Below are 115,343 nucleotides of genomic sequence, written 5' to 3'. Positions count from 1 at the left end.
CGGTTTCCCCGGTCAGCGCCGTCATGCCGGGGGCGAGCTCGACATCGAGTTCGTCGACGATGGCCAGGTTGCGGACGTGGATCTCGGTCAGCATGGGCGCGCGGCCGTCACGGCTGTTCGCTCCAGCGCAGTTTGCGCCGCAGCACGGCAAAGTAGTCGTGGCCGGGCGGGTGCAGCAGGCGCAGGGTAAAGGCATGCCGCTGTACGCGCACGTGATCGCCGGCCTCGAGCGGCTGGCTGACCTGCCCGTCGCAGGACACGGTGGCCTCCTGGACGCCGTCGTGCAGCACGATCTCGATCACCGCATCGTCATCGACCACAATCGGCCGGTAGCTCAGCGTGTGCGGGCAGATCGGGACCAGCACGATGGCATTCAGCTTTGGCCGTAGCACCGGACCGCCGCTGGAGAGGGCGTAGGCGGTCGAGCCGGTGGGTGTCGACACGATCAGGCCGTCGGAGCGGGTGGTGTTCAGGAAATGACCGTCGATCCAGGTGTCGAGCTCGATCATGCGCGCGATGTCGCGTTTGTGCACGATCACGTCGTTGAGCGCGGTGCTCTCGCCCAGGACGGTTTCGCCCCGGGTCATGCTGGCATGCAGCAGGGTGCGTTCCTCCTGGATGTATTCGCCGGAGAGGATGCGGTCCAGCTGGGTGGTCATCTCGTCCGGCGACACGTCGACCAGGAAGCCGAGCCGGCCCAGGTTGACGCCGAGTACGGACGCGCCGGCTTCCGCCAGGCTGCGCGCCGCGTTCAGCAGGGTGCCGTCACCGCCGACGACGATGGCGAGATCGCACTGTCCGGCCAGCGCTGCGCGTTCCACCACGCGATGACCGGGACAGGACACCAGTGGCGCGATGCCGGCATCCAGCAGGTAGGGGAGCTGCCGGCGGTCGAGGTAATCGGCCAGGGCCTGCAGGGTAAGCGCGACCTCGTGGTCGTTGGCCTTGCCGATCAGCCCGACGCGGGAAAATGTTGCTGTCATGGTGGCGCTGTGGTGAGTGACTGGCTGCGAAGCTATCACGAGTTGACGAGTGCGCCAACCACTCGTGTGCGGCGCCGGCCAGCGCCATGCCCGCGTCTGGCACTCTACCCTCGGGAGTGCCAGATGTTTTATCATCGCGGATAAGACATCGAAAGCTATCAATGGCATGAGCGATTCACCTGCAGGAATTTCCGAGCGTGCGCAGCAGATGCTGCGGGCATTGATCGATCACTATGTCCGTGACGGTCAGCCGGTCGGCTCGCGTACGCTGGCGCGCGATGCCGGTCTGAAGCTGTCGCCGGCGACCATACGCAACGTGATGGCGGACCTGGAGGAGCTGGGCTTCGTGACCTCCCCGCATACCTCGGCCGGTCGCATTCCCACGGTGCAGGGCTACCGTTTCTTCGTCGACACGCTGCTGTCGGTGCAGCCGCTGGATTCCGGCGCGCTGGAGCGCATGCGCGCCGAACTGAAGATGAATCAGTCACCCAAGGACCTCGTGGAGTCGGCCTCCAGCCTGCTCTCGGGCATCACCCGCCTGGCCGGGGTGGTGACGCTGCCCAAGCACGATCATCCGCTCTTCAAGCGCGTCGAATTTCTGCCGCTTTCCGACCGCCGGGTACTCGCCATCCTGGTGACCGGGGCGGACGAGGTGCAGAACCGCGTGCTCAAGACCGAGCGGGAGTGCAGTGCGGCGGAGCTGCAGCAGGCCTCGAACTATCTCAACGAGCTGTTTACCGGCAAGGATCTCTCCGAAGTGCGCGCTACCCTGCTGCGCGAGATGCAGGAAACGCGATCCAGCATGAACTCCATGATGCATACCGCAATGCAGATGGCCGACCAGGTGCTGGAGAAGAACCGCGACGAGGATCTCGTCATGGCCGGCCAGACCAATCTGATGGAATTTCGCGAATTGTGCGATATCGACAAGCTGCGCCGGTTATTCGACGCCTTCAACCGCAAGCGCGACATCCTGCACCTGCTCGACCAGTGCGTACACGGCGAGGGGATCCAGATCTTCATCGGCGACGAATCCGGTTACCAGATGCTCGACGAATGCAGCATGGTGACCGCGCCCTACAGCGTCAACGGCCGCGTACTCGGTGTGCTCGGTGTGATCGGTCCCACCCGCATGGCCTACGACCGGGTCATCCCCATCGTCGACGCCACGGCGCGCCTGCTGGGCGCTGCCTTGAATAGCAAGGAATAAGCCCCATATCGGCAACGGTTGGATGCCGGTGGCGCGTGGCCACCCGGTTACCTGACAGATTTTTAAGGAATAGGGAGTAACGCTATGGCAGATAAAGAAAACGGTCTGGAAGACGCGGCTGCCGGGACGGTTGAGGCGACTGTCGCGGAGGCAGCCGGCGCCGACGCGCCGCAAGCCGCAGACCTGACCGCGCTGCTGGAAGATGCGCGCAGCAAGGCGGATGCGCACTGGGACCAGTGCCTGCGGCTGCAGGCGGAGCTCGACAATCTGCGCAAGCGTTCCGAGCGCGATCTGGCCAACGCCCACAAGTTTGCGCTCGAACGCTTCGCCGCCGAGCTGCTGCCGGTGCGCGACAGCATGGAGATGGGTCTGGCCGCCTTTGACGCCGAAGGCGGCGAAAGCGGCAAGCAGCGCGAGGGCGTGGAGCTGACCCTGCAGATGCTGACCAGCGCCATGGCCAAGTTCCAGATCCAGGAAGTAAATCCGGAGAACCAGCCGTTCAATCCAGACTTTCATCAGGCCATGTCGATTCAGGAACGCGCCGATGTCGCCCCGAATACGGTGGTGACGGTGGTGCAGAAGGGCTACACGCTGAACGACCGTCTGCTCCGGCCGGCCATGGTGATCGTCGCAAAGGCGCCGGCCGCGGGCTGAGTACCGGCGAGGCTTGATTTACCGCCGCGAAGCCCCCACCTTTCAGGGTATTGGCACGCAGAGTGGTTAACTAAATAAAACATGTATTTACATGGAGATTAGAGAATATGGGCAAGATTATCGGAATTGACCTCGGCACGACCAACTCCTGTGTCGCCGTCATGGAGGGTGGCAAGGCCAAGGTGATCGAGAACAGCGAGGGGGACCGTACCACGCCCTCCATCGTCGCCTATGCCGACGAGAACGAGGTGCTTGTCGGTCAGGCCGCCAAGCGCCAGGCGGTCACCAACCCGCACAACACCCTCTACGCGGTCAAGCGCCTGATCGGCCGCCGTTTCCAGGAAGAGGTGGTGCAGCGCGACATGAAGCTCGTGCCCTACAAGATCGTCAAGGCCGATAACGGCGATGCCTGGGTCGAGGCCCGCGGCAAGCGCATGGCCCCGCCGGAGGTTTCCGCGCGCGTGCTGCAGAAGATGAAGTCGACCGCGGAAGACTACCTGGGCGAGCCGGTGACCGAGGCGGTGGTGACCGTGCCCGCGTACTTCAACGATTCCCAGCGCCAGGCGACCAAGGACGCCGGCCGCATCGCGGGACTGGACGTCAAGCGCATCATCAACGAGCCGACTGCCGCCGCACTGGCCTACGGCCTGGACAAGAAGCGCGGCGACTCCAAGATCGCGGTGTATGACCTGGGCGGCGGCACCTTCGATATCTCCATCATCGAAATCGCCGATGTCGACGGCGAGTGACCAGTCTTTGGAGGTGCTTTCCACCAATGGCGATACCTTCCTCGGCGGCGAGGACTTTGGACAAGCGTCTGATCGACTACCTGGCTGACCAGTTCAAGAAGGACCAGGCATGGCTCCATAGCGGTGACCCGCGCCGGGTCATGCAGCGGCTGAAGGAGGCGCCGAGAAGGCCAAGATCGAGCTGTCCTCCAGCCAGCAGACCGGACGTGAACCCGCTCATCACTGCCGATGCCAGCGGTCCGAAGCACCTGGCTGGCGAAGCTGACTCCGCGCCAGCTGGAGTCGCTGGTCGAGGACCTGATCGATCGCACCATCGAGCCGTGCAAGATCGCGTTGAAGGATGCCGGGCTGTCGGTGAAGGATATCGACGACATCATCCTGGTTTTGGAGGCCAGACCTGCATGCCCAAGGTACAGGATGCGGTAAAGAACTTCTTCGCAAGGAGCCGCAAGGACGTCAACCCTGGACGAGGCCGTGGCCGTGGGATGTGGCGATCCAGGGTGGCGTGCTGGGCGGCGAGGTCAAGGATGTGCTGCTGTCGATGCGGACCTCGCTGTCGCTGGGTATCGAGACGCTCGGCGGCGTCATGACTGTTGATCGAGAAGAACACCACGATTCCGACCAAGGCGAACCAGGTGTTCTCCACCGCCGACGACAACCAGACCGCAGTGACCGTGCATGTGCTGCAGGGCGAGCGTGAGATCGCTTCGGCCAACAAGTCGCTGGGCCGCTTCGATCTGTCCGACATCCCGCCGGCCCCGCGCGGCGTGCCGCAGATCGAGGTGGCGTTCGACATCGATGCGAACGGCATTCTCCACGTTTCTGCCAAGGACAAGGCCACCGGCAAGCAGCAATCCATCCAGATCAAGGCCTCGAGCGGCCTGTCGGACGACGAGATCGACCGGATGGTCAAGGACGCCGAGGCGCATGCGAGCGAGGACAAGAAGTTCCACGAGCTGGTGGATGTGCGCAACCGGGCCGACAGCCTGATCCACGCCACCACCAAGTCGCTCAAGGACCTGGGTGACAAGGTCACGGCGGGTGAGAAGCAGGATATCGAGTCCGCCATCGATGCGCTGCAGGAAGCCAAGGAAGCGACGACAAGGAAAGCATCGAGCAGAAGACCGGAGGCTCCGGGCTGAGAAGTCGGGCAAGCCGCTGAGCGCGTCTACCAGCAGCAGGCCGGCGGCGAAGGTGCTGCTGCCGCTGGCGGCGATACCGCGTCCGCCGGGGCGGCGCGCGGCGATGACGATGTCGTCGACGCCGAGTTCGAGGAGTCAAGGATGCCGACAACAAGTAACGGCATCCTGTAGTATCGGCACCCACCGTCCGGGCCGGCAGTGACGGCCTGGACCTGTGCCGTTGTCAGTCTCCCAGCGCAGACCGGACCGAAAACATGTCAAAACGCGATTACTGAGGTGCTGGGCGTCCCGCAATGCCAGCGAGGCCGAGCCCAAAAGGCCTACATCGCCGCGCCGCGCAGAAGTATCATCCTGATCGCAAATCCGGACAACAAGGAAGCCGAGGACAAGTTCAAGGAATGCAAGGGAGGCCTACGAGGTCTTGAGCGATTCGCGCAAGCGCGCCGCGTATGACCAGTTCGGGCATGCCGGCGTGGATCCCTCGATGGGCGCCGGTGGAGGGTTCGGCGGGGCCGGTGCTGCCGGCTTCAGCGACATCTTCGGCGACGTCTTTGGCGATATCTTCGGCGGCGGGCGCGGTGCGCGCGGCGGCCAGCGGGTCTACCGCGGCTCCGACCTGCGCTACAACCTGGAGCTGTCGCTGGAGGACGCGGTGGCGGGCACCGAGGTCAAGATCCGCGTGCCGACCCTGGTCGGCTGCAACGACTGTGGCGGCAGCGGCGCCAGGAAGGGCAGCGAGCCCAAGACCTGCACCACCTGCGGCGGCCACGGCCAGGTACGGATGCAGCAGGGCTTCTCTCCTGCAGCAGACCTGCCCACACCAAACTACGGCACGGGCACCATCATCACGGATCCTGGTAAGACCTGTCACGGCAAGGGCCGGGTGCAGGGAGCGCAAGACGCTGTCTGTGAAGGTGCCGGCCGGTGTCGACACCGGCGATCGCATCCGCCTGGCGGGCGAGGGCGAGGCCGGCGAAGCCGGTGGTCCGCCCGGCGACCTGTACGTGCAGATCCAGGTCAAGCTGCATCCCATCTTCAAGCGCGACGAAAGCAACTTCTACCGCGAGGTGCCAATCAGCTTGCCACCGCCGCGCTCGGCGGTGAACTGGGAAGTGCCCACCCTGGACGGCCGCGTTACGCTGAAGATCCCGGCCGAGACCCAGACCTTCCGGCAAGCTGTTCCGTGCATGCGTGGCAAGGGCGTAAAGCTGGCGCGCGGTGGGCCAGTCGGCGACCCGCTGTGCCGGGTCAGTGTGGAGACGCCGGTCAATCTGACGCGTCGCCAGAAAGAGCTGCTGCAGGAATTCGCCGGCGAGATGGACCAGGGCGGCGGCCAGCACAATCCCCAGACGCATTCCTGGCTCGATGGCGTGAAGAAGTTCTTCGACGGCCTGGGCGGGTAGCCAGTTAAAAAATCTTCTCGCGCAAAGACGATCAAGCCACTGAGTGCACTGAGCACACAGTGATCTCAATATCTCCGGTTGTGATATTCCTGCTGTAGGAACGCTCTGCGAGCGCGAACCATTTGCCGTAGACTTGGCCGGACTGACAGGTTTCGCCCCAATATCCCGGCCGGGCTGCGGTACTCGGCGCGGCCGACGGGATCGGGGTGGCAGTAACAGCCCCGTAAGGCGTAGCCGAGCAGCGCAACCGGTTCGGGATTGAGCGAGCCGCCGTGTCGAGCTGGATTTACGAGCCGGCAGGCGCGGCAAATCCTGCGAGTTCGGTGAGCGCCCGAAGCGGCGAGCAGCGCAGGGCACCCGGTGCGTCAGCGCAGATGACGTACCGGGCAAGCCTGCGGGGCCGCCTTGCTAATGATCCCTATTCTTTGGCGGCGCAAAGAAAAGGGGCTCGCCCGACAGGGCGAAACCCGTTATATACAGACGCAGGAAAACAATTGGGTTTTAAGCCCTCTCTGTGTACTCTTTGGCGAAACCGATTCAAGGAATACACATGACACGCATCGCTATCGCCGGCGCCGCCGGACGCATGGGCCGCAACCTGATCCAGGCCTGCCACGAGACCGCCGGGGTCGAGTTGACTGCGGCGCTCGAACATCCCGAACATCCGCTGCTCGGCAGCGACGCCGGCGAGCTGGCCGGTATCGGCAAAAACGGCGTGGCGCTGGGCGCGGACCTGGCATCCGTGCTGGCAGCCTTCGACGTGCTGATCGATTTCACCCGACCCGAACCCACGTTGGCGAACCTGGCCACCTGCCGCCGGGCCGGTAAGCGCATGGTGATCGGCACTACCGGCTTTACCGAGGCGCAGAAGGCGCAGATCGCCGCGGCAGCCGCGGACATCGCGATCGTGTTCGCGCCGAACATGAGTGTTGGCGTCAACTTGTGCCTGAAGCTGCTCGATCTCGCCGCGCGCGTGCTGGGCGATACGGTGGACATCGAGATCATCGAGGCCCACCACCGCCACAAGGTCGACGCGCCGTCCGGAACCGCGTTGCGCATGGGCGAGGTGGTAGCTGCGGCGCTGGGCCGCGAGCTGCAGGAGTGCGCGGTATACGGGCGCGAGGGGCACACCGGCGAGCGCGCGCGCAGGACCATCGGATTCGAGACCATCCGTGCCGGTGATATTGTCGGCGATCATACCGTGATGTTCGCCGGCGCCGGCGAGATCGTCGAGATCACCCACCGCGCCACCAGCCGCATGACCTTCGCCGGTGGTGCGGTGCGTGCCGCCGGCTGGTTGAGCGACCGGCCTCCCGGACTCTTCGACATGCAGGACGTGCTCGGACTGCGCTGAGTTTTTCGTCGCCCCCGCAGTGCCTTGTGTCCACCGCTGCGCGCGGTCGTGCCGCCGGTCCTGCCGTTCGCCGCGCTGCCGGCGACGGCATAGACAGCCGCGGATTCAACCCGTACAATTCCACGGCAGAATCCGGCGATGCGGAATAGAACACCAGAACGGGAGGGGTCTTCGTGAACCCTCCCGTTTTTACGAGCAGCGGAGGTATCCTTGAGGAAAGCGGCCCTTCTGGCGCTTGCAGACGGAAATATCTTCCGTGGCGTCGCTATTGGGGTCGATGGTCAGGCTGCCGGCGAAGTGGTTTTCAATACCGCCATGACCGGATATCAGGAAATCCTGACCGATCCGTCCTATGCACGTCAGATTGTCACGCTGACCTATCCCCACATCGGCAACGTCGGTACCAACAGCGAGGACGAGGAAGCCGGTGCCATACACTGTGCAGGCCTGGTGATCCGTGACCTGCCGCTGCTGGCCAGCAGCTGGCGCAGCGAATCCGCGCTCGAACACTACCTGACCAGCCGCGGAGTCGTGGGGATTGCCGATATCGATACCCGGCGCCTGACCCGTATCCTGCGCGAGCGCGGGGCCCAGAACGGTTGCATCGTCGCGGGCGACAACCCCGATGCCGAGGCGGCCATCAGCGCGGCACGCGCATTCCCCGGTCTCAAGGGTATGGACCTGGCGCGCGAGGTGACCACCGCGCAGCGCTACCTGTGGCGTCAGGGCACCTGGTCGCTGCATGGCGGCCTGCCGGCCGAGCGCGCCGATAGCGACCTGGGCCTGCACGTCATCGCCTACGATTTCGGCGTCAAGCGCAATATCCTGCGCATGCTGGCCGCGCGCGGTTGTCGTCTCACCGTGGTGCCGGCGACGACGCCGGCGCGCGAGGTGCTAGCCGGCAACCCGGACGGTATCTTCCTCTCGAACGGGCCGGGCGATCCCGAGCCCTGCGACTATGCGATCACGGCCATCCGCGAACTCCTCGACAGCGGCATACCGATCTTCGGTATCTGTCTCGGTCACCAGCTGCTCTCGCTGGCCAGTGGCGCCCGTACGCTCAAGATGAAATTCGGCCATCACGGCGCCAACCACCCGGTGCAGGACCTGGACAGCGGCCGCGTGATGATCACCAGCCAGAACCACGGCTTCGCGGTGGACGATACGACCCTGCCCGGGAACCTGGTGGCGACGCACCGCTCGCTGTTCGACGGTTCGCTCCAGGGCGTCGCGCGCACCGACTGCCCGGCGTTCAGCTTCCAGGGACACCCGGAGGCCAGTCCCGGTCCGCACGACGTGGCGCACCTGTTCGACCGCTTTATCGAGATGATGGAAGCGCGACAGTAGTTGCGTTTTGAAAATTGTCATCTCACGCAAAGACGCAAAGACGCCAACTAGAGAAATGATTTTTTGCAATACAAATCGATTGCTGTCTGGAAGTTCGAATTTCGCGCCAGGTCCAGTCGCCGGGCGGGATATCGGTTTGCTTCGCGACCTGGCGTCTTCGCACGAGACAGGTTTCCCCAGCTAGACGCACATGCCTAAAAGAACCGACATCAACAGCATCCTGATCATCGGCGCGGGTCCCATAGTGATCGGGCAGGCGTGCGAGTTCGATTATTCCGGTGCGCAGGCGTGCAAGGCCCTGCGCGAGGAGGGTTACCGTGTCGTACTGGTAAATTCCAATCCGGCTACCATCATGACCGACCCGGACATGGCCGATGCGGTGTACATCGAGCCGGTGCAGTGGCAGACAGTGGCGCGCATCATCGAGCGCGAGCGCCCTGATGCGCTACTGCCGACCATGGGAGGCCAGACCGCGCTGAACTGTGCGCTCGATCTGGTGCGCGAAGGTGTGCTGGCCCAGTTCGGGGTCGAGCTCATCGGCGCCAGTCGCGAGGCCATCGACATGGCCGAGGACCGCGGCCTGTTCCGCGACGCCATGACCGACATCGGCCTGGCGACGCCGCGGGCCTACGTCGTGCACAGCATGGAAGAGGCGCAGCAGGTGCATGCCGGGCTCGGCTTTCCGATCATCATCCGGCCCTCCTTCACCATGGGCGGCAGCGGCGGCGGTATCGCCTACAACAAGGAGGAGTTCGTCGCCATCTGCGAGCACGGGCTCGACCTCTCGCCGACCAACGAGGTGCTGCTGGAGGAGTCCATCCTCGGCTGGAAGGAATTCGAGATGGAGGTGGTGCGCGATCGCAACGACAACTGCATCATCATCTGCTCGATCGAGAATCTGGATCCCATGGGGGTGCATACCGGCGATTCCATCACCGTGGCACCGGCGCAGACGCTGACCGACAAGGAATACCAGCTGATGCGCGATGCCTCGCTGGCGGTGTTGCGCAAGATCGGCGTTGAGACCGGCGGTTCCAACGTACAGTTCGCCATCAACCCGGTGGACGGACGTATGGTGGTTATCGAGATGAACCCGCGCGTGTCGCGTTCCTCGGCGCTGGCTTCCAAGGCAACGGGCTTCCCGATTGCCAAGGTCGCGGCCAAGCTGGCGGTCGGTTACACGCTCGACGAGCTCAGCAACGAGATAACCGGCGGCGCCACTCCGGCCTCCTTCGAACCGACCATCGATTACGTGGTGACCAAGGTTCCGCGTTTCACCTTCGAGAAATTTCCCCAGGCCGAGCCGGTGCTCGGTACCCAGATGAAATCGGTGGGTGAGGTGATGGCCATCGGCCGCACTTTCCAGGAATCCTTGCAGAAAGCACTGCGCGGCCTCGAGACCGGCAAGGACGGACTCGACGAGGTGTTCGATCTGGCGCAGGAAGATGCCATCTCGGCGTTGCGGACTGAACTCGGCATCGCCCGGCCGGAACGGCTGTGGTACGTAGCTGACGGTTTTCGTGCCGGCATGACGCTAGAGCAACTGCACGACGTGACTGCGATCGATCCCTGGTTCCTGGCCCAGATCCTGGATCTGGTGGCGACGGAGAACCGCATCCGCGGTCGTGCACTCGACGATTTCGATGCCGACGGTCTGCGTGCGCTCAAGCGCAAGGGATTCTCGGATCGGCGGCTGGCGCGTTTGCTGGGCGTCGGCGAGGCTGCCGTACGCAGCCATCGGCACGGTCTTGACGTCCACCCGGTGTACAAACGTGTGGACACCTGCGCCGCTGAATTTTCCACCGCTACGGCCTACATGTACTCGACCTACGAGGAGGAATGCGAGGCGGCGCCGACCACGCGCGACAAGATCGTGGTCCTGGGCGGCGGACCGAACCGGATCGGGCAGGGTATCGAATTCGACTACTGCTGTGTGCATGCCGCACTGGCCTGCCGCGAGGATGGTTACGAGACCATCATGGTCAACTGTAATCCGGAGACGGTTTCCACCGACTACGATACCTCCGACCGCCTGTATTTCGAACCGGTGACCCTGGAGGACGTGCTGGAGATCATCCACCTGGAACAGCCGCAGGGCGTGATCGTGCAGTACGGCGGGCAAACCCCGCTCAAGCTGGCGCACGGGCTGGAGGCCAACGGGGTCCCGATCATCGGCACCTCGGCGGATGCCATCGACCACGCGGAGGACCGCGAGCGCTTCCAGCAGATGGTCATCAAGCTCGGGCTGCTGCAGCCGCCGAACCGCATCGCCTCGACCACCGAGCAGGCCATGGCGCTGGCCGACGAGGTCGGCTATCCGCTCGTGGTGCGGCCGTCCTACGTGCTGGGCGGGCGCGCCATGGAGATCGTGTACTCGGCCGAGGACCTGGCGCGCTACATGCGCGAGGCCGTGCAGGTATCAAACGATGCGCCGGTACTGTTGGACCATTTCCTCGATGACGCGGTGGAGGTGGACGTCGATGCCGTCTGCGACGGCACCCACGTGCTGATCGGCGGCATCATGGAACACATCGAACAGGCCGGCGTACATTCCGGCGATTCGGCCTGTTCGCTGCCGCCGTGCACCCTGAGTCAGTCTGTGCAGCAGCGCCTGTGCGAACAGGTCAGCCGCATGGCCATGGAGCTCAAGGTGCGCGGTCTGATGAATACCCAGTTCGCCATCAAGGGTGAGGACATCTACGTCATCGAGGTCAATCCGCGCGCCTCGCGCACCGTGCCGTTCGTATCCAGGCGACCGCGCTGCCGCTGGCCAAGATCGCGGCGCGGTGACCGGCCGGACGCTGGCGGAGCAGGGTGTCACCCGGATGGTGCGGCCCGACTATTACTCCGTAAAGGAAGCGGTATTCCCGTTCATCAAGTTCCAGGGCGTGGATCCGCTCCTCGGGCCGGAGATGAAATCCACCGGCGAGGTGATGGGCATCGGGCGCAGCTTCGGCGAGGCCTTCGCCAAGTCGCAGATGGGCGCGGGCAACACCGTGCCGGCCAGTGGCACCGCCTTCCTGAGCGTGCGCAGGGGCGACCGCCCCGCAGCGGTACAGCTGGCGCGGGATCTCATCACCCAGGGCTTCCGCCTGGTCGCCACACGCGGTACCGCCTCCGCGATTCGTGCCGAGGGTATCGAATGCGACGTGGTCAACAAGGTGCTGGAAGGCCGCCCTCACATCGTGGACATGATCAAGAACGGCCAGATCGACCTGATCGTCAACACCACCGAGGGCAAGCAGGCCATCGCCGATTCCTATACAATCCGCAGAAGCGCGCTGCAGCACAAGGTGTCCTACAGCACCACGATCGCCGGCGCGCGCGCCACCTGCATGGCGCTCGAGTATCTGAATACCGGTAACGTCAACAGCCTGCAGGACCTGCACCGGGAGATCAAGCGATGACCTCAAAGGTACCGATCACCGCGCGCGGCGCCGAAAAACTGCGTGAGGAACTGGTCCGGCTGAAGACCGTGGAGCGTCCGCGTATCATCGCGGCCATCGCCGAGGCGCGCGCGCACGGCGATCTCAAGGAAAACGCCGAGTATCATGCCGCCCGCGAGCAGCAGAGTTTCGCCGAGGGGCGTATCAAGGAGATCGAGAGCAAGCTCAGTCATGCCCATATCGTCGATGTCAGCTCCCTGGATGCCAACGGCAAGGTGGTGTTCGGCTGCACCGTCGAACTGTTCGACGAGGACAGCGAGGAGACCGTGGTCTACCAGATCGTCGGCGAGGACGAGGCGGACATCAAGACCGGCATGATCTCGATCAATTCGCCGATAGCGCGCGGACTGATCGCCAAGCACGAAGGTGACGTGGTGACCGTGGTCGTGCCCGGTGGCGAGCGCAATTTCGAGATCGTCGAAGTCCGTTACGTATAGACAGGTCCGCGCTGTGATAGGCAGTTGTCACTGCGAGGAGCAGCAGTCACCCGCCGCAATGCCGCGAATTCATAGGCTTGCTGCTCTGGTCGCTGCCGCCATGGCTCTGGGCCGCTCGTGTTCTCGCCGTTTCCGGTCTCGCGCGATACTCATCCCGTCCTGTATATCGCGCTTGCATCGACGATGCCCATGACCACGCAACAGGTTCCCTGTTTGTTACCCGACCGCGTACAGTTTCTTGCCGCGCTTGAGCGCATCCTGCTGACCGCCTGGGTCGGGACCCTCTGGGCGACCGGTTTCATGGTCGCGCCGGTGCTGTTCGCCGTCCTCGATGACCGGGCGCTGGCAGGCTCGCTCGCAGGCAGGCTGTTCGGACTGACCGCCTGGGGCGGGTTGGTCTGCGGGCTGGCGCTGCTGGCCAGCGCTCACCTGCGCAGCCGGCGGACCGGCTGGCGCACATGGGTGCTGGTGGCGATGCTGCTGCTGACGGCGGTGGGTCAGTTCGTGCTGACCCCGATGATCGCAGAACTGCGCACTGCAGGTCTTGCGGGCACGCCGCGCTTCGGCCAGTTGCACGGCATCGCCAGTGTCCTGTTCGTGCTTACCGCGCTGCTGGGCCTGGGACTGGTCGCCGCCGGCCCGGCTGTGTCCGCTCAGTCCGCTGCCTCGCGGTAGATGAGTGCAATGTGGCCGATGGCCTGTACCAGTTCGGCCCCGCATGCGGCGCACAGTTGCGCGATCATGGCCTGACGCGCCTCCCGGTCCGCCCCTGCGATCTTGACCTTCAGCAGTTCGTGGTGTTCCAGCGACAGGTCGAGTTCGCGCAACACGGCCGCGCTGAGGCCGGCTGTGCCGATGGTCACGACCGGTTTGAGGGCGTGGCCGCGGCCGCGCAGTTCGCGTTTGAGTTTTTCGGTCAGAGCCATGACTGGAATCCCGGATGTGCTAGGTTAGGGGCTGCGGTCAGTCCGGGTCGCGGCAGCAGTGCCGTACCCGGTGCGAAAATACATGACCGGCCAATGGTAACGAATCCGCAGCTGGCGCGGTAATCCGCGGCGGTTGCGATTGTGCCGGACCGGACGGCGGCAGACATGGGCAGAAGCAAGAGCAGCCACAACTGGCTCAAGTCACATTTCGACGACGAATTCGTCAAGCGCGCGCAACGCGAGGGCTATCGTTCCCGCGCGGTGTACAAGCTGGACGAGATCCAGCGGCGTGACCGTATCCTCAAGCCCGGCGCCTGCATCGTCGATCTCGGCGCGGCCCCGGGCGGGTGGTCGCAGTACGCGCAGCGGCTGCTGGCGGGCAGGGGACGCCTGCTCGCGCTGGACATCCTGCCCATGGAGCCGCTGCCCGGCGTCGAGTTCATCCAGGGTGATTTCAGGGAAGATGACGTGTTCGAGTTGCTGCTGTCAATGCTTGGCGGAACCCCGGTAGACCTTGTAATGTCGGACATGGCACCCAATATCAGCGGCATGGAGGCGGTCGATATCCCGCGCAGCATGTACCTGGTGGAGCTGGCCGTGGATTTCGCCGACCGGGTGCTCGCGCCCGGTGGCAATCTGCTGGTGAAGGCCTTTCAGGGCGAGGGCTTCGACAGCGTGCTGGATGCGGTGCGTGGGAAGTACGACAAGGTATTGATACGCAAGCCGAAAGCGTCGCGTTCGCGCAGTCGGGAAGTATACGTGCTGGCACAGGGCCACCGTGGCAGGGATGTGCCATAATGGCTAAAGCCTGTGAATTTGCGGGCCGAGACAAGCAGTCTGGGCGCGCGTTGGAGAAAAATTCGAGGATTCCGGTTTGAACGATCTCGCAAAGAACCTGCTGCTCTGGATAGTCATCGCCATCGTCCTGATGTCGGTGTTCAACAATTTCGGTCCGAAGACGGCGGCCCAGCAGCCGCTCAACTACTCTGATTTCATCGCCGAGGTGCAGCAGGGTCTGGTGCAGCGCGTCGAGATCGAGGGCCACTCCGTCAAGGGCGTGCGCAGCGACGGCAGCCAGTTCGTCACCCAGACCCCGCCGGACGATCCCAAGATGGTCGACGACCTGCTCAGCAACAAGGTCGACGTCAAGGTGGTCGAGCCCAACCAGCACGGCCTGCTGATGACCATCTTCATCAACTGGTTCCCCATGTTGTTGCTCATCGGTGTGTGGATCTTTTTCATGCGCCAGATGCAGGGCGGCGGTGCCGGCCGCGGTGCCATGTCCTTCGGCAAGAGCAAGGCGCGCATGCTCGGCGAGGATCAGGTCAAGATCACCTTCGCCGACGTCGCCGGTGTCGAGGAGGCCAAGGAGGAAGTGAGCGAGCTGGTCGAGTTCCTGCGCGAGCCCGGTAAGTTCCAGCGCCTCGGCGGCAAGATCCCGCGTGGTATTCTCATGGTCGGGTCGCCCGGTACCGGCAAGACCCTGTTGGCCAAGGCCATTGCCGGCGAGGCCAAGGTGCCGTTCTTCACGATCTCCGGTTCCGACTTCGTCGAGATGTTCGTCGGTGTCGGCGCCTCGCGCGTGCGCGACATGTTCGACCAAGCCAAGAAGCATGCGCCCTGCATCATCTTCATCGACGAAATCGACGCCGTCGGCCGTCACCGCGGTGCCGGCCTGGGCGGCGGACACGACGAGCGCGAGCAGACCCTGAATCAGCTGCTGGTCGAAATGGACGGATTCGAGGGCAACGAGGGCGTGATCGTGATCGCCGCGACCAACCGCCCGGACGTGCTGGATCCCGCGCTGCTGCGCCCGGGCCGCTTCGACCGCCAGGTGGTGGTGCCGCTGCCCGACGTGCGCGGCCGCGAGCAGATTCTCAAGGTACACATGCGCAAGGTGCCGATCGCCGACAGCGTCAAGGCGAGCATCATCGCGCGTGCCACCCCCGGTTTCTCCGGCGCCGATCTGGCGAACCTGGTCAACGAGGCCGCGCTGTTCGCCGCGCGCGGCAACAAGCGCCTGGTCGACATGGATGACCTGGAGAAGGCCAAGGACAAGATCCTGATGGGCGCCGAGCGGCGTTCCATGGTGATGAGCGAGGACGAGAAGCGCCTGACCGCCTACCACGAGGCGGGGCATGCCATCGTCGGGCGCAGCATGCCGGCGCATGACCCGGTCTACAAGGTAACCATTATCCCGCGCGGACGTGCCCTGGGCGTGACCATGTTCCTGCCCGAGGCGGACCGCTACAGTCACAGCAAGGAATTCCTGGAAGGGCAGATCTGCAGCCTGTTCGGCGGCCGCATCGCCGAGGAACTCGTGTTCGGACCGGAAAAGGTCACCACCGGTGCATCCAACGACATCATGCGCGCCACCGAGCTGGCGCGGAACATGGTCACCAAGTGGGGGCTCTCCGAGAAGCTTGGTCCGCTCACCTACAGCGACCAGCAGGAAGAGGTGTTCCTCGGTCACTCCGTCGCGCAGCACAAGCCGGTGTCCGACGAAACCGCGCACGACATCGACAGCGAGATCCGCGCGATCATCGACCGTGCCTATGCGCGGGCCGAGAAGATCCTCAAGGAGAATATCGACAAGCTGCACACCATGGCCGAGGCGCTGATGAAGTACGAGACCATCGACAGCGACCAGATCGACGACATCATGACCGGCAAACAGCCGCGGCAGCCGCGCGACTGGACCGATTCCGAGACGCGTACGCCGCCCTCCGGCGGCAGCACGGCCAGCACCGACGACACCGCGGACGGCAAAATCGGCGGACCTGCCGGTCAGCACTGAAGGCGGCGCCGGCAGGCGGCGGCGCGCGTTGCGAGCGGCGCAAGGCGCATCCTCACAGCCAGCTCATGAAACTCGATTGTGCGGGCAAGGCCCTGGATCTTTCCACGCCGCGGGTCATGGGTATCCTCAATGTCACCCCCGATTCCTTTTCGGACGGGGGTACTTACCTCGCACCCGGGCCGGCGGTGGCGCACGCCCTGCGCATGGTCGAGGAAGGCGCCGACATCATCGACGTGGGCGGCGAATCCACCCGCCCGGGGGCGGCGCCGGTACCGGAAGACGTCGAGCTGCAGCGCGTGATCCCCGTTATCGAGGCGCTGCGTGATGCCGTGTCCGTTCCCGTGTCGATCGATACCCGCAAGCCGGCCGTCATGCAGGCGGCAGTAGCCGCGGGGGCCGGACTGATCAATGACGTCGCCGCCCTGCGCGAGCCCGGTGCGCTGGCGACAGCGGCCGCGCTCGGGGTGCCGGTGTGCCTGATGCACATGCTGGGTACGCCGCAGACCATGCAGGCTGCGCCGCGCTACGGGGATGTGGTTGAAGAAGTGACGGATTTCCTCGTAACCCGGGCGGCGGACTGCCAGGCTGCGGGCATACCGCCCGGCCGTATCCTGCTCGATCCCGGCTTCGGTTTCGGCAAGACCACGGCGCATAACCTGCAGCTGCTGCGCCGCCTGGATGTCCTGATCGGCCACGGTTACCCCGTGCTGGTCGGTTTGTCGCGTAAATCCCTGATCGGTAATGTCCTGGACCTGCCGGTCGATAACCGCCTGTATCCGGGTCTGGCGCTGGCCGCGCTTGCCGTCTGGCAGGGCGCCGCTATCGTGCGGACCCACGACGTTGGCGCCACCCGCGCAGCCGTGCTGATGTGCGCGGCGGTGCGGGATGCCGGCGCAGTCCACGGTCTATAATCGCTGAATCCAGTGCCGGAGGTACGCACTATGTCGAGAAAATATTTCGGTACCGATGGGATCCGCGGGCGGGTCGGGGAGCATCCGGTCACGGCGGAGTTCATGCTCAAGCTCGGCTGGGCGACCGGCCGCGTGCTGGGCAGCAAGGGCGGCGCCAGTGTCATCATCGGCAAGGACACCCGCATCTCGGGTTATATGTTCGAATCCGCCCTGGAGGCGGGACTGTCCGCCGCCGGCGTCGACATCGGCCTGACCGGCCCGATGCCGACCCCTGCGATCGCCTACCTGACGCGCACCCTGCACGCCTGTGCCGGTATCGTCATCAGCGCCTCGCACAATCCCTATGCCGACAACGGCATCAAGTTCTTTTCCGCCGAGGGCACCAAGCTGCCGGACGAGATCGAACTCGCGATCGAGGCCGAGCTGGACCGGCCGCTGACCACGGTCGCGTCCGACCGGCTGGGCAAGGCGGTGCGCGTCAAGGATAGCGAGGGGCGCTATATCGAGTTCTGCAAAAGCACCATTCCGCTCAGCATGGGCATGCAGGGCCTGCGCGTCGTGGTGGACTGCGCACATGGCGCCACCTATCAGGTCGCGCCCAGCGTGTTCCGGGAACTGGGCGCGAGCGTGATCACGACCGGCGTGTCCCCGGACGGCCTGAACATCAACCGGGACTGCGGGTCGACGCGGCCGGAAATGTTGCAGAAGATGGTACTGGAACACGGCGCCGACCTCGGTGTCGCCTTCGACGGCGACGGCGATCGCGTGGTCATGGTCGATGAGCGCGGCGAACTGGTCGACGGCGACGAGTTGCTGTTCGTGATCGCGGTATCGCGTCAGCGCGAGGGCCGCCTGCACGGTGGCGTGGTCGGTACCCTGATGAGCAACCTCGGGTTGGAGCATGCCCTCAAGGCGCGCGAGATACCATTCGCGCGGGCACGGGTCGGCGACCGCTACGTGCTGGAACTCATGCAGCAGAACGACTGGATGATCGGCGGCGAATCGTCCGGCCACATCATCTGCCTCGACCGTACCAGCACGGGTGACGGGATCATTTCCGCGCTGCAGGTGCTGGCGGCGATGAAGCGCGCGGAGCGCACACTGCACGAACTCAAGTCCGACATGCGCAAGTACCCGATGCACATGATCAACGTGCCGGTAAAGGCGCGGATCGATCTGGCCAACACCCCTGCGGTGAGGGAGGCGGTCAGCTCCGCGGAGCAGCGCCTTGCCGGCCGCGGCCGCGTCCTGCTGCGGCCATCCGGCACCGAACCGGTGGTGCGTGTCATGGTGGAGGGCGAGGACGAGCGCCAGGTGCTGCAGGAAGCCGACCAGCTCGCCGCGGTCGTCGCCAAGGCGGTGTAGGCGCGGACCGCGTCCGCGCCATGGTTAAAACGACACTCCCTCAGCCCGGGACGGCGCCGGCCTTCAGCTGCGCCGCCAGCGCGTGGTAGCGCGCCGCCTGCTCCGGGTTGCCCAGTCCTTCGTACAGTACGGCCAGGTTGTGCGCCGCGAGGAAGCTGCCGCGGCCGTGCACCGCGCCTTCCAGGTCCGGGCGTTCGCCGATATCGAGGCTGCGCAGCCAGCACGATTCGGCTATGGGCAGCAGTTGTTCTACCGCCTGCGCGGGATTTTCCACGGCCCAGTCCAGCAGCAGGTCGCCGAGCGCGAAATAGAAATCCGGCGAATGCTGCCAGCGCGGCATTTCGCTTTCGGCGAACTGGAAGGCCTGCTCGAACTCGCGTGCCTGCTTCAGCGCGTAGAGTGTGCGCAGCACCAGGTCGTGTAGGAAGCTGTCGTCGGGGCGCATCCGCTCCAGCGCGCGGGCATAGCAGGCAGCGGCCTGCGGGTACTCCCCGTAGATCTCGTGATCCTTGCCCAGCTGGTAGTGCAGGTAGGCGTCATCAGGCGTATCCGCCAGGGCGCGCTGCAGCAACTGCCGGTTGCGCCCCCGCTTGCGCGCCAGTTCGCTCCCGCGGTAACCGGTGTGGGTGACCTGGACCGGAACGCGCCGGCGCGGCAGGCCGGATTGCGGCTGCTCATGGATCCGGCCCGCATAGCGCACGCCGGCGGGCAGTAGCCGCGGCAGCCAGGAGGTGGCCGCCTGGACCTCGCCCTGCAGGTCGAATTCGCTGGTGACGGGTACCAGGCCGATACAGGGCTCGGGTCCCAGTGTCGCCAGGTGCCCGGTATCGCCGACAAGCCATTCATCGGCATCGAGCACGAGATTCCAGTCGGCGCGCGACAGCGCGAGCGCCGCGTTGCGGGCCGCGGCGAAATCGTCGCACCAGGTGAAGTGATGGACTTCCGCGCCCGCTGCTTGGGCCAGTGCGACCGTGTCGTCGGTCGAGCCGGTATCGAGCACCAGCATGGCATCGACATGCGCTGCCGCGCTTTCCAGGCAGCGCGTGATTCCGGCCGCCTCATCGCGCGCGATCATCACCAGTGCCAATCTACAATGCTTGATTTTCGACTCCCTGAAAACCGCTGGCTGCGCTGGGGGCGGTCCTGCTGGTACGTGAGTTTCGTCGCGGTTGCCGGCCGGATGTCTGCAGAACGGTATCTGTACGGCACAGATCATGGACCAGTGCCACGTCCGGTTCAAGCCTGGCCGACGCCGCGCGCGACACGCCGCCAGCCAGGTGCCCAAATTGATTTTTCCGTGCCGGCTGGCTAAGCTACCCGGCTCTTCAGGTAAGGGAATTCGATATGCGTCAGCCACTGATAGCCGGGAACTGGAAAATGAATGGCTCGTCGGACAGCGTCGCCGCGCTGCTCGATGGCATCACGGCCGGTATCGGGGAGGTCCACACGGCGGAAATGGCTGTCTGCCCGCCATTCGTGTATATCCCCCAGGTTGCCGCTCTGCTGGCCGGTAGCGCCATCAGCTACGGTGCGCAGGACGTCAGCGACCGTGAGGCCGGCGCCTTCACCGGCGAGGTGGCCGCGAACATGCTCACCGATTTCGGCTGCAAGTACGCGATCGTCGGTCATTCCGAGCGCCGCAGCCTGTATGGCGAGAGCGATGGCTTCACCGCCGCCAAGTTCGCCGCCGCGCGTCGTGTCGGGCTGGTGCCCATCCTGTGCGTGGGCGAGACCCTCGAGGAGCGCGAGCAGGGGATCACCGAGCAGGTGGTCGAGCGTCAGCTTGATGCCGTGATCGACCTCGAAGGCATCGCCGCACTCGGTGACGCGGTGATCGCCTACGAACCGGTCTGGGCGATCGGCACCGGCAAGACGGCGACACCGACGCAGGCGCAGGAGGTCCATGCCTTCATACGCGGCAAGCTGGCCGGCCTCGACAGCGCGGTGGCCGATCGGGTGCGCATCCTCTACGGCGGCAGCATGAATGCGGGCAACGCCGCGGAACTGCTGGCGATGCCGGACATCGATGGTGGCCTGATTGGCGGCGCCGCGCTGAAGCACGCTGATTTCCTGGCCATCGGCAGGGCCGCCAACGCCTGAGCCGGTGACACACAGACATATACGGTAACGTCATGTTTTCCATACTCCTGGGTATACAGATACTGGTTTCGGTCGGTATCATCACGCTGGTCATGCTGCAGCACGGCAAGGGTGCCGACATGGGCGCAGGATTTGGCGCCGGCGCCTCCGGGACCGTGTTCGGGGCGCGTGGTTCGGGCTCTTTCTTTTCCAGGGCAACCGCCATCCTGGCGGCAGTCTTTTTCATCAACTGCCTGCTGATCGCATCCCCGCTGGTACGGCACAGTGGCCAGGCCGCCAGTGCCGGGATTGCCGACCAGATCGAGGAACAGGTGCAGCAGCAGCAGGATGCCGCCGAGCAGGCCGCAATCGCGGACAAGCTCGAGCAGGCGCAGCCCGAGGCGGAGGATTTGCCGCCGGCCGTACCCGGGCCCGCCGCAGCGGCGGCCGATGTCCCCGAGTCGCCGGTTGCCCAGACGCCGGCTGCGCAGCCGCAGGGGGAGGGGGATCCGGCCGCGAAGGACGATCTGCCGCAATAATCCCGCAGCGGCAGTCACGACAGCTTACCCACGCCGATGTGGTGGAATTGGTAGACACGCTATCTTGAGGGGGTAGTGGCGCAAGCCGTGCCGGTTCGAGTCCGGCCATCGGTACCAGATTGGTAATTATCTTAGTAATCGCCGCGATCGCGGCGATTTTCATTCCTGCCATGGTGCGGCATGCGGGCTGCCATAGCAGCGCCGGGGGCGGCCTTCATGCTGATTTTTTATGCCCCGATAATCGCCATAATTCTATGATTTTAAAGAATAAAATAGACCCGCCCCAACTTGACAGGTCTGCCATGCTGGCCTAGACTGCACAATCTTTTTCAGCCGCACCCGACCCGACAACAGCAACCGGGGCGGCTGGAGCTTCGGTGCGGTCGACTGACGAGGGGAGCGATGCTGGAAAACTACCTGCCGATCCTGATTTTTATCGCCATCGGTATCGCGGTAGGAGTGGGGCCGATCGTGCTGGGTTTCCTGCTGGCGCCGCATAAACCCGACAGCGCGAAAAACTCCCCCTTCGAATGCGGCTTCGAAGCCTTCGAGGACACACGCATGCGTTTCGACGTGCGTTATTACCTCGTTGCCATCCTCTTCATCCTGTTCGATCTCGAAATCGCGTTCCTGTTCCCCTGGGCCGTGGTGCTGGACAGTATCGGCGTGTTCGGTTTCGTCGCGATGCTGATCTTTCTCGCCATCCTGGTGATCGGCTTCATCTACGAATGGAAGAAGGGAGCGCTGGAATGGGAGTAGCCCTGTGCAACAGCCTGCGGTCTGCGCGCGCGTGCTGTGCAGTGCTGCACGGATATCGCGCGCGGCAGGAGCAGGGGCGACCGCGCAGCGTTCGAGAGGCCCGCCTGGGCCATGCCGGGAGCGACCAGCGCAGCAATCCGCCGCGGGCGTCCCGGACGAGCGCGAAGGAATCTCTGGCGTGCGCCGAGGGCTGTTCGATAATGCCCTCCCGGCTGCAGCACAAAGACGCTGGCACGGCCGGGGATGAGGTTTGTGCGGGCACCATCGGGACAACAGCTTATGGCGATTGAAGGTCTGCTGAAGGAAGGCTTCGTCACGACGACAGCCGACGCGTTGATCAACTGGGCCCGCACCGGTTCGATGTGGCCGATGACCTTCGGCCTGGCCTGTTGCGCCGTGGAGATGATGCAGGCAGGCGCATCGCGCTACGACCTGGACCGCTTCGGCATCGTGTTTCGCGGCAGTCCGCGCCAGTCCGACGTGATGATCGTGGCCGGTACCCTGTGCAACAAGATGGCGCCGGCACTGCGCAAGGTCTATGACCAGATGGCCGAGCCGCGCTGGGTGATCTCCATGGGTTCCTGTGCCAACGGCGGCGGTTATTACCACTATTCCTATTCTGTGGTGCGCGGCTGCGACCGCATCGTGCCCGTGGATATCTACGTGCCGGGTTGTCCGCCCACGGCCGAGGCATTGCTGTACGGTGTCCTGCAGCTGCAGAACAAGATCAAGCGCACCAACACCATCGCGCGCTAGCCGGAACAAGGATCAGGACAGTGTCAGACATCTCCCGCCGGCTTGCAGAACAGCTCAAGGACCGCTTCGGCGGGCAACTTGACGCCGTGGTCGATGCCGCCGGCGAGGTCACGCTGGAACTGGCCGGCGCGCAGCTCCGCGATGTGGCGCTGGCGTTGCGCGACGACCCGGCGTTCGGCTTCGAAATACTGATCGACCTGTGCGGCGTGGACTACCTCAATTACGGTCGCGACGAGTGGGCCACCGAGGAAACCTCCTCGACCGGCTTCAGCCGTGGGGTGGAGGGCACGACATCCGGCCGCCTGGGCATCGTCACCGACGACCTGGTGCGGGAGGGGCCGCGCGGCGCGCGCCGCTTCGCCGCGGTCTATCACCTACTGTCCATCCGCAACAACCGACGCCTGCGGCTGAAGGTGTACGCACCCGACGACGACTTGCCAGTGCTACCCTCCGTCGTCGATATCTGGAACAGCGCCAACTGGTACGAGCGCGAGGCCTTCGACTTGTACGGTATCCTGTTCGAGGGTCATCCCGATCTGCGCCGGCTGCTGACCGACTACGGTTTCATCGGCCATCCGTTCCGTAAGGATTTCCCGCTCACCGGCAATGTCGAGGTCATCTACGACGCCGAGAAGAAGCGCGTGGTCTACCAGCCGGTCAGCATCGAACCGCGCGTGCTGGTGCCCAAGGTCATACGGGCCGAGGGCGTCGCGGCCACCGATCTCATGCAGGCCGGGGCGGAGGAGTAGCGCATGCCGGAGATCCGCAACTACACCCTGAACTTCGGCCCGCAGCATCCCGCCGCGCATGGCGTGCTGCGCCTGGTGCTGGAGATGGACGGCGAGGTGATCGAACGCGCCGATCCGCATATCGGTCTGCTGCACCGCGGCACCGAGAAGCTGGCCGAGAACAAGCCCTTCAACCAGAGCATAGGCTACATGGACCGGCTCGACTACGTGTCCATGATGTGCAACGAGCACGGCTACGTGCTGGCGATGGAAAAACTGCTCGGTGTCGAGGTGCCGCTGCGCGCGCAGTACATCCGCGTCATGTTCGACGAGATCACCCGCATCCTGAACCATCTGCTGTGGCTGGGTGCGCACGGGCTGGACATCGGGGCCATGACGGTCTTTCTGTACGCCTTCCGCGAGCGCGAGGACCTGATGGACTGCTACGAGGCGGTCTCGGGCGCGCGCATGCACGCCACTTATTACCGCCCGGGCGGCGTCTACCGCGACCTGCCCGAGGTGATGCCGCAGTACCAGCCCTCGAAATGGCACAGCCAGCGCGAAGTGGACCGCAAGAACGCCGACCGCCAGGGTTCCCTGCTCGATTTCATCGCGGCCTTTACCGAACGTTTTCCCGGCTGCGTGGACGAGTACGAGACCCTGCTCACCGACAACCGCATCTGGAAACAGCGCACGGTCGGCATCGGCGTGGTCAGCCCCGAGCGCGCCCTGCAACTCGGTTTCACCGGCCCGATGCTGCGCGGCTCCGGCATCGCGTGGGATCTGCGCAAGAAACAGCCCTACGAGGTCTATGACCGCATGCAGTTCGACATCCCGGTCGGTACGACCGGTGACTGCTACGACCGGTACCTGGTGCGCATCGAGGAGATGCGCCAGTCCAACCGTATCATCAAGCAGTGCATCGACTGGCTGCGCCGCAATCCCGGCCCGGTGATGGTTGACGATCACAAGCTGGCGCCGCCGCCGCGCGCGGTGATGAAGGCCGACATGGAGGCCCTCATCCATCATTTCAAGCTGTTCACCGAGGGTTTCTGCGTGCCGGCAGGCGAGGTGTACGCTGCCGTCGAGCATCCCAAGGGCGAATTCGGCGTGTACCTGGTGTCCGACGGCGCCAACAAGCCCTACCGTCTGAAGGTCCGTGCGCCGGGCTTCGCCCATCTCTCGGCCATCGACGAGATGACCCGCGGCCACATGCTGGCCGACGTGGTGGCCGTGATCGGTACACAGGATATCGTGTTCGGGGAGATCGACCGCTGATGACGACCCAGGCCCGCAAGTCAGACCTGCTGAGTGCGACGACGCGCGCGACCATCGACGCGTGGCTGACGAAGTATCCCGCGGACCAGCGGCAGTCCGCCGTGCTGTGCGCGCTGCAGGCCGCGCAGGAACAGAACGGCGGCTGGGTCACGCGCGAGCTGATGGACGCTGTGGCGGACTATCTCGGGATGGCGCCGGTGCGTGTCTACGAAGTCGGCACCTTCTATTCCATGATCGAGCTGGAACCGGTGGGGCGCAACATGGTGGCGCTGTGCACCAACATCTCCTGCATGCTGTGCGGCGCGGAAACCCTGGTCGAGCACGTCGAAAAGAAGCTCGGTATCAGGCTGGGCGAAACCACGCCGGACGGGCGCATCACCCTCAAGCGGGAAGAGGAATGCCTGGCGGCCTGTGCCGCCGGCCCGATGATGACGGTGAACGGTCATTACCACGAGCGGCTCACGCCCGAGCGGGTGGACGCCATCCTGGACGGACTGGAGTGAGGTCATGAGCGTACAGGTCTGTTTCGATACCCTGCAGTTCGACCAGCCGTGGACGCTGGAGAACTACCTCAAGGTCGGCGGTTACCAGGCCTGGCAGCGGATCCTGACCGAAAAGATCCCGCCGGAAACGGTCATAGAGACGGTCAAGGCCTCGGGTCTGCGCGGCCGTGGCGGCGCGGGCTTCCCGACCGGCCTGAAATGGAGCTTCATGCCGCGCAACGCGCCGGTGCAGAAATACGTCGTGTGCAACTCGGACGAGTCCGAGCCCGGCACCTGCAAGGACCGTGACATCCTGCGCTTCAATCCGCATGCGCTGGTCGAGGGCATGGCCATCGCCGGCTACGCCATGGGCGCCACGGTCGGCTACAACTACATGCGCGGCGAGTTCCACCACGAACCCTTCGAGCGCTTCGAGCACGCGCTCGCCGAGGCCTACGCGGCAGGCTACCTGGGTCGTGATATCCAGGGCTCCGGCGTGGACTTCGACTGCTACAGCCACCTCGGTGCGGGCGCCTACATCTGCGGCGAGGAGACCGCGCTGCTGGAATCGCTGGAAGGCAAGAAGGGCCAGCCGCGTTTCAAGCCGCCGTTCCCGGCCAATTTCGGCCTGTACGGCAAGCCGACCACCATCAACAACACCGAGACGCTGGCCTCGGTGCCGGCCATCATGCGCAACGGCGGCGAGTGGTTCATGAACCTTGGCAAGCCGAACAACGGCGGGGTGAAGATCTTCTCCGTCTCCGGGCATGTCAACAAGCCCGGTAACTTCGAGGTCCCGATGGGCACCCCGTTCCGCGAACTGCTCGAGCTGGCCGGCGGTGTGCGCGACGGCCATAAACTGAAGGCCGTGATCCCGGGCGGTTCCTCCATGCCGGTGCTGCCCGCCGACGTGATCATGGGCTGCGACATGGACTACGACTCGCTGGCCAAGGCAGGCTCCGCGCTGGGTTCAGGTGCGGTGATCGTGATGGACGATTCCACCTGCATGGTGCAGGCCGCAATGCGTATTTCGCGCTTCTATTTCAAGGAATCCTGCGGCCAGTGCACGCCCTGCCGCGAGGGTACCGGGTGGATGCACCGCATCATCAAGCGTATCGAGGAGGGCCAGGGCCGCCCCGAGGACCTCGACCTGCTGCTGGCCGCCGCCGACCAGATCGCCGGCAAGACCATCTGCGCCTTCGGCGAGGCGGCCGCCTGGCCGGTGCAGGGTTTTCTGCGCCACTTCCGCAGTGAGTTCGAGTACCACATCACCCACAAGCGCTGCCTGGCGGGCGGCGCCAGCACGGCAGGGGAGGCGGCATGAGCGCGCAACCCGAAACCCCGGCGCAGGACCTGGTCAACATCGAGATCGACGGCCGGCCGTTCCAGGCCCGCAAGGGCGCGATGATCATCGAGGTGGCGGATGCCAACGGCATCGATATCCCGCGCTTCTGCTACCACAAGAAGCTGTCGGTCGCCGCCAACTGCCGCATGTGCATGGTCGAGGTCGAGAAGGTGCCCAAGCCGCTGCCGGCCTGCGCGACCCCCGTCACCGAGGGCATGAAGGTCTACACCCGTTCGGCCATCGCCACCGGCGCGCAGAAGGCGGTGATGGAATTCCTGCTCATCAACCATCCGCTGGACTGCCCGATCTGCGACCAGGGCGGCGAGTGCGAACTGCAGGACCTGGCGCTGGGTTACGGCCGCGACGTGTCGCGCTTTGCCGAGGGCAAGCGCGTGGTGCCCGACAAGTACATCGGTCCGCTGATCGCCACCGACATGACCCGTTGCATCCACTGCACCCGCTGCATCCGCATGCTGCGCGAGGTGGCCGGCCGGATGGAACTGGGTGCGACCGGGCGCGGCGAGAACATGCAGATCGGCACCTACATCGAGACCTCGCTGGAATCCGAGCTGTCCGGCAACGTGATCGACGTGTGCCCGGTCGGCGCGCTCACCTCACGGCCGTTCCGCTTCAAGGCGCGCGCCTGGGAACTGCAGCAACATGCCAGTATCGCGCCGCACGATGCGGTGGGTTCGAACCTGTTCGTGCATACCCGGCGCGGCCGGGTGCTGCGCGTGGTGCCGCGCGAGAACGAGGACATCAACGAGGTCTGGCTGTCCGATCGCGACCGCTTCAGCTACGAGGGCCTGTACAGCGCGGACCGGGTGACGGAACCGATGGTCCGCAACGGCGACGAGTGGCAGGCGACCGACTGGGACAGCGCCCTGCAGGCCGTCGCCGACGGCATGCGCAAGGTGCTCGACGCGGGCGGCGCCGGCCAGGTGGGTGTGTTGGCGGCGCCGACGGCGACGCTGGAGGAACTGGTACTGCTGCAGGCGCTCGCGCGTGGCCTCGGTATCGGCAACATCGATCACCGTCTGCGCCAGTCGATTTCACCGACCAGGCGCAGGCGCCGCTGTGCCCGACGCTGGGCCAGTCGCTGACCGGGCTGGAAAGCGTCACGGCCGCGCTGGTGATCGGTGCCAACATCCGCAAGGATCTGCCGCTGGCCGGCCACCGCCTGCGCAAGGCGGCACTCGCGGGCGCGCGGGTGATGTTCGTCAATCCCGTCGATTACGAAGTCTTCTTCCCGGTGCATGCCAAGGCCATCACCGCGCCCTCGCAACTGGCCGCCACGCTGGCCGGCATCGCGGCCTGCTACCCGGATTCCGGCAAGGATGCCGCCGGCGCCGTGCGCGACGCCATTGCCGCCGCCAGTCCGGACGCGACCCAGCGCGCCATGGCCACCGCCCTGCAGGAGGCGTCGCATGCCACCGTGCTGCTGGGCGCCGTTGCCAGCGCCCATCCGCAGTACTCGCTGCTCAAGGCGCTGGCCGGGGTGATCGCCGCGCACAGCGGTGCCGTGCTCGGCATCCTGCCGGAAGCGGCCAACAGCACCGGCGCGTGGCTGGCCGGCGTGCTGCCGCACCGTGGCCCGAACGGGGCACGCGTGGCTGTCCCGGGCCTGGATGCGCAGGCGATGCTGGCCGCACCGCGCCAGGCCTACCTGCTGTTCAACGTCGAGCCGGCGCACGATTGCCACGACCCCGCCCAGGCCATGGCGGCCATGCGCGCCGCCGGCTTCGTGGTCTCCGTCAGCCCCTGGGCCAGCCCGGCCCTGCGCGAGGTCGCCGATGTGCTGCTGCCGATCGGGCCGTTCACCGAGACCTCGGGTACCTTCGTCAATGCCGAGGGCCGCTGGCAGAGCTTTCGCGGCGTGGCCAGCCCCTTGGGCGAGAGCCGCCCCGGCTGGAAGGTGCTGCGCGTGCTGGGTAACCAGTTCGGGCTGGACGGCTTCGGACAAAACAGCAGCGAGGCCGTGCGCGATACGCTGCTCGGGCAGACCGGCACCCTCAACCTGGACAACACCCAGCCCGCCGGTCCGGTGGCTGCCGGCCAGGCGGGCGCGGCCGGTGCCGGGCTGGAGCGCATCGGTGACGTGGCGATTAATTCGGCCGACCCGCTGGTGCGGCGCGCCGCGTCGCTGCAGATGACGCCGGACGCCGGCGCCGCCGCGCTGGTACATCTCAACGCGCGCGCGGCGGAACGCCACGGCGTGCGCGATGGTGACACCGTGACCGTCACCCAGGGTACCGGCAGCAAGGTCATGGACGTATGCGTCGACGCGCGCGTGGCCGACGGCTGCGCCTGGATCCAGGCCGGCACCGTCGCCGCCGCGGCGCTGGGTGCCGCCTTCGGCCCGGTTACCATAGAGCGGGTGTGAAGCCATGACCGAGACCGCACTGCGCAAGTCTTACACGGGGCACTGGATCGCCACGCTGCTGGTGCTGGCCGTTGCAGGTGCCGGCGCTGTCATGCTCGGCGTGCACTTCTGGGATTTCATCAAGGGCAACGCGGTCCTCTACGCCTTGGTCAAGATCGTGCTGATCCTGGTGCCGCTGCTGCTGGGCGTGGCCTACCTGACCTTCGCCGAGCGCAAGATCATCGGCTACATGCAGGTGCGCATCGGCCCCAACCGCGTGGGCCCGCGCGGCTGGCTGCAGCCGATCGCCGATGCACTGAAGCTGCTGTTCAAGGAAATCGTGATCCCGACCAACGCCAGCCGCTTCCTGTTCGTGGTCGCGCCCATGCTGTCCATCGCACCGGCGCTGGCAGCCTGGGCGGTGCTGCCGTTCACCGACACGCTGGTGCTGGCCAACATCGACGCCAGCCTGCTTTACATCCTGGCGCTGACCTCCGTGGGTGTGTACGGCGTGATCATCGCCGGCTGGGCCTCGAACTCGAAATATGCCTTCCTCGGCGCCATGCGCTCGGCGGCGCAGATCGTTTCCTACGAGATCGCCATGGGCTTTGCTCTGGTCGGCGTGCTGATCGCGGGCGGGAGTCTCAACCTGGTAGAGATCGTCAATGCCCAGCAGGGCAGCGTGCTGCACTGGTTCTGGCTGCCGCTGCTGCCGCTGTTCCTGGTGTATTTCATTTCCGGTGTCGCCGAGACCAACCGCGCACCGTTCGACGTGGCCGAGGGCGAATCGGAGATCGTCGCCGGTTTCCACGTGGAGTATTCGGGCATGGCCTTCGCGGTGTTCTTCCTCGCCGAGTATGCCAACATGATCCTGATCGCGGCGCTGGCCTCGCTCATGTTCCTGGGCGGCTGGCTGTCACCGCTGCAGGGGCTGGTGCCGGACAGCGTGCTGACGCAAGGGGCCGCCGGCCTGCTGCTGGGCAACGGCCCGCACTGGCTGCTGGCAAAGACCTCGTTCATGCTGCTGCTGTTCCTGTGGTTCCGTGCCACCTTCCCGCGCTACCGTTATGACCAGATCATGCGTCTGGGCTGGAAGGTGTTCATCCCGATCACCATCGTCTGGCTGGTGGTGGAGGGCGCCGCGGTGGTGCTGCACATCGCCCCGTGGTTCGACTGAGAGACGCGCGGATATGGATGCATTCACCACCTTCCTCAAGAGCCTCACCCTCGGCGAGCTGCTGCGCGGCATGCGTGTGACCGGGCGCCGCCTGTTCACGCGCAAGATCACGGTGCAGTATCCGGACGAAAAGACCCCGCAGTCGAACCGCTTCCGCGGCCTGCACGCGCTGCGCCGCTACCCCAATGGCGAGGAACGCTGCATCGCCTGCAAGCTGTGCGAGGCGGTATGCCCGGCGCTGGCGATCACCATCGAGGCGGAGGAGCGCGCCGACGGCACACGCCGCACCACGCGCTACGATATCGACCTGTTCAAGTGCATCTACTGCGGCTTCTGCGAGGAATCCTGTCCCGTCGACTCCATCGTCGAGACGCGCGAATTCGAGTACAGCTTCGAGAACCGCGGCGAGAACATCATGACCAAGGAGATGCTGCTGGCCATCGGCGACAAGTACGAGGCCCAGATCGCCGCCGACCGCGCGCAGGACGCAAGGTATCGCTGATGGACATCGAACGCATCATCTTCTACCTCTTCGCCGCCATCCTGGTATTCGCCGCCGCGCGCGTGATCACCGTGCGCAACCCGGTGCATGCGGCCATGCATCTGGTGCTGGCGTTCTTCACCTGTGCCGGCCTGTGGCTGCTGCTGGAGGCGGAGTTTCTCGCCATCACCCTGGTGCTGGTGTACGTCGGCGCGGTGATGGTGCTGTTCCTGTTCGTGGTGATGATGCTCGACATCAACACCTCGCCGCTGCGCGAGGGCTTCGTGCGCTATCTGCCGCTCGGTGCAACGGTCGCGCTGCTGATCTTCGCCGAGATGGCGCTGGTGGTCGGTGCCAGGCACTTCGGTGCCGCGGCGGTCGCCATTCCCGCCCGCCACCCGGCCGGTTACAGCAACGTGCGCGAACTGGGCGGGGTGCTGTACACCGATTACGTCTACCCATTCGAGATCGCCGCGGTGATCCTGCTGGTCGCGATCATCGCCGCCATCGCGCTGACCATGCGCAAGCGCCCGGAGACCAGGTACCAGGATCCGTCACGGCAGGTGGTGGTGAAACGCGCCGACCGCGTGCGGCTGGTCACCATGCAGGCCGAGGAGAAGCAGTAGCATTGGAAATTTTTTGCCTCAGAGGGCAGAGCGGACACAGAGAATATCAACGCAGGTAGATCAGGAGGTTTCGTCAATCCGCGGCACGCGGATTGGCCGGGAACCGTAAGGAACCATTTTCCCCTGTGAGCACTGTGGCCTCTGTGGCGTATTAAATCGAAACTTGAATATTTGATGACCTGACGATGATTGCCTTATCCGATTACCTGATCCTGGCGGCGGTGCTGTTCGCGCTGAGCATCGCGGGCATCTTTCTCAATCGCAAGAACGTCATCATCCTGCTGATGGCGATCGAGCTCATGCTGCTGTCGGTGAACCTGAATTTCGTCGCCTTCTCGTACTTCCTGGGCGACACGGCGGGGCAGGTATTCGTGTTCTTCATCCTGACAGTGGCCGCCGCCGAGGCCGCCATCGGCCTGGCGATCCTGGTCGTGCTGTTCCGCAACCGCCGCACCATCAACGTCCAGGATCTGGATACGCTGCAGGGGTAATGGCATGAACGGCATCAGCAAAATGATCTACCTCGCCATCCCGCTGGCACCGCTGATCGGCGCCATCCTCGCGGGTCTGCTCGGACGCTACATCGGGCGCGCCGGGGCACATACCGTGACCATTCTCGGTGTGGCGACTTCCTGCGTGCTCTCGCTGGTGGTGCTCTGGCAGTTCGCGTTCGGCGGGGCCGAACCCTGGAACGGGACGGTCTACACCTGGCTGGTGACCGAGGGCATACGCTTCGAGGTCGGTTTCCTGATCGACAAACTCACGGCCCTGATGATGGCGGTGGTCACCTTCGTGTCATTGATGGTGCACATCTACACCATCGGTTACATGCACGAAGATCCGGGATACCAGCGCTTTTTCAGCTACATCGCGCTGTTTACCTTTTCCATGCTGATGCTGGTGATGTCGAACAACTTCCTGCAGCTGTTTTTCGGCTGGGAGGCGGTCGGCCTGGTGTCCTACCTCCTGATCGGTTTCTGGTATACCAGGCCGAGCGCCATCTACGCCAACCTGAAGGCCTTCCTGGTGAACCGGGTCGGTGACTTCGGTTTCCTGCTCGGGATTGCCGCGATCTACATGACCTTCAACAGCCTGGACTACGCCACCGTGTTCGCCGCGGCGCCGGCCGAGCAGGGCAGCCAAATCCAGATTCTGCCGGGCACGGACTGGTCGCTGCTGACCGTGATCTGCATCCTGCTGTTCATCGGTGCCATGGGCAAGTCCGCGCAGGTGCCGCTGCACGTTTGGCTGCCGGATTCCATGGAGGGCCCGACCCCCATATCGGCACTGATCCACGCGGCCACCATGGTGACCGCCGGCATCTTCATGGTGGCGCGCATGTCGCCGCTGTTCGAACTGTCCGAGACGGCGCTCGTGGTCGTTATGGTGATCGGCGCCATCACCGCCCTGTTCATGGGATTCCTGGGTATCGTGCAGAACGACATCAAGCGCGTGGTCGCCTATTCCACGCTGTCGCAGCTGGGTTACATGACCGTGGCACTGGGGGCGTCGGCCTATGCCGCCGGCATCTTCCACCTCATGACACATGCCTTTTTCAAGGCCCTGCTGTTCCTCGGCGCCGGCTCGGTGATCATCGCCATGCATCACGACCAGGATATCCGCAACATGGGCGGGCTGCGCCGCTACATGCCGGTCACCTGGATCACCTCGCTGGTCGGTTCGCTCGCCCTGATCGGCACGCCATTCTTCTCCGGCTTCTATTCCAAGGACACCATAATCGAGGCGGTGCATCACTCGCACCTGCCCGGCGCGGGGCTGGTGTACGCGGCCGTGCTGGCCGGGGTGTTCATCACCGCGCTGTACAGCTTCCGTATGTATTTCCTGGTGTTCCACGGCGAGCCGCGCATGGACCAGCACACCCGCGAGCACCTGCACGAAACCCCGCTGGTCGTGACCGGGCCGCTGGTCATGCTCGCGATTCCCTCGGTACTGGCCGGCTACCTGATCGACCCGGTCGTGTTCGGCAGCTGGTTCGAGGGCGTCATCCACGTCGACGCACACCACGCTGTGCTGGAAGAGATCGGGGCGCATTACCACGGCCCGGTCGCGTTCGTGCTGCACGCCTTCGGCGGGCCGGCCATCTACCTGGCGATCGCCGGCGTGGCCACGGCCTGGTACGTCTACATGAAGAATCCGCAGCTCGCCGACAACATCCGCCAGCGCTTCAACGGACTCTATCAAGTGCTGGTCAACAAGTATTATATGGATGACATGAACGAAGTGGTGTTCGCCGGCGGCGCGCGTGGCGTCGGGCAGCTGCTCTGGCGTATCGGCGACGTGGTGCTGATCGACGGCCTGCTCGTCAACGGCAGCGCACGCCTGGTGGGCTGGACTGCCGGTATCGTGCGCCGCATCCAGACCGGGCATCTGTACACCTATGCGTTCAGCATGATCATCGGCCTCCTGCTGATGCTGTTCTGGTTCGTGTTCCGCAGCACGGGAGGCGCGGCATGATCGACTACCCGATACTCAGCCTGCTGATCTGGCTGCCGATCGCCGGCGGCGCCGCCCTGCTGATCATGGATGCGCTCGGCAATCGCGCCTATCGCGAGGTGGCGCTGGTCGTGTCCATGCTGACCTTCATCCTGAGCATCCCGCTCTACCTAGGCTTCGATAACAGCACGGCATCGATGCAGTTCCAGGAACGCGTGCCCTGGATCGCAGCCTTCAATGCCAATTATCACCTCGGTGTGGACGGCTTCTCCATGCCGCTGATCATCCTGACCACCTTCACCACGGTGCTGGTGGTGCTGGCCGGGTGGCAGGTGATCCGTGACAAGACCGCGCAGTATATGGCCGCCTTCCTCGTCATGGAGGGACTGATGAACGGCGTATTCGCGGCGCTCGACGCGGTGCTGTTCTACGTGTTCTGGGAGGCGATGCTGATTCCGATGTTCCTGATCATCGGGGTCTGGGGCGGGCCGCGGCGCGTGTACGCGACCATCAAGTTCTTCCTCTACACCTTCCTCGGTTCGGTGTTCATGCTGGTCGCGCTGATCTACATGTACCTCAAGTCCGGCAGCTTCGGGATCCTGGATTTCCACCTGCTGCCGCTCTCCCTGAACGAACAGATCTTGATCTTCCTCGCCTTCCTGCTGGCCTTCGCCGTGAAGGTCCCGATGTGGCCGGTGCATACCTGGCTGCCGGATGCGCACGTCGAGGCCCCGACCGGCGGTTCGGTCATCCTGGCCGCCATCATGCTCAAGATCGGCGGCTACGGCTTCCTGCGCTTCAGCCTGCCGATCACGCCGGATGCCAGCCATGCGCTCGACTGGCTGATCATCCTGATGTCGCTGGTTGCCGTGGTTTACATCGGTTTCGTCGCACTGGTCCAGAGCGACATGAAGAAGCTGATCGCGTACTCGTCCATCGCGCACATGGGCTTCGTCACACTCGGCATCTTCCTGGTGTTCACGCTGCTCGACAACCGCGGGTCCATCGAGGGCGCCGCGCTCGGTATGGAGGGCGGCATGGTGCAGATGATCTCGCACGGCTTCATCTCCGGTGCGCTGTTCCTGTGCGTCGGTGTGCTCTATGACCGCGTGCACAGCCGCGAGATCGGCGCCTATGGCGGTGTGGTCAACACCATGCCGGTATTCGCCGCCTTCATGGTGCTGTTTGCCATGGCCAACTCGGGCCTGCCCGGCACCTCCGGCTTCGTCGGCGAGTTCATGGTGATACTCGCCAGCTTCAAGGCAAATTTCTGGTTCGCGGTGCTGGCGGCGACCACGCTGATCCTGGGCGCCGCCTACACGTTGTGGATGGTCAAACGCGTGGTGTTCGGCGATGTCGCCAACGACGACGTGCGCCGGCTCCAGGACGTCAACGGCCGCGAGTTCGCCATCCTCGCCAGCCTGGCGCTGGTCGTGCTGCTGTTCGGCCTGTGGCCCGCGCCGCTGGTGGAGGTGATGCACGCCAGTGTCGACAACCTGCTGCTGCATCTGAGCGTGAGCAAGCTGCCCCCGGCGGAGACCGGGGTGGCGCTGCTGCAGACCGTGACGCCCTGAGGTGACCCCATGCGTATTCCGCTGACCGATTTCGCGCTGTTCGCCCCGAGGTCTTCGTGCTGACCATGGCCAGTCTCATCCTGGTGCTGGAGGCGTTTCTCGGTCAGCGCCGCCCGCAACTGAGCTACGTGCTGGCACAGCTGACACTCGTGGTGGCGGCGCTGCTCTGTGCCGGCCTGCTGGACACCGTGCGCACCCCGGTGCTGGGCGGCATGTTCGTGCTGGACCCGCTGGCGGCGCTGCTCAAGACCAGCATCTTCCTGGTTGTCATCGGGGCCTTCGCCTACGCCCGCAGCTACCTGACCGGTGCGGGCCCGCTGCGCGGCGAATTTTACGTGCTGGGCCTGTTCGCGGTACTGGGCATGCAGGTGATGGTCTCGGCTCACAGCCTGCTGACGGTTTACCTCGGCCTGGAACTGCTGTCGCTGTCGCTTTATGCGATGGTCGCCTTCGACCGTGAATCGGCCGCGGCCTCCGAGGCGGCCATGAAATATTTCGTACTCGGCGCGCTTGCCTCCGGCATGCTGCTCTACGGCATGTCGATGATCTACGGCGCCACCGGCAGTCTTGATATCAGTCGCATCGCCCTGGCGATCGGAGACGGCCAGGAGCGGGGCGTGATCCTGGTGTTCGGCCTGGTCTTCATCGTCGTCGGGCTGGCCTTCAAGTTTGGCGCCGTGCCATTCCATATGTGGGTGCCCGACGTCTACCACGGTGCGCCGACGGCGGTCACCCTGTTCATCGGCAGTGCGCCCAAGATCGCGGCCTTTGCCATGGCCATGCGCCTGCTGTCAGAAGCCCTCGGCGGGCTGACCGCAGACTGGCAGGGCATGCTGGCCATCCTGTCCGTACTGTCGCTGGCGATCGGCAACGTGGTCGCCATCGCGCAGACCAACCTGAAACGCATGCTGGCCTACTCGACGATCTCGCACGTCGGCTTCCTGCTGCTGGGCATCCTTGCCGGCACCACCGAGGGCTATTCCGCCGCGATGTTCTACGCTATCACCTATGCGCTGACGGCGATCGGCGGTTTCGGTGCCGTCATCCTCCTGAGCCGGGCCGGATACGAGGCCGACCGCCTGGACGACTTCCGCGGGCTGAACGACCGCAGCCCCTGGTTCGCGCTGATGATGCTCATCCTCATGTTCTCCATGGCCGGCGTACCGCCCACCGTCGGCTTCTACGCCAAACTTGCCGTGCTGCGTTCGGTGATCCACATCGACATGCTGTGGCTGGCGCTGGTGGCGGTGTTCTTCTCCATCATCGGTGCCTTCTATTACATCCGTATCATCAAGCTGATGTATTTCGACACCCCCGCGAGCGACGCGCCGCTGGCGCCCAATGCCGACCTGCGCATAGCCCTCAGCCTGAACAGCCTGGTCGTGCTCGCCCTCGGGCTGTTTCCCGGCGGACTGCTCGCACTCTGCACCCGCGCGCTGGCGTGAGGAATAAGCGGCAACAGGGGCCGGATGCATTTTTTAACGAACAATGTATCCGGCCCCTGCTGCACCTATAGCGTGTCCGCCCACCTTTCCCGGCCGTGCCGGGCCACCCGAACCTGGAAGCCATGATGCCAAACGATCCCGCTGACAAGCACAACCTGCTGGCCACGATGCGCCTGCCCCCGATCGAGTCGGCCGGCGGACTGGTATGCAGCGACGACAACTGCATCCTGATGATCTTCAAGCGCGGCAAGTGGGACCTGCCCAAGGGGCGGGTCGAGGCGGACGGCTACGAGAAGGCGGCGCTGCGCGAGGTGCACGAGGAGACCGGTCTGAAGGAGGATAAACTGGTCATCACCGGCAAGCTGGTCCCGACCTGGCACACCACCAGCCACGGTTCGCAGCGCTATCTGAAGAAAACCCACTGGTACATGATGCACTACAACGGCCACAACGATGACGTCAAGCCGCAGGTGGAGGAGGGCATCATCGAGTGTCGCTGGGTGCACCTGTGTGATCTCAACCAGTATCGGGAGAAGATCCACCCCCGCATCAACTACGTCGTCGAGTTCTGGCACAAGAATCTCGCCTACGTGCCCCGGCGCTAGGCGGCAATCCGGCCGGGAGCGGTCTTCCGGGCCCCGGTCCGGCGGGCCGCGCCCGGATTTATACTGATTTCTATTGAATTTTTTATACCGGCCCTTGAAAACACCCAGGTCAGTCGCTATAGTTCATCGCCGTTGCTGCGGGGTGGAGCAGTCTGGCAGCTCGTCGGGCTCATAACCCGAAGGTCGTAGGTTCAAATCCTACCCCCGCTACCAATTTTTATTTGGCCCGGTAGGGTCGACGCAGCCCGGAAAGGATTCCATGAGACGGGTTTGGGCTGGGGTCCGGGATCTTTGCTATAATCCCGGCAGAACAATTTTGGAGTTCATGGAGTGGGCCTTTGGCCCATTTTTTGTTTGCGCAGGAACGCATGAAGCAGGACCCGCTACAGATCGGCGCGCTGCTGGAGCCGGCCATCCGCTCGATGGGCTATGAACTGGTGGGCGTGGAATACCACGGTGGCGGCGGCAAGAGCGGCGGCCTGCTGCGGGTGTACATCGACAGCGACGACGGCATCACCGCGGATGACTGCCAGCGCGTCAGCTACCAGGTGAGCGGTGTGCTCGACGTGGAGGACCCGATACCCGGTCACTACACGCTGGAGGTGTCCTCCCCGGGACTGGACCGCCTGCTGTTCCGGCCGCAGGACTTTACGCGGTTTGCCGGGCACGAGGTGCGCGTACGCATGCGGTTTCCGGTTGCCGGGCAGCGCAAGTTCAAGGGCCGCCTGCTCGGCCTCGAGGATGACACGGTGTTGATTGAACAGGATGGCGAGCAGGTCCGCCTGGCTTATGAGCAGATCGAACAGGCGCGTCTGGTCCCTGAATTCTGACGCGCTAGCGGAGGTTGTTAATGGACAGTAAAGAGATCCTGATGGTCGTGGAGACGGTATCCAATGAAAAGGGTATCGACAAGGAGGTGATCTTCGAGGCCATCGAGAGCGCACTGGCGACGGCGACGCGCAAGCGTGCCGCCGGGGATATCGACGCGCGCGTGGAAATCGACCGCAAGACCGGAGAATACAAGACCTTCCGCCGCTGGCAGGTGATCGACGAGACGCTGGCCGAGGCCGCGGATGCCGACGAGGATGTGCTGGCGTTCGACGCGCCGGGGCGCCAGTTCACGCTGGCTGCCGCCAAGGAGATCGATCCGGCGCTGGAGCACGGCTCCTGGATCGAGGAGCCGATGGAGAATGTCGAGTTCGGCCGTATCGGCGCCCAGACCGCCAAGCAGGTCATCGTGCAGAAAGTGCGCGAGGCGGAACGCGCCATGGTGGTCGATGCCTACAAGCACCGCGTCGGCGAGCTGGTGACCGGCATCGTCAAGCGCGTCGAGCGCGGCAACGTCTACCTGGACCTGGGCAGCAATGCCGAGGCGATCATCCTGCGCGAAGAGATGATACCGCGCGAGGCCGTGCGTCCCGGCGACCGCCTGCGCGGCTACCTGCGCGAGGTCAGCGCCGAGCAACGCGGACCGCAGCTGTTCGTGAGCCGAGTCGCGCCGCAGTTCCTGCTCGAGCTGTTCAAGCTGGAGGTCCCCGAGGTAGGGCAGGGTCTGATCGATATCCTGGGCGCGGCCCGTGACCCGGGGTTACGCGCCAAGATCGCGGTCAAGAGCAACGATCCGCGCATCGACCCGGTCGGTGCGTGCGTCGGCATGCGCGGCTCACGCGTGCAGACCGTGTCCACGGAATTGTCCGGCGAGCGCGTGGACATCATCCTGTGGGACGACAATCCGGCCCAGTTCGTGATCAACGCCATGTCGCCCGCCGAGGTGGCGTCGATCGTGGTCGACGAGGAAACCCACACCATGGATATCGCCGTGAGCGAGGACCAGCTGTCGCAGGCCATCGGCCGGGCGGGTCAGAACGTGCGCCTGGCGAGCCAGCTGACCGGCTGGGTGCTGAATGTCATGGACGAGGCACAGGCGGAAGAGAAAAGCGAGGCCGAGGCGCAGCGCCTGCGGCAGATGTTCGTCGAACAGCTCGACGTCGACAAGGAGATCGCCGACATCCTGGTGCAGGAAGGCTTCTCCACCATCGAGGAAATCGTGTACGTGCCCAACAGCGAGCTGCTCGGCATCGAGGAATTCGACGAGGACATGGTCAACGAGCTGCGCGGCCGCGCCCGCGACGTATTGCTGACCCAGGCGATCATGAAGGAAGAAAAGCTGAGCGATGCACAGCCCGCCGAAGATCTCCTCAACATGGAAGGCATGGATACGGCGCTGGCCTTCGAGCTGGCCGGGCGCGGTGTGGTGACCATGGAGGATCTGGCCGAGAAGGCGATCGATGAACTGATGGACATCGATGGCATGGATGAGGAGCGGGCCGGCGCCCTGATCATGGCAGCGCGCGCCCCCTGGTTCGCCGCCGAGGCGACTGAATGACGCAGCGAGGAGCTAGACAGGCATGACGAATGTCACGGTAAAACAATTCGCCGAAGTGGTCGGTGTTCCCACTGACCGGCTGCTGTCGCAACTGAGCGAGGCCGGTCTCGATATCAACGACGAGAATGCAACCATCTCGGATACCGAGAAGTCGCAGCTGCTGGATTTCCTGCGCAAGAGCCACGGCAAGCGGGGGGCCTTGTCGACAGCCGGTCCCAGCAAGATATCGCTCAAGCGCAAGACGCAGAGCGAACTGCGCGCGACGGTGCCGGCCGGGCGCGGCCCTGCCGGCCGCGGCACGCTGCGCACCAGTCGTCCCGAGGCGCGCACCGTCACGGTCGAGGTGCGCAAGAAACGCACCTACGTCAAGCGCGCCGACCTGGTCGCAGAGGAGAAGGAGCGGCTCGATCGCGAGGCCGAGGAACAGGCGCGGCAGCAGGCGGAAATCCAGGCGCGCGACGAGGCCGAGCGCAAGCAGCGCGAGGAAGCGCGGCGCAAGCTGGAGGAGGAGAAGGCCGCCGAGGAACGGCGGCTGCAGGCGGAACGCGAGGCGCGGCAGCAGGCCGCTGAAGAGGCCCGCAAGCAGTCGCAGGCGGCAACGGAGACGGCGCGTACGCGCGGTGGCGAGAGCGTGGAGGGCGGCCGCCACAAGAAAGGCGGCGAGGGCGGTGAGCGCCGCGGTCGCTATATGCGTGATGACGCCGAGGAGCGCGGCACCAAGTACGGGCGCAAGGAACTGCACGTCACGGCCGGCAAGGGCGGGCGCCGCAAGAAGGCCAAGCCAACGCGGCGCGTGACCATCGAATCCACCGGTGAGCACGGTTTCGAGATGCCGACGGCAGCGGTCGTGCACGCGGTCGGCATACCGGAAAGCATCGTGGTATCGGAGCTGGCGCGCAAGATGTCGGTGAAGTCCGCCGAGGTCATCAAGACCCTGATGAGAATGGGCGTGATGGCGACCATCAATCAGGTGCTGGACCAGGATACGGCCACGCTGGTGGTCGAGGAAATGGGCCACATCGCCAAACCCGTATCGGAAGACGCGCTGGAGCAGGAACTCAAGCAGCAACTCGAGGAAGTCAGCGGTGAGCGCCTGCCGCGTCCGCCGGTGGTTACCATCATGGGCCACGTCGATCACGGCAAGACCTCGTTGCTCGACTACATCCGTCGTACCCGCGTCGCGGAAGGCGAGGCCGGTGGCATCACCCAGCACATCGGCGCCTATCACGTCGAGACCGACAAGGGCATGATCAGTTTCCTGGATACCCCGGGCCATGCCGCGTTTACCGCGATGCGTGCCCGTGGCGCCAGCGTGACCGACGTGGTCATCCTCGTGGTGGCGGCGGACGACGGGGTCAAGCCGCAGACCAAGGAGGCGGTCCAGCATGCCAAGGCCGCCGGCGTACCCATGGTCATCGCGGTCAACAAGATCGACAAGCCGGGGGCCGACCCCGAGCGCGTCAAGAGCGAGATGGCCGCGCTGGAAGTGGTGCCGGAGGACTGGGGCGGCGACACCATGTTTATCCCGGTATCGGCGAAGACCGGCGCAGGCATCGACGACCTGCTCGATGCGGTATTGCTGCAGGCCGAGGTGCTGGAACTCACCGCTGTGCGCGACTGCCCGGCCACGGGCATCGTGGTCGAGTCCAGTCTCGACAAAGGCCGTGGTGCCGTGGCGACCGTGCTGGTCCAGAACGGCGTGCTGCGCAAGGGCGACCTCATCCTGACCGGTACCGAGTACGGCCGCGTGCGCGCCATGTTCGACGAAAGCGGACGCCAGATCGACGAGGCCGGGCCGTCCATCCCGGCGCTGGTGCTGGGTCTGTCGGCCGTGCCGGGCGCCGGTGACGAGGTGATGGTGGTGGCCGACGAGCGCAAGGCGCGCGAGCTGGCCCAGCAGCGCCAGAACCGCTCGCGCGACCAGCGCCTGGCCAAGCAGCAGCAGACGCGCATGGAAGATGTGTTCTCGGCGGTGGCCGAGGGCGAGCGCCCGACCGTGAACATCGTGCTCAAGGCCGACGTGCAGGGCAGTGCGGAAGCGCTCAGCGAGGCGCTGACCTCGATCACTTCCGAGGCGGAAGACGTCAAGGTCAAGGTGGTGTCTGCCGGCGTCGGGGGCATCAACGAAACCGACGTCAACCTGGCGCTGGCCTCGAACGCGATGATCATCGGCTTCAATGTGCGTGCGGATGCCTCGGCGAAGCGCCTGATCGAGGAAAACAAGGTCAACCTGAAGTACTACAGCGTCATCTACAACGCAATCGACGACGTCAAGGCGATTGCCAGCGGCATGCTGACGCCGGAGGTGCGCGAGGACATCATCGGCCTGGCCGAGGTCAAGGAGGTGTTCAAGTCGCGCAAGCTGGGCGACATCGCCGGCAGCATCGTGCTCGATGGCGTGGTGCGGCGCAATGCGCCGATTCGCGTGCTGCGCGACAACGTGGTGATCTTCGAGGGCGAGCTGGAATCGCTGCGCCGTTTCAAGGACGACGTCAGCGAGGTCAAGGCCGGTACCGAATGTGGCATCGGCGTGAAGAACTACAGCGTCAAGGCCGGCGACCAGATCGAGGTGTTCGAACGTGTCGAGGTTGCCCGCACGCTGTAACTGACAGGGGACGGATCCCTAGCGGAGGGGGCGGTCACGATGGTTGCCACGCAACATCGGGGCTGCTCCGGTTCACCATCATGCCGAGAGACTTTCCCAGAACCTATCGTGTCGGCGAGCAGATCCAGCGCGAGCTGGCGGGCCTGATCCAGAGCGAGTTGAAGGACCCGCGGCTGGGCATGATCAGTATCGCGGCCGTGGACGTCTCGCGCGACCTGGGGCATGCCAAGGTCCATGTCTCGGTGCTGGGCAGCGAGGCACAGGTCAAGGCTTCGCTGGACGTGCTGCGCCACGCGGCCGGATACCTGCGCCACCGGCTCGGCAAGAGTCTGCACCTGCGGGTGATCCCCGAGCTGCATTTCTTCCTCGACCGCTCGCTGGAGGAGGGGGCGCGGATCGGCGCACTGATCAACCGCGCCATCGCCAGCGACAAGGGTAACCAGGGCGGGGACGATTAACGGTGCCTGCCGGTTTGCGGGCGGCGCAGGCTAAGAATGGGCGGGGGCCCGGGCCCCGGCGAGGAACTATGGGCAGACATCGCAAGCGCAGCAACCTGCGCAAGGTCAACGGGATCCTGTTGCTGGACAAGCCGGCCGGACTGACGTCCAACGCCGCCCTGCAGCAGGTCAAGCAGCTCTACCAGGCCAGCAAGGCGGGACACACCGGCAGCCTCGACCCGCTGGCGACCGGCCTGCTGCCGATCTGTTTCGGCGAGGCAACCAAGATTTCGGGATTTCTGCTGGATGCCGACAAGCGCTATCACGTGTTCTGCCGCTTCGGGGAGCGGACCACCACCGGCGATGCCGAGGGCGAAGTCGTCGAGCGCCTGCCAACCGATAGTGTCAGCGCGGCGGCCATCCGCTCTGCGTTGGACAGTTTCCGGGGTGATATCCAACAGGTGCCGCCCATGTATTCGGCGCTCAAGCACAAGGGCGAGCGACTCTACAAGCTGGCCCGCCAGGGGGTCGAGGTTGAGCGCGAGCCACGTACCGTTACCATCCATGCCATCGAACTGTTGTCCTGGCGCGACGCTACCGCCGAGATCAGCGTGCACTGTTCCAAGGGCACCTACGTGCGGACGCTGGTCGAGGATATCGGTGCGGCACTCGGCTGCGGCGCGCATGTCACGGCCCTGCGCCGGATCGGCGTCGGACCGTTCGATGCCGCGGACATGTATGAGCTGGCGGCTCTGCAGGCGCTCGCTGCCGAGGGCTATGCCGCACTGGACCGCATCCTGCTGCCGGTGGAAAGCGGCCTGGCCCAGTGGCCGGGCGTGCGCCTGAGCGGCGACGCCGCCTTCTACCTGCGCCAGGGGCAACCGGTCCAGGTGCCCCAGGCCCCACCCAGGGGCTGGGTGCGGCTCTACGAGGGGGAACGGCAGTTCATGGGCATGGGCGAGATCCTCGATGACGGCCGCGTCGCGCCGCGCCGCCTGATGGCCGGTTGAGCGGCCGTCCCGGCCCCGTCCGGCGGTGCGATCCGCGCCGTTCTACCACCTCGGGATGGCTTGTGGCGGACCCTGTGGGCAGTTAGAATACGCAGCTTGCTCAATTTTGCAGAAATTATTGTAATTTCACGGAGTTCTATCCATGGCTTTGAGTGCCGAGAAAAAGGAACAGATCGTCAAGGCGCATCAGCGCGGTGCGGCCGATACCGGGTCGCCGGAAGTGCAGGTCGCCCTGCTGACCGCGAACATCACCGATCTGACCGATCACTTCACCAAGCACAAGGGTGACCATCATTCCCGTCAGGGTCTGCTGCGCATGGTCAACAAGCGCCGCAAGCTGCTTGACTACCTCAAGCGCAAGGACAGCAAGCGCTACCAGGATCTGATCGAGAACCTGGGACTGCGCCGCTAGCCGGCAACGCCGTTGCGCGTTGTCTCCCGACCGAAGACCGTTCAAGCATAAGGAACCAACTCGTGAGTGTAATCAAAAAGTCCTTCCAGTACGGCGACCAGACGGTCACCCTGCAAACCGGTGAAATCGCCCGCCAGTGCAGCGCGGTCATTGTCAGCATGGGAGATACCCAGGTCCTTGCCACCGTGGTCGGCGACAAGACCGCCGTCGAGGGTCGCGACTTCTTTCCGCTCACGGTCGACTACCAGGAGAAGGGTTACGCCGCCGGCCAGATTCCCGGCAACTTCTTCCGCCGCGAGGGCCGTCCCAGCGAAGCGGAAACGCTGATCAGCCGCCTGATCGACCGCCCGCTGCGCCCGCTGTTCCCGAAGGGTTTCACGCACGAGGTCCAGGTCATTCTGACCGTGATTTCCTACGATCCGCAGGTCAATCCGGACATCCCGGCCATGATCGGCGCTTCCGCTGCGGTAACGATTTCCGGCCTGCCGTTTGCCGGTCCCATCGGCGCCGCACGCGTCGGCTGGATCGACGGCAACTACGTCCTGAATCCGACCACCAAGCAGATGGAAGTGTCGGAACTCGACCTGGTCGTGGCCGGCACCGAAACCGCCGTACTGATGGTCGAGTCGGAAGCGAAACAGCTGCCGGAGGACATCATGCTGGGCTCGGTGGTGTTCGGTCACGAGCAGCAACAGGCAGTGATCAGGGCAATCAAGGAGTTCGCCGCCGAGGTGAATACCGCGCCGCTGGCATGGACCGCGCCGCAAGAAAACACCAGCCTCATGGAAACGGTCGCCGCCGCCGGTACGGACAGTATCGCCGCCGCCTACAAGATCGCCGACAAGCTGGAACGCTATGGTGCGCTGAACACCGTGCGTGCGGAACTGGTCGAGAAGCTCGCGACCGAGGACAGCGGGTTCTCGGCGGACGAGATCAAGGCCGCGATCGGCAAGCTGGAGAAAAAGCTCGTGCGCGGGCGCATCCTGGCCGGCGAGCGTCGCATCGACGGTCGCGATACCGCCACGGTGCGTCCGATCACCATCCGTACCGGAGTCTTGCCGCGTGCCCACGGTTCGGCGTTGTTCACCCGCGGCGAGACCCAGGCGCTGGTGGTCACCACGCTGGGTACCGAACGTGACGCGCAGCTGATCGACACCCTGGCCGGCAACAGCAAGGAAGCCTTCATGCTGCACTACAACTTCCCGCCCTACTGTGTCGGGGAGACGGGGCGGCTTGGCGGGACCAAGCGCCGCGAGATCGGCCACGGCAAGCTCGCCAAGCGCGGTGTCGCTGCGGTCATGCCGCCCAAGGACAGCTTTCCCTACACCATCCGTGTGGTTTCCGAGATCACCGAGTCCAACGGCTCGAGCTCCATGGCCAGCGTGTGCGGCAGCAGTCTGTCGCTGATGGACGCGGGTGTCCCGACCAGCGCACCGGTCGCCGGCGTTGCCATGGGCCTGATCAAGGAAGGCGATGACTATGCCGTGCTGACCGACATCCTGGGTGACGAGGATCACCTCGGCGACATGGACTTCAAGGTCGCAGGTACCTCCAAGGGCGTCACCGCGCTGCAGATGGACATCAAGATCCAGGGCATCACGCGCGAGATCATGGAGAAGGCGCTGGCACAGGCCAATGCCGGGCGCATGCACATTCTCGGTGAGATGAACAAGGCCATTACCGCCCCGCGCGAGGAAGTCTCCGCCTACGCGCCGCGCTACATCACCATGAAGATCAACCCCGACAAGATCCGCGACGTGATCGGCAAGGGTGGCGCCACCATCCGCGCCATTACCGAGGAGACCGGCACCAGCATCGACATCGACGACGACGGCAACGTGAAGATCGCCTCGGTCGACCTCGAGGCCGGTAACGAGGCACGCCGCCGCATCGAGCAGATCACCGCCGATGTCGAGGTGGGCTCGGTCTACGACGGCAAGGTCGCCAAGCTGATGGACTTCGGCGCCTTCGTCACCATCCTGCCCGGCAAGGACGGTCTGGTGCACATTTCGCAGATCAGCGAGGAGCGCGTGCAGAACGTCAGCGACAAGCTGGCCGAGGGCGATATCGTCAAGGTCAAGGTGCTCGAGGTTGACAAGCAGGGCCGTATCCGCCTGAGTATGAAGGCGGTGGGACAGGACAGCCAGGAGGGCTGAGACCGCACCCGGTTCCGCTGAAAAGGGGGCTGCGGCCCCTTTTTTATTGCGGCCGTTCAGCGCTGGCCGGCGTGCGGCGCCAGCCGACTGCCGAAGCGTCCGGGCGGCTCGGCAAACAGCCGGTCGGCCAGGCGCAGACTCGCGGTCAGCACCGCGGTGCGCCGGGCCTCAGCCAGCGCGATGATCAATTCCGTCCGGATATGGCCGCAACCCGTTTCGGGGTGACGCTGCAGGACATCCACGAGCAGGGCGAGATCGCTGTCCTTGCCCAGGTGTCGGCCGAGTGTGTCCAATCCGGCGATGAAAGGTTCGAGTCGCTGCGGATCACGTTTGCGCAGCAGCCGCAGCTGGTTCCATGTGTATTTGACCTGCCGGCGCAGGTCGTGGCTGTTCTCCGTGCTCGGTTCACGATGCAGCTGGCGCAGCAGCCCGCGGCAGCGCCGGTACGACTTGCGGATACCCTGCAGCAGCTGTGCATCCGACAGTTGCGTCAGGTCGAGCTGGGCAACGTGGCGTTCGATCAGGCCGAAGCGGGTGGCCAGTGCATGTTCCTCGTTGGCCAGCAGGAGATCCTCCTGGGCGACCAGGTAACGGCAGTGCAGCGCGTTGCGCAGCGGTTGCAGCGCGCTCTCGTCGGGCAACGGCCGAAAGTACGCCAGCAGGTCATCGTATGTCGCGACGAGCACGGCGGCGTCGCGCGGGCGGCCGAGCAGCCGGCCGAAGTCGCGCAGCAGCCGGTCGGTTTCCCGAAACGTGTCCGGTGTCAGCGCGGGCCGGGTGATGCGCAGTAGCGCGCGCAGTTTCTTGACGGTCTTGCGCAATTCGAATACGGCCTGATCGGTGAGGGTGTCGCCGCGTGCTGTCGCCCGGCGTGCCCGGGCGCACAATTCGCGGCTGATGCGCGCGAGGCCCGCGCCTGCGGGCTCGTCCCGCTTGAGGTGGAGTTTCATGACCTGGCGTACCGCGCAATCTATCGGCTTGTTATTATTGACGCTGTTGCGTCCGGATTATTGTCATTCACGGCTATTATCCTCTGATTGCGGATGCCGGACAAATCGGCCCGGCCGGCTGTAACATCGCGTTTCGCAATGGAAACGGCACGGGCATGCCGTGCTGTCGGCGCCTGCGGCGGGGTCTTGGTACAGATAACGGCAAGGCGGCGCGGGCACTGAGCTACACCGCCCGGCCAGGTCGACGCGAGCGCCGGCAGCGCGCGTCCTGAATACATGATCCTGGTCAAAATGGGCGCGCCGGCGCCGGTATAGGGTAGGCGCAATTCAACTCGCTCTTTATGGATGTCAGACGGAGGTGTTATGTCGAGTCGCTGGATCGTAGTGGCAGATAGCAGTCAGGCGCGGATCTTCGGTATGGATGACCCGCAGGGTGGTCTGCAGCAGCTGGAAACGCTGGAGCACCCGGAGGCGCTGAAACATGCCCGTGACATCAATGCCGACCGGCCGGGGCGCGCCTTCGACTCGAAGGGCGCGGGCAGGCATGCCATGGGCACCGCGGTCGATCCCGTGGAGCAGGAGCAGATCCGCTTCGCCAAGGAAATCGGCGCCTACCTGAAGGCCGCCTGCCAGGACGGTCGCTGCAAGCGGCTCCTGCTGGTTGCCGGACCGCGCCTGCTCGGCGAACTCCGGCAGCATCTCGACCTGCCGCCGGGGGTGACGGTGTCGGAACTGGAGAAGAATCTGGGTCAGTTCGATGCGAACGAGATCCGCGGCCACCTGCCCTCACACTGGTGAGGCGCAGACGCTGGCGCACGGCTAGCGCGGGTAAGACGCGGCCAGATCACTGATCAGGGCAAGCGTCCTGCGTGCGTGATCCCGGGGGGTTACGCCATATTCGACGTGGGCCAGTCTGCCGTTCGGGGCGATCACGAAGGTCGAGCGCACGATACCGGTCCTGCGGACGCCGTCCTTTTCCTTTTCCTGGATCACCCCGTACTGCGTGCAGACCTCCTGCTCGGTATCCGCCAGCAGGATGATTTTCAGGCCGTACTTCTGGCGGAATGCCTGGTGGCTGAAGCAGTCGTCCGCGCTGACGCCAAGGATCTGTATCCCGGCGGCGCTGTATTCGTCTAGCAGGTCGGTGAACTCGTTCGCCTGGATGGTGCAGCCCGGGGTGTCATCCCGCGGGTAGAAATAAAGAACCACCCACGTGCCCGCGAATTCGGCCAGCGAGCGCAGCTGCATGTCCGCATCCGGCAGTTCGAAGGCGGGTGCCATATCGCCCGTGGCAAGCATGTCATTCTCCTTGATGCGACGGGAGTCGGGGTGCCGGCATGCTGTCATGCACGTGGTCGCAGCCGGGCTAGCGACTATGATGCCCGTGCGGCCTGGCGCTGACAACCGGCCATGGCGGCAGGGGGCGCGGGAGCGGGGGGTACTACTTGCCCGAGATGAGGCGCTGGGGGGCGGTCAGGATCATCCGGTAGGAGCCGTTCTTCACGCAGGTCAGTGTGCCCTGGTTTTTGAACTCGCATTCCAGCGAGTGTGGCGTGCCCCAGCCGGTCTTGACCGTAACGGCGCTGTCGTCATCGTCGTTGTTCGCGGCGTCTGTGTCCGCGCTGGCGACCTGGCTGGCATCGATCACCAGATTGCGGTAGGTGATATCGAAGGCACCCGCGTCGGTGAAATGACTGATAATCGCCTTGGTCTTGAACTTGATCAGGTTCTCGCCGGAGCGGCGTGTCTGGTCATCGCTCAGGCACACGAGCCGGTCTTCCTCGACCTTGCAGTTGTTGATGGCTGACGGCAGGAAGGTGACGGGCTCGCTGTCGCGATACCAAGCAGCGAGCATCAGGTCCTCCAAACTCCAGGTCGCTTCCGCGTGCTCGGCCGCGGGGCTGCTGCGGGTCGGCTTGCGTGCGGGCGCGGCGGGGGCGGGTTTCGGCTTCGGTTTCGGTTCCGGTGTCGCAGCGGCTGGCGGCTGCTCCGGCGGTGCGGCAGCCTGGGCCATGCTCTCGGAGACGTCGATCATGGCGCCGCGCGCCTGGTCGAAACCGCCGTCGACCGCCTTGCCGAGCCATACCAGTGCCTGCTCCGGATCCCGGGCGGTGCCTTCGCCGGCAGCGTACATCCTGCCGAGGTAGTACTGGGCCGCCGGGTAGTTGCTGGTCGCGGACTTGCGGAACCACTCGATGGCGGTCTGCTTGTTGGCCGCCACGCCGCTGCCTTCGTAATAGAGCAGCCCCAGCTTGTAGGCCGCTTTCTCGTGGCCCTGGGCGGCAGCCTGTTCGTAGGCGGCAATGGCCTTGGGGTAGTCGACATCGATGCCGATGCCCTTGGTGTACATGTTACCGAGTTCGTACTGGCTGTCACGCTCGCCCCGTTCCGCGTCCGCCAGGGTCTTCTGGTAGCGTGCCTCGTTCTCGTGCATCAGCTTCAGCCGCGTGATGGCCTGCGGATTGTTCTGATCGGCGGCCTTGGTGAACCAATCGACGGCGGTCGCCCGGCTGGCCTGGACGCCGCGTCCGTTCAGGTACATCGTGCCGACGTCGTACTGGGCCTCGCTGTCGCCTTGGTTGGCTTCACGGAGCTTTTGCTTGAACAGGTTGGTCCAGATGTCGCCCTGGGCCACGGTGGCTGCGAGCAGCAGGATGATGCCGAGAATGCCCTTGATCATATTCGGGATTTCCGCCTGTGGCTGTTGGTTGCAGGGACAGCGCTACAGGGGCGTTATCGGCGCCGGCGCGGGACGCTTGAGAACCCCGTCACATGCGACAGGCCGCCGTCCGCGCCGGTGCCTCAGGCATAAGCGGCCAGATGCTCCACGATCCGCCGTTCCAGCCAGAATACCGGTCGCAGCGGATGGGGTCCGGCGACGAAGCCGACGTGACCGCCATGATCCGACAGTTCCAGCGTGACGCCGGCAGCAAGCTCCGCAGCACCCGGCAGGGCCGCAGCCGGCAGGAACGGGTCGTCGCGGGCCTGCAGGATGAGGGTCGGCACGCGGATCGCGGCCAGATACTGCCTGCTGCTGGCACGCGAATAGTAGTCGTCGACACCGGCGAAACCGTGCAGCGGGGCGGTCACGGCGGCATCGAAGGCGCGAAAGCTGCGCAGGCCGCGCAGCGCGTGCAGCGGCACGGGCGGATCGTGTCGGGCTGCCTTGGCGCTGACCGACTGTCGCAGTTTGCCGAGCAGGTGGTTGCGATAAATCCGAGACAGCCCCTGATCGAGCCGACGCGCCGCGCGGTCGAGATCGAACGGCACGGAGATGGCGACGGCGGTGACGACTGGCGCCCGGGTACCCTGTTCGCCCAGCCATTTCAGCAGGACGTTGCCGCCGAGCGAGTAGCCTACCACTGCGATCCCGCGCCGCGGCCGCTGCGCATGCAGCAGCGCGACGACATGCTCGAGATCCGCGGTGTCACCGGAATGATAGCTGCGGGCCAGGCGGTTCGGCTCGCCGCTGCGGCCGCGAAAATACAGTAGTCCCGCCTGGTGACCCGCGCCTGCAAGTCGGTCCAGCAGGCCACCGGCGTAATGGGATTCGAGCGAACCTTCCAGGCCATGCAGCACCAGAATCCGCAGGCCGTCTGCGGGCGCGGTCCAGTCGATGTCGAGAAAATCGCCGTCCGGCAGCTCCAGCCGCTGGCGGGTCAGCGGCGGCACCACCCGCCGCCGGCACAGCGCGGGATAGAGTGTCTGCAGATGCGCCCCGGGCAGCCACCAGGCCGGCCGGAATGCGCTGGTCGTTATCATGCGCCGTTTGCGTACACCCCCGCCGGTAACCGGCCCCTCAGGTGGTGACCCGGTTGGCGACCAGGTCGTCAACCACCGCCGGATCGGCCAGGGTCGAGGTGTCACCGAGCTCGTCCATCTTGTTGGCAGCGATCTTGCGCAGGATGCGGCGCATGATCTTGCCCGAACGCGTCTTCGGCAGTCCCGGTGCCCACTGGATGATATCGGGCGTTGCGATCGGTCCGATCTCCCGGCGTACGTGCTGGATCAACTCCTTGCGCAGTGCCTCGCTCGGCTCGACGCCGTTGACCAGGGTGACGTAGGCATAGATACCCTGGCCCTTGATATCATGGGGGAAGCCCACGATCGCCGCTTCGGCCACGGCCGGGTGCAGGACCAGGGCGCTTTCCAACTCCGCGGTGCCGAGATTGTGGCCGGATACGACCAGCACATCATCCACGCGCCCGGTGATCCAGTAATAGCCATCCGCATCGCGGCGTGCGCCGTCGCCGGTGAAGTACATGCCGGGGAAGGCGGAGAAATAGGTGTCGATGAGGCGCTGGTGATTGCCGTACACGGTGCGGATCTGCGCCGGCCAGGTATGGGTGATGACCAGGTTGCCCTCGGCCTCGCCCTCGAGGATCTTGCCCTGGTTGTCGACGATGGCCGGTTGCACGCCGAAGAAGGGCAGGGTCGCGGAGCCGGGTTTCAGCCGCGTCGCTCCCGGCAGCGGCGTGATCATGTGACCGCCGGTTTCGGTCTGCCACCACGTGTCGACGATCGGGCAGCGCGCAGCACCGACCTTGTGGTAATACCATTCCCAGGCCTCGGGGTTGATCGGTTCGCCGACTGTGCCGAGCAGGCGCAGGCTCGCGCGCGAGGTCTGCGCCAGCGGCGCCTCGCCCATGCGCATGAGCGCGCGCAGCGCTGTGGGCGCGGTGTAGAAGGTGTTGACCTTGTGCTTGTCGCACACCTGCCAGAAGCGCGAGGCGTCGGGGTAGGTCGGCACGCCCTCGAACATCAGCGACAGGCCGCCGTTGGCCAGCGGTCCGTAGACGATATAGGTATGCCCGGTGATCCAGCCGACATCGGCGGTGCACCAGTAGATGTCGCCGTCGTGGTAATCGAACACGTACTTGTGGGTCATGGCAGCATACAGCAGGTAGCCGCCCGTGGTGTGGAGCACGCCCTTGGGCTTGCCGGTGGAGCCCGAGGTATAGAGGATGAACAGCGGGTCCTCGGCATCCACCCATTCGATCGCGCACTCGGTCGATGCCGGCGCCACCGCCTCGTGATACCAGAGATCGCGTTCCGCGTGCCACGGCACCGCGCTGTTGCCGGTGCGCCGCACCACGAGGACGGTGTCCACGTTGGGACAGTCCTCCAGTGCCTTGTCGACATTGGCCTTGAGCGGCACGGTCTTGCCGCCGCGCACGCCTTCGTCGGCCGTGATGACGGTATGGCAGTCCGAATCGAGGATGCGGCCCCGCAGCGAATCCGGCGAGAATCCGCCGAATACCACCGAGTGAATGGCGCCGATGCGCGCGCAGGCCAGCATGGCATAGACGGCCTCGGGGATCATCGGCATGTAGATGCAGACGCGGTCGCCCTTGCCGACCTTGCGCGCCTTGAGCACATTGGCCAGGCGGCAGACATGCTCGTGCAGTTCGCCGTAGCTGATATGCGCAGCATCGGCGGGGTCGTCGCCTTCCCAGATCAGCGCGGTTGCGGCGGCGCGCTGGTCCAGGTGGCGGTCGACGCAGTTGTAGCAGGCATTGAGTTTGCCACCCTCGAACCAGCGGATGTGCCCCCGGGTGAAATCCGCTTCGACCACCTTGTCCCAGCGCTGCTCCCAGGTCAGGAACTTGTCCGCCTGCTCGGCCCAGAAGCCGGCGGGATCGTCGACAGACTGCCGGTACATGGCCTGGTACTGTGCCGCGTCGAGGTGCGCCCGGCGCGCGAATGATTCCGGAACGTCGTAGACCTTGGTGTCGGACATATTGTGCTCCGCTGTGGGTTATTGTGGGTCGACCGGACCTGATTATAGCCCTGTGGGCGCGGCATGTTGAAATGCCGGCGGCGCGGTCAACTCGCGTTCTGCGGGCAGGGCCTGACGGTTCCAGTGCGCGGCTGCCCAGTGCAGGAGTTCGCCCGGGCTGGCGTCCCGGGCGCCCTCCGGCAGCGGCTGCCGGAGGAATTCCAGCACCTGGAGCAGGGTGGTGACCGCCCGCGCGGATGCGAGCGCGGGTGCGCGGGTCTGCTTGCCGAGCTTCTCGTGGCGGTCGTCGATGGCGACCGGCAGGTGCAGGTAGTCTGGCGTGGCATACCCGAGCAGTCGCTGCAGGTGGACCTGGCGCGGGGTGGAACGGAGGAGGTCGGCGCCGCGCACCACGTGGCTGATCGCCTGCGCGGCATCGTCGACCACCACGGCGAGCTGGTAGGCATACAGGCCGTCCGCGCGGCGCAGCACGAAGTCGCCCGCTTCCGCCGCGAGCGCCTGCTGCAGCGGGCCCTGCAGCAGGTCTGTCACCCGGATGGTGGTGTCGTAGACGCGCACGCGTACGGCGCGAGCCTGCCTTCCCGGGGGCAGCCCGTTGCGGCAGGTGCCGGGATAGATACCGCTGCCGTCCGGTCCGATGGCGCTGTCCGCGATCTCACGCCGGGTGCAGGCACAGTGGTAGAGATGTCCGTCCTCGGCCAGTTGCGCCAGTGCCGCCTCGTAGTGCCTGCTGCGCCGGCTCTGGTATTCGACGCTGCCGTCCCATTCCAGTCCGTAGGCCTCGAGCGTGCGCAGGATCGCGTCCGCGGTGCCGTGCATCTCGCGCGGTGGGTCGAGGTCTTCCATGCGTACCAGCCACGCGCCGTGATGGTGGCGCGCGTCGAGCCAGCTGCCCACGGCGGCGACCAGGGAACCGAAATGCAGCGGGCCGGTTGGCGAGGGTGCGAAGCGACCGCGGTATCGATGTGTTTCAGTCATACGCTGAAACCGTGACGATGGTTTACCGCGGATAGACTTGCAGGAAGTCGAGTGTTTGATGTGGCATCGCTAGCGGCGTCACTGCCTCGCGCGATATCCCTGCGTCCCTGCAGGCATCACCCCATCTGCTTCTCGCGGATCTCGTCGAGGATCTTGCAGTCGATGCACAGCGTGGCGGTCGGACGCGCCTCGAGGCGTTTGACGCCGATCTCCACGCCGCAGGCCTCGCAGTAGCCGAAGTCGTCGTTGTCGAGATGGCGGATCGATTCCTCGATCTTCTTGATCAGCTTGCGCTCGCGATCGCGTGCCCGCAGTTCCATGCTGAATTCGGATTCCTGGGTCGCACGGTCATTCGGATCGGGGAAGTTGGCCGCGTCGTCCTGCATGTGATGCACGGTACGGTCGACCTCCTCCATCAGGCTGCGTTTCCAGGTCTCCAGGATGTTGCGGAAGTGCGCGACCTGGCGCTCGTTCATGTAATCCTCGCCCTTCTTTTCCGTGTAGGGCGCGATACCCGGCACCGGTCCGATCTGGCCGCTGGATTTCTTGCGTGCTGCCGGGCGCAGGGCTGCCGGCGCGGGCGCCGGCTTGTGTGCTGCCGCCTTCTTCACCGGTGCGGCCTTCTTCACCGGGGCGGCGCTTTTCGGCGTCGCCTTTTTCGGTGCGGTCTTTTTCGCGGCGGGCTTCTTCGGTGCGGCTTGCTTGGCAGTCGTCTTCTTCGCAGCGGCCTTCTTCGCGGTCGTCTTTTTCGCGGTCTTCGTGCGTGCGGCGGTCTTCTTCTTCGCTGCCGTCGACTTTACTGCCTTCTTTTTTACAGCCATCTGGATCTTCTCCGGGTGGTGTTTTTTAACTCGCTGATTGAGTTGATGTTTCTGTTTAAAATTTACCGCGCTCAGGTATCATATCCGGCGGGGAAACATTATAGGGGCGTTATTTATACGCCACTTTTACTATTAGTCAAGAATACCGGCAGGCCGGAAAATCGGCCTGTTTGCGGCGATCTGACGGGATCACGCCGTACCGGAGTGGATACAGAGGGAGCGTGACATGGAAGCTGAACTGCAGGCGGTCCTGCTGGACGTCGACGGCACGCTGGCGGATACCGAAGAGGTGCACCGCCTGGCATTCAACGCGGCATTCGCCGAGGCGGGGCTCGACTGGGTATGGGATCGTGCCCTGTACCATGACCTGCTGGCCGTGACGGGCGGCAAGGAGCGCATCCGTTACTACCTGAGCCGCGAGCGCCCGGACTACACGCTGCCGACGGATGCCGATGCCTTCATTGCGGACCTGCACCGGCGCAAGACCGTCCATTACATCGAGGCCCTGGCAGGCGGCCGGGTACCGTTGCGACCGGGCGTGGAGCGACTGCTGCGCGACATCCGTGGCGCCGGCCTGCGTCTGGCCATCGTGACCACGACCACGCCGGACAATATCACGGCGCTGCTCGAGCATTCCTTCAGCGAGGCAGCGCACGACTGGTTCGAGGTGATAGCCGCCGGCGGCGTGGTGCCCAGCAAGAAACCGGCGCCCGACATCTACGATTACGCGCTCGCAAAGCTGGGTCTGCCGCCACAGGCCTGCATTGCCATCGAGGATTCGCTGAACGGACTGCGCTCGGCGCGCGCCGCTGGCGTGGTCACGCTGGTCACGGTCAACCCGTATACCGCGCACCAGGATTTTACCGGTGCCGCACTGGTGCTCGATCACCTCGGCGAACCGGACCAGCCCTGCACGGTACTCGCGGGGGAACCGGCGCCGGATGGGCTGGTCGATGCCGGCTTCCTGCGACGACTGCATGCCCGGGCCGTGCGGCAGCCGGGTGCGTGAACGATGAAAACCGCCCGGCGCATGCAGCTGATCCAGCCGTTCCACGTCATGGCGCTGCTGGCGCGTGCGCGCGAACTCGAGGCCGCCGGGCGATCGATCATCCACATGGAGATCGGCGAGCCGGATTTCACTACGCCGCAACCCGTGATCGAGGCCGGGCATGCCGCTCTGGCGGCCGGGTTCACCCACTACACGCCGGCGACCGGACTGCCGGAACTGCGCCAGCGCATTGCCGGATACTATCGCACGCATTACGGCGTCGAGGTCGACCCGGCCTGTATCGTGATCACGCCCGGCGCCTCGGCCGCGCTGCAGCTGGCGCTGGCTGCGCTGGTCGATCCCGGCGACCGGGTGCTGCTCGCCGATCCCGGCTATCCCTGCAACCGTAATTTCGTCCATCTGCTCGGCGGCGAGCCGGTCAGCCTGCCGGTCGCCGCCGTCACGAATTACCAGCCTGCGGTCGCGCAGGTGCGCAGCGCCTGGCAGACGCGGACCGCGGCCCTGCTGGTGGCTTCACCCTCCAATCCGACCGGGAGTCTGCTCGATTCCGACACGCTGCGCGCCTATCTCGATATCGCGCAGGCGCAGGGCGGCTGCCTGATCGTGGACGAGATCTATCACGGTCTGGTGTACGACGATGCTGCCGTCACGGCACTGGCCGTATCCGGCGATATCGTGGTGATCAACAGCTTTTCCAAGTATTTCGGCATGACCGGCTGGCGCCTGGGCTGGCTGGTGGCGCCGCGCATGCTGGTGCCGGCGCTCGACAAGCTGGCACAGAACCTGTTCCTCGCCGCACCGACGCTGTCGCAGCATGCCGCGCTGCGCGCTTTCGAACCCGATAACCTCGCAATCCTGGAACAGCGCCGCGCGGAATTCCGGCGCCGCCGGGATTACCTGTTGCCCGCACTGCGCGCGCTGGGCTTCGATATCCCGGTGACACCGGCTGGTGCCTTCTACCTGTATGCCGACTGCAGCCGCTTCACCGCCGACAGTTATGCCTTCTCGCAGCAGCTGCTCGAAGAGGCGGGCGTGGCGATCACGCCCGGGATCGACTTCGGCAGCAACCGGGCGCAATCACACGTGCGGTTTGCCTACACGACCGCGCTGGAGACTCTGCAGGAGGGGGTGCGGCGCCTGCAGGAATACCTGTTGTAGGAGCGGACCGCGTCCGCGCATGCCATTGCCACCGGCGTTCGCGCGACGTACATGGATATACGCGTGCCGCGTGCGGGCATGCCCGCGCTCCTACATCGGGGTTTGCAGGTCCCGGAATTCATCCACCCACAGGGCCGTGGCGCCGGCGACCGCGGCCGGCATGGCGATGAAGTTCAGCAGCGGCACCATGGTGAGCAGCAACGCACTGCCGCCGAAGCCATAGGCGAGCAGACGGTTGCCGCGCAGCAGCCGGCGCTGCGCGGCAAAGCGCAGCTGGTGATTGGCCATGGGATAGTCGAGATACTCGATCGCCAGCATCCAGGCGCTGAACAGCGCCCACAGGAACGGCGCCGCGATGTTGATGCCGGGCACCAGAAACAGGATGCCGAGCGGCAGCGCCCGCAGGGCGAAGTACAGCAGCTTGCGCAGCTCGGAGAGCAGGCTGGGTGCGATGTCGTGCAGCAGCGCACGCCAGCCGCCGGTCTCGATCGGCTGGCCGGTGAGGTGCTGCTCCACCGCCTCGGCGAGCATGCCGTTGAACGGTGCCGCCAGCAGGTTGGTCAGGATCGAAAACCCGTAGAACACGATCAGCACTAAACTCAGCACGAACAGCGGCCAGAGCAGATAGCGCAGCCAGTCGAGCCAGTCCGGCAGCCTGGCGAGCAGCGGGTCGAGCAGGCTCTCCAGCCACCAGGTCAAGCCGGCGATGGCGGCGGTGAAGCTCAGCGTGCTGAGCAGTACCGGCACGATCACGTAGCGGCGCAGGCCGCGCATGCGGATGAGACGCAATCCCTGCAGCAGGTAATGCATCCCGGAGTGTGAGTGTTTGCTGGTCATGGTGGTGATTGTCCTGGTTGCGCTGGGGCAGGATGCCGCTGTGGTGATGGTCTGAATCTGGACGAATCCGTTATTGCATCCGCGCGGGCGAAATCGCCGAACTGATGGCACGGTCACCGGTGTGGTTTGCCGGACAGGTTCGACCCGGAATCTGCCGCATAATTCCGCGTGGTAGCGACCGTGGCGATTTCGGTTCCCGGCGCGGCGAGCGCGAGTCGCAACGCAGCCGGTTGCGGAATTCGCCCGGCCCCCCAGGGTAGCGGCCAGTGATGCGGTGCGCGCGGGTTGCTGCGACAGGTTCCGGTCATTCCTGCCGTCGCGCCGCCAGTTTCCTTAGCACGTAGGCGGCCGCGGCCAGGCCGAAGCCGGCGGTGACCGGCATCGCCGAGCCGAGGCCGCCGGCGCAGGTAAGCCCGCCGAGGCTATGGTGGTCGGGCTTCGCCGGGCTGACGCAGCCATCGGCGGCGGGGAATATCGGGTTCTCCTCCGAGTAGACGCAGGGCACGTCGAAGCGTCGCTTGAGGTTCTTCGGGAAGCCGTAAGCGGTGCGCAACAGCCGCCGCGTCTTGGCGCACAGCGCGTCGTGCTCGGTGCGGCTCAGGTCGACCACGCGGATGCGGGTTGGATCGGTCTGACCGCCGGCCGCGCCCACGGTGATGATGCGGATCCTGGCGCGCCGGCAGTGTGCGACCAGGTGCGCCTTGACGCGGAAGCCGTCGATGCAATCGATGACGAAATCCAGGCCCGGCGCGACCAGGTGCGCGATGTTGTCGATGCCGGCGAATTCCTCGATGCCGAAGACGTTGCAGTGCGGATTGATCGCATGGATGCGTGCCGCCATGACCTGGACCTTGGCACGGCCCAGGGTACTGTCCAGCGCGGGCAGCTGGCGGTTGATATTCGATTCGGCGACGTGGTCCGGGTCGATCAGCGTCAAACGGCCGATGCCCGAGCGGGCCAGCGCCTCGGCAGCCCAGGAGCCGACACCGCCGATACCCAGCACGCAGACGTGCGCGGCGCGGAACCGTTCCAGCGCCGCCGCCCCGTACAGGCGACGGATGCCGCCGAAACGGCGCTCGAAGTCGATGTCGCCGCTGCTGTGCGGCAGGTCCGGGTGCGTCATGCCGGCAACATACCAGAAAACGGCTGGGCGACAATTGGCCGCCGGCATACAATCGCGGCATGGAGTTGATCGACACCCACTGTCACCTCGATGTCGGGGAGTTCGACGCCGACCGTGCCGCGGTGCTGGCGCGCGCGCGCGCGGCCGGGGTGGGCGCGATCGTGGTGCCCGGGGTGCAGGCTGCGACCTGGGAGGGGCTGTGGGCGTTGTGCGCCGGAGCTGCCTGCCTTTACCCGGCGCTCGGGCTGCACCCCGTCTACCTCGATACGCACACACGGGCCGACCTGCAGCGGCTCGCAGACTGGGTCGCCGTGCGCCGTCCGCTCGCGATCGGCGAGATCGGGCTCGACTTCCACGTGCCGGGTCTCGATCACGACCGCCAGCGGCAGCTGTTCGAGGCGCAGCTCGCGATCGCGCGTGACGCGGACCTGCCGGTGATCCTGCATGTGCGCAAGGCACATGATGCGGTGCTGGCGACGCTGCGGCGTGCAGGCGTGCGCGGAGGTATCTGTCACGCCTTCAACGGCAGCCTGCAACAGGCACAACAGTACCGGGACCTGGGCTTCCGGCTCGGTTTCGGTGGCATGCTGACCTACGAGCGCTCCAGCAAGCTGCGCGCGCTGGCCCGGGCGCTGCCGCTGGCGGCGCTGGTGCTGGAGACCGATGCACCCGATATGACCGTGGCGCAGCATCACGGCGAGCGCAACAGTCCGGAGTACCTCCCGTACTGCCTGACCGCGCTGGCGCAGGTGCGGGGCGAACCCGAGGCGCAGGTCGCGGCGGTGACCACGGCCAACGCGCGTGCCGTGCTCGGCCTGGATGATTATGTATCATAGGGAAACTGGATATTCCCGCCGTTGCGGAGACAGGAAGCCGGGAGCGGTCAATCGCCATGTGATATCAATCGATTTGTGATTGCTGCGTCACTCCGATTCTCGCAATGACGAATTTCATCAGCGGTTACACTAGGTGACCACAGGCGGCGTGCCGGTCCGGCATGCCGGTGGCAGCGGACGAGGAACACAAGATGCGGCTGTTTTGTTACGGCACCCTGCAGTATCCGGAGATCATGGAGCAGGTCAGCGGCAATCACTATCCTGGGATGCCGGTCGTGCTGGAGAACTATGGCTGTTACACACTGCGTGGCGAGGTGTTTCCGGGGATCGTGCCGGAGGAGGGGGCGCAGACGCGCGGCGTGCTCTACAATGCGCTCGGCAACGCCCAGCTGGAACGGCTGGATGCCTTCGAGAGCGACTATTACATGCGCCGGCGCGTGGTGGTGAGCGACGCGGACGACCGGCCGCTGCAGGCCTGGGCCTATGTGTTGCGGCCCGAGGCGCGCGAGCGGCTGACGGACGAGGTCTGGGATCGGAACCGCTTCGAGGCGTTGCACCTGCAGCAGTTCCTGCGCCGGCTGAGCGGCTGAGCGATGGGCGCGGGCAGGGTCCTGATCGTGCTGGGTCTGGTCCTGGTCGTGCTGGGTCTGGTCCTCAGCTACGCCCCGGGTCTGTGCGGCTGGTTCGGGCACCTGCCGGGCGATATCCGCCGCGCAGGCGAGCACGGCACGGTGTTCATCCCGATCACCTCCATGCTCGTCATCAGCATCGTGCTGAGTCTTATCCTGAACCTGTTCTTCCGCAACTGATAGGTCGCGCCGGCGCTTGCGGCGCCATGGTCCGGGGAGCCGGCCGTGTCCGCGTCAGCCACGCGCCGATACCGGCATCATGCTCCCGGTACGTTGAGATTAGCGCTTCAACTGATTGATATTTAATCATACTATGGATTCGGCAAGTCCGGAGGCCGGGCGTGCGCCCGGCTAGCGCGCCACCGTCAAAGCCTCTATGATGCTCATAATCGGGTGTTGCCCGTGTGGATCTGACAGGAACGTACTATGACCTATTGTGTGGCAGTCGCAACCGAGGACGGCCTGGTGTTCTGCTCGGATTCGCGTACCAGCGCCGGCCCCGACATGCTCTCGTCCTACAGCAAGATGCACGTGTTCAAGCCGTCACCCGACCGCCTGTTCGTGCTGCTGACGGCAGGCAACCTCGCCACCACCCAGGGCATCATCAGCCATATCGAAAGCGACCTGGACGAACCCGACAAGACGAATCTGCGCACCTGCAAGAAGATGGTGGACGTGGCGCGCTACGTCGGCAAGGTCAGCCAGGAGGAACAGACCCTGGCGCAGTCGTCACCGACCACGAGCGGGATCGATACCTCGGCGTCCATCCTGGTGGGCGGCCAGATCCGGGGCGGCGGTATGGCGATCTACATGATCTATCCGGCCGGCAATTTCATCACCGATTCTGAGGAGAATCCGTTCCTGCAGATCGGCGAGAGCAAGTACGGCAAGCCGATCCTCGACCGCATCCTGACGCGCAAGACCTCGCTGGAGGATGCGGCGCGCTGTGCCATCGTGTCCATGGATTCGACCCTGCGCTCCAACGCCACCGTGGGGCCGCCGATCGAGTTGCTGGTGTACGAGGAAAGCACCTACGAAAGCGACCACTACCTGCGCTTCGACGAGGACGACGATTACCTGCGCGCGATCCGCCAGCACTGGAACGAGGCGCTCAAGGACGCCTTCTCCGGGCTGCCGCATCTGGAGTGGGAGAAGCGCACGGCCGAATCCAACGTGCTGATCCTGCCGCAGGACGGCCAGCGCCAGACATAGTGCGAACGCGCCCGCGAACCGTCACGCCGCCGGTATTCGCGCATGTCATGCGCACCTGCAGGGTGATGGCTCTGTCGTAGCGCGGGCCGCGTCCGCGTACCACTACACCGCCGATTTCGCGCCGGCAAAACCCCGGCAGGCTGCGCCTTCCTGGCACCCTTGGATGCCGCGCGGGGGTATTCGACATGATCCCCGATAGGGGCGGGCGGGGATATGCCCGGGCAGGGCGCGACCCGCCCGGATTCATTTGCCGGTCGCGGGATCGAACCAGGTGCGCTTGATGGCGGTGTGTATGCCCTCCAGCATCAGCTGCAGGTCGTCGATGAAGGCGTGCAGCGCCGCATTCCTCAACTCGCCGGTATCGGATTTTTTCATGGCGCGCTTGACCGCGGCTATGGCGGCGAGCGCTTCCTGGTTGCGTGGCAGCAGGCCGATGCTGGTATCGATTTCGTCGAGGGTGTGCGCGAGGGCGCGCGGGAACACCTTGCTCTCGAGCAGGAAATGCAGCACGTCCTCCGGGTTGACGTTGCGCCGCACGCTCAGCCGGTACATCTGGTAGGCGCTCAGCGACTTCAGCACGCTGACCCAGAGCACGTTGCGGTAGGGCAGGATCTCCTCGCGTTCGCCCATAAGCCGGGCCGAGGCGGTGTCGATGATGCGGGTGCTCATGTCGGCGCGTTCCAGGTTGCGCCCGATGCGGATGAACTGGTAGGCCGCATCGTTGTTCATGCTGCCAGCCAGCATGCCGGTGATCTGCTGGCAGCGCTGGACGATGTCGTTCAGCACCTTGTGCCGGATACTGCCGGGCAGACCGCGCGGACCGCGCTGCGCGACGCTGAGGTAGAGGCTGTTGATGCGCTCCCAGGCCTCGGTCGGCAACACCTCGCGCGTGGTGCGGATGTTCTCGCGCGCGCCGGCCAGCGAGCTCAGGATGGAACTGGGGTTGTCGCGGCTGCCGAACAGGAAGCCGATGATGTTCTTCTCCGTCGGCTTGCCGGGCAGCGCCGCGAACTCCGCGCTCGTGCCGAGCACACCGATCGCCAGGTCCCAGCCCGGCCGGATATGCGCCGGCAGGTCCAGCACCAGGTGATGCTGCACCAGCATCAGGCGCGCCGTGTTCTCGGTGCGCTCGATATAACGTGCCATCCAGTACAGGCGTTCGGCGACCCGGGACAGCATCTATTTCGCCTCCGTGTCGACGACCCAGGTGTCCTTGCTGCCGCCGCCCTGGGAGGAGTTGACCACCAGCGAGCCCTTGCGCAGCGCGACGCGGGTCAGGCCGCCCGCCGTGACGTAGTGGCTCTTCCCCTGCAGGATGAACGGGCGCAGGTCGAGGTGGCGCGGCTCGATCCGGCCATTGCACAGGGTGGGTGCGGTCGACAGGTTGAGCGCCGGTTGCGCCATGTAGTTGCGCGGGCTGCGCTCGATGAGTTCGGCGAACTTCGCGCGTTCCGCCTTGCTCGCAACCGGGCCGACCAGCATGCCGTAGCCGCCGGATTCGTTGGCCGGTTTGACCACCATCTTGTCGAGATTGGCCAGTACATGCTTGCGCTGCTGCGCATCGACGCAGAGGAAGGATGGCACGTTGGGGATGATCGGATCCTCGCCGAGATAGTACTTGATGATGGCGGGCACGTAGGTGTAGACCACCTTGTCGTCGGCGACGCCGGCACCGGGCGCGTTCGCCAGGCCCACCTTGCCGGCGCGCCAGGCGCGCAGCAGCCCCGGCGTGCCGAGCATGGAGTCGGGGCGGAATGCCTCCGGATCGAGGAAGTCGTCGTTGACGCGGCGGTAGATCACGTCGACGCGCTCCAGACCCTGGATGGTCTTCATGTAGACGCAGTCGTCGTCGCCCACCACCAGGTCCGAGCCCATGACCAGTTCCGCGCCCATGCGCTGTGCCAGGTAGGAATGCTCGAAGTAGGCCGAGTTGAAGATGCCCGGTGTCATCACCACCACCTCGGGACTGCGCGATGCGCGCGGCGACAGCGAGGTGAGCATGTCGAACAGCTGCGAGGGGTAATCGTCGACCGGCAGGATGCTGTGCTTGCGGAACAGCTGCGGCAGCACCCGCTTGGTGATGGCACGGTTCTCCAGCATATAGGACACGCCGGAGGGTACGCGCAGGTTGTCCTCGAGCACATAGACCGTGCCGTCGCTGTCGCGCACCAGGTCGGAACCGCAGATATGCGCCCAGACGCCGTGTTTCGGCTTGGCGTCGATGCACTGCTTGAGGAAATCCTTCGAGCTCTGGATGATTTCCGCCGGGAAGACCTTGTCCCGGATGATCCTTTGCCGGTGATAGACATCGTCGATGAACAGGTTCAGCGCGGTCAGTCGCTGGATCAGGCCGGCTTCCAGGCGCCGCCACTCGGCGGCGGCGATGACGCGCGGGATGACGTCCATCGGCCAGGTGCGGTCGATGTTCTCACCCTCGCTGTAGACGGTGAAGCTGATGCCCATTTCCTTGATGGCCAGGTCGGCGGCCTGCTGGCGGTGCTGCAGGTGCTTCTCGGTCAGGGTCTGGAGGTAGGACACGATCCCGCGCGCGGCGGCGCGTGCATGGCCGGGCGAGCTGATCAGCTCGTCGTAGAACTTGCCGGGGTCGTACTGTTTCCAGTCGACGGCGTTTTTGCGTACGGCGCGTGGCACGCGGTCATGGCTCCCGAACCGGATACGGCGCACCATCCGGAATGGCGGTGCACCGTGGGTGCCGGTATCCTGCTGGAGGATAAGCAATGCGTGTGCCATTATGGGCGTTGACACCAAGTCCTTGCAACAGAGGCTATTTTGACGCACATGACGGCGCGCCCGCGGCCCGCGTGTACACCGCTGGTGCAAGCTGATCGATATTGGTGCATGGTGGAGCGCGCATGAAACCCCGTCACTGTCGGGCAATCCGCGCCTGCGCCGGCCTGTTGTGGCTGCTGGCCGTCGCGCTGCGTGCGGCGGAGACGGCGCCGCCGCCGGCCGGCGGCTGGCGACTGGCCGGGGAAGCGAGCCCCTACCTGCAGCTGCATGCGGACAACCCGGTGACCTGGTACCCGTGGGGCGCAGCGGCGCTGCAGCGGGCGCAGCGCGAGAACAAGCCGCTGTTCATCTCGATCGGCTATTACACCTGCCACTGGTGCCACGTCATGGCACGCGAATCGTTCAGCGATCCGGCGATCGCGGCACTGCTCAACGCGCACTTCGTCGCCATCAAGATCGATCGCGAACAGCGCCCCGATCTTGATGCGGCCTACATGGAGTACGTGCTGCTGACGGCCGGGCAGGGCGGGTGGCCGCTGTCGGTATGGGCCACGCCGCAGGGTGAACCCTTTTTCGGCGGGACCTATTTCCCGCCGCACGCCGCACGCGGTCGCAGCGGCTTCCGGGAGGTGCTGGAAAAGATCAGCAGCGCCTGGCAGGCAGACGAGGCGGGCGTGCGCAAGGTGGCACGGCATGCCGTCGCGACGCTGCGTGCGCAAGCCACCCCGGCCGCGCCGCGCGCGCAGCTGACGGCTGCGCCGCTGCAGGCCGCGCGGGAGGCGTATGCGGCGAACTACGATGCGCTGCAGGGCGGTTTCGGACCGGCACCGAAGTTCCCCGAACCGGCCCGCCTGCTGTTCCTGCTGGCGGACCGCGATGCAGCGAGCGCGCCCATGGCGCTGGCCACGCTCGACCACATGCTCTCCGGCGGTATTCACGATCGGCTGGCGGGCGGCTGGCACCGTTACGCGACCGATTTCGAATGGCGCATACCGCACTTCGAGAAGATGCTCTATGACCAGGCGCTGCTGGCGCGCGCCTGCCTCGCCGCCTGGGAACGGACCGGCGCGGAACGTTATCGCGCGTGTGTCACCGGCACGCTCGATTTCACGCTGGATGCGCTGCGCGCTGCCGGCGGCGGCTTTCATGCCGCGCTGGCAGCGGACAGCGCGGCGGCGCCCGGTGGGCCGGCGGAGGAGGGTGCCGCGTATACCTGGACCTGGGCGCAGCTGGATGCGGCACTGCCGGAACCGGAGTTGAAGGCCTGGGCGGTGGCGCGCTACGGCCTCGAGGAACGCGGCAACGCCACGGCCGATCCGACCGGCGAACTGGCCGGGCGCAACGTGCTGTGGCAGGCGCTGGACGACGCGGCCCTGACCGCGCGTTTCGGCGTGCCGCCGGACACGGTGCCCCAGCGCAACGCAGCGGTCGATGAGCGGCTGCGCTCGGCACGGCGCCGGCGTCCGCCGGTTCCGGTCGACGACAAGGTCGTGACGGCCTGGAACGGCTACCAGATCACCGCCCTGGCCGAGGCCGGACGCAAGTTGAACGCGCCGCGTTATCGCGCCGCCGCGCGCGCCGCGGCGCGGTTCCTGCTGGATAAGCTCTACGACGCCGATCACGGCGTCCTCTACCGCGACTGGCGCGGCGGGGTGCGCGGCGCGCCGGGTTTCCTGGAGGACTATGCCGCGCTGGCGCAGGGACTGCTGGCGCTGCATGACGCCGACGCCGGGCACGACTGGCTGCGCTGGGCGCGGCAGCTGGCGGACGGCATGTGCGCGCGCTTCGAGGATACGGCGCGCGGCGGATTCTTCCGCACCCCGGCCGATACGGCGCTGTGGTTGCGCGACAAACCGCTCGATGACGGTGCCGCGTTGTCCGGCAACGCCATGGCGGTTCAGGTGCTGCTGACGCTCGAGCGGCTGACCGGCCAGGCGGCATACGGCGATCGCGCCCGGCGTGCCGCGGCCTGGGCCGCCGCGCAGCTGGCGTCTGCACCGGACGCCATGCCCGGCATGCTGTCGGTTTGGCCACAACTGCTGGCGTTGTCCGCGGCGCCGGACCGGGGCGCTGCTGCAGGTGCGCTCGATGGACGCGATGCGGCCCGGGATACAGCGGGCCAGGCACCCGACCCGTAACGTCGCCGGTGCCGGGCGTGTGGCGCGACGCCTGCCGCCCGCCGCTCGCCGCAGCGTTGGCGCGGCAGTGACAGCGCGAGCCGGCGCCACGTACTTCGCAGCGCGCGGTTGACAAGGTATCGGAACTCGAAAACACTGCACGCAGTGGATACCAGCAACGGCAGCTTCGACGCAGCCATCCATGCCCACGACGCGGCCGTGGCGGCCAGCGGACTGGAGATCTGGATCGGCGCCGAACCGACCTTCACCAACCGTCATTCCGAGGCGCCGGAATGGCTGACCGATGCCCTCGGGCCGTCCAAGCAGGGGTATGCCTGGCGCATCATCGAAGACCTGCGCGCCGCCTATCCGGGCGCGCTGATCCTGCGCACGCTGGGACGGCAGTACCCGGATGAGTCTGAACCGCGCTGGAGCCTCGGCCTGTACCGGCGCCGTGACGGCCGTGCGCTGGCAGACGGGCTCCCCGGGGATCCGCTGGATCGGGCGGTGCCCTGCGATCTGGACCGCAGCATGTCGTTCTGGGCGTGTCTCGCTGCCGTGCTCGACCGGGACGGCTGGAGCGCACACCGCTTCAGCTGCACCGGCGACATGCCATTGCGCATCGTCTTCCGCTGCGACGGCCGACAGCCGCAGGCCGATCCGCAGACCGATACCCGACTGGCGCGTGCGTCCTGGCACGGCCGGCCACTCCCGCCGGAGGGTGTGGCGGACGCGCTCGCCGCCGGCGGCGATTACCTGGTAACGCTCGGTGTCATGCCGGTCGGAACGGGGGAGCAGCGGCAGCCGTGCATCGAATTGCCGGCGTTCACCGACGTTGCGACGTTCCTCTCCTTCGTGCAGCGCGTGGCGCAGGCCGCCAGTACGGCGGGGCTCACCGCGCTGGTGTGGCGCGGTTGTCCGCCGCCGGTCGACAGCAGCGTGGCGTGGACCACGCTGACGCCCGATCCGGCGGTACTGGAGATCAACGAAGCGCCCGCCGCCACGGTGAGCGAGTTCCTGGGTATGAGCCGCCGGCTCTATGCCGTGGCGGCCGCCGCCGGCCTGCGGCCCTATCGGCTGCAATACAACGGCGGTATGACCGACAGCGGGGGCGGCGGCCAGTTCACGCTCGGTGGTCCGAGTCCCGCGCGCAGCCCGTTTTTCGCCGCGCCGCGGCTGCTGCAGCGCCTGGTGGTCTACCTCAACCACCACCCGGCGCTATCCTACTGGTTCGCGCCGCCGTCCATCGGCAGCTGCAGCCAGTCGCCGCGCGCGGACGAAAACGTCCGCGAGTCGATCAGCGAATTGCAGCTGGCGCTGCGGCGACTGGCGGCTGCACCCGAACCGGCGCCGGAGCTGCTCTGGCGCAGTCTCAGTCCGTTCCTGGTGGACAGCTCGGGCAATTCCCACCGCAGCGAGATCAACATAGAAAAGCTCTGGAATCCCTACCTGCCCGGCCGCGGCTGTCTCGGCCTGGTCGAACTGCGCGCGCTGCGCATGGCCGTGGACGCGGAAACCGCCGCGGCCATCGCGGCCCTGTGGCGGGCGCTGGCGGCGATGCTGGTCCACCGTGACACCGGCTGGCGGCTGGTCGACTGGGGCGGCGACCTGCACGACCGTTTCGCACTGCCGTTCTACCTGCGCCGCGACCTGGCGGCGGTCCTCGACGACCTGGCCGAGTCCGGCCTGGGGCTGGGCGCACCGCTCGCCGAGCGCCTGTTCGCCGCCGACTGGCGCCAGCTCGGGCACGCCAGTTTCGCCGGGTGCGAATTCAGCGTCGAGCAGGCCGTCGAGTTCTGGCCGCTGCTGGGCGACGTCGCACAGCACTCGGGCGGTTCGCGTTTGGTCGACGCGAGCACGACGCGCCTGCAGCTGATGTTGCGTCCGGCCTCGGGCCGCGCGGCCGACCTCGAGGGCTGGCAGCTGCGGGTGGGCCACTACAGCGTACCGATGCAGGCGGAAACCGACGCCGCCGGGGCACTGCGGCTCACGGGCTTGCGTTACCGCGCCTTCGTCCCGTGGACGGGCTTGCACCCCGGGCTCGACGCGCAGGGCCCGATCGAACTCATGCTGCTGCCGCCCGACGGCACGCGCGCCCTGCGCGTGACCCTGCACGACTGGCAGCCGCAGGGGCTGGCCTATCCCGGTCTGCCCGGGTCGGTCGCGGCAGCGGCCAGGCGCCGCCGCGAGCGTTGCGTCGCGCAGGAGGTGGCGGCGGAGCGCAGTCCCGGCGCCGGACCGCCGCCGGCCGAGGCACTCAGCGCTTACTGTTTCGACCTGCGCTGCACCTGAGGTCGCATCGCTCAGGCGCGCGCGGCCTGCAGCCGCGCATACACCCGTCCGGCCAGCCGGCGCAGCAGCCAGACGCCGAGCGGCCGGTCGACATCACGATCCTGCGCATAGCCGACGTCGAAGCGGCGCTGGGCCTGTACGGTGCGATGCACGAACGCGAGCTTGTGCAGCGCGGGCTCGGGCAGCGTGAACGGGTAGAGGTCGGGCAGCCCCATGCTGCGGTTGAGGCTGTTGAGGGCATGGGTGAGCGGCAGCCAGTGCCTGATGATGGTATCGAAGTCACGGAACCGGTAGGCATCGAAGCGCGGATCCGCGCGGTGCACGCTGCCGCCCGGCAGCACCCGGTTGACCCGCACGCCGTAGTGACCCGCGGTCTCCAGCGTGTCGATGATGTGCAGGTAGTGGGCCCAGGACTCGGCCCAGTCCTCCCAGGGGTGGGCGCTGGCGTAGCGCGAGATGAAGCGGTTCTCCCAGTCCGCCACCGCACCGGCGCGGTAGTAGGCATCGAGTGCCTGCGCATAGTCCGTGCCTTCGTCCCCGAACAGCGTGCGGAATTCCGCCAGCAGCGGGGTGTCGCGAATCAGCCGGTCCCAGTAGTAGTGTCCGGACTCGTGCCGGAAGTGTCCCAGCAGCGTCCGGTATTTTTCCTCCAGATCGATGCGCTGGCGCTCGCGCAGCGAGGGGTCGGCCTCGTCGATACTGATGGTGATGTGACCGTTGTGATGCCCCGTCACCACGTGGCTGCCGGGTGCGGCGTCGAGGTCGGACAGGAAGGAGAAGGCCAGTCCGCGCAGCGGGTCCTCGGCCTTGGTCTGCAGCGGCAGGCCGAGTTTCAGCAGGCTGTAGATCAGGCGGCGCTTGCTGCGTTCGAGCCGGTACCAGCGCGCGGCGAAGTCGGGTCGCGACAGGTTGGGAATGGTGTGGTTGTGGCGGCAGGCGATGCAGAAACGCTGGCCGCTGGCGGCCGGTACCATCCAGTTGCAGACCGCGTGCACCGCGTAGTTCTCGCATTGCCGGTAGCGCGCGCCTGCCGCCATCGACGTCAATGCCGTCCAGGTGCCGTCACCGGCGGGTTCCAGCGCGCACACGCGCAGGATTTCCGGCAGCACGCCGAGCATGTGCTGACAGCGGGTGCACACCGTGTTGTCGAAATAGACCGTGTTGTCGCAGTGTTCGCAGTGGAAGGTTCGCATGGAGGCGGCAGCGCAGCAGGTGCGCGCTTCAGTCTACCGGCACGGCCGGGTCCGCGCCCGTGGTCCCGGCCGCGTCGGACAGGCGCATCACGTCCACCGCGACTTCGGGCCTGTGGCCGGGATCGCCGCCGAACAGCACGCCCTTGAGCGGAGTGACGTCGGCGTAGTCGCGGCCCCAGGCCGTGACGATGTGCTGGTCGAGCGGCACGCGGTTGTTGGTGGGATCGAAATCGTGCCAGCCGACGTCGGGCAGGAACACCGAGAACCAGGCGTGCGACTCGTCGGCGCCGCGCTGCTTGTCCTCGCCGGGCGGCGGGCAGGTTTCCAGATAACCGCTGATGTAGCGCGCGGCCAGTCCCAGGCTGCGCAGACAGCCGATCGCCAGGTGGGCAAAATCCTGGCACACGCCGCGCCGGCTGGTCAGCACCTCGCTCAACGGCGTGCTGACGGTGGAGAACGCCTGATCGTAGGTGAATTCGTGATGGATCCGGTTCATGAGGTCATGCACCGCCTCGAGCAGCGGCCGGCCGGCAGGGAAGGAGGGCGTCGCGTACGCGGCCAGTGCCGCCCCGGTGGCAACGAGCGGGGAGTCGAGCACGTATTGCCGGTGCTCGCGGATCGCCTCGCTCTGCGCCTCCGCCAGGCATGCACGCACCGCGTCCCAGGCCGTGTCGGCCGCCGCCGGCGCACCGCTGGCGGGTGTGAGTTCGACCTCGCTGGTCGCGGTGACCGTGAGGTTGTGGTGCGGTTGCTGGATGGAGAAATAGCTCACATGGTTGCCGTAGTAATCGACGTGCTCGGCGAGGTCCATGGGCAGCGGGTCGATTTCCAGGCGGTGGCCCAGGCACTGCTGGACAGCCAGGTTGCGCGGCCGCAGGTGGGCCAGGTTATGGCACTGGCTGACCGGGGACGCGTAGCGGTATTCCGTCCGGTGGACGATGCGGTACTTCATGGCTCTTCGTCGACCAGCTGGTAGGGACGCTCGGCGTGGGTGAAGTACGTCACCGTGAGCGCGTCCGAGGCCTCGCGCAAGCGCTGGCCCAACCCGGCGAGCAGGGTGTCGAGATGTGCCCGGTAGCCGGCGTCCGCCTGCGCCAGTTCCTCCGCGTTGGCGAGCTCGAGCTGGGTGCCGGCTTCGAGCAACAGCCGCATCTCCTGCTTGTAGGGCCGTCCGCCCTGGGCCGGCAGCGCGGCGAGGTGGGTACGCGCGGCATTCAGCTGGTAGGCGAGGGAGCGGCTGTTGCTGGCATCCAGCAGCAGCAGGTCCAGCGCGGATTCGATCTCCGGCTGGTTGCGGAACCGCCGCCGGTAAAGGGTGAAACTCTCGGCCACGGTCAGCACCGATTCGAGCAGCAGCACCTCGACTTCCGGCGGCACGCTGCGCGTCAGCAACCCGCCCAGCAGCGACAGCAGCAGGAGCGCGCGCTCGATGCGGCGCCCCAGGTTGAGGAAATGCCAGCCGAGGTCGCGGCTCATGTTCTCGCTGGCGTCGCCGGCAACCGCCATGAGGGCGGTAATGATGCGATCCAGCGCATCCTGCAGGTATTGCACATCGGCATGTGCACCCTGCGCCAGGCCGGCCAGTTCGTCGCCGATGTCGTTGAACACACGGCGGGCATCGCCGGTGATCAGGTTGCGTACGGCATAGGACGCATTCAGGCAGGCGGCCAGGTTGGCGGCGAGCGACCCGCTGCGTTGCGGATTGCTGATCAGGTCGACGAGCTCAGGCTGCGGATCGGCCAGCCGCTGGGCCGCGCCCGCGCCGCAGAAGCCGGGATAGCTGATGCTCATGTGGGTCAATCCCCGCAGCAGCATGTGCAGGGTCTGCAGGTAGACCGGATCAGCCAGCTGCAGGGTTTCGTTGCGGCGGTGATGGATGTTGCGCAGCAGGCGGATCATGTCCTCGGCGCGCTCGGCATAGCGCGCCTGCCAGTACAGGTTTTCGGCGGCGAGTCCGGGCAGCGTTTCCTGCAGCTGCGGGTACGGCGCCTTGCCCTGCGGCAGCAGCGTGACGATCTGTTCGGGTTCGGAGGCCAGCACCCAGGTGTCCTTGCTCACCGCCCCGGTCTGGTTGGAGACGATACGGCTGTCAGGATAGCCGCCGACGCGGGTCAGTCCGCCGGGCATGACCACGTAATCGTCCCGGCCGCCGGCGAGAAAGGTGCGCAGCACGCTCTGGCGCGGTTCGAGCTGGCCGTCGTTCAGGGTCGGCGCCGACGAGGCGGTCAGCCGTTCCTGGCCGATGTAGCGGTGCGGCGCGGCCATGATCCGCTCGCGCCAGGACTTCAGCCCTTCCGCGTCGAGCTGGTCGCCGAACACCGGCCGGTCGCTGCGGTCGACTGCGCGCAGCACCAGGGTGTCGAGGTGGTCCAGCACGTAATCCAGTTCCCGCTGCTGCCCGCACCACCAGGTCGCGACCGACGGCAGCCGCAACTCCTGCCCGAGCAGTTGTTTCGCCAGCCTGGGCAGGAAGGCCAGCAGCGCGGGACTTTCCAGGATGCCGGCGCCGATCGGGTTGGCGATGGCGACGCGTCCCCGCCGCACCACCTCCAGCAGACCGGGCACGCCGAGCAGGGAGTCGGGTCGCAGTTCCAGCGGATCGCAGTAGTAGTCATCGACGCGGCGCAGGATCACGTCCACTGGCGTCAGTCCGCTCACCGATTTGAGCCAGACCCGTCCTTCGCGCACGGTCAGGTTGGCGCCCTCGATGAGGGTGTAGTCGAGATAATTGGCGAGGTAGAGGTGCTCGAAATAGGTCTCGTTGTGCGGTCCGGGTGTCATGAGCACGATCCGCGGATCCTCGCCCGGCTCGGGCGCCAGGCCCGCGAGCGTTTCGCGCAGGCGCCGGAAGAACGGTGCCAGCCGGTGCGGATGGGAATCGCGGAACAGGCTCGGGATCAGGCGCGACATGACGGTGCGGTTTTCCAGCGCATAGCCCATGCCGGAGGGCGCCTGGGTGCGGTCCTTGAGCACGCGGAAGCGGCCATCCGCGCCCCGCACCAGGTCCGCGGCGTACAGGCAGAGGCGGGGTGCCTGCCCGGGCGGCGTCACCACGCAGTTGCGCTGGAAGCCCGGGTCCGCGTAGACCAGGTCCGGCGGCAGGCCTTGCGCACCAGGCTGCACGGGTCGTAGAGATCCGTGAGGATCAGGTTGAGGAGTTCCGCTCAGCTGATCAGGCCGGACCGATACGAACGTCCGCTGCTGCTGATGAGCAGGGGTACCGGGTCGAGTTGCCAGGCGCGGTTGAGGCCGTCGTCGACGCCGACATTGTAGGTGGCGCTGTCGCGCAGCATGCGCACGGTGTCGCGCTGCCGCTGCTGCAGCACCTGCGCAGGCATCCAGTGCGCCGATCAGGTAAATCAGTGTTGCGCACTGCACCATCGCCGGTGCATTATCTGTCAGCAAGCTGGCGCGCCGCAGCGGGGCACTGCGCAGTGGCTGGGCGTTCCGGTGCGCGGCGGACCGCTCAGTCACACCTGCCAAGCCGCGGCGCAGGTCCAGGTGAACGGATATTCCGGATTGATCTCCTCTGCGGGAAGCGGCGCTGGTGGTGGGGCCTGGCGGTGGCCCGGGGTAGAACCGTGCCAGCCCGGCTTGTGCTGGTGGTGGCTGCAGGGGCCGCCGCTGTGTCCGATAGCGGCTGTAGCTGGGCTGATGCGGCGGGATTCGGTCGTAGGGCGTTGACGGGAAATACAATGAAGTGAGAAACCGCCGGGATGGGCGACATGGTAGGTGTGCAGCTGCCGACAGTACCCGTTCCGGTGTCGATGATGTCGAACACCAGGGGGGAGTGGACGCCGATGGTGGGGTGCAGCGCCGACGGCGGTTGCCAGGCACGGAAACGCACGCCGGCCACGAATTCACCGTGGGTGCTGAGGTTGCAGCGGTACCCGGCGGCTGCTGCAGGCGACGACGTAGCGGCTTTCTTGCGTCAGCCGCTGTTGACCTTGAGCTGCAGCCGTTCGACCGAGGAGTCGACGAAGCGGGCGGTGCCCAGGTTGCTCATCTCCTCGCCCAGCACGTGCCAGGGCTCGAGTGCGGCGTGCAGGTCGAGCCGGATGTCCTGCACCTCGACCGTGCCGTAGTGCGGGAAGCGGAATTCCAGGAACGGTGCCAGCCACTCCAGTTCGAAGGCATAGCCCGCGCGCTGCAGGTCGCAGATCACGTCCTGCATGTCGGCCCAGACATAGTGGGGCAGCATGAAGCGGTCGTGCAGCGACGTGCCCCAGCGCACCAGCCGGTGCCGGTAGGGCTGCTGCCAGAAGCGCGCGATCAGCATGCGCAGCAGCAGCATCTGGACCAGGCTCATGCGCGCGTGCGGCGGCATTTCGAAGGCACGGAACTCGACGAGTCCGAGGCGCCCGGACGGCGAGTCGGGCGAGTACAGCTTGTCGATACAGAATTCCGAGCGATGGGTGTTGCCGGTGATGTCCACCAGCAGGTTGCGCAGCAGCCGGTCCACCAGCCAGGGTTCGGCGACTTCGCCCGCGGGCATCTGCTGGAACGCGATCTCCAGTTCGTAGAGGTTCTCGTCGCGGGCCTCGTCCACGCGCGGGGCCTGGCTGGTCGGTCCGATGAACATACCCGAGAACAGTGTGGACAGGCCGGGGTGGTGCTGCCAGTAGGTCAGCAGGCTGCGCAGCAGGTCGGGGCGGCGCAGCAGCGGGCTGTCGGCGGGCGTGGCGCCGCCGAGGGTGACGTGGTTGCCGCCGCCGGTGCCGGTATGGCGGCCGTCGAGCAGGAATTTTTCCGTGCCGAGCCGCGCCAGGCGCGCCTCGGCATAGAGGGCCTCGGTGTTTTCGACCAGTTCCTGCCAGCTCTGTGCCGGGTGGATGTTCACCTCGATCACGCCCGGGTCCGGCGTCACGGCGAGTTTGCGCAGGCGCCAGTCGCGCGGTGGCTCGTAGCCCTCGATGCGCACCGGCATGCCGAGCCGCGCGGCGGTCAGTTCCACCGCGGCGAGCAGGTCGAGGTAATGCTCCAGGTGGGTGAGCGGCGGCATGAACACCCGCAGCTTACCGGCGCGGGCCTCGACGCACAGCGCGGTGTGGATCACCTCGATGCGCCGGTGCGCACGGCGCCCGTTGTCCGCCGGCTCCTGCTGCACGATTTCCGGGTGTGCCCGCGGCGCCGCCTCGAAGTGGCTGAAGCGGCGCGCGACCTCGCCGTAGACGTCGCCCAGTTCCGGACGCGGCTCGAACAGGTCGCGTTCCGGCTCGATGTCGCGTTCCTCCTCGGCCACCCAGGGCAGGGAATCCAGCGGCAGGCGCAGACCCATGGGCGAGTCGCCCGGGGTCAGGAACAGGTGGCCGCGCCGGAATTGCCATGTGCAGCTCTGCCAGGCACCGCTGCCGTAGTCCCAGCGCAGCGGCAGGGCGAAGCCGGCGGGCCGGCCGAGGTCGCCGGCGAGCAGCGCTACCAGCCGGCGCCGCTCGTCGTACCTTTTCAGGTCGCTCCCCAGCAGGTCGACGTTGACCGGCTGGCCGTCTTCCTTCCAGAGGTAGTAGAGGACATCCTCGTAGGCTGGCAGCAGATAGTCAGCTGGCAGGCCGAGGCTGCGCGCGAGTTCGGCCCCGAATTGCCGGGCCTGTTCCGGGCCATGGCCGTAGTCGCTGCCGTCCTGCGCCAGCAGTGCCGGGTCGCGCCACAGCGGCACGCCGTCGACGCGCCAGAAGCAGTTCAGTGACCAGCGCGGTACCGGCTCGCCCGGGTACCACTTGCCCTGACCGTGGTGCAGCAGGCCGCCGGGGGCGAAGCGCCGCCACAGCCGGGTGAGCAGGTCGCCGGCCCGTTCGCGCTTGTGTGCACCGAGCGCGGCGTCGTTCCACTGGGCCGATTCCATGTCGTCGATGGCGACGAAGGTGGGTTCCCCGCCCAGCGTGAGGCGTACATCACCGGCAGCGAGGTCGGCATCGACCTGGCGACCCAGCGCCAGGATGGTCTCCCATTGCGACTCGCTGTAGGGTTTGGTGACCCGCGGGTCCTCGTGGAGCCGTGTGACCGTGTTGCTGAAGCGGAATTCGACCTCGCAGCGCTCGGTGGTGCCGGTGATCGGCGCGGCGCTGACGGGGTGGGGGGTACAGGCCAGGGGGATATGGCCCTCGCCGGCGAACAGGCCCGAGGTCGGGTCCAGTCCCAGCCAGCCGGCACCCGGCACGTAGACCTCGGCCCAGGCATGCAGGTCGGTGAAGTCGTGGTCGGTGCCGGCCGGCCCTTCCAGCGGTTTCTCGTCCGGCGTCAGCTGCAGCAGGTAACCGGAGACGAAGCGTGCCGCCAGCCCGAGATGCCGCAGGATCTGCACCAGCAGCCAGCCGGTGTCGCGGCACGAGCCCAGCGCCTTGCCGAGCGTGGTTTCGCAGCTCTGGATGCCGGGCTCCATGCGGATGGTGTAGGCGATGTCCCGCTGCAGCCGCTGGTTCAGCGACACCAGGAAGTTGTTCACCTCCTGCGGGGAACGGTCGATTCCGGACAGCCATTGCCGCAGCAGCGGCCCCTGCTCGGTGATCTCCAGGTAGGGTGCCAGTTCCTTGCGCAGGCCGGCAGGATAGTCGAACGGATATTTCTCCGCGTACTTTTCCACGAAGAAGTCGAACGGGTTGATGACCACGATGTCCGCGACCACGTCGACCTCGAACGACAGCGACTTCACTCGCTCGGGAAACACCAGCCGGGCGAGATAATTGCCGAACGGGTCCTGCTGCCAGTTGATGAAATGTTTCTCGGGCAGCACCTTGAGCGAATAGGACTCGATCAGCGTGCGGCTGTGCGGAGCGGGCCGCAGGCGCACGACATGGGGGGAAACACCGACCGGCCGGTCGAAGCGGTATTCGGTCTTGTGATTGATTGCGACGCGTATAGCCATGTGCTGTGAACCTGTTCAGGATCGATTGTGTGTCACCATACCACGGATCGGCCGGCCTGCCGCTCAGTCGGCGGTGCGGATGCGCAGCCGAAAGTCCAGCGTGGAGCGCACGCCGTCACCGTAGAATGACCCTGCTATCGGCAGGGTGGCACCCGGACTGCCGGCCGCTGCCAGCGCCACGTGCCCATCCGCCACGGCGCTGCCGTGCGTGGGGTCGTAGCCGCACCAGCCGCTGCCGGGGAGGTAGACCTCGGGCCAGGCATGCAGGTAACGCTCTGTGCTGCCGCTTGCCGCGTGCGCCTGGTAGCCGCTGACGAAGCGCGCGGCCAGGCCCCGGCTCTGGCACACGGCCATGAACAGCAGCGCCAGGTCGCGGCAGGCGCCCTGCCGTAGCGCGAGGGTCTGCTCCGGGGGCTGCGGCGGGCCCTCGGCGCGGATCACGCGCGCGAAGCCGGTGTAGAGATGGCGGTTCAGCGCGTCGAGAAAACCCAGCGTCGCGTGGTCAGCCGCCGCGGCAAGCGTCTCGCCCAGTGCGACCACGGCGGGCGCGCCGGTCGCCCGCGTACCGTAGGCTGCCAGCAGGTCGGCCTCGTCGGCGGGGTAGGCGACCGGAAGGTGCTGCGCGCACGCCTCCAGCAGCCGGGCCACGGGATCCTGCCGCCGCGTCTCGACCAGACTGGCGCTGTCGATGCGCAGTTCGCTCGTGCTGTCGCCGAACCAGAGGCGCGTGACCCGATTGCCCGCGGCATCGAGCTGTTCGGACTGCCGCGTCGGCGGCGGGTCGACCGTGCAGCGGTAGTCCAGCAGCCGCTGGTCGCCGGCGCAGCGCGGCAGCAGGCGCACGATATGCGGGCCGAGCCGGACCGGCGCGCTGTAGCGATAGACGGTGGTATGCCGGATGTCAAAGTGCACGTGCGGCTGTCTTCATCTCATGCCCTGCTGCAAGGCATCCGGGCCGGTCGTGCGTCGACGCCGCCCGGATGCCGCGCGTTTGCGGGTATCACAGGCAAGAAATGCGCCAGTCGGGGGAGCGCGGGCGCGCGCCGACCGCCCGCTGCGGGCCGCCGTGTGTCCGGGCCAGCGCCGGCGCGGCCCCCGGCGCGATCCGGCGCCGCGGCGGGTCGGCGTTGTTGCGGCGGCGCAGCTGCAGCAGGGTTCCGGGCGCGCGCGCGAGGGGCTAGCTTGGTGCATAAAGTGCGCTCCCGCAGCGCGCTTGCTTCAAGCTGGTGCGTGGCCCGTAGGCGCTTGCGGATGGGCGTCCCGCGGCCGCGCGGCCGCGGGACACACCCGATGCGGCGCTGCCTGATACGGTAGCCGCGCTCCAAGCCGCTGAGTCTGCACGCAAACACTGCCGGGCGCGGGCAGCGGTCGCAGGGCGGGCATGGACCGCGCGCGCATGCAGCCGTCGCGCGACCGGCGTGCGGTTGCGGCTGGCACAGTGTTTGCTCGGTTCTCTGGTAACCGGTGTGGCGGCAAGCACGTCGGCAGCGATCCGGAGCCGGCGGCTACGCCCGGCACAGGACCGCTGCGGTTGCGGCGCATCGGCTCAATCAGGCTGCGGGGCCAGGGTGCGATGACGATTCGATGGAAGGACTACTCGAGCGGTGCGAGCTACGACGAACTGATCACGCCGGCCGGGCACGCGCGCAAGGCGGCGCAGCAGACCGTGCGCTACATCAGTTCGCTGAGCGACGCGGAATGGGGCGAGCGCCGTGATGCCGCCGAACTGGCCATGCGCGTCATGGGTATCACGTTCACCGTCTACAGCAACGACAGCGGCATCGACCGGGTCTGGCCCTTCGACATCATTCCCCGCATCATTCCTGCGCGCGAATGGCGCATCACCGAGGCCGGCCTGATCCAGCGCGCCACCGCGCTCAACCACTTCATCGCCGATATCTACGGCGAGCAGCGCATCATCCGCGACGACGTCTTTCCCGGCGAGCTGCTGGCCGAGTCCGCCAATTTCCGCAAACAGTGTGTCGGCATCCGTCCGCCGCTCGATATCTGGGCGCATATCTGCGGCAGCGACCTGGTGCGCGACAGCGACGGCAAGTTCTACGTGCTGGAGGACAATCTGCGGGTGCCCTCCGGTGTGTCCTACATGCTGGAAAACCGGCTGGTCATGAAACGCGTCTTTCCTGAATTGTTCGAGGCGGTGAGTATCCTGCCGGTGGACGGTTACCCGGCACGCCTGTTCGACACCCTGGCCTCGCTGTCGCCGCGACCTGCCGACTACCCGACGGTGGTCGTCATGTCGCCGGGCATCTATAACTCGGCGTATTTCGAGCATTCCTATCTGGCGCAGCAGATGGGCGTGGAACTGGTGACGGGCAGGGACCTGGTCGTGATGGACGACGACTGCGTCTACCTGCGCACCGTCGGCGGGCTGGAACGGGTGGATGTGATCTACCGGCGGGTCGATGACATGTTCCTCGACCCGGAGGCGTTCCGCCCGGACTCCATGCTCGGTGTGCCTGGCCTGATGCGGGCCTGGAGCGCCGGCAAGGTGGCGATCGCGAACGCACCGGGCGCCGGCGTCGCGGATGACAAGGTCGTCTACGCCTTCGTCCCGGACATGATCCGCTACTACCTCGACGAGAAGCCGATCCTGCCCAATGTCGAGACCTACCTGTGCATGGACGAGAAGCAGCGCGAATACGTGCTCGCCAACCTGGACAAGCTGGTGGTCAAGCCCGCCAACGAGTCGGGCGGCTACGGCATGCTGGTCGGCCCGTTCGCCAGCAAGGCGGAACGACAGAAGTTCGCCGAGCTCATCAAGGCGAAACCGCGCAACTATATCGCCCAGCCGACACTGGCGCTGTCCACCACGCCGACACTGTGTGACGGCCACCTGGAGCCGCGTCACATCGACCTGCGTCCCTTCATCCTGTCCGGGCAGACGAGTCATGTCACGCGCGGCGGCCTGACGCGCGTCGCCCTCAAGGCCGGTTCGCTGGTGGTGAATTCCTCCCAGGGTGGCGGCAGCAAGGACACCTGGGTCGTGGACATGGAGGCAAACTGAACATGCTGCTCTCGAGCGTTGCAGAACATCTCTACTGGCTGGCGCGCTATATCGAGCGGGCCGAGAACACCGCGCGCATCATTCTGGTACACAACAACCTGATGCTCGATATGCCGCGCAGGATCGCGATCGGCTGGGACCCGCTGGTCTACATCATGGGTTCGATGGATATCTTCACGGAACGCTACGGCGAGGCCAGCGAGCGCAATGTCGTGCGCTTCCTGGTGTCCGACAAGGCCAATGCCAGCTGCATCACCTGCTCGCTGGGCCAGGCACGCGAGAACCTGCGTACCATCCGTGCCATCGTGCCGCGGGCGGCCTGGGAAACCCTGAACGATCTGCACGAGTTCTGCCGCGACAATGCCAGCAGCGGCATCAACCGCCGCGGTCGCTACGCCTACATGAAGCGGGTGGTCGATTCCTGCCAGCTCCTGGCGGGCAAGCTGTCCGCGACCATGAGTCACGACATGGCCTACGAATTCCTGCGTATCGGCCGCTTCATGGAGCGCGCCGACATGACCAGCCGCGTGATCGACGTGCGTGCCACCAATCTGCTGCCCCGGCAGAAAGACGAACTCAAGCCCTTCGACGACATCCAGTGGAAGAGCGTGCTGGACCTGGTGATGGGCTACCAGATGTACCGCCGTCGCGTGCACGTCGGCGTGCGCGGCCGGGAGGCGCTGCGCTTCCTGCTGCAGGAAGAGGAGTTCCCGCGCTCCATCCAGTTCTGTCTGGCGGAGGTCGGGCACTGCCTGCGCCGTCTGCCCGGCAGCGAGGCCACGCTCCGGGTGCTCGGCCGCGCTCAGCGCATGGCGCAGGAATTCAGTTTCGCTGGCGATGTCACCGTCGGGCTGAACGATTTCATCAACGACCTGCAGCTGGTTCACACCGAGCTGCACGGGCAACTGGCGGCGAGCTATTTCGAGGTGCCGCAAGAGGTCGTTCACCCGCACGAGGCCGGCCGGCCGCCGCAGCCCGTGGTGAGCACGGCTGAGCCGGCGGCCGCCGTCAGCTGAGCGGGGAGGGGAGCCGTCCGGCGGTGCGGGGCCGGGTAGCGCGGATATCACGGCGATGATCAAACACGATGACAGCGGGCTGTACCGTCCGGAATTCGAACACGACGGCTGTGGCTTCGGTCTGATCGCGCAAATGGACGGCGTTCCCGGTCACGACCTGGTGCACCGGGCGATACGCGCGCTGTCACGCCTGACCCACCGTGGTGCCGTCGCTGCCGATGGCAAGAGCGGCGACGGCTGCGGCCTGTTGCTGACGCTGCCGCATGCCTTTTTGCAGGCGACCGCGCGGGCGGCGGACATCCGCTTGTCGTCGCGCTATGCCGTAGGCATGCTCTTTCTCAACCCCGATCCGGAACGCGCGCAGGCAGCGCGCTGGCAGTTGCAGCACGAACTGGAGGCGCAGGGGCTGGCACTGGCCGGCTGGCGCCCCGTGCCCGTGGAGCCGGATGCCTGCGGGCCGCGGGCGCTGGAGAGCCTGCCCCTGATCGAGCAGGTGTTCGTCAACGCGCCGCCACAGCTTGCCGAGGACGAGCTGGAGCGGCGCCTGTACATCGCCCGGCGCCGTGCCAAGAAGGTGCTGCATGGCGAGGACCGGGTGTTTTACGTCGCGAGCCTGTCCTGCCGGGTGCTGTGTTACAAGGGCCTGGTAATGCCGCACAATCTACCGGTGTTCTACCCGGACCTGCGCGACCGGCAGCTGGAATCCGCGCTGTGCGTGTTTCACCAGCGCTTCTCGACCAACACCTGGCCCGAGTGGCGGCTCGCCCAGCCGTTCCGTTACCTGGCGCACAACGGCGAGATCAACACCATCCAGGGCAACCGCAACTGGGCCCGCGCGCGCAGCCACAAGTTCCAGACGCCGCTGATTCCCGACATGGAGGCCATCCGTCCCTGGGTGTCCATGTCGGGTTCCGATTCCTGCAGCCTGGACAACATGCTCGAGGCCTTGCTCGCCGGCGGCATGGACATCTTCCTCGCCATGCGGCTGCTGATCCCGCGCGCCTGGCAGAACGTCGAGACCATGGACCCGGACCTGCGTGCCTTCTACGAATACCACTCCATGCACATGGAGCCCTGGGACGGCCCGGCGGGCATCGTGCTGACCGATGGCCGTTATGCCGCCTGCGTGATGGACCGCAACGGACTGCGCCCCGCGCGCTATGTGATCACGCGCGACCGCTGCATCACGCTGGCATCGGAGATCGGGGTCACCGAGCACGATCCGCGCGATGTCGTCGCCCGCGGGCGCCTGGCGCCGGGCGACATGCTCGCGGTCGACACCAGCAGCGGCCAGCTGCTGACGCCGGCGCTGATCGAGGACGACCTGAAACGCCGCTGGCCCTGCCGCAAGTGGTTGCAGCAACACGCGGTGCGCCTGGAGTCGCGCAGCGACGAGGAGGCGCGTCTGTGCCACGACGTGGCGCCCGCGGAGCGCATGGTCGCGCAGAAGCTGTTCCAGGTGACGCTGGAGGAGCTCGATCAGGTGCTGCGCGTGCTGGCCGAAGGCGGGCACGAGGCCGTCGGTTCGATGGGCGACGATACCCCGCTGCCGGTACTGTCGCGCCAGGTGCGGTCGCTGTACGACAGTTTCCGGCAGCAGTTCGCGCAGGTCACCAATCCGCCGATCGATCCGTTGCGCGAGCAGATCGTCATGTCGCTGGAAACCTGTTTCGGCGTCGAGCGCAACCTGTTCGTCGCGGACCCGCTGCATGCCGCGCGCCTCATGGTCAACAGCCCGGTGCTCTCCGGCAGCAAGTTCAGCCAGCTGCTGGAACAGTCGGACCCGCGCTACCGGCACGCCCGCATCGACCTGAGTTACGGGCCTGACGGGAACCTGCGCGATGCGCTCGAGGCTATCGCCGCGCGGGCGGTCGAGCAGGTGCGCCGGGGCAAGTGCATCCTGGTGCTGTCGGACCGCGACATCGCGCGCGAGCGCCTGCCGGTACCCGCGCTGCTGGCCACCGGCGCGGTGCATCACCGGCTCATCGACACCGGCTTGCGCTGCGATGCCAACCTGGTGATCGATACCGGCACGACGCGCAACCCGCACGAGTTCGCGGTGCTGATCGGCTTCGGCGCCACGGCCGTGCATCCCTGGCTGGCCTACCGCTGTATCGCGGGTCTCTACGACGATGGCGGCGCGGCGGGCGGCGACGCCGCGGTGAATGCGGCGCTGCAGTCCTACCGGCGCGGGATCAACAAGGGGCTGTACAAGATCCTCTCCAAGATGGGGATCTCCACCATCACCAGCTACCGCGGCGCGCAGCTGTTCGAGGCCATCGGCCTGCATCGCGAGGTCGTCGATCTCTGTTTCAGCGGCACGCCCTGCCGTCTGCAGGGGGCCGGCTTCGCGGAGCTCGAGGCCGACCAGCGTCAGCTGGCAGCCGCGGCGTGGGATACCCGGCGCGGGCTGGAAGCGGGCGGGCGGCTCAAGTTCGTCGCCGGCGGCGAGGCGCATGCCTTCAATCCCGACGTGGTCATGGCGCTGCACCGGGCCGTGGCCAGCGGGGATTATGCGGAGTACCGGCGCTGGGCCGCGCTCGTGAACGCGCGGCCGCCGCTGGTGCTGCGCGACCTGCTCGGGCTCCGCACCGATGTCGAGCCCGTCGCGCTGGCCGAGGTCGAACCGGTGGAGGCTATTGTGCGGCGCTTCGAGACGGGGGCGATGTCGCTCGGGGCGCTGTCGCCGGAGGCGCACGAGACCCTGGCGGTGGCCATGAACCGTCTCGGCGGCCGTTCCAACTCGGGCGAGGGCGGCGAGGACCCGCAGCGCTTCGGCACCGAGCGGATGTCGCGCATCAAGCAGGTGGCGTCCGGCCGCTTCGGGGTGACGCCGCACTACCTGGTCAACGCCGAGGTGCTGCAGATCAAGATCGCGCAGGGCGCCAAGCCGGGCGAAGGCGGGCAGCTCGCCGGCCAGAAGGTGAACGAGCTGATCGCGCGGCTGCGCCACGCCGAGGTCGGTACGCCGCTGATCTCGCCGCCGCCGCATCACGACATCTATTCCATCGAGGATCTGGCGCAGCTGATCTTCGATCTCAAGCAGGTGAACCCGGCGGCGCTGGTCTCGGTGAAACTGGTCTCCGAGGCCGGCGTCGGCACCATCGCCGCCGGTGTCGCCAAGGCCTATGCCGATCTCATCACCATCTCCGGCTATGACGGCGGCACCGGGGCGAGCCCGCTGTCGTCCGTCAAGTATGCCGGCAGCCCCTGGGAGCTCGGGTTGCGCGAGACGCACCAGCTGCTGCGTGCCAACGACCTGCGCGGACGTGTGCGGCTCCAGGTCGATGGCGGCATCAAGACCGGCCTCGACGTGATCAAGGCCGCGCTGCTGGGCGCCGAGAGCTTCGGGTTCGGCACCACGCCCTTGCTCGTGATGGGCTGCAAGTACCTGCGCATCTGCCACCTGAACAACTGCGCGACGGGGGTGGCGACCCAGAACCCCGTGTTGCGCAGCCAGCATTTCCGCGGCGAGGCCGAGAAGGTCATGCTGTTCTTCCGCTGGGTCGCCGAGGAAGTGCGCGAGTGGCTGGCCGCGCTCGGCGTGCGCAGGCTCGACGACCTGGTGGGCCGGACCGAACTGCTGCGCCTGCTGCCCGGGCAAACCGGCAAGCAGGCCCGTCTCGATCTGGGGCCGCTGCTGCACGACGCCGACGTCGACCCGGACAAGCCACGCCACTGCCTGCAGGCGCGCAACGCCTCGTTCGACCGCGGCGAGATGGCCGAGCGCATGGTCGGTGACATGCTGCCGCTGATCGAGGCGCGCAGGGGCGGGGAGTTCCGCTACGCCATCCGCAACGACAACCGTTCCATCGGCGCACGCGTCTCCGGCGAGATCGCACGGCGTTACGGCAACCGCGGCATGGAGGATACGCCGCTGGTGGTGCGCCTGCAGGGTACCGCCGGCCAGAGCCTGGGTGTGTGGAATGCCGGCGGCCTGCATCTGTTCCTGGAGGGCGAGGCCAACGACTACGTCGGCAAGGGCATGGCGGGCGGCAAGATCGTCGTCTATCCGCACGGCAACGACGGCGCACCGGAACACACGGGCGTGCTGCTGGGCAATACCTGTCTGTACGGTGCGACCGGCGGGCGCCTGTACGCCGCGGGCCAGGCCGGCGAACGCTTCGCGGTACGCAATTCGGGCGCCATCGCGGTGGTCGAGGGTGCGGGCGACCACTGCTGCGAATACATGACCGGTGGCATCGTCGCCGTGCTTGGCGCCACCGGCATCAACTTCGGCGCGGGCATGACCGGCGGCTTCGCGTTCGTGCTCGATCGCGACAACGTGTTCGTGGACCACTACAACCACGAACTGGTGGACATCCACCGCATCGACAGCGAGCAGACCGAGGCGCACCGCAACCTGCTGTACCGGCTGCTCGGCGAGTTCGTGGCCGACTCCGGCAGCCGCTGGGGTCAGGCCCTGCTGGACGAGTTTCCGGAGCACCTCGCGCGTTTCTGGCTGGTCAAACCGCGCACGGCGCGGCTGGACGCCCTGGCGGAGGCCATGGTGCAGGCAGCCTGAACGCGGGGCGTGGCGTTGCCCGCTAGCGGCAACGCTGCAGGCCCGGTCGCGGCGCGGCCCGCGCTGAAACACCTGCGTACAAGCGACGGCCAGTCAGCATCATCGCTCCGGGGATGGCATTGCCACCGCAGTGCAGACGCACTGACCAGGCCAAGTCGTTGCGCGTAATCCCATGGCGCTGCAAGGGTTATGTGCCGGCCGACTGGGCAGCCGCGGCGATATGACATGCTGTCGGATGCCGCGCAAGCGCGCTTCGGTGGGCTGCGGCAGACCTGCAGCACCGCACCTCACGCCGCTGCGCGTCGCGTGCGCGCGACGTGTGACACGACAGGCAAGTGCAGCGTGAGGCAGTATCCCTGTGCCGGGCGGATCGTGCGCCGCGGCACAGTGGGTGGTGGACTGACGTAGCGGCTAATTGTCTGGTGCCGATACCCCGCGACTGGCCGGACGTCGCAGCCGGACGACAAGGAAAATTTAGAAACATCAATAAAAAATGCGTTCCGCGTCATCGCCTGTCGTTCATCGGTGACGCTTTGTGCGCCCGGCGCGGTGTTCGGACATCAGAATTCAAGCAACACCCCCGAGAAATCAGATGCTTGATAATCCTGGCCCGATCCATGCTTGGCCGCAGGCGATGCAGACGCGCTCACATCCAGCAATCGAGTCGGCGCAGTTGCAGCCACGACCTATCAATTCGGGGATAACACCATGAAAACCACTCGAAGTTTCAGCGCCGTCAAACCGGTCAGCCGCATTGCCGCCGGTTTGATCATTTGCGGCTCCTTCCTGAGCGGCCCGGCCCAGGCCACTTCCGGATATCTGTCCAACGTCAACAGCGCCTGTGGCACCAATTACGGCTGTGACCTGTGTCATACCAACCCGCCGGCATTGAACAGCACCGGCCAGGCATTCCGCAGTTCCGGACATCAAACATCCTCCATCTGTCCGCCGGCGCCGCCGCCACCGCCGCCAACGTCGACCTGTGTCGACAATGATGGCGACGGTTACGGTACCGGCTCCGGCTGTACCGGGGCGCTGGACTGTAACGACAGTGATCCCGCGATCAACCCGGGTGCCGTGGAAAACTGCACCGACGGCGTGGACAACAACTGCAACGGCCTGATCGACACGCGTGATCCGAACAATGCCGTGGGCTGTCCGGTGTCCACCAACTGCACCGACAACGATGGCGACGGCTACGCGATCGAGGGGGGTTCTTGCGGACAGATCGACTGCGACGACACCAATGCCGCGGTGAACCCGGCTGCCGTTGAGGTCTGCGATGACAACATCGACAACAACTGCAATGGCAACGTCGATGCGGGTGACAGCACCTGTCAGATCCTCAACGGTACCGGCGACGACGAACTCCAGCACCGCCACGACCGGGCGCGGCGTACCAGCCAGGGTGGTGACGAGGGTTCGAGCGACAACGGCTACAGCCAGCGGCGCCGCTCACGTGACCGTGACTGAGGCCTGAAACCGTGCCACACGGCGGGTCGGCGTGCTGCCGACCCGCCGCATTTCCTGCCATGCAGGCCGTGCGCTGCCGCTGCTGGTTCCGGATGGATCGGCACTAACTCGCTACTGTTATCCATTTCTGCAGCAGCGCGTACAATCTGCCAGGATCGACCGGCTTGCTGAGAAAATCGTCCATGCCCGCGTCGAGGCAGCGGGTTCTGTCTTCGGCAAAGGCATTGGCGGTGATCGCCAGTATCGGCGTATGTTCATGCCATGGCATGCCACGGATCGCCCGGGTTGCCTCGAGGCCGTTCATGCGCGGCATCTGCATGTCCATGAGTATCATGTCGTAGTCGGTAGCCGAGCACTTCGCCACCGCCTCGATGCCGTCCTCCGCCACGTCAACCTGCAGGCCGACGCCCTTGAGGCAGAAGGTGACCACCTCCTTGTTCACCGGTTCGTCCTCTACCAGCAGGATGCGCAGGCCGGCGTGGTCGCGCTGCAGGACGGCCTCGGCATCGCTGATGACCGTGATACCCGCAGGTACCGGACTCGCTGCCGTTGCCTTGCTGAGTCGGGCGGTGAACCAGAAGGTGCTGCCCTGGCTCGACGTGCTGGTCACGCCGACCTCGCCCCCCATCAGCTGCGCGATCTTGCGGGTGATCGCCAGGCCCAGCCCGGTTCCGCCATACTGGCGCGTCAGGGTGTTATCCGCCTGCTCGAACGGTGCGAAGAGCCGCGACAGCACGTCCGGGCTGATGCCGATGCCGGTATCCTTTACCTCGAAGCGCACGAGCGCATCCTGATCCGTTTCCTCTTCGACGCGGATGCGCAGCAGGATGCGGCCGCTGTCCGTGTACTTGATGGCATTGGTGGCGTAGTTGAGGATGGCCTGCTGCAACCGGGTGGCGTCGCCGCGCACCAGCGGCAGGTCAGCGGGCAGATCGAGTACGCATTCCAGCCCCTTGGTCAGCAGCTGGTCATGCAGGATCGATCTGACATTGGCGGCAAGGGCCTCGAGGGACATATCATCCTCGGCCAGCTCGAACTTGCCGGCCTCGATCTTGGACAGATCGAGGATGGTATTGATGACCTCGGCGAGATGACGGCTGGCCTTTTCCAGCTTGTTCATCTGTTCGTTCTGCCTGGGTGTCAGTCCCTGCCGCTTGATCAGGTACGCCATGCCGGTGATGGCGTTCAATGGTGTCCTGATTTCGTGGCTCATGTTGGCGAGGAAGGCGCTCTTGGCGATATTGGCGGTTTCCGCAGCCTCCTTGGCCGCAGCCAGCTCGGACGTGCGTTCGGCGATCAGTCCTTCCAGTTGATGCCGATGCCGCTCCAGCTCGATTTCAGCCTGCCGGCGCTGGGTGATGTCGCGGAAACTCCAGACCCGGCCGTCGACGGCGTCTTCCATGTGCATGGGCATCGAATAGCGCTCGTAGACGCGCCCGTCGCGAAAGTACAGCTCATCCCAGGAACTTGCCGCGGGTGAGTGGTACAGTTCGTTGACCTTGGCCATGAACGCCTCTGGATCTTCCAGCTGATTCAGGACGAAGCGGAGCAGCCTGAAATCATCCCCCGACGCGGCCAGGTTCTCCGGTATCCGCCACAACTCCAGGAACTTCCGGTTGTAGCTGGTCACGCGGCCGTTGCCGTCCACGACCAGGATGCCATCGGCCGTGGATTCCAGCGTGGCCGTCAGCAGCGAATGCGACCGGCGCAGCGCGGCTTCCGTCTCCTTCAGCGAGGTGATGTCCGTCGAGATGCCGCAGAGCGCATAGATGCTGCCGTCCTTGCGGCACAACGGCAGCTTGGTCGAGAGGTAGATGGCCCGCTTGCCGGTCCGCACGACCGTGTTGGTTTCCTCCTTTCTGATCGTCTTGCCCTGCTTGAGCACCTGCTTGTCGTTGCCGCGGATCTGCTCCGTCGTGGCGGCATCGAAGAACTTCTCGTCGCCGTAGCCCAGGATTTCCCGCATTTCGACCTGCCAGAGCTCGCGTACCGCACGGTTGGCAAACAGGTATTTGCCGTCGGCATCCTTCAGATAGATGTAGGCGTCGACGCTGTCGAGGATGGTCAGCAGCTTCTGTTCGCTGGTCAGCAGCGCCGATTCGGCGAGGTGATGCTCGATAGCGATACCGGCCAGGAAGGTGGAATGATTGATGAGCTCGATTTCATGCGCATTCGGCAGGCCAGGCTGCCGGCGGTACATGGCGAAGGTACCCAGTACCCGGCCTTCCTTGCCAAGGATGGGTTCGGACCAGCAGGCAGCGAGTCCCGCGCGGGTGGCCAGGTCCCGGTACGGCGCCCAGTAGGGATGCTGCTGAATGTCCTCGACGATGACGCGTTCTCCGGCATAGGCGGAGGCGCCGCAGGAGCCGACGGTGGGCCCGATTTCCACGCCATCGACATCCTGATTGTAGAAATCGGGCAGACTCGGGGCGGCGCCGTGGCACAGATGCCTGCCTTCCTGGTCCAGCAGCATGATGGCGCACGGCTTGCCCGGAATCTCGGCCTCGAGGGCGCGCACCAGGGCGTCCAGTGTCTCCGCGAGCGGTACGCTGCGGGCGATCTTTTCCAGGATTTCGACACGCATGCGTTCGCGCCGCTCCAGCCGCTTGCGGTCGGTGATCTCGCGCGCCACCGCGATGATCGCCGGCTGGCCACGGTACAGCGTCCCGGTGAGACGCACTTCCTTGGGGAACACCTCGCCGCTGGCGCGCCGGCCCCAGAATTCGAATATCTGGCCTGCCCCGGCCAGCGCCTTGCCGAGCAAGGCGGGCAGGGCGTCGAGGTCGTTCATGCCGGGGGCCGAGAGCTGGTGCGGCGTTGCGCCGATGAAGAACTCGCGCGGGTAGCCGTACATGTCCACGGCGCCCTGGTTTACGTCCAGAAACCGTCCTTCCGCGTCCTGGATGTAGATGGCGTCCGTGATGCTGTTGAACAGCGCGAAAAATTCATTTTTTGCCGCTAGATCGTCCATGCGTTCATGCCACGCTTATGCGCACGCGGCTGCGCTGCGGACAGGCTGGCTGTGCGGATACGGGTGCAGCATCCGGCGCGTGCGCTAGGCAGGTTGGTATGTTTTTGGAACGCAACACTGAATGGCACACCATTACTAAGCTATACGCCGTCCAGGCGAGATGACACAGTCGCAGGTTCTCCGGGAAATAGTGCGTGCAGGGCTGGCTGGTGTCGCTTGTTATGGAGAACCCTGCTGAAACATTTATAACCAACGGGCGAATATTGCAAGAACAGCCCGGCAATTCAGGGATTCTCGATAGGGTGTCCAGCCGGCGCTCCAGTGACAGAAATGTCAGGCTGGACACCCGCCCGGCAGCGCCGCCTGCAGGTGCTGCCGGGCGGGGCGCGAGGACGGACGCCGTCAGGAGGCGAGCGCCGCGTCGTGCCGGCGCGCTTTGCCGCTGTCGCGTTCCGACTCGAGCCAGGCGATGATACCCCGCGCCGCCGTGCGGCCCTCGTGCACGGCATGCACGACGAGGCTGGAGCCGCGCACCATGTCACCGCCGGCGAAAACCCGTGGATTGCCGGTCTGAAAGGGAAAGGCATCCTCCTCGCCGCGGGTGGTCACGCGTCCCCTGGCATCGGTGTCGATGCCGGCCGCGGCGAACCAGTCGGCGGGATCCGGCTGGAAACCGAAGGCGATGATCACCCGGTCGGCGGGCAGTTCCAGTTCCGAGCCGGGCACGTGCTCCAGGCTGCTATGTCCCTGGGCAGCGGGCGCGCCGGGGCGTGTCGCGACCAGGCGCACGCCGGCTACCCGATCCGTGCCCGTGAGGGCGACCGGTTGCCGGTTCCAGAGGAATTCGACGCCTTCTTCCCTGGCGTGCTGCAGCTCGCGCCGGCTGCCGGGCAGGTTCGCCTCGTCGCTGCGGTAGACGCAGGTGACGGAGCGGGCGCCCTGGCGGATGGCGGTCCGGTTGCAGTCCATGGCGGTGTCGCCGGCGCCCAGCACGACCACCCGCTGTCCCGCCACGTCGTGATAGCCACCCGCATCCTGGGGCAGGCCGAGGACATGGCGGGTGTTGCTTACCAGGTAGGGCAGTGCGAGTTCCACGCCGGCGAGTTGCTCCCCGGGCAAACCACCGCGCAGGCCGCGCGTGGCGCCGGTGCCCAGGAACACGGCGTCGTACTCTTCCAGCAGCAGGGAAAAGGGCAGATCGCTGCCGACCCGGGTGTTCAGGACGAACGTCACGCCCATGTCCTCCAGCACCGCGCGGCGGCGGCGGATGACATCGGCCTGCAGCTTGAATTCCGGGATGCCGAAACTCAGCAGGCCCCCGATTTCAGGGTGGCGGTCGTAGACGGTCGCTGCCACGCCGTTGCGCACCAGGACGTCGGCGCAGCTGAGGCCGGCCGGACCCGCACCGACGACGGCCACGCGCCAGCCGGTGGCCGCGACCCCGGACAGGTCCGGGCGCCAGCCCGCGGCCAGTGCCGTGTCGGTGAGATGGCGCTCCACCGCGCCGATGGTGACAGCGCCGAAGCCGTCGTTGAGCGTGCAGGCCCCCTCGCACAGCCGCTCCTGTGGACAGACGCGTCCGCAGATCTCGGGCAGTGAATTGGTGCGGTGGGCGAGTTCCACCGCCTCGAGGAGGCGGCCGCGGGCCACCAGCCGCAGCCAGTCCGGGATGTAGTTGTGAACCGGGCATTTCCATTCGCAGTAGGGATTGCCGCAGGCCAGGCAGCGGTCCGCCTGGCTTGCGGCGTCCTCGTTCCGGAATGGCGTGTGGATTTCCGCAAAACGCTGCACCCGCGCTGCCGGGGAAAGCTCCGGGGGGGTTGCGCGGGGCAGCTTGAGGAACTGGAACGGGTCTTTCACCTGACGCTCCACGGCGGACACGGGACGGTTGCGTTGGGCCGGCCGCCGCTGCGCTCAGGCCTGCGGCCCCGCCGCGGCGATCTCGGGCGGCACGTCGAACCGCGCGAAATTGGCGCGGAAGCGTCCGATCAGCTCGCTGGCGTTGCGCGCGTAGGCGGCCGGATCGCTCCAGGTGCGGCGCGGGTCGAGGATACGGTCATCGACGATGCCGCGTACCTGGCGGGGGATGCGCAGGTTGAACCCGGGCAGGACCGTGGTTTCGACATCCTCGATGTCGCCACGCAGTATGGCGTGCACGATGGAGCGGGTGGCCGCGATGCTGAAGCGCCGTCCCTCGCCGTAGGGGCCGCCGGTCCAACCGGTGTTGACCAGGTAGACGGGCACGTTGTAGCGCGCGATCTTGTCCATCAGCAGCTTGGCGTAGACGCTGGCGCGACGCGGGAAGAAGGGCGCACCGAAGCAGGCGCTGAAGGTCGGCGTGATGCCTTCCATCTGGCCGACCTCGGTACTGCCGACGAGGGCGGTATACCCGCTCAGAAAGTGATAGGCAGCCTGTTCGCGCGTCAGCAGGGCGACGGGCGGCAGCACGCCGTAGAGGTCGCAGGTGAGAAAGATCACCGCGTTCGGTTGTCCGCCCTGGTTGCCGGGCATGCGCATGTCGACGAACTCGCGCGGATAGGCGACCCGCGTGTTCTCGGTGATGCCAGCGTCGTCGAACTGGGGTGTATGGGTGTCGCCAGCGAGTACCACGTTTTCCATCACCGCGCCGAAACGAATGGCGTTCCAGATGACCGGCTCGCGTTCCAGGCTGAGATTGATGCACTTGGCATAGCAGCCCCCCTCGAAGTTGAAGATGCCCTCGTCGTCCCAGCCGTGTTCGTCGTCGCCGATCAGGAAGCGGGTGGGATCCGCGGAAAGCGTGGTCTTGCCCGTCCCGGACAGTCCGAAGAACAGCCCTACGTTACCGCCTTCGCCGACATTGGCGGCGCAGTGCATGGGCAGCACGTCGTGCTCCGGGGCGAGGTAGTTCAGTGCGGAGAACACCGCCTTCTTCATCTCGCCGGCATAGCGCATGCCGAGCAGCAGGATGCGGCGGCCGGTAAAATCGAGGATCACTGCGCCGTCGCTGTGGGTGCCGTCGCGGGCCGGGACGGTGGTCAGCGAGGGCAGGTTGAGGATCGTCCACTCGGGTCCGGCCGGGGCGGGCGTGGCCGGATCCGGACGCACGAAGAGCTGATGGGCAAACAGGTTGTGCCAGGCGTATTCCGTGATCACGAACAGCGGCAGGGCGTGACGGGCATGGGTGCCGGCCTCGAGCCGTGCCGTGAACAGCTCGCGGCCGCGCAGCCAGTTGCAGGCCCGGGCCCAGAGCGCCTCGAAGGCCGCCGGATCGAAGGGGTGATTGACCTTGCCCCACTCGACTTCGGCATCCACGAGCGCGTCGTCCACGATGTAACGGTCTGCGGGTGAGCGGCCGGTGCGCGCGCCGGTGTGCACGCACAGGGCGCCATTGTCGGCCAGCACGCCCTCGCCGCGCTGCAAGGCGAGTTCTACCAGTTTCGGCACCGGCAGGTCCATGTGCAGCCGGGCGTGGCGCAGGCTTTCACCCAGCAGGCCGTTGCCGGGCGTCGTCGTAGGGCTGTGTATCAGGGTCTGGGCTAGGTTGGCATGCATGCAGGCACACTCCGGTTGAAGTACGGTGGCACCGGTTCAGCGCCGCTGCTGTCCGTTGCACGCCGTGCGTGACGGTTGCCGACATTGCCGCAACCCGTTCGCTGCGGTGAACCACCCCTTGCGGGCGACGGGTCAATTCTGCGGTTCTCCCGGCGGCGCGGACAGTGCGGCTCGGTTGTATAAGTTCGAGCAACATTCGTGCCAGTGATTCCGCGGATCCAATGCCAGGTAAATCAACGAGGTGGCGAATGGCACGGTGCGGGGCGTGCACCAAAATCCAGCTTTTTGCACGGCCCCGCCTCGTGCTGGTGCACCGGCACCCGCGCGGCGGCGTGATCAGACGCCGCGCGGCTACGCTGGTGTCTTGTGCGCGGCGAATCGTGCCGCGAGCAGCGGCAGGGCCGCAGCGAGATTTGCGGTGGCGCGTGTGCTCAGGGGCGCGCCCAGCGTGAAGTCATAGCCGCGTACGGCCAGCGCGAACGCAGCCGGCGGCGCTGCCGTGCATACGCTGCGGAATGCGGCCAGGACGGCTGCGGGGCTGAGGGCATGGGACAGCGGCCCGGGATCCGCGGTCGGGACGACCGGGCGGAAGTCGAAGGGCGCCACGCCGGCGGCGGCGGCGTCGATGAAGATCACCTCGCGCCGCCCGACCAGGTCGAGTGCATGTTCGACCTGCAACTGGAAGTCGGTCAGCAATTCAACGTCAGCAAGATCGAGCGTCGCCAGGCGCTCGATCGCGAGCGGGCCGATGGCGTCGTCGCCGCGGCTCGGGTTACCGATGCCGATGATCAGGACAGGTGCCGTCGCTTCCATCCTCGCTTACCGGGTCAGGAACCCCGCTCGTAGGAATATTTGACCAGCTGATCGATGCGTTCACCCTCCGCGTCGAACAGTTCGACGTGGAACGGCATCCTGCCCAGGGCGTGGGTGGCACAGGACAGGCAGGGATCGAAAGCGCGGATCGCTACCTCGATGTGATTGAGGAGTCCCTCGGTCAGTCGGCGACCGTCCAGGTAGCGTTTTGCGACATGGCGGATCGCCTCGTTCATCGCCTGGTTGTTGTGCGTCGTCGACACGATGAGGTTGGCGCGGACCGCCAGGTCGTCTTCGTTCACGCGGTAATGATGGATCAGGGTGCCACGTGGTGCCTCGATGACACCCACGCCGCGGCTGCGACGTTTACCGGTAACCACCAGGTCATCTCCTAGTATGTCCTCATCGTGCAACAGCGTCTTGATGGATTCCGCTGCGAACAGCAGTTCGATCATGCGGGCCCAGTGGAAGGCCAGGGTGGCATGCACAGGCAGGCCGCCGCCGAAATCCACGAACTCACGGCGTTCCGCCTCGGCGAATGGCGTCGGTATGTGGTCGCAGTTCTGGACGCGGGCGAGAGGGCCCACCTTGTACCAGCCCGTGTCTGCTCCGAGCGACCGGAGGTAGGGAAACTTCATGTAGGACCAGGGCCTGACCTCCTCGGTGATGTGGTCCCAGTAATGGCTGTAATCGGCCTTGTCGAGAATGATATTGCCGTTGCTGTCGCGCGCCCGCAGCACGCCGTGGTAGAGATCCATCGCACCGTCTGGGGCGACCAGACTCATCAAGTTGGAACGAAACGCACCGAAGCTGTTGTAGAGCGCGACATTTGACAGGTGCAGGCGCTTCGCCAGTTGCACTGCCTCGCGGCACCAGCCGATGATCTGGTAGACGTCCTTGAGCAGCGTATCGCGTTCCGCCTGCTTCACTGCCTGGTTGACGCCGCCCGGGATCGCGCCGGTCCCGTGCACGCGTTTGCCCGCGGTTATCCGTATCACCTCCTGACCAAAGCGACGCAGCAGCACGCCCTGCCGCGCGATCTCCGGGTACTCGGCCGCGACGGCGACGATGTTGCGCCGCGCGATGTCCGAGTCGAAGCCGAACAGCAGGTCGGGCGAGGACAGGTGGAAGAAGTGCAGTGCATGGGACTGCAGGATCTGCCCGTAATGCATGAGCCGGCGGACCTTTTCCGCTGTCGGGGTGAGCCGGTCGGCGCCCACCACCTGGTCCAGTGCCTTCGCTGCTGCCAGGTGATGGCTGACCGGGCAGATGCCGCACAGGCGCTGGACCATGACCGGAATCTCCCAGTAGGGCCTGCCCTGGATGAACTTCTCGAAGCCGCGGAACTCGACGATGTGCAGCCGGACCTGCTTCACGTGGTCATCCTCGTCGAGCAGGATGGATACCTTGCCGTGCCCCTCCACGCGGGACAGCGGTTCGATGACGACCCGTTTCATCCGGCCGGGATTGTCGGCGGTTTCCAGTTCAGTGCTCATGGGGCGTACTCCCGCGTGCGCTCAGTCGTAGTGGATCAGGCCGTGGCCTAGATGCGGGGTGCGTCCGTCCAGCAGGTCGGTGAGAAACTTCCAGATCGCGTCCGCACTCGGCGGGCAGCCGGGCAGGGAATAGTCGATCTTCACCACCTCGTGCAGGGGGTGCACCTTGTCGAGGGGCAGCGGCAGCTCGGGGTCGTTGGGGATGCAACCCTTGGCGAGGCTGACCTCGGTCACATAGACCTCCTGCAGGCAGGCGCCGAGATCGAGGTGGTTGCGCTGGGCCGGCAGGCCACCGTTCACCGCACAGGCGCCGACCGCGACCAGGATCTTGCAGTTGCGGCGAAACTCGTGCAGCACGTGCACGTTCTCCGCGTTGCATATTCCCCCTTCGATGAAGCCGATATCACAGGGGCCGCAATGCTTGATGTCGGTAAAGGGCGAGCGGTCGAACTCGATGCGGTCCAGCAGTTCGAACAAGCGCCCGTCGATGTCTAGCAACGACATGTGGCAGCCGAAGCAGCCGGCCAGCGAGGTAGTCGCCACGCGCAGCTTGGCTTGCGGGCTAACGCTCACGCCGAGTCCTCGTGCCGGTCTTTCCCGATGCAGGGTGCGTCCTCCAGCGCCTGGGCGCTGATCGGCCGCTGGTCGAAACGCCGCTCGCCGATGGGTACGCGGAAACCGATCCCTTTGTGTAGGATGACCCCGACGGGACATACGTGCACGGCCTTGTCGGTCACGGCAACATCGGTATCGGCCAGGCGTTTTGACTCCGCGTTCACGATGAGGTGTTTGCCGATGCCGCGGCCCGAGAGGGCGAATACGTTCTTGCCGTCGACCTCCCGGGACGCGCGTACGCAGAGTTCGCACAGGATACAGCGATTGAAATCCAGCAGGATCCCGGGGTGCGAGGCATCCACCTGACGGTTCGGGAACAGGTAGTCGAGACCGGACGACATGATATCGAGATCGTAGGCCACCGCCTGCAGCAGGCAGTTTCCGCTCGCTTCACAGGAGGGGCAGAAATGGTTGCCCTCAACGAACAGCATCTGCACCAGGGTCTGGCGGTCGCTGTTGAGTTTATCGGTGCGGCTCACCACCTGCATGCCGGCCTTGGCCTGCAGGGTACAGGAAGCCATGATCCGGCCATCGACCTCCACCATGCAGACCTTGCAGCTGCCATGTGGCTTGAACTCCGGGTGGTAGCAGAGGTGCGGGATGTAGCGGCCCGCGCAGAGCGCGGCCTGGATCACCGTCTGCCCGGGTTCGAACGGCACCTCTTGCCCGTCCAGCAGGAAGGTCGCGGGTTTGCCTGCGTCGCTCATTCCTCAAACCTCAGGTGGGCCCCTGCATCGTCGCGGCCGGTCATCTCGCGTGCCCGTGCGAGCGCCCCGTCCAGGTCAAAGGCCGGTGCGAACTCGAGCGACTCCAGCCGGCGTTCGTAGGCCGGGCGAAAACGCTTGATGGTATCCAGCAGGGGATTGCAGGCCGTTTGGCCGAGGCCGCAGTGACTGGCGGACTGCAGTACCCGACTGAGCCGGAAGATCTGGTCCAGATCGTGGCGGGACCCCTTGCCGCCGTGCAGCTTGTCCGTGACATTGCACAGCAGCGTGGTACCGACCCGGCAGGGGGTACAGAAACCGCAGCTCTCGTGCGCGAAGAAGTGGGTGAAGTTGCGGGCCACCTCGAACATGTCGCGCGACTCATCGAAGATCATGAAGGCCCCGGCGGTCGGCAGGTCCTCGAAGCCGATGCGGCGCCCGAACCCGGTGCTGTCGATGCAGGTGCCGGAGGGACCGCTGACCTGTACCGCCTGGGTGCGATCCGCCCCGCATTCCTCCAGTACTTCGCGTATCGTGACGCCAAAGGGGTACTCGTAGATGCCGGGTTGCGCGCAGTCACCGGATACCGACAGGACCTTGCTGCCCGTGGACTGGGCCGTGCCGATGCCGCCGTACCAATCGCCGCCGCGTTGCGCGATCAATGCCGCTGCGCAGAAGGTCTCGACGTTGTTCACCGTGGTCGGTTGCATGAGATAGCCGCGGGTGACGGGGTAGGGCGGGCGGTTGCGGGGTATCCCGCGCTTGCCCTCCAGGGATTCGATGAGCGCGGATTCCTCGCCGCAGACGTAGGCGCCGGCGCCGAGGTGGATGTCGATGTCGAAGTTAAAACCGGCGTGGCCGCAGATGGCCTTGCCCAGCAGGCCGGCCGCGCGCCGGCGCGCCAGCACCGCCTGCAGAGGCGCGAGCAGGTGGCGGTACTCACCGCGCAGGTAGAGGAAGCCGCTGGCTGCGCCGATGACGAGTGCGCACACGGTCATGCCCTCGATCACCAGATCCGCGCAGCGCTGCAACAGGACCCGGTCCTTGAAGGTGCCCGGTTCGCCCTCATCCGCATTGCAGACGACGTAGTGCCGGTCACCGCTGGCGTCGCGGCAGGACTGCCACTTCAGTGCGGTGTGATAGCCCGCGCCGCCGCGGCCGCGCAGGTTCGAGCGCTGGATTTCCTCCAGGGTCGCGAGGGGGCCGCGGCCGAGCGCGGCGCGGATGGCCGCGCCCGGTTCGAGGGTGGCATCGAGCAGGATGTCCCGGCGGCGGATGTTGTCCTGTACCTGGAACAGTTCGGCGGGCCAGCCGTCGAGCGGGGTTTGTGACCGGACCAGTTCGGCGATCTCGTCGATGCGTGCCACGGAGAGGCGCGGTATGGCCCAGCCGTTCACCAGCAGGGCGGGACCCTGGTCGCACATGCCGGTGCAGGACGTGGTGTCCGCCGTCACCAGGCCGTCCTCGGACGTCCTGCCGCGCTCGAGCCAGAGCTGGTTGCAGAAGCGGTCGAGCAGGTCGCGGTTGCCCGCCATGCGGTCGGTGATGTTGTCGGAGAACAGCACCCGGTAGCGGCCGGCACGCTCGAGATGCAGGAAGCTGTAGAAACCGGCCACGCCCTCGACACGGGCCCGCGGCAGCCCGAGCCGGCGGGCCAGGTAGGTGATGGTTTGCGCCGGCAGCCAGCCCTCGATTTCCTGGGCCTCGATCAGGATCTGCAGCAATGCGGTGGCCTGCCCGCCGTGGCGTTCGATGACGGCGTCTAGCCGGCGCTCCTCTTCCATCGGTCGTTCTCCCTGGTGCGCGCCCCGCAGGCGCAGGCCGCGGCGGCGGCTAGTCGCGGCTCATGTCGCTGGAGACGCCGCCCGCTGCCGGCAGATAGCATTTCATGACGTAGTCCTTGACCATGCGGTCGGCGTTGAAGCGCCAGCCCAGCGTGCGGATCGAGCGTTTCATGCGCGTGATCCACGCATGCGGCAGCCCGTCCGTATCGCGACGGTAATACAGCGGGATGACCTCCTGCAACAGGGTCCGGTACAGGGCCGCACCGTCGTGCGCGTCCTGCCGCGCCTGGTCGGTGTGGGTTGCGCCGTTGCCGATGCTGAAGCCGTTGCGGCCGTCGTAAGCCTCCGCCCACCACCCGTCCAGCACCGAGAGATTGAGACCGCCGTTCAACACCACCTTCTGGCCGCTCGTGCCCGAGGCCTCCAGCGGGCGCCGCGGGGTGTTCAGCCACACATCGACGCCCTGTACCAGGTGGCGCGCGGTGTTCATGTCGTAGTCCTCCACGAACACGATCTTGCCGGCGAAGCGCGGGTCGCGGCTGAGCTGGTCGATCGTGCGCAGGATGCCCTTGCCGATACTGTCCTGGGGGTGGGCCTTGCCCGCGAACAGGATCTGCACCGGTGCCTGGGGATTGTTGACCAGGCGGTCCAGTGCCTCCAGGTCGGCGAGCAGCAGGTTGCCGCGCTTGTACTCCGCGAAGCGGCGCGCGAAGCCGATGGTCAGGGTGTCGAGGTTCAGCGAACGGCGCAGTTCCTCGATGACCGCCGCCGTCGCTCCGCGGCGCGTCTCCTGGCCGGTGACGCGGTGGCGCACGAAATCCAGCAGCCGCGCCTTCAGCACCTGGTGCGTTTCCCACAATTCCCCGTCGTCCAGCCGGTCGATGGCGCTCCAGACCTGCGGCTCGGCGCTGTGCCTGACCCAGTCCGGGCCGAAGTGGCGCTCGTAGAGGATGCGCATCTGCGGCGCCAGCCAGGACAGCACGTGCACCCCGTTGGTGATATGGCCGATGGGCGCCGGGCGGGCCGGCCAGAGGTCGCGCCACATCGACCGCGAGACCCGTCCATGCAGGGCGGAGACGCCGTTGCTGCGGCGTGACATCTTCAGCGCCAGCACCGTCATGCAGAATTTCTCTCCGGGATTGCCCGGCTCGACCCGGCCCAGTCCCATCAACGCATCGTGGCTCAGCCCCAGGGCATCGCGCAGCGGGCCCAGGTGCTCCTCCACCAGGTCGGTGGTGAAGCGGTCGTGGCCGGCCGGCACCGGCGTGTGCGTGGTGAAGACGTTGCGGCGCGCCACGCGCAGCATCGCCTCCCAGAAATCGACGCCTTCCGTCTGCATGCGCCGGCGTGCCATCTCGAGTGCGGCAAAGGCGCTGTGGCCCTCGTTCATGTGCACCACGCCCGGGCTGATGCCCAGTGCCTCGAGCGCCCGGATGCCGCCGACGCCGAGCAGCAGTTCCTGGCGGATGCGGGTGCGCGCGTCGCCGCCGTAGAGCCGGGCAGTCAGTTCGCGGTCCTGCTCGTTGTTCTCGGGCACGTCGGAATCCAGCAGCAGCAGCGTGCAGCGGCCCACCGTCAGTTTCCACACCAGTGCGGACAGCGTGCCGGTGCGGGTGTCGATGGAGATCATCAGGGGTTGCCCGTCGCTGTCGGTCGCGGGCTCCATGGGCAGCTGCACCGCGTCCACGTCGAGGTAGTCCTCGTGCTGCCAGCCGTCCTGATCCAGATACTGGTGGAAATAGCCCTGGCCGTAATACAGCCCGACGCCGATCAGCGGCACGCCGAGATCGGACGCGCTCTTGATGTGATCGCCGGCGAGGATGCCGAGTCCCCCGGAATACACGGGCACCGATTCGTGCAGGCCGAATTCGGCGGAGAAGTAGGCGACGGGGCGGGCGCCGAGCACGCCGGCATGGGTGTCGCCCCAGCTGTCCTGGTTCCTGAGGTATTCCTGCAGCCGCCGGCAGCACTGGTTGATGGCGCCGCTCAGGACGTGACGGTCGATGCGCTCTTCGAGCTCGAACAGCGGTATCTCGGCGATCAGCGCGACCGGGTTGTGGTCCAGCTGGTGCCAGCGCTCGGGGTTGAGCGCGTGGAACAGCTCCTCTGCCGCCATGTCCCAGCACCACCACAGGTTGCGGGACAGGCCGTAGAGGCGTTCGAAGTCCGGGGCGATCAGCTGCTCGATGCGCCGGACCTCGCTGACGATGGGGCCGAGCGGCAGCACCGTCTCCATCAGGCCCGCGATTTCCTCCCGGCTGAAGCTGCGCGCAGCCTCGTTCTGCAGGACCAGCACGCCCTGCAGCAGTCCCCGGTCCAGCAGGGGCAGTCCGACGAAGGAATGGTAGGGTTCCTCGCCGGTTTCCGGAAAGTACTTGAAGCGCGCATGGCGGGTCGCATCCTCCACTGCGATCGGTCGCGATTCCTGGGCCACCAGGCCGGCCAGCCCCTCCTGTAGACTCATGCGCACCCGGCGTACGGACTCGGGGCGCAGGCCCCGGGTGGCGGCGAGCACCAGATGGGTGCGATCGGGCTCGAGCAGGTACACCGAACAGACGTCGGTGCGGATGTACTCCTGGATCAGCCGGATCACGGTGTTCAGCGTCTCCGCCGGATCGCTGCGCTCGGCGACCATGAAGCGCAGGGCTTCCAGGCTCGGTCGCGGTGTCGGCGGCAACTGCGCGAGCGCGGGTTCCAGGGTTGCGATGCTGTCAGTCATGTCCGTAACGGTGCTGGGCATGCCGCGGTGTGCGCTGCTAACCCGCCGCCTGACCCTGATGCGTGCGACTGGCCAGTGCCTGCAGTTCGAGCAGTTCCTCCTCCACGCCCGCGGCATGGGTCAGTTGCGCGACGTTGTCCTTGGCGAAGAAGCCCTGGAAATCTCCGAAGCGCTGGACGTACTCGACGATCAGCGAGGAATGCTCCGAGGCGCTGGAGAAGATCTGCTTCAGGCCCTGGTCGCGCGAGCCTATCACGTCGAGCAGGAAGTCGCGCCCCTGCGCGGCGATCTGCCGGACCACGTACTCGATGTTTTCCCGGCCGTCGGTCATGCCGTCGCGCACGGCCAGGGCGATGTGGTGCAGGCGCGGTCCGTAGTTGCGCACGAAGGTCTCGGTGGGCGAGGGGAGCCGCTCCAGATGGTTGACGAAGTAGGGCGTGTTGTTGGCGGTGAACACCTTGGCCGGACTGTGTATCTCGTTGGCATGGTGCACGTTCTTGGTGACGTTGGTGGACGAATTCTGATCGCGGATGTCGTAGGAACCCCAGTAGTAATAGCTGGACAGCGACAGCCATTCCAGGATGGCGACCTCGCGGTTCTGGCTGTAGACGCGCGTGGCGAGGTGATCGATCGGCAGGATCAGGTCGTCGATTGCCAGCTGCTTCTGCAATTCCTTCGCCGCCAGGTAGACCTCCTGCACCTCCGGCATGATGCTGCTGATGCCGAGGGCATAGACCCTGATCTGGTCCAGCGGACGTTCGATGTAACCGACGATGTTGTGCGTGTAGGGTGACGGTTTGACGATGGCCAGGTTGCCGGGCAGTTCCAGCTTGCGGGTTTCGTCCTGGGAGAAGAACCGGAATTCCCGTGCCTGCTGGCACTCGACCACATCGTGCAGATTGCTGACGCGCAGGATCTCGCCCATGTAGCGGCTGTTGGGTTTGCGGGCGCCGATCGGGTAGACCTCGTTCAGGCTGCGAAAGATGCCGCGCGTGCGCTTGTCCTTCACTTCGCGCACCAGAAAATCCGGCGAGTTCATGTCGATACGCAGGACGTGGGTCCAGTGGCTCTTGCTCTCCAGGGTCACCAGGTAGTGATAGGGCGTCATCAGTGCGAGTTCGCCGATGTAGCGGATGGAGTGGCCGGGATCGACGGTGATCATGATCGCCTCGATCCGGTCGATCATGTCGGTCAGGCCGCTGCGGTCGCGTTCCTCGAGGAGCAAGCGGAGGTAGTTTTCGAAAAACGGGGAGTTTTCCTTGTCGCCGTGACGGGGAAAAGCGGTCGAGTCGGTCATGTGGGATGGCATCCTGCGGGCTGAGAAATGCAGTATCAGCTGCAATATCCGCGCCAGCGCTGCCCGTGATCGCGAATATCGCGGCCGCCGCGGCAGTTGCGGCAGCCGCTGCCGCAGGACGCGCCGGGACGGCGCGGCGGCCGCGGGGATATCTGCACAATCATGTGGCGTGGCGCCGCCGCCGTGCACCAAGAGTGCGCGCGGCAGCGTGCATGCAGTGCCCGCAGGGCGGGGCGGCTGGCCGCCGCGACGGCCGGGAGGTTACGATCCCGCGACGCGCCCGGCATTGGGGCAGCCGGAGCGGCCGGCCTGCGTGGCGGTGTGAACCCGGTCCGTGCCGGTGCGCGCCGGACGGCTGCGCGGCGCGCGCGGGATCACGCGTCAGGTGCTAGACCACGACGACGGAATTCTCCGCGTTGCCGTAGGGGGTCGGGACGTATTTGTCCGCTTCCCAGTCGTTTTCCCAGGTGTTCTCGTCGATCAGATAGCGGAACTGGTACTCGTGGTTGGGTTCGAGTTCGAGCGTGACCTTGAACGTGCCGTCCTTGAGCTTCTGCAGCGGGATCGCATAGATGTCCCAGCTGTTGAAATCGCCGACGATGTGGACGCTGTTCGCGTCCGGCGCGGCGGCGGCCGGCACCCGGAACGTGACCTTGCAGACGGGCTTGGACTTGAGATACTGCTTGCTGAGGCTCATGCCTTCTCCTCCTCGACGCTGTCGTAGTGTGTCTGCGTGCGCAGTACAAGGCATGCATAGATTTAGTCGAGCAGGCCGGACAAGGCAAGCGATTTTTCCGGCCTCCGGCGCGGTCCCCGCATGCAGCGGCCGGGTTCTTGACCGACATCAAACGCGGCAGCGGGTAGCCGGCGCTAGGTCCGGTCCGGTGACGCCGGCGGCCTATGGCCCGCCCGGCGCCGGGGCCGCGTCCGGGTCCCACAAACGGAAACCGCCGGTGAAGGCATTGCTGTTGTCGCCGCGCAGCACGCCCGCGGGCAGCTCGGCGTCGGTGAACTTCCACACATTGCCGCCGCCGAGCACCACGTAGTCCGGATTCAGGACATAGCGGAACAGCGCGATCGCCTCCAGCACCCGGGTCTTCCATGCGGCGAGCCCCGCCCGGTCCAGGCCAGCCTTGCCGAGCGCCTGTTCGAAGGTCAGACCGTCGTGAAACGGCAGGTGCGCGAGTTCCATCGCCACGATGTGCCCCTCGTGGATGAGCGCGGTGCCGAGCCCCGTTCCCAGTCCCAGGAACAGCATGTGGCCGCCGCGGTAGCTCCCCAGCGCCTGCATGGCGGCGTCGTTGATCATCCGTACCGGGCAGCCGAAGGCGGCGGGATAGTCGAACTCCACCCAGCCGGTACCGAGGTTGACCGGTTCGCGCTGCGGCCGGTTGTCGCGCACCGGGCCGGGAAAGCCGATCGCGACCCGGTCGAACCGCCAGTCGGCGCAGGTCGCCGTGATGCCCTGCAGCAGCTGCTGCGGGGACATGTGCGGCGGTGTGGGAAAGCTGCGCGGTGCGTTCGTGCCGGTGAGTGCCAGCTTGACGCTCAGTCCCCCGATATCCACCACGAGTACATTCATGCGCAATCCGATCTCCGCTGCACGCCCAGCGACCGCACGCAGGGTAGCACGTCGTTGGCTGCTGGCAATCCCGGGGCTTGCCGCGTGTGGCGGTCGGCCATGGCGGGGCTGGCGGAAAATTGATTTGCGTCAATAGTCTGCAATACGCGCTGTACTAAATTAACCCCGGGATTGCTACCGCATGGGCCGGCGGCACGCGCGACGGGCCGGTGCTGTGCCGCGTGCCCGTGCGCGATACCCATGCGTACCGTCCTGTGTCCGTGTATCCTTGGGCGCCGCCGGTCAGGCGCGACCGGCAGCACGGGCCTGCGTGGCGGTCCGCCGATGCCGGGGGGCATCCCGTTTGCCAGGGAACAAGACCTGAACTTATGAATGCATCATCACCCAGCACGTCACTGAATCGCCTGCCGGTGATCGCGCAGCTGTGGCAGCATCACGCCGAGATCGAGGGCCAGCACCTGCGCGCCCTGTTCGCGGCCGATCCGGGCCGGGCGCGGCGTTACGCGCTGGAATTCGACGGCCTGCTGCTCGACTATTCCAAAAACCGCGTCAACGACGAGACCCTGAGTTTGCTCTGCACCCTGGCGGAGGATGCCGGACTCGCGCGCATGCGCGAGCAGCTGTTCTCCGGCGCCCGCATCAACCTCACCGAGGGGCGGGCGGTGCTGCACACGGCCCTGCGCAACCGTAGCGACCGTCCCGTGTACGTGGACGGCGACGACGTCATGCCGGCGGTGCGGGCGGAACTCGAACACATGGCGGCGTTCAGCCGCGGGGTGCGCAGCGGCGAGTGGCTGGGCTACACCGGCAAGCCGGTCACCGACGTGGTGAACATCGGCATCGGCGGGTCCGATCTCGGCCCGCGCATGGTGTGCACCGCGCTGCGCCCGCTGTGGCACGAGCGCCTGCGCATGCACTTCGTGTCCAACGTCGACGGCATGCAGATCGAGCAACTGCTCGACGGCCTGGATCCCGCGACCACGCTGTTCATCGTCGCCTCCAAGACCTTCACCACCCAGGAAACGCTGACCAATGCCGGCGCGGCGCGGGCGTGGTTCCTGCAGGCGGCCGGCGCGACGGCACATATCGCGCGGCATTTCGTCGCGGTGTCCACCAACCGCGAGGCCGTCGAGGCCTTCGGCATCGATGCCGCCAACATGTTCGTGTTCTGGAACTGGGTTGGCGGCAGGTACTCGCTGTGGTCGGCCATCGGCCTGTCCATCATGCTGGCCATCGGCCCGGAGGCATACGAGGAACTGCTGGCCGGCGCCCACGCCATGGACGAGCATTTCCGCACGGCGCCGTACGCGCATAACATGCCGGTGCTGCTGGCCCTGCTCGGGTTCTGGTACCGGCACTACTTCGGCGCCGCCACCCAGGTGGTGCTGCCCTACGATCACCTGCTGCGGCTGCTGCCGCTGTACCTGCAGCAGGCCGACATGGAAAGCAACGGCAAGTCGGTCGACCGCAACGGCAACAGCGTCGACTATCCCACCGCGCCGGTGCTGTGGGGCGAGAGCGGCATCAACGGCCAGCACTCCTTCTACCAGCTGCTGCATCAGGGCACGCAGCTGATCCCGGCGGATTTCATCGCCAGCATGCGGACGCAGGCACGCAGCCGGGACCAGCACGACATCATGATCTCCAACGTCATCGCCCAGGGCGAGGCGCTCATGATCGGCCGCGACCGGGACCAGACGGCGCGCGCTCTGGCCGGCGCCGGCACCGACCCGGCCACCGCCGCCCTGCGGCTGCCGCACATGGTGTTTCCGGGCAACCGGCCGAGCAACACGATCTTCATCGATTGCATCACGCCGCACCGCCTGGGCGCCCTGATTGCGCTCTACGAGCACAAGATCTTCGTGCAGGGCGTGCTGTGGAATATCAATTCGTACGATCAGTGGGGCGTGGAGCTGGGCAAACAGCTGGCCAAGCAGGTGCTCGGGCAGCTGCAGGCCGAGACCGACGCCACCGATCACGATTCGTCGACCAACCGGCTGATCAACCACTACCGCGCGCACAGCCGGCATCCGCAAGAGGGCTAAGATGGCAAACGTTACACCGGAAGAACAGGCCAAAAAATACAGGTACTACATCGAACCCAATCAGGTCAGCGACCTGACCCGCACCACGCTGGTACTCATCCTTGCCGGCGGCGAGGGCTCACGCCTGTACGACCTGACCCGCTGGCGCGCCAAGCCGGCGGTGCCGTTCGGCGGCAAGTTCCGCATCATCGATTTCGCGCTGTCCAACTGCATCAATTCCGGCCTGCGCCGCATCGGCGTGCTCACCCAGTACCGTGCGCATTCCCTGATCCGCCACCTGCAGCGTGCCTGGAGCTTCCTGCGCAACGAGATCGGCGAGTTCGTGGAAATCCTGCCGGCCCAGCAGCGCACCTCGGAGAAGCAGTGGTACAAGGGCACCGCGGATGCGCTCTACCAGAACATCGACATCATCCGCCGCCACTCGCCGGATTACGTCATGGTGCTGGGCGGGGATCACATCTACACCATGGACTATTCCAAGATGCTGATCCACCACGTCGAGAACAACGCCGACTTCACCGTCGGCTGCATCGAGGCGCCGCTGGACCAGGCCACGGCCTTCGGCGTGATGAGCGTCGACGAGAAACTGCGCATCACGCGCTTCACGGAAAAGCCGGAGCGTCCCGAACCCATGCCGGGCAAACCGGACGTGGCGCTGGTGTCGATGGGCATCTACATCTTCTCCACCCGTGTGCTCTACGACATCCTGCGCAACGATGCCGCCGACCTGAGTTCGTCGCACGATTTCGGCCGCGACATCATACCGGCCCGCATCAACGACCTGAACGTCGTGGCGTATCCGTTCCGGGACGAGGACGGCGAGCCGGCCTACTGGCGCGATGTCGGTACCGTGGATTCCTACTGGTCGGCCAACATCGAGCTGTGCGACGTGGAGCCGGAGCTGAACCTGTACGACCGCTACTGGCCGATCTGGACCTACCAGACCCAGCACCCGCCGGCCAAGTTCGTGTTCGACGAGGAAGACCGGCGCGGCATCGCAATCGACTCGCTGATCTCGGCGGGCTGCATCATCTCGGGCGCGCAGATCCGGCGCTCGGTGATCTTCTTCGCCACCACTGTCGGCAGCTACAGCAAGGTGACCAATTCCGTGGTGTTGCCGAAGGTCACCATCGGTGACAACTGCAGGATCACCAACACCATCATCGACAAGGGCTGCGTCATCCCGGACGGCACGGTCATCGGCGAGAACCTGGAGGAGGACGCCCGCCAGTTCCACATCACCCCCACGGGTATACGCCTGGTTACCCCGGCCATGCTGGGCCAGAATCTTTATGGTATCGTCGACCCGCGCGCCGACTGACGCGTGCTGCCATGAGGAACGGCCATGAAATTCGTGCTTTGCTGGCACATGCACCAGCCGTATTACCGCGACGAGCTGCAGGGCGTCTATCACCTCCCCTGGGTATACCTCCACGCCATGAAGGACTATTCCGACATGGCCTGGCACCTCGAGCAGCACCCTGGCATGCGCCTGGTGGTGAATTTCGCGCCGGTGCTGCTGGAGCAGCTGCTGGACTACAGTACCCAGCTCGATGCCTTCCTCACCAGCGGCAAGCCGCTCAATGACTCGCTGCTGAACCTGCTGGCGGGGGTGACGCCGATCCCGCAGGACGTCAAGGCACGGCTGGAGATCATCCGGCATTGCCAGCGCTGCAACGGCCCGACCATGATCGAGCCGTGGCCCGCCTTCAAGGCGCTGGCCGAGTACCCGCGGCGCATGCTGGAGCCCCAGCAGGTGCACGGCACCGAGCCCGTGGCGCTGGGCTACCTGAACGAGCAGTACTTCCACGACCTGCTCACCTGGTACCACCTGGCCTGGCTGGGCTATTCCTACAAGCAGCAGACGCGGGTGCGCGCGCTGCTCGACAAGCGCGGCGGCTACACGCTGGCAGACCGGCTCGCGCTGCTCGGCATCATCCGGGAATGCATCAGCGACATCATCCCGCGCTACAAGCGCCTCGCCGGGCGCGGCCAGATCGAGCTCTCGATGACGCCCTGGGGCCACCCGATCGTGCCGCTGCTGAACGATTTCAGCAATGCCAGCTGCGCCCTGCCGGAGGCGCCGCGCCCCACCGCCAGCGCCTACCCGGGCGGCCGCAGCCGCAGCCGCTGGCACATGCGCCAGGGGATCGAGCTGTTCGACCGCTGTTTCGGTCGCAAACCGCACGGGGTATGGCTGTCCGAGGGCAGCATCAGCAAGGATGCCCTGGAACTGCTGGACGAGTTCGACATGCAGTGGACGGCGTCCGGGGAGAACGTGTGGCGCAACAGCGCGCGGCTGTCCAAGCTGGCGGAGCAGGATATCGCCAGCAAGCGCGGCCTGTTCCAGGCCTACCACGCCAGCGGCGGCAAGTGCAGGATCTTCTTCCGCGACGACGGCCTGTCCGACCTGATCGGTTTCGAGTACCGCAACTGGGATGCGGGCGACGCGGTGGCGAATTTCATCATGCACCTGCGCAACATCACCAAGTTCCTCGACGCGGCCGCCGACGACTGCTGCATCAGCGTGATCCTGGATGGCGAGAACGCCTGGGAATACTACCCGGACAACGGCGTGCACTTCATCGAGCGCCTCTACCGCGCCCTGATCGAGGAACCGGGGGTCGAGACGATCACCTTCTCGCAGGCCGCCACGCTGCCGGCTGTCAAGCTGCCGTCCATCTGTCCCGGCAGCTGGGTGTTCGGGTCCTTTTCCACCTGGATCGGCGATGCCGAGAAGAACCGGGCCTGGGACCTGCTCGTCGAAGCCAAGCGCGACTACGACCGTTTCATGGACGTCACCACCCTGGACGAGCAGCAGCGCACCCGGATCACGCGCCAGCTGGCGATCTGCGAGGGTTCGGACTGGTTCTGGTGGTTCGGCGACTATAACCCGAGCGAGTCGGTGCAGGACTTCGACCAGCTCTATCGCAGCCAGTTGCGCATGCTGTACCAGCTGATGGGCATGCCCGCGCCGCCGTCGCTGGAAATCCCCATTTCGATGGGCAAGGCCCAGACCCGCGGCGGTTCCGGGACCATGCGCCGGAACTGATACCCGGCGGCCCGGCGCGCGCACCGACGGCCGGATGGCGGGCGCGCCTCCATCCCGCCCTGCATGCGCGGGGCATGAACGAGCGATCAGTCATGACAAGCAACCCTCTGTTACGCAGACGCAGCGGCATTCTGTTGCATCCCACCAGCCTGCCGTCGCGGCGGCTCGACGCGGCCGAGCGTTGGCTGGATTTCATGGCGGCGGCAGGGCAGGGCGTGTGGCAGGTGTTACCGCTAGGCATGCCCTGCCGCGGTTACTCCCCGTACCAGTGCCTGTCGGCATTCGCCGCCAATCCGGCACTGCTGCCGCTCGACAGCGACATGCAGCCGCAGCCGGATGATCCGGACTACCGGGTCTGGCAGTCACAGCAGGCGTTCTGGCTGGATGATTTCGTCGACTTCCTGCTGCTCAAGCAACTGCACGACAACCGGCCCTGGTACGAATGGCCGGACGCCTACCGCCAGCGCCGACCCGGCGCGCTCGCCGGCATGCGGCTGAAGCATGTGCACCGACTCGACCTGATTCGCTGGCAGCAGTACCAGATCTACCGCAGCTGGCAGGAGATCCGCGCCGCCGCCGCGGCGCGCGATATCGTGCTGTTCGGCGACATGCCGATCTTCGTGGCGCACGACAGCGTCGACGTCTGGGCCGCGCCGCAGCGCTTTCTGCTCGATGCCGACGGGCAGCTGGCCGCGGTGACCGGGGTGCCACCGGACTATTTCTCGGCCACCGGGCAGCGCTGGGGTAATCCGCACTATGACTGGGAAGTGCACCGGGCGGAGGGGTTCGAGTGGTGGCTGCAGCGCCTGCAGAGCCACTTCCAGTGGTTCGACCTGGTCCGAATCGATCATTTCCGCGGACTGGAGGCCGTGTGGGTGATCGACCGCGACTGTCCGACTGCGGAGCGGGGCGAATGGGTCAAGACCCCGGGCGACGAGCTGTTGTTGAAGCTGCAGCAGCGGATGGGTAATCTTCCGCTGGTGGCGGAGGATCTCGGCATCATCACCCCGGCCGTGACCGAGCTGCGCAAGCGTTTCCACCTGCCCGGCATGGCCGTGCTGCAGTTCGCCTTCGACGCCTTTGATGACAACCCGCACAAGCCCCGCAATATCACCCCCGATACCGTGGTCTATACCGGTACCCATGACAACGACACGACCCGGGGCTGGTTCGACTCGCTGCAGCCGCACGAGCAGCGTTTCGTCCTCGAGAACCTGGGCATCGGCGATCCCGCCGCTGTCGTTACGGCCATGATGATCGCCGCCATGCAGAGCCGGGCGCAGCTGTGCGTGCTGCCGCTGCAGGATGTGCTCGGGCTGGATTCCTCCGCCCGCATGAACATTCCCGGCAACGATGGCGAACACTGGCGCTGGCGCTTCGACTGGTCCCAGATCACACCGGCAACCGCCGCACGCCTGAAGGAGATGAGCAACCATGCGCAGCGCAGCTGATACCACCGCCGCCGACCAACGACTGAGTCCCGCCCGGCAACGCGTCCAGGAGGGCAGTATGCACGACCCATTCGAGGTGCTGGGGGTGCATCCGTGCGCCGACGGTACGCGCGAGGTGACGGTCTTCCTGCCGCCGGCGGAGTCGGTCGAACTCGACGGGGCCGGGGCGATGCAGCGCATTCCGGGCAGTGATTTCTTCGTGCGCGTGCTGCAGCCGGCGGACCGGCTGCCGCGCCATTACAGCCTCACCTGGACCGAAAAACACTCAGCCGAGGTGCACCGCCAGGTTTCGCCGTACAGCTTCGCGGCGCAGATCAGCGATTTCGACCTGCACCTGTTCCAGGAAGGCCGGCATCAGCATGCCTGGCAATTCCTCGGCGCGCGGCCGGCGACTATCGATGCCGTGGCGGGCGTGCAGTTCGCGGTCTGGGCGCCGGGCGTGACGCGCGTCAGCGTGGTCGGCGATTTCAACGGCTGGGACGGGCGCCGTCACCCGATGCGCTGCCGTGGTTCCTCCGGCATCTGGGAGCTGTTCATACCCGGCCTGCAGGCTGGCGACGCCTACAAGTACGAGGTGATGGCCCGCAACGGCCAGGCCTTCACGAAGACCGACCCGTACGCCCGGCGCATGGCTATGCGCCCGGATACCACCTCGATCGTGCCGGCCGACAGCGCCTGGTCCTGGTCGGACGACGACTGGCTCGCCGCGCGTGCGCGCTTTGACTGGCAGCACCGCCCGGTGAGCATCTACGAGGTGCATGCCGGGTCGTGGCGGCGCGGCGCCGACGGCGGTTTTCTCAACTGGCGCGAACTGGCGGCGCAGCTGATACCCTACGTGCTCGACCTCGGCTACACCCACATCGAGCTGATGCCGGTGAGCGAGCACCCGCTGGACGAGTCCTGGGGCTACCAGGTGACCGGTTATTTCGCGCCGACCGCGCGCCACGGCAGTCCGGACGACCTGCGCTACTTCATCGAGCAGTGCCACGTGCACGGACTCGGCGTCCTGCTCGACTGGGTACCGGCGCATTTCCCGCGCGATTTCTACGCGCTGGCGCGCTTCACCGGCGAGGCGACCTACGAGCACGCCGATCCGCGGCGCGGCGAGCACCAGGACTGGGGCACGCTGGTGTTCGACTACGGGCGGCGCGAGGTGCACAACTTCCTGCTCACCAATGCGGTTTACTGGCTGGAGGAATTCCACATCGACGGGCTGCGCGTGGATGCCGTCGCCTCGATGCTCTACCTGGACTATTCGCGCCGCGAGGGCGAATGGTCGCCCAACCAGTTCGGCGGGCGCGAGAATCTGGAGGCCATCGATTTCCTGCGCGAGCTGAACCGTGTCGTGCACGGCCTGTTCCCGGGCGTGCTGACCATCGCCGAGGAATCCACTTCCTGGCCGATGGTGTCGCGGCCGGTGGAGATCGGTGGCCTGGGATTCAGCCTGAAGTGGAACATGGGCTGGATGAACGACTGTCTCTCCTATATCGAGGAGGACCCGGTACACCGCAAGTATCACCACAACAAGCTCACCTTCAGTCAGCTCTATGCCTGGACCGAGAATTTCGTCCTGCCGCTCTCGCACGACGAGGTCGTCCACGGCAAGCGCAGCATGCTCAGCAAGATGCCGGGCGATCACTGGCAGAAGATGGCCAACCTGCGCCTGTTCTATGCCTGGCAGTATGCCCATCCCGGCAAGAAGCTGCTGTTCATGGGCGGCGAGTTCGGGCAATGGCTGGAATGGGACGCGCGCCATACCATCGACTGGCCGCTGCTGGACGTTGCCACGCACCGTGGCCTCCAGACCCTGGTGCGCGATCTCAACCGACTCTACCGCGAACAGCCCGCGTTGTACCGCTACGATCACGACCCCGCCGGTTTCCGCTGGATCGACTGCCATGACAGCGACCAGTCGGTGCTGAGCCTGCTGCGCATGTCCGACGTGCCGGAGCAGAGTATCGTCTGCGTGCTGAACTTCACACCGGTGGTGCGGCGCGGCTACCGCATCGGTGTGCCGCCGGCCGGGTATTACCGGGAAATCCTCAACACCGATTCGGAATTCTACGGCGGCAGCAATACCGGTAACGGTGCCGTGACCGTGGAACCACTGCCATGGATGGATTTCGCACAGTCCATCGAGCTCACCCTGCCACCGCTGGGGGCGATCTTCCTGCAAGGGCAGCGATGAGAGTACTGCACGTCATCAGCGAGCTGTTTCCGCTCATCAAGACCGGCGGACTCGGCGATTTCGGCTATAGCCTGCCGCATGCGCTCGCGGACCTCGGCGCCGACGTGCGCCTGCTGCTGCCGGCCTACGGCGATGTGCTGCGCGCGGTGCGCCGGCCGCGGCCGCTGCTGAGCATCGACATCCCGCTGGCCGGGCGGATGCACACCTTCCATCTGCTCGAAGTGCGCCCGGAAGGATTCCGGGTGCCGGTCTGGCTGGCGGACTGTCCGGCACTGTTCGACCGCCCGGGCAACCCCTACGTCGATGCCTACGGTGCCGACTGGCCGGACAACGCCGAGCGCTACAGCGCCTTCGCCCAGTTCGCGGCGCGGCTGGCGGGCTCGGTCGCACCGGCCGGCTGGCGCCCCGATGTGGTGCATTGCCACGACTGGCAGACCGGCCTGGTCCCGGCGTACCTGCGGCTGCAGCCCGGGTCGCCGCGCAGCGTGTTCACCATCCACAACCTGGCCTTCGGCGGTCACTTTTCGCGCGCCGAATTCCAGCGCCTGCAACTGCCGGAGTCGTGGTGGCACCTGGAAGGCGTGGAGTTTCACGGCGGTTTTTCCATGCTCAAGGCGGCGCTGGTGTACGCGGATGCGATCACCACGGTCAGCCGCACCTACGCCAAGGAGATCCTGACGCCGGCCTTCGGGCACGGCATGGACGGCGTGCTGCGCCACTACGCCTGGAAGCTGCGCGGCATCCTCAACGGCCTGGATCACGCCATCTGGGACCCGGTCCACGACAAGCTGCTGGCGCTGAACTACGGAATCGGCAACCGCGCGATGGGCCGCGCGGTCAATCGCAAGGCGCTGTACGAGGCGCTGGACTGGCGGCCGGCGGCGGTGGTGCGGGACCAGCCGCTGTTCGGCTCGGTCGGGCGGCTGACGGCCCAGAAGGGCTGCGACCTGCTGGCGGAAGCCGCGGGCCGCCTGCTGGCTCAGGCGCGGGCGGCATTCGTGATCGTCGGCGACGGCCAGCAGGAGTACATCGACCGGTTGCAGCAGCTGCAGGCCAGGTTTCCGGACCGGGTGCGGCTGTTTGTCGGCTATTCGGAGCGGCTCGCCCACCTGGTCGAGGCGGGGGCGGATTTCTTCGTAATGCCATCACGTTACGAACCCTGCGGGCTGAACCAGCTGTACAGCCTGTGCTACGGCACCCCGCCGGTGGTGCACCACACCGGCGGGCTCGCGGACACCGTGGTCGACGCCAGCGCGGAAAACCTGGCTGCCGGCAGCGCCACCGGCATCGTGTTTCACACACCCGATGCGGGGGAGCTGCACGCCGCGCTGTTGCGCGCGGTGGCGCTGTTCCATCACCCGCGCTACTGGCCGCAGGTCCAGCAAACCGCCATGCAGCAGGATTTCAGCTGGCGCGAAAGTGCGCGACAATACCTGGCACTGTACAGCGAACCCGGAATCTGACCGCCACAGCCATGAATGACACTCATCCCAAGCACAAGGAACTCTGCCTGCTGCCCGTTATGGAGCCGTTGCCGGTCGATGCCGACACCATACGCAGAGACTTCGATTTCTACCTGACCCATCATCGCGGTCACTTCCTCGGCTGTACGCCGGTGGACGTCTACCAGGCGCTGGCCGTGGCGATCCGCGACCGGCTCATGGCCGACTGGCGCAATACCTGGCGCGCCTTCACCCGCCCGGGGACGCGTCGCGCCTGCTACCTGTCGCTGGAATTCCTGATGGGGCGGGCGCTGGGCAACCACCTGCTCAACCTGGAGCTGCGCGACGCGGCCGCCGGCGCGATGCAGCAGCATGCGCTGGCCCTGGAGGAGATCGAGAGCGAGGAGGTCGATGCCGGGCTCGGCAACGGCGGCCTGGGGCGGCTGGCCGCCTGCTTCATGGACAGCTGCGCGAGCCTGCAGCTGCCGGTGATCGGCTACGGCATCCGCTACCAGTACGGCATGTTCCACCAGCACATCAAGGAGGGCTACCAGGTCGAGGACCCCGATCACTGGCTGCGCGACGGTTTCCCGTGGGAGATCGAGCGCCCGGAATTCACCCGCATGGTACGTTTCGGCGGACGCGTGGAGCATTACCGCGACGCGGACAACCGTCCGCGCGTG

87 protein-coding genes, 2 tRNA genes and 4 pseudogenes (1 of these 93 running past the window's edge) are annotated in these 115,343 nt (G+C 66.1%); 60 read left to right on the top strand and 33 right to left on the bottom strand.

The window, feature by feature from the left end; translation table 11 throughout:
- Window positions 1-94 carry the beginning of a DNA repair protein RecN gene (gene recN, locus R3F42_13945; protein ID MEZ5543121.1) on the bottom strand. It extends 1,637 nt beyond the left edge of the window, so the window shows 94 of its 1,731 coding nt (coding positions 1-94); it begins with the start codon at window positions 92-94; the stop codon falls past the left edge of the window.
- Window positions 95-107: 13 nt separating this feature from the next.
- Window positions 108-983: an NAD(+) kinase gene (locus tag R3F42_13940; protein ID MEZ5543120.1), complete on the bottom strand. Its 876-nt coding sequence runs from the start codon at window positions 981-983 to the stop codon at window positions 108-110.
- Window positions 984-1,149: 166 nt separating this feature from the next.
- Here R3F42_13940 and hrcA point away from each other — a divergent pair, with 166 nt between their 5' ends.
- The 9 genes and pseudogenes from hrcA to R3F42_13895 all read left to right on the top strand — a co-directional run bounded on the left by hrcA (window position 1,150) and on the right by R3F42_13895 (window position 13,400).
- Window positions 1,150-2,193 (top strand): heat-inducible transcriptional repressor HrcA, encoded by a 1,044-nt coding sequence (gene hrcA / locus R3F42_13935; GenBank protein ID MEZ5543119.1) that lies wholly within the window; start codon window positions 1,150-1,152, stop codon window positions 2,191-2,193.
- A gap of 84 nt (window positions 2,194-2,277) precedes the next feature.
- A complete protein-coding gene (grpE, locus tag R3F42_13930; protein ID MEZ5543118.1) occupies window positions 2,278-2,847 on the top strand; it encodes a nucleotide exchange factor GrpE in 570 nt (189 codons plus the stop codon).
- 107 nt (window positions 2,848-2,954) lie between these two features.
- A pseudogene (gene dnaK, locus R3F42_13925) lies at window positions 2,955-4,909 on the top strand (molecular chaperone DnaK).
- Between the two features lie 278 nt (window positions 4,910-5,187).
- Complete coding sequence (locus tag R3F42_13920; protein ID MEZ5543117.1) at window positions 5,188-6,141, top strand: DnaJ C-terminal domain-containing protein; 954 nt, start codon at window positions 5,188-5,190, stop codon at window positions 6,139-6,141.
- Between the two features lie 550 nt (window positions 6,142-6,691).
- Window positions 6,692-7,495, top strand: coding sequence for a 4-hydroxy-tetrahydrodipicolinate reductase (gene dapB, locus R3F42_13915; GenBank protein ID MEZ5543116.1), 804 nt, complete (start codon window positions 6,692-6,694; stop codon window positions 7,493-7,495).
- A gap of 210 nt (window positions 7,496-7,705) precedes the next feature.
- Window positions 7,706-8,842, top strand: a complete 1,137-nt coding sequence (gene carA / locus R3F42_13910) for a glutamine-hydrolyzing carbamoyl-phosphate synthase small subunit (GenBank protein ID MEZ5543115.1) — start codon at window positions 7,706-7,708, stop codon at window positions 8,840-8,842.
- Between the two features lie 190 nt (window positions 8,843-9,032).
- Window positions 9,033-12,249, top strand: a pseudogene (carB, locus tag R3F42_13905) (carbamoyl-phosphate synthase large subunit).
- Window positions 12,246-12,725 carry a transcription elongation factor GreA gene (gene greA, locus R3F42_13900; GenBank protein MEZ5543114.1) on the top strand — a complete coding sequence of 160 codons (480 nt, stop codon included), beginning with the start codon at window positions 12,246-12,248 and terminating at the stop codon, window positions 12,723-12,725. Before carB ends, greA begins: the two are co-directional and overlap by 4 nt.
- Window positions 12,726-12,914: 189 nt before the next feature.
- Entirely contained in the window at window positions 12,915-13,400 is a 486-nt protein-coding gene (locus R3F42_13895) for a DUF4149 domain-containing protein (GenBank protein MEZ5543113.1), read from the top strand.
- On the opposite strand, the gene yhbY is transcribed toward R3F42_13895, so the two are convergent.
- Window positions 13,379-13,651: a ribosome assembly RNA-binding protein YhbY gene (yhbY, locus tag R3F42_13890; protein MEZ5543112.1), complete on the bottom strand. Its 273-nt coding sequence runs from the start codon at window positions 13,649-13,651 to the stop codon at window positions 13,379-13,381. The genes R3F42_13895 and yhbY overlap by 22 nt on opposite strands.
- Before the next feature lie 165 nt (window positions 13,652-13,816).
- Between yhbY and rlmE the strand changes: the two genes are divergently transcribed.
- From rlmE to glmM, 4 genes are all read left to right on the top strand, one after another.
- A complete protein-coding gene (gene rlmE / locus R3F42_13885; GenBank protein ID MEZ5543111.1) occupies window positions 13,817-14,449 on the top strand; it encodes a 23S rRNA (uridine(2552)-2'-O)-methyltransferase RlmE in 633 nt (210 codons plus the stop codon).
- A 76-nt stretch (window positions 14,450-14,525) separates the two neighbouring features.
- On the top strand, window positions 14,526-16,448 hold the full coding sequence (ftsH, locus tag R3F42_13880) for an ATP-dependent zinc metalloprotease FtsH (protein ID MEZ5543110.1): 1,923 nt from the start codon (window positions 14,526-14,528) through the stop codon (window positions 16,446-16,448).
- A 65-nt stretch (window positions 16,449-16,513) separates the two neighbouring features.
- A complete protein-coding gene (gene folP / locus R3F42_13875) occupies window positions 16,514-17,359 on the top strand; it encodes a dihydropteroate synthase (protein MEZ5543109.1) in 846 nt (281 codons plus the stop codon).
- Between the two features lie 30 nt (window positions 17,360-17,389).
- Window positions 17,390-18,724: a phosphoglucosamine mutase gene (gene glmM, locus R3F42_13870; protein ID MEZ5543108.1), complete on the top strand. Its 1,335-nt coding sequence runs from the start codon at window positions 17,390-17,392 to the stop codon at window positions 18,722-18,724.
- Window positions 18,725-18,764: 40 nt separating this feature from the next.
- Here the strand turns inward: glmM and R3F42_13865 are convergent, their stop codons facing one another.
- Window positions 18,765-19,802 (bottom strand): glycosyltransferase, encoded by a 1,038-nt coding sequence (locus R3F42_13865; protein MEZ5543107.1) that lies wholly within the window; start codon window positions 19,800-19,802, stop codon window positions 18,765-18,767.
- Between the two features lie 266 nt (window positions 19,803-20,068).
- Here R3F42_13865 and tpiA point away from each other — a divergent pair, with 266 nt between their 5' ends.
- From tpiA to pnp, 27 genes and pseudogenes are all read left to right on the top strand, one after another.
- Window positions 20,069-20,824, top strand: a complete 756-nt coding sequence (gene tpiA, locus R3F42_13860) for a triose-phosphate isomerase (protein ID MEZ5543106.1) — start codon at window positions 20,069-20,071, stop codon at window positions 20,822-20,824.
- Between the two features lie 32 nt (window positions 20,825-20,856).
- Window positions 20,857-21,342 (top strand): preprotein translocase subunit SecG, encoded by a 486-nt coding sequence (gene secG / locus R3F42_13855; protein MEZ5543105.1) that lies wholly within the window; start codon window positions 20,857-20,859, stop codon window positions 21,340-21,342.
- A 32-nt stretch (window positions 21,343-21,374) separates the two neighbouring features.
- A tRNA-Leu gene (locus tag R3F42_13850) sits at window positions 21,375-21,459 on the top strand.
- A gap of 285 nt (window positions 21,460-21,744) precedes the next feature.
- Entirely contained in the window at window positions 21,745-22,101 is a 357-nt protein-coding gene (locus R3F42_13845; protein MEZ5543104.1) for an NADH-quinone oxidoreductase subunit A, read from the top strand.
- Between the two features lie 279 nt (window positions 22,102-22,380).
- A complete protein-coding gene (locus R3F42_13840) occupies window positions 22,381-22,857 on the top strand; it encodes an NADH-quinone oxidoreductase subunit B family protein (GenBank protein MEZ5543103.1) in 477 nt (158 codons plus the stop codon).
- Window positions 22,858-22,877: 20 nt separating this feature from the next.
- On the top strand, window positions 22,878-23,606 hold the full coding sequence (locus tag R3F42_13835) for an NADH-quinone oxidoreductase subunit C (protein MEZ5543102.1): 729 nt from the start codon (window positions 22,878-22,880) through the stop codon (window positions 23,604-23,606).
- 3 nt (window positions 23,607-23,609) lie between these two features.
- A complete protein-coding gene (locus R3F42_13830) occupies window positions 23,610-24,863 on the top strand; it encodes an NADH-quinone oxidoreductase subunit D (GenBank protein ID MEZ5543101.1) in 1,254 nt (417 codons plus the stop codon).
- Entirely contained in the window at window positions 24,863-25,366 is a 504-nt protein-coding gene (nuoE, locus tag R3F42_13825) for an NADH-quinone oxidoreductase subunit NuoE (protein MEZ5543100.1), read from the top strand. The genes R3F42_13830 and nuoE overlap by 1 nt, the downstream gene beginning before the upstream one ends.
- Window positions 25,367-25,370: 4 nt before the next feature.
- Window positions 25,371-26,669, top strand: coding sequence for an NADH-quinone oxidoreductase subunit NuoF (nuoF, locus tag R3F42_13820; GenBank protein ID MEZ5543099.1), 1,299 nt, complete (start codon window positions 25,371-25,373; stop codon window positions 26,667-26,669).
- Window positions 26,666-27,793 carry an NADH-quinone oxidoreductase subunit NuoG gene (nuoG, locus tag R3F42_13815; GenBank protein MEZ5543098.1) on the top strand — a complete coding sequence of 376 codons (1,128 nt, stop codon included), beginning with the start codon at window positions 26,666-26,668 and terminating at the stop codon, window positions 27,791-27,793. The genes nuoF and nuoG overlap by 4 nt, the downstream gene beginning before the upstream one ends.
- A 29-nt stretch (window positions 27,794-27,822) precedes the next feature.
- Window positions 27,823-29,073, top strand: a complete 1,251-nt coding sequence (locus tag R3F42_13810) for a molybdopterin-dependent oxidoreductase (GenBank protein MEZ5543097.1) — start codon at window positions 27,823-27,825, stop codon at window positions 29,071-29,073.
- A 91-nt stretch (window positions 29,074-29,164) separates the two neighbouring features.
- Window positions 29,165-30,229, top strand: a complete 1,065-nt coding sequence (gene nuoH, locus R3F42_13805) for an NADH-quinone oxidoreductase subunit NuoH (protein ID MEZ5543096.1) — start codon at window positions 29,165-29,167, stop codon at window positions 30,227-30,229.
- A gap of 13 nt (window positions 30,230-30,242) precedes the next feature.
- Window positions 30,243-30,731: an NADH-quinone oxidoreductase subunit NuoI gene (nuoI, locus tag R3F42_13800; protein MEZ5543095.1), complete on the top strand. Its 489-nt coding sequence runs from the start codon at window positions 30,243-30,245 to the stop codon at window positions 30,729-30,731.
- A complete protein-coding gene (locus tag R3F42_13795; GenBank protein ID MEZ5543094.1) occupies window positions 30,731-31,336 on the top strand; it encodes an NADH-quinone oxidoreductase subunit J in 606 nt (201 codons plus the stop codon). The genes nuoI and R3F42_13795 overlap by 1 nt, the downstream gene beginning before the upstream one ends.
- A 185-nt stretch (window positions 31,337-31,521) precedes the next feature.
- The gene (gene nuoK / locus R3F42_13790; protein MEZ5543093.1) at window positions 31,522-31,827 is read left to right on the top strand and encodes an NADH-quinone oxidoreductase subunit NuoK; all 306 of its coding nucleotides are present in this window, start codon (window positions 31,522-31,524) and stop codon (window positions 31,825-31,827) included.
- Window positions 31,828-31,831: 4 nt separating this feature from the next.
- Window positions 31,832-33,811, top strand: a complete 1,980-nt coding sequence (gene nuoL / locus R3F42_13785) for an NADH-quinone oxidoreductase subunit L (protein MEZ5543092.1) — start codon at window positions 31,832-31,834, stop codon at window positions 33,809-33,811.
- Window positions 33,808-35,364, top strand: coding sequence for an NADH-quinone oxidoreductase subunit M (locus R3F42_13780; GenBank protein MEZ5543091.1), 1,557 nt, complete (start codon window positions 33,808-33,810; stop codon window positions 35,362-35,364). The genes nuoL and R3F42_13780 overlap by 4 nt, the downstream gene beginning before the upstream one ends.
- A 38-nt stretch (window positions 35,365-35,402) precedes the next feature.
- Window positions 35,403-36,809: pseudogene (gene nuoN, locus R3F42_13775) on the top strand (NADH-quinone oxidoreductase subunit NuoN).
- Window positions 36,810-36,934: 125 nt separating this feature from the next.
- The gene (locus tag R3F42_13770; GenBank protein ID MEZ5543090.1) at window positions 36,935-37,414 is read left to right on the top strand and encodes an NUDIX domain-containing protein; all 480 of its coding nucleotides are present in this window, start codon (window positions 36,935-36,937) and stop codon (window positions 37,412-37,414) included.
- A gap of 136 nt (window positions 37,415-37,550) precedes the next feature.
- Window positions 37,551-37,627: transfer RNA gene (locus tag R3F42_13765), tRNA-Met, on the top strand.
- 155 nt (window positions 37,628-37,782) lie between these two features.
- A complete protein-coding gene (gene rimP, locus R3F42_13760) occupies window positions 37,783-38,244 on the top strand; it encodes a ribosome maturation factor RimP (GenBank protein MEZ5543089.1) in 462 nt (153 codons plus the stop codon).
- A 20-nt stretch (window positions 38,245-38,264) separates the two neighbouring features.
- A complete protein-coding gene (gene nusA, locus R3F42_13755) occupies window positions 38,265-39,800 on the top strand; it encodes a transcription termination factor NusA (protein ID MEZ5543088.1) in 1,536 nt (511 codons plus the stop codon).
- A 22-nt stretch (window positions 39,801-39,822) separates the two neighbouring features.
- A complete protein-coding gene (infB, locus tag R3F42_13750) occupies window positions 39,823-42,405 on the top strand; it encodes a translation initiation factor IF-2 (protein ID MEZ5543087.1) in 2,583 nt (860 codons plus the stop codon).
- 80 nt (window positions 42,406-42,485) lie between these two features.
- On the top strand, window positions 42,486-42,863 hold the full coding sequence (rbfA, locus tag R3F42_13745; GenBank protein ID MEZ5543086.1) for a 30S ribosome-binding factor RbfA: 378 nt from the start codon (window positions 42,486-42,488) through the stop codon (window positions 42,861-42,863).
- 68 nt (window positions 42,864-42,931) lie between these two features.
- Window positions 42,932-43,852, top strand: a complete 921-nt coding sequence (truB, locus tag R3F42_13740; protein ID MEZ5543085.1) for a tRNA pseudouridine(55) synthase TruB — start codon at window positions 42,932-42,934, stop codon at window positions 43,850-43,852.
- Window positions 43,853-43,994: 142 nt separating this feature from the next.
- Window positions 43,995-44,264 (top strand): 30S ribosomal protein S15, encoded by a 270-nt coding sequence (gene rpsO, locus R3F42_13735; GenBank protein MEZ5543084.1) that lies wholly within the window; start codon window positions 43,995-43,997, stop codon window positions 44,262-44,264.
- Between the two features lie 62 nt (window positions 44,265-44,326).
- On the top strand, window positions 44,327-46,420 hold the full coding sequence (gene pnp / locus R3F42_13730) for a polyribonucleotide nucleotidyltransferase (GenBank protein MEZ5543083.1): 2,094 nt from the start codon (window positions 44,327-44,329) through the stop codon (window positions 46,418-46,420).
- A 56-nt stretch (window positions 46,421-46,476) separates the two neighbouring features.
- Here the strand turns inward: pnp and R3F42_13725 are convergent, their stop codons facing one another.
- On the bottom strand, window positions 46,477-47,370 hold the full coding sequence (locus R3F42_13725) for a CHAD domain-containing protein (protein MEZ5543082.1): 894 nt from the start codon (window positions 47,368-47,370) through the stop codon (window positions 46,477-46,479).
- 345 nt (window positions 47,371-47,715) lie between these two features.
- Here R3F42_13725 and R3F42_13720 point away from each other — a divergent pair, with 345 nt between their 5' ends.
- Window positions 47,716-48,168, top strand: coding sequence for a host attachment protein (locus R3F42_13720; GenBank protein MEZ5543081.1), 453 nt, complete (start codon window positions 47,716-47,718; stop codon window positions 48,166-48,168).
- 21 nt (window positions 48,169-48,189) lie between these two features.
- Here the strand turns inward: R3F42_13720 and R3F42_13715 are convergent, their stop codons facing one another.
- The 6 genes from R3F42_13715 to dksA form a co-directional block, all read right to left on the bottom strand.
- A complete protein-coding gene (locus tag R3F42_13715; protein ID MEZ5543080.1) occupies window positions 48,190-48,669 on the bottom strand; it encodes a peroxiredoxin in 480 nt (159 codons plus the stop codon).
- 142 nt (window positions 48,670-48,811) lie between these two features.
- The gene (locus R3F42_13710) at window positions 48,812-50,050 is read right to left on the bottom strand and encodes a tetratricopeptide repeat protein (GenBank protein MEZ5543079.1); all 1,239 of its coding nucleotides are present in this window, start codon (window positions 50,048-50,050) and stop codon (window positions 48,812-48,814) included.
- Between the two features lie 122 nt (window positions 50,051-50,172).
- A complete protein-coding gene (locus tag R3F42_13705) occupies window positions 50,173-51,132 on the bottom strand; it encodes a hydrolase (protein MEZ5543078.1) in 960 nt (319 codons plus the stop codon).
- 37 nt (window positions 51,133-51,169) lie between these two features.
- Complete coding sequence (gene acs, locus R3F42_13700; GenBank protein MEZ5543077.1) at window positions 51,170-53,110, bottom strand: acetate--CoA ligase; 1,941 nt, start codon at window positions 53,108-53,110, stop codon at window positions 51,170-51,172.
- A 42-nt stretch (window positions 53,111-53,152) separates the two neighbouring features.
- On the bottom strand, window positions 53,153-54,088 hold the full coding sequence (gene gluQRS, locus R3F42_13695) for a tRNA glutamyl-Q(34) synthetase GluQRS (protein MEZ5543076.1): 936 nt from the start codon (window positions 54,086-54,088) through the stop codon (window positions 53,153-53,155).
- 116 nt (window positions 54,089-54,204) lie between these two features.
- Entirely contained in the window at window positions 54,205-54,909 is a 705-nt protein-coding gene (gene dksA, locus R3F42_13690; protein MEZ5543075.1) for an RNA polymerase-binding protein DksA, read from the bottom strand.
- 226 nt (window positions 54,910-55,135) lie between these two features.
- On the opposite strand from dksA, the gene R3F42_13685 reads away from it, so the two are divergent.
- Complete coding sequence (locus R3F42_13685) at window positions 55,136-55,918, top strand: HAD family hydrolase (protein MEZ5543074.1); 783 nt, start codon at window positions 55,136-55,138, stop codon at window positions 55,916-55,918.
- 3 nt (window positions 55,919-55,921) lie between these two features.
- A complete protein-coding gene (locus R3F42_13680) occupies window positions 55,922-57,076 on the top strand; it encodes a pyridoxal phosphate-dependent aminotransferase (GenBank protein MEZ5543073.1) in 1,155 nt (384 codons plus the stop codon).
- A gap of 90 nt (window positions 57,077-57,166) precedes the next feature.
- Here the strand turns inward: R3F42_13680 and cysZ are convergent, their stop codons facing one another.
- Together cysZ and R3F42_13670 are read right to left on the bottom strand one after the other, a co-directional pair.
- Window positions 57,167-57,913, bottom strand: coding sequence for a sulfate transporter CysZ (cysZ, locus tag R3F42_13675; GenBank protein ID MEZ5543072.1), 747 nt, complete (start codon window positions 57,911-57,913; stop codon window positions 57,167-57,169).
- Between the two features lie 304 nt (window positions 57,914-58,217).
- Window positions 58,218-59,036, bottom strand: coding sequence for a tRNA threonylcarbamoyladenosine dehydratase (locus R3F42_13670; protein ID MEZ5543071.1), 819 nt, complete (start codon window positions 59,034-59,036; stop codon window positions 58,218-58,220).
- A gap of 59 nt (window positions 59,037-59,095) precedes the next feature.
- Here R3F42_13670 and R3F42_13665 point away from each other — a divergent pair, with 59 nt between their 5' ends.
- The 4 genes from R3F42_13665 to R3F42_13650 all read left to right on the top strand — a co-directional run bounded on the left by R3F42_13665 (window position 59,096) and on the right by R3F42_13650 (window position 61,713).
- The gene (locus R3F42_13665) at window positions 59,096-59,872 is read left to right on the top strand and encodes a TatD family hydrolase (protein ID MEZ5543070.1); all 777 of its coding nucleotides are present in this window, start codon (window positions 59,096-59,098) and stop codon (window positions 59,870-59,872) included.
- 161 nt (window positions 59,873-60,033) lie between these two features.
- Window positions 60,034-60,462 carry a gamma-glutamylcyclotransferase family protein gene (locus tag R3F42_13660; protein ID MEZ5543069.1) on the top strand — a complete coding sequence of 143 codons (429 nt, stop codon included), beginning with the start codon at window positions 60,034-60,036 and terminating at the stop codon, window positions 60,460-60,462.
- Between the two features lie 3 nt (window positions 60,463-60,465).
- Entirely contained in the window at window positions 60,466-60,681 is a 216-nt protein-coding gene (locus R3F42_13655; GenBank protein ID MEZ5543068.1) for a DUF2905 domain-containing protein, read from the top strand.
- A gap of 246 nt (window positions 60,682-60,927) precedes the next feature.
- Window positions 60,928-61,713 carry a peptidase gene (locus tag R3F42_13650; protein MEZ5543067.1) on the top strand — a complete coding sequence of 262 codons (786 nt, stop codon included), beginning with the start codon at window positions 60,928-60,930 and terminating at the stop codon, window positions 61,711-61,713.
- Between the two features lie 243 nt (window positions 61,714-61,956).
- Here the strand turns inward: R3F42_13650 and R3F42_13645 are convergent, their stop codons facing one another.
- Both R3F42_13645 and R3F42_13640 read right to left on the bottom strand, forming a co-directional pair.
- Window positions 61,957-62,892, bottom strand: coding sequence for an alpha-E domain-containing protein (locus R3F42_13645; GenBank protein ID MEZ5543066.1), 936 nt, complete (start codon window positions 62,890-62,892; stop codon window positions 61,957-61,959).
- Complete coding sequence (locus R3F42_13640; protein MEZ5543065.1) at window positions 62,893-64,365, bottom strand: circularly permuted type 2 ATP-grasp protein; 1,473 nt, start codon at window positions 64,363-64,365, stop codon at window positions 62,893-62,895.
- 221 nt (window positions 64,366-64,586) lie between these two features.
- Here R3F42_13640 and R3F42_13635 point away from each other — a divergent pair, with 221 nt between their 5' ends.
- Window positions 64,587-66,602 (top strand): thioredoxin domain-containing protein, encoded by a 2,016-nt coding sequence (locus tag R3F42_13635; GenBank protein ID MEZ5543064.1) that lies wholly within the window; start codon window positions 64,587-64,589, stop codon window positions 66,600-66,602.
- Window positions 66,603-66,746: 144 nt separating this feature from the next.
- Entirely contained in the window at window positions 66,747-68,873 is a 2,127-nt protein-coding gene (locus R3F42_13630) for a transglutaminase family protein (GenBank protein MEZ5543063.1), read from the top strand.
- Window positions 68,874-68,884: 11 nt separating this feature from the next.
- On the opposite strand, the gene R3F42_13625 is transcribed toward R3F42_13630, so the two are convergent.
- The 6 genes and pseudogenes from R3F42_13625 to R3F42_13600 all read right to left on the bottom strand — a co-directional run bounded on the left by R3F42_13625 (window position 68,885) and on the right by R3F42_13600 (window position 77,840).
- Entirely contained in the window at window positions 68,885-70,066 is a 1,182-nt protein-coding gene (locus tag R3F42_13625) for a putative zinc-binding peptidase (protein MEZ5543062.1), read from the bottom strand.
- A gap of 28 nt (window positions 70,067-70,094) precedes the next feature.
- Entirely contained in the window at window positions 70,095-71,018 is a 924-nt protein-coding gene (locus tag R3F42_13620; GenBank protein ID MEZ5543061.1) for a transglutaminase family protein, read from the bottom strand.
- Complete coding sequence (locus R3F42_13615; protein MEZ5543060.1) at window positions 71,015-73,189, bottom strand: circularly permuted type 2 ATP-grasp protein; 2,175 nt, start codon at window positions 73,187-73,189, stop codon at window positions 71,015-71,017. Before R3F42_13615 ends, R3F42_13620 begins: the two co-directional genes overlap by 4 nt.
- A 41-nt stretch (window positions 73,190-73,230) precedes the next feature.
- Window positions 73,231-73,404 carry a hypothetical protein gene (locus tag R3F42_13610; GenBank protein ID MEZ5543059.1) on the bottom strand — a complete coding sequence of 58 codons (174 nt, stop codon included), beginning with the start codon at window positions 73,402-73,404 and terminating at the stop codon, window positions 73,231-73,233.
- A 128-nt stretch (window positions 73,405-73,532) separates the two neighbouring features.
- Window positions 73,533-76,928 (bottom strand): annotated as a pseudogene (locus R3F42_13605) (transglutaminase family protein).
- Window positions 76,929-76,991: 63 nt separating this feature from the next.
- Complete coding sequence (locus R3F42_13600) at window positions 76,992-77,840, bottom strand: transglutaminase family protein (GenBank protein MEZ5543058.1); 849 nt, start codon at window positions 77,838-77,840, stop codon at window positions 76,992-76,994.
- 661 nt (window positions 77,841-78,501) lie between these two features.
- Here R3F42_13600 and R3F42_13595 point away from each other — a divergent pair.
- The 4 genes from R3F42_13595 (at window position 78,502) to R3F42_13580 (ending at window position 86,967) form a co-directional block, all read left to right on the top strand.
- Entirely contained in the window at window positions 78,502-79,953 is a 1,452-nt protein-coding gene (locus R3F42_13595; protein ID MEZ5543057.1) for a circularly permuted type 2 ATP-grasp protein, read from the top strand.
- A gap of 2 nt (window positions 79,954-79,955) precedes the next feature.
- On the top strand, window positions 79,956-80,969 hold the full coding sequence (locus tag R3F42_13590) for an alpha-E domain-containing protein (protein ID MEZ5543056.1): 1,014 nt from the start codon (window positions 79,956-79,958) through the stop codon (window positions 80,967-80,969).
- A gap of 55 nt (window positions 80,970-81,024) precedes the next feature.
- Window positions 81,025-85,494 (top strand): glutamate synthase large subunit, encoded by a 4,470-nt coding sequence (gltB, locus tag R3F42_13585; GenBank protein MEZ5543055.1) that lies wholly within the window; start codon window positions 81,025-81,027, stop codon window positions 85,492-85,494.
- Window positions 85,495-86,202: 708 nt separating this feature from the next.
- Window positions 86,203-86,967: a putative metal-binding motif-containing protein gene (locus tag R3F42_13580; GenBank protein MEZ5543054.1), complete on the top strand. Its 765-nt coding sequence runs from the start codon at window positions 86,203-86,205 to the stop codon at window positions 86,965-86,967.
- 103 nt (window positions 86,968-87,070) lie between these two features.
- Here R3F42_13580 and R3F42_13575 read toward each other — a convergent pair whose 3' ends face one another.
- The 12 genes from R3F42_13575 to R3F42_13520 all read right to left on the bottom strand — a co-directional run bounded on the left by R3F42_13575 (window position 87,071) and on the right by R3F42_13520 (window position 104,482).
- Window positions 87,071-89,938, bottom strand: coding sequence for a PAS domain S-box protein (locus R3F42_13575; protein ID MEZ5543053.1), 2,868 nt, complete (start codon window positions 89,936-89,938; stop codon window positions 87,071-87,073).
- A 402-nt stretch (window positions 89,939-90,340) separates the two neighbouring features.
- Window positions 90,341-91,798, bottom strand: coding sequence for an FAD-dependent oxidoreductase (locus R3F42_13570; protein MEZ5543052.1), 1,458 nt, complete (start codon window positions 91,796-91,798; stop codon window positions 90,341-90,343).
- Window positions 91,799-91,852: 54 nt separating this feature from the next.
- Window positions 91,853-93,472, bottom strand: coding sequence for a phosphoenolpyruvate carboxykinase (ATP) (pckA, locus tag R3F42_13565; protein MEZ5543051.1), 1,620 nt, complete (start codon window positions 93,470-93,472; stop codon window positions 91,853-91,855).
- Between the two features lie 351 nt (window positions 93,473-93,823).
- Window positions 93,824-94,285, bottom strand: coding sequence for a hydrogenase maturation protease (locus tag R3F42_13560; GenBank protein ID MEZ5543050.1), 462 nt, complete (start codon window positions 94,283-94,285; stop codon window positions 93,824-93,826).
- A gap of 14 nt (window positions 94,286-94,299) precedes the next feature.
- Window positions 94,300-95,781 (bottom strand): Ni/Fe hydrogenase subunit alpha, encoded by a 1,482-nt coding sequence (locus R3F42_13555; protein MEZ5543049.1) that lies wholly within the window; start codon window positions 95,779-95,781, stop codon window positions 94,300-94,302.
- 21 nt (window positions 95,782-95,802) lie between these two features.
- On the bottom strand, window positions 95,803-96,354 hold the full coding sequence (locus R3F42_13550; protein MEZ5543048.1) for an NADP oxidoreductase: 552 nt from the start codon (window positions 96,352-96,354) through the stop codon (window positions 95,803-95,805).
- On the bottom strand, window positions 96,351-97,103 hold the full coding sequence (locus tag R3F42_13545; GenBank protein MEZ5543047.1) for a 2Fe-2S iron-sulfur cluster-binding protein: 753 nt from the start codon (window positions 97,101-97,103) through the stop codon (window positions 96,351-96,353). The genes R3F42_13550 and R3F42_13545 overlap by 4 nt, the downstream gene beginning before the upstream one ends.
- Window positions 97,100-98,884, bottom strand: a complete 1,785-nt coding sequence (locus R3F42_13540; GenBank protein MEZ5543046.1) for an NAD(P)H-dependent oxidoreductase subunit E — start codon at window positions 98,882-98,884, stop codon at window positions 97,100-97,102. Before R3F42_13540 ends, R3F42_13545 begins: the two co-directional genes overlap by 4 nt.
- A 49-nt stretch (window positions 98,885-98,933) precedes the next feature.
- Window positions 98,934-101,603: an alpha-glucan family phosphorylase gene (glgP, locus tag R3F42_13535; GenBank protein ID MEZ5543045.1), complete on the bottom strand. Its 2,670-nt coding sequence runs from the start codon at window positions 101,601-101,603 to the stop codon at window positions 98,934-98,936.
- Window positions 101,604-101,640: 37 nt separating this feature from the next.
- Entirely contained in the window at window positions 101,641-102,900 is a 1,260-nt protein-coding gene (locus R3F42_13530; GenBank protein ID MEZ5543044.1) for a hypothetical protein, read from the bottom strand.
- A gap of 388 nt (window positions 102,901-103,288) precedes the next feature.
- Window positions 103,289-103,597, bottom strand: a complete 309-nt coding sequence (locus R3F42_13525) for an isoamylase early set domain-containing protein (GenBank protein MEZ5543043.1) — start codon at window positions 103,595-103,597, stop codon at window positions 103,289-103,291.
- Window positions 103,598-103,798: 201 nt separating this feature from the next.
- Window positions 103,799-104,482, bottom strand: a complete 684-nt coding sequence (locus R3F42_13520) for an ROK family protein (protein MEZ5543042.1) — start codon at window positions 104,480-104,482, stop codon at window positions 103,799-103,801.
- Between the two features lie 368 nt (window positions 104,483-104,850).
- On the opposite strand from R3F42_13520, the gene pgi reads away from it, so the two are divergent.
- The 7 genes from pgi to R3F42_13485 all read left to right on the top strand — a co-directional run.
- Window positions 104,851-106,527, top strand: coding sequence for a glucose-6-phosphate isomerase (gene pgi / locus R3F42_13515; GenBank protein ID MEZ5543041.1), 1,677 nt, complete (start codon window positions 104,851-104,853; stop codon window positions 106,525-106,527).
- Between the two features lies 1 nt (window position 106,528).
- On the top strand, window positions 106,529-107,848 hold the full coding sequence (gene glgC / locus R3F42_13510; GenBank protein ID MEZ5543040.1) for a glucose-1-phosphate adenylyltransferase: 1,320 nt from the start codon (window positions 106,529-106,531) through the stop codon (window positions 107,846-107,848).
- A 24-nt stretch (window positions 107,849-107,872) separates the two neighbouring features.
- The gene (locus tag R3F42_13505; protein ID MEZ5543039.1) at window positions 107,873-109,579 is read left to right on the top strand and encodes a glycoside hydrolase family 57 protein; all 1,707 of its coding nucleotides are present in this window, start codon (window positions 107,873-107,875) and stop codon (window positions 109,577-109,579) included.
- Window positions 109,580-109,671: 92 nt separating this feature from the next.
- Window positions 109,672-111,030 carry a 4-alpha-glucanotransferase gene (malQ, locus tag R3F42_13500; protein MEZ5543038.1) on the top strand — a complete coding sequence of 453 codons (1,359 nt, stop codon included), beginning with the start codon at window positions 109,672-109,674 and terminating at the stop codon, window positions 111,028-111,030.
- Window positions 111,014-113,218, top strand: a complete 2,205-nt coding sequence (gene glgB, locus R3F42_13495; GenBank protein MEZ5543037.1) for a 1,4-alpha-glucan branching protein GlgB — start codon at window positions 111,014-111,016, stop codon at window positions 113,216-113,218. The genes malQ and glgB overlap by 17 nt, the downstream gene beginning before the upstream one ends.
- Window positions 113,215-114,681 carry a glycogen synthase GlgA gene (glgA, locus tag R3F42_13490; protein ID MEZ5543036.1) on the top strand — a complete coding sequence of 489 codons (1,467 nt, stop codon included), beginning with the start codon at window positions 113,215-113,217 and terminating at the stop codon, window positions 114,679-114,681. Before glgB ends, glgA begins: the two co-directional genes overlap by 4 nt.
- A gap of 11 nt (window positions 114,682-114,692) precedes the next feature.
- Window positions 114,693-115,343: glycogen/starch/alpha-glucan phosphorylase (locus tag R3F42_13485; protein ID MEZ5543035.1), on the top strand; the 651-nt coding region annotated here is incomplete at its 3' end.

The sequence above is a fragment of the Pseudomonadota bacterium genome (genome assembly GCA_041395565.1).
Classification (GTDB): Bacteria; Pseudomonadota; Gammaproteobacteria; order UBA9214; family UBA9214; genus UBA9214.
This window is presented reverse-complemented; position numbering and strand designations above follow the sequence as displayed.

Excerpts from the sequence above, each read along its gene's own strand:
- R3F42_13940 (MEZ5543120.1), bottom strand. The coding sequence starts at position 983 with ATGACAGCAACATTTTCCCGCGTCGGGCTGATCGGCAAGGCCAACGAC.
- hrcA (MEZ5543119.1), top strand. The coding sequence starts at position 1,150 with ATGAGCGATTCACCTGCAGGAATTTCCGAGCGTGCGCAGCAGATGCTG.
- grpE (MEZ5543118.1), top strand. The coding sequence starts at position 2,278 with ATGGCAGATAAAGAAAACGGTCTGGAAGACGCGGCTGCCGGGACGGTT.
- R3F42_13920 (MEZ5543117.1), top strand. The coding sequence starts at position 5,188 with ATGACCAGTTCGGGCATGCCGGCGTGGATCCCTCGATGGGCGCCGGTG.
- dapB (MEZ5543116.1), top strand. The coding sequence starts at position 6,692 with ATGACACGCATCGCTATCGCCGGCGCCGCCGGACGCATGGGCCGCAAC.
- greA (MEZ5543114.1), top strand. The coding sequence starts at position 12,246 with ATGACCTCAAAGGTACCGATCACCGCGCGCGGCGCCGAAAAACTGCGT.
- R3F42_13895 (MEZ5543113.1), top strand. The coding sequence starts at position 12,915 with ATGACCACGCAACAGGTTCCCTGTTTGTTACCCGACCGCGTACAGTTT.
- yhbY (MEZ5543112.1), bottom strand. The coding sequence starts at position 13,651 with ATGGCTCTGACCGAAAAACTCAAACGCGAACTGCGCGGCCGCGGCCAC.
- rlmE (MEZ5543111.1), top strand. The coding sequence starts at position 13,817 with ATGGGCAGAAGCAAGAGCAGCCACAACTGGCTCAAGTCACATTTCGAC.
- folP (MEZ5543109.1), top strand. The coding sequence starts at position 16,514 with ATGAAACTCGATTGTGCGGGCAAGGCCCTGGATCTTTCCACGCCGCGG.
- glmM (MEZ5543108.1), top strand. The coding sequence starts at position 17,390 with ATGTCGAGAAAATATTTCGGTACCGATGGGATCCGCGGGCGGGTCGGG.
- tpiA (MEZ5543106.1), top strand. The coding sequence starts at position 20,069 with ATGCGTCAGCCACTGATAGCCGGGAACTGGAAAATGAATGGCTCGTCG.
- secG (MEZ5543105.1), top strand. The coding sequence starts at position 20,857 with ATGTTTTCCATACTCCTGGGTATACAGATACTGGTTTCGGTCGGTATC.
- R3F42_13845 (MEZ5543104.1), top strand. The coding sequence starts at position 21,745 with ATGCTGGAAAACTACCTGCCGATCCTGATTTTTATCGCCATCGGTATC.
- R3F42_13840 (MEZ5543103.1), top strand. The coding sequence starts at position 22,381 with ATGGCGATTGAAGGTCTGCTGAAGGAAGGCTTCGTCACGACGACAGCC.
- R3F42_13830 (MEZ5543101.1), top strand. The coding sequence starts at position 23,610 with ATGCCGGAGATCCGCAACTACACCCTGAACTTCGGCCCGCAGCATCCC.
- nuoE (MEZ5543100.1), top strand. The coding sequence starts at position 24,863 with ATGACGACCCAGGCCCGCAAGTCAGACCTGCTGAGTGCGACGACGCGC.
- nuoF (MEZ5543099.1), top strand. The coding sequence starts at position 25,371 with ATGAGCGTACAGGTCTGTTTCGATACCCTGCAGTTCGACCAGCCGTGG.
- nuoG (MEZ5543098.1), top strand. The coding sequence starts at position 26,666 with ATGAGCGCGCAACCCGAAACCCCGGCGCAGGACCTGGTCAACATCGAG.
- nuoH (MEZ5543096.1), top strand. The coding sequence starts at position 29,165 with ATGCTCGGCGTGCACTTCTGGGATTTCATCAAGGGCAACGCGGTCCTC.
- nuoI (MEZ5543095.1), top strand. The coding sequence starts at position 30,243 with ATGGATGCATTCACCACCTTCCTCAAGAGCCTCACCCTCGGCGAGCTG.
- R3F42_13795 (MEZ5543094.1), top strand. The coding sequence starts at position 30,731 with ATGGACATCGAACGCATCATCTTCTACCTCTTCGCCGCCATCCTGGTA.
- nuoK (MEZ5543093.1), top strand. The coding sequence starts at position 31,522 with ATGATTGCCTTATCCGATTACCTGATCCTGGCGGCGGTGCTGTTCGCG.
- nuoL (MEZ5543092.1), top strand. The coding sequence starts at position 31,832 with ATGAACGGCATCAGCAAAATGATCTACCTCGCCATCCCGCTGGCACCG.
- R3F42_13780 (MEZ5543091.1), top strand. The coding sequence starts at position 33,808 with ATGATCGACTACCCGATACTCAGCCTGCTGATCTGGCTGCCGATCGCC.
- R3F42_13770 (MEZ5543090.1), top strand. The coding sequence starts at position 36,935 with ATGCCAAACGATCCCGCTGACAAGCACAACCTGCTGGCCACGATGCGC.
- rimP (MEZ5543089.1), top strand. The coding sequence starts at position 37,783 with ATGAAGCAGGACCCGCTACAGATCGGCGCGCTGCTGGAGCCGGCCATC.
- nusA (MEZ5543088.1), top strand. The coding sequence starts at position 38,265 with ATGGACAGTAAAGAGATCCTGATGGTCGTGGAGACGGTATCCAATGAA.
- infB (MEZ5543087.1), top strand. The coding sequence starts at position 39,823 with ATGACGAATGTCACGGTAAAACAATTCGCCGAAGTGGTCGGTGTTCCC.
- rbfA (MEZ5543086.1), top strand. The coding sequence starts at position 42,486 with ATGCCGAGAGACTTTCCCAGAACCTATCGTGTCGGCGAGCAGATCCAG.
- truB (MEZ5543085.1), top strand. The coding sequence starts at position 42,932 with ATGGGCAGACATCGCAAGCGCAGCAACCTGCGCAAGGTCAACGGGATC.
- rpsO (MEZ5543084.1), top strand. The coding sequence starts at position 43,995 with ATGGCTTTGAGTGCCGAGAAAAAGGAACAGATCGTCAAGGCGCATCAG.
- R3F42_13725 (MEZ5543082.1), bottom strand. The coding sequence starts at position 47,370 with ATGAAACTCCACCTCAAGCGGGACGAGCCCGCAGGCGCGGGCCTCGCG.
- R3F42_13720 (MEZ5543081.1), top strand. The coding sequence starts at position 47,716 with ATGTCAGACGGAGGTGTTATGTCGAGTCGCTGGATCGTAGTGGCAGAT.
- R3F42_13715 (MEZ5543080.1), bottom strand. The coding sequence starts at position 48,669 with ATGCTTGCCACGGGCGATATGGCACCCGCCTTCGAACTGCCGGATGCG.
- R3F42_13710 (MEZ5543079.1), bottom strand. The coding sequence starts at position 50,050 with ATGATCAAGGGCATTCTCGGCATCATCCTGCTGCTCGCAGCCACCGTG.
- R3F42_13705 (MEZ5543078.1), bottom strand. The coding sequence starts at position 51,132 with ATGATAACGACCAGCGCATTCCGGCCGGCCTGGTGGCTGCCCGGGGCG.
- acs (MEZ5543077.1), bottom strand. The coding sequence starts at position 53,110 with ATGTCCGACACCAAGGTCTACGACGTTCCGGAATCATTCGCGCGCCGG.
- gluQRS (MEZ5543076.1), bottom strand. The coding sequence starts at position 54,088 with ATGACTGAAACACATCGATACCGCGGTCGCTTCGCACCCTCGCCAACC.
- dksA (MEZ5543075.1), bottom strand. The coding sequence starts at position 54,909 with ATGGCTGTAAAAAAGAAGGCAGTAAAGTCGACGGCAGCGAAGAAGAAG.
- R3F42_13685 (MEZ5543074.1), top strand. The coding sequence starts at position 55,136 with ATGGAAGCTGAACTGCAGGCGGTCCTGCTGGACGTCGACGGCACGCTG.
- R3F42_13680 (MEZ5543073.1), top strand. The coding sequence starts at position 55,922 with ATGAAAACCGCCCGGCGCATGCAGCTGATCCAGCCGTTCCACGTCATG.
- cysZ (MEZ5543072.1), bottom strand. The coding sequence starts at position 57,913 with ATGACCAGCAAACACTCACACTCCGGGATGCATTACCTGCTGCAGGGA.
- R3F42_13670 (MEZ5543071.1), bottom strand. The coding sequence starts at position 59,036 with ATGACGCACCCGGACCTGCCGCACAGCAGCGGCGACATCGACTTCGAG.
- R3F42_13665 (MEZ5543070.1), top strand. The coding sequence starts at position 59,096 with ATGGAGTTGATCGACACCCACTGTCACCTCGATGTCGGGGAGTTCGAC.
- R3F42_13660 (MEZ5543069.1), top strand. The coding sequence starts at position 60,034 with ATGCCGGTGGCAGCGGACGAGGAACACAAGATGCGGCTGTTTTGTTAC.
- R3F42_13655 (MEZ5543068.1), top strand. The coding sequence starts at position 60,466 with ATGGGCGCGGGCAGGGTCCTGATCGTGCTGGGTCTGGTCCTGGTCGTG.
- R3F42_13650 (MEZ5543067.1), top strand. The coding sequence starts at position 60,928 with ATGACCTATTGTGTGGCAGTCGCAACCGAGGACGGCCTGGTGTTCTGC.
- R3F42_13645 (MEZ5543066.1), bottom strand. The coding sequence starts at position 62,892 with ATGCTGTCCCGGGTCGCCGAACGCCTGTACTGGATGGCACGTTATATC.
- R3F42_13635 (MEZ5543064.1), top strand. The coding sequence starts at position 64,587 with ATGAAACCCCGTCACTGTCGGGCAATCCGCGCCTGCGCCGGCCTGTTG.
- R3F42_13625 (MEZ5543062.1), bottom strand. The coding sequence starts at position 70,066 with ATGCGAACCTTCCACTGCGAACACTGCGACAACACGGTCTATTTCGAC.
- R3F42_13620 (MEZ5543061.1), bottom strand. The coding sequence starts at position 71,018 with ATGAAGTACCGCATCGTCCACCGGACGGAATACCGCTACGCGTCCCCG.
- R3F42_13610 (MEZ5543059.1), bottom strand. The coding sequence starts at position 73,404 with ATGCCTGCGCAGGTGCTGCAGCAGCGGCAGCGCGACACCGTGCGCATG.
- R3F42_13595 (MEZ5543057.1), top strand. The coding sequence starts at position 78,502 with ATGACGATTCGATGGAAGGACTACTCGAGCGGTGCGAGCTACGACGAA.
- R3F42_13590 (MEZ5543056.1), top strand. The coding sequence starts at position 79,956 with ATGCTGCTCTCGAGCGTTGCAGAACATCTCTACTGGCTGGCGCGCTAT.
- gltB (MEZ5543055.1), top strand. The coding sequence starts at position 81,025 with ATGATCAAACACGATGACAGCGGGCTGTACCGTCCGGAATTCGAACAC.
- R3F42_13580 (MEZ5543054.1), top strand. The coding sequence starts at position 86,203 with ATGAAAACCACTCGAAGTTTCAGCGCCGTCAAACCGGTCAGCCGCATT.
- R3F42_13575 (MEZ5543053.1), bottom strand. The coding sequence starts at position 89,938 with ATGGACGATCTAGCGGCAAAAAATGAATTTTTCGCGCTGTTCAACAGC.
- pckA (MEZ5543051.1), bottom strand. The coding sequence starts at position 93,472 with ATGCATGCCAACCTAGCCCAGACCCTGATACACAGCCCTACGACGACG.
- R3F42_13560 (MEZ5543050.1), bottom strand. The coding sequence starts at position 94,285 with ATGGAAGCGACGGCACCTGTCCTGATCATCGGCATCGGTAACCCGAGC.
- R3F42_13555 (MEZ5543049.1), bottom strand. The coding sequence starts at position 95,781 with ATGAGCACTGAACTGGAAACCGCCGACAATCCCGGCCGGATGAAACGG.
- R3F42_13545 (MEZ5543047.1), bottom strand. The coding sequence starts at position 97,103 with ATGAGCGACGCAGGCAAACCCGCGACCTTCCTGCTGGACGGGCAAGAG.
- R3F42_13540 (MEZ5543046.1), bottom strand. The coding sequence starts at position 98,884 with ATGGAAGAGGAGCGCCGGCTAGACGCCGTCATCGAACGCCACGGCGGG.
- glgP (MEZ5543045.1), bottom strand. The coding sequence starts at position 101,603 with ATGACTGACAGCATCGCAACCCTGGAACCCGCGCTCGCGCAGTTGCCG.
- R3F42_13530 (MEZ5543044.1), bottom strand. The coding sequence starts at position 102,900 with ATGACCGACTCGACCGCTTTTCCCCGTCACGGCGACAAGGAAAACTCC.
- R3F42_13525 (MEZ5543043.1), bottom strand. The coding sequence starts at position 103,597 with ATGAGCCTCAGCAAGCAGTATCTCAAGTCCAAGCCCGTCTGCAAGGTC.
- R3F42_13520 (MEZ5543042.1), bottom strand. The coding sequence starts at position 104,482 with ATGAATGTACTCGTGGTGGATATCGGGGGACTGAGCGTCAAGCTGGCA.
- pgi (MEZ5543041.1), top strand. The coding sequence starts at position 104,851 with ATGAATGCATCATCACCCAGCACGTCACTGAATCGCCTGCCGGTGATC.
- glgC (MEZ5543040.1), top strand. The coding sequence starts at position 106,529 with ATGGCAAACGTTACACCGGAAGAACAGGCCAAAAAATACAGGTACTAC.
- R3F42_13505 (MEZ5543039.1), top strand. The coding sequence starts at position 107,873 with ATGAAATTCGTGCTTTGCTGGCACATGCACCAGCCGTATTACCGCGAC.
- malQ (MEZ5543038.1), top strand. The coding sequence starts at position 109,672 with ATGACAAGCAACCCTCTGTTACGCAGACGCAGCGGCATTCTGTTGCAT.
- glgB (MEZ5543037.1), top strand. The coding sequence starts at position 111,014 with ATGCGCAGCGCAGCTGATACCACCGCCGCCGACCAACGACTGAGTCCC.
- glgA (MEZ5543036.1), top strand. The coding sequence starts at position 113,215 with ATGAGAGTACTGCACGTCATCAGCGAGCTGTTTCCGCTCATCAAGACC.